Raw genomic sequence first — 115,343 nt, 5'->3', positions numbered from 1 at the left:
TTTACCTCCAGTAACGCCAACAAATAATGTGATTGCTTTTGGACGTAACTATCAAGACCACGCAAGTGAATTGAATCATGAGGTACAACGTTTATACGTCTTCACAAAGGCAGCTTCATCGTTAACGGGTGATAATAGTGTAATACCAAACCATAAAGATATTACAGATCAGTTAGATTATGAAGGTGAGCTAGGTATTGTAATAGGTAAATCAGGTGAAAAAATTCCTAAAGCTTTAGCACTTGACTATGTATATGGCTATACAATTATTAATGACATTACTGACCGTAAAGCTCAAAACGAACAGGACCAAGCATTCTTATCTAAAAGTTTAACTGGCGGTTGCCCAGTTGGTCCATATATTGTAACAAAAGATGAATTACCAACTCCTGAAGATGTAAATATTGTAACCAAAGTAAATAATGAAATTCGCCAAGATGGTAATACAGGAGAAATGATTCTTAAAATCGATGAATTGATTGAAGAGATTTCAAAATATGTAGCATTACATCCTGGTGATATTATTGCTACTGGTACACCAGCTGGTGTGGGTGCAGGTATGGCACCTCCTAAGTTCTTACAGCCAGGTGATGAAGTAAAAGTAACGATTGATAATATTGGTACTTTAACAAATTTCATATCAGAAAAATAAAAATAAACGAATTAGGCTAATGATAATAAAGTTAGCCTAATTTTTTTGAAATAAAGTAGTGATATTGCTTTAAATTGAAATTAAAGATAAAATGTGAAGTGCAGAACTTTTTTTGAAAAACATATACTTTTTCAGTATGATTAGAGAAGTACGCTTTTAGTTTTGTAATTAAAAGCAATTATGTATTTATATTTTTTATAAAAAGTAAAAATAGTGTGGGGGTATCATATATGTTACATATGCATATTGCAAGTTGGGTATTATTAATTATCTTGTTTTTCGCAGCTTACTTTAATTTCTCAGAAAAACAAGGTGCAACACCTTATTTTAAACCAATTCATATGCTATTAAGATTATTCATGGTTTTAGTCTTAATTTCAGGATTTTGGATTTGGATTCAAGCATTTGGTGATGGAAATTCAGGCGGACACATGTTATTAACATTGAAAATGATATGTGGTGTTGCTGTAGTTGCGTTAATGGAAGTTACAGTTACAAAACGAAAAAAAGGACAATCAAGCAATGGTATGATGTGGGGCACGATTGCATTAATTATAATTACTATGATTATTGGTGTTATTTTACCGCAAGGCCCAATCACTCAAATGTTTGGTATGTAAAAAAAACGGAGACATTAAATTGTCTCCGCTCAGACTGTCGACCAAGTCTCTGACTTTGTTGGCAGTTTTTTTGTGCACGCTTTCCACGGGCACTGCCTTAGCCTGTAGTCTTCGGCTAGTGCGTTTCCAGCATGAGACGGCCCAAATCACTGCTACCATTAATCTGAAAATAGTATAATATATATTATACAGTGGTGGTGTTTATTATATTGAATAAATCAATTAACAAAATAGATCAATATGAAGTGATTTCTATCTCTGAATTAGTTCCTAAAAATCATTTATTGCGCGCCTTATAGCCTATCATGTTGATAATATCTTTTGGTCGACTATAAGGTGGAGCATAAGAAACTTCGAACTCAGTAAGTTCATCAATGGTTAATTTATGCAACATGCCCATAGATAAAACATCTATACGTTTATCAGCGCCATTTTTTCCTACAGCAGCAGCACGAATGATACGTCTGCTAGATTTATCGAAATAGACACGTAAATGTAACTTAGTATTTCCTGGGTAATAACCTGCATGTTCTCCTTGGTTAGCTTCTACTATTTCATAATCAAAGTTATCTAATTCTTGTGGCGTTACGCCAACACTGGCAAAGGTATAATCAAAGAATTTTACAATATTTGCGCCTAAATAACCCTTAAAGTGTACAGAAGTATTTCCTGCTAGTTGTTCTGCTATAATACTTGCTGCTCTATGAGCACCCCATGCTAAAGGTACATGTGCATTTAAGTCTACATGACGATAATGAGAAGTAATAATATCACCTAAAGCATAAATGTTTTCAATGTTCGTTTGGAACTGATCGTTTACTGGAATGTAACCTTTACTGTCCAAAGTTACATTTGATGATTGAATGAATTCTGAATTAGGTTTAACGCCAATCCCTTCAATAATCAAATCATAGTGTTCAACTTTACCAGATTTAAAAAGAACTTCATGACCATTCACTTTTACAATTTCTTCATTTAAACGATAGTTGATATCTCTTGCTTTCATTTCATCAAAAATGGGTTGATTCATATCACTATCCATTAATTTGTTCACATGAGTTGAACGATGTATTAATGTGCTATCAATCCCTCTATGATGTAAATTATCTAATATTTCTAATCCAATATATCCCGCACCAACGACAAGTGCTGTTTTAACGTTTTGTCGCTCGATAAAGTTTTCAATGGCATCAGTATCTTCCATGTTTCTTAATGTAAAACTGATATCACTGTTTAAGTTTAAAGAATTCGCGCTACAGCCAGGGCTTAAAATTAAAGTGTCATAGTCTTCTTCAAACGTCGTCTTGTCTTGTTTGTTAAAAACGGTAATTGTTTGAGTTTTGTCGTTAATTGCAGTTACTTCGTGATAGGGCTTAACAACAATCTTTTTAGAATCATAGAAAGACTCTGGCGTTGCTTCTAATACTTTGTCTCTAGAATCTACGACATTTCCTAAATAATAAGGCAGTGCACAGTTAGCAAAACTCATATCTCTATCTTTTTCAAAAACGGTGATTTCACTCTCTTGGTCTAATCTTCTGATTTGGCTAGCAACGGTTGCACCTCCAGCAACAGCCCCAACCACTACAATTTTATTCATAGTATATAGCCCCCTATAAATTTAATGATTAAATATGTGATTCTACTACTGTTTCATAAGATAAATTTAAATGGAAAAAATCATTTAAATAGCGACCAATACCATCGTCATTATTTGAATAAGTTACATGATTTGCGACATGTTTTAGTTCATCTAAACCATTTTCCATAGCGATGCCATGTTTGGCATATTTTATCATTTCTAAGTCATTATCTTCATCACCAAATGCAATAATATGATTTCTATCCACATCTAAATAGGATTTTACATAATCTATACCTCTTGCTTTACTAATACCTTGTTTTACGATTTCAATAACTGGGAAAGGTGAGCCCCATCTTCGGTGTTCAATGTTTTCAGCATAGAAACGTGTAAGCATTTGCTTAATTCTAGGAATCATAAACTCTTCAGCTTCGACTAAAATTGAAGTAGGTGATTCACTTAAAGAATTAAGTAAATCGCCGGTTTCTATTTTAGGGTTTCCCATTGAAAAACCATCAAATAATTTTTGGTCAAAATTATTTAAAAAGACATAATCTTTTACTTCAGCAATAATATTGGAAACACCAAAGTTGTTTAGTGACTGAATAATCTCATGTGATAAGTCTAAATCTAGTACTTCATGTTTATTTTTAAAATGATCATCTTTTGGATGATGCACGAAAGCACCATTAAAATTAACTACAGGTGTATTCATATTTAGTTCATGATAATAAATTTGACTGGCTCTGTATGGTCTGCCAGTTGCTATCATTAGTTTGTGTCCTTGCTTTTGTAATGTAGTTAAAACCTTTTTAGTATAAGGTGTAATTTTCTTGTCATCGTTTAACAGTGTTCCGTCTAAGTCTAAACAAATTAAATAAGAACTCATGTAAATCTCCTTTAAATTTAATAAATGATGTATGAATATCATAGCATTTTATTGGCGTTTTGTAAGATATTTGATATATTGTTAGTATGATTAAATACGAAGAGGTGAAATGTATGGATGAAGGATTAAAAGATAGCATACTAAATGCTTTAGAGATGGTAATTGACCCTGAGTTAGGAATCGATATCGTAAACTTAGGTTTAGTATATAATGTAGATGTTGATGATGAAGGCTTATGTACAGTGGAAATGACATTAACTTCTATGGGTTGTCCGCTTGGACCACAGATTATGAACCAAGTAAAAATGGTCTTAGCAGAAATTCCTGAGATTTCAGATACAGAAGTAAATATTGTTTGGAGTCCGCCATGGAGTAAAGAAATGATGTCACGTTATGCTAAAATTGCGCTTGGCATAGGTTAATAAAAGATAGATAACTAGTTTAAGTAACAATACGTTTGAATATGTATTGCTAACTTAAGCTAGTTTTTTTAATTTTAGAAAACATGTGGACGCTTTATGTCAGGCTATTTTAAAATTTTTTATTTCTATCGTTCAATTCATTAAAATAATTGCAGTTGTATTACATTAATATTACAATAGCTAGGTGAATAAATTAGATGTTTACGTAATTTTAGGAAAGTTTGTGGGGAAATGAACAATAATCTTGAAAATAATCGTGTGAAACGTAACACGCGCTATATGCCTGGTTTAGATGGTTTAAGAGCAATTGCAGTAATTGGTATTATTATTTACCATTTAAATAAGCAATGGTTAACTGGTGGATTTTTAGGTGTTGATACATTTTTTGTTATTTCTGGATATTTAATTACTAGCTTACTTTTAAAAGAATATGAAGAAACAGGGATAATTAATTTAAAAAACTTTTGGGTACGACGTTTCAAAAGATTGATACCTGCAGTACTAACTTTAGTATTTGTTGTAGTAGTAGCAACATTGGTATTAAAACCAGAAGAAATTGTTAATATAAAAAAGGATGCAATAGCAGCAATTTTTTATTTTTCTAATTGGTGGTACATCGCTTCAGATGTAAATTATTTTGAACAATTTGCTTTTATGCCATTAAAACATTTATGGTCCTTAGCAATTGAAGAACAATTTTACATTGTATTCCCAATCCTTTTTATATTCCTTTTATTAGCATTAAAAAAATACCGCAATGTTGTTTTGATATTTTGGATAATTTCATTAATTTCTTTACTTGTGATGATTATCATTTCACAACCGCATATGTCTCATTCTCGAGTTTATTTTGGTACAGATACGAGACTTCAAACAATGTTATTGGGTGTTATACTAGCGTTTTTATGGCCGCCATTTAAGTTGAAGAAAAATCCTCAAAAGACACTAACGCATATCATAGATGGTATTGGTGTTTTTGGTATTTCTATCTTACTTTTACTTTTTTATAAAGTTAATGATAATAGTGATTGGATTTATAACGGTGGATTTTATTTAATATCTGCAATGACGTTATTTGTCATAATGAGTGCTGTTCATCCATCAGGTTATTTTGCTAAAGTTATCGGTAATCCTATTTTTGTTATTATTGGTAAGAGATCTTATAGTTTGTATTTATGGCATTTTCCAGTTATTAGTTTTGTACATTCATATTATGTTGCTGGGCAATTACCGAATTATGTGTACTTTTTAGATATCATATTGACAATCATTTTAGCTGAACTCTCGTATCGCTATATTGAAACACCTTTTAGAAAAGAAGGTTTTAAAGCATTTTCTATAAAATTAAATAAAAAATTACCATTAGTAAGAACAGCTATTTTATTAATATTTATGATTCCAAGCCTATTTGTTTTAGCTGGTAGCTTTGATAAATTAGGGAAAGATATGATTACGGATAAAAAAACAACGTTTAAAACAGATGAATTTGATAAACAATTAGTGCGGCCTATACCAATTGATGAAGTAAACTTTTTTGATAAATCAAATTCTAAAAAAACGACAAAATCAGAAATATATACAAATATTAAACCATTGCTTATTGGAGATTCAGTGATGGTTGATATAGGTGAAAATTTTAAAAAAAGGGTGCCCAACGCAAAAATTGATGGTGAGGTTGGACGTAATTTATATGATGTTGCACCACTTGTAGAAAAACACTATCAATCATATAATAAAAGTTCCGATAAAATTGTGCTAGAACTAGGTACAAATGGTGACTTTAGTAAAGAACAATTAGATACGTTAATCAATAAATTCGGAAATGCACAAATTTATTTAGTGAATACACGCGTTCCGAGAAGTTATGAAGGTCACGTGAATAAATTGATGGCAGATGCCGCTAAAGCACATAAAAATGTAACGCTTATTGATTGGTACAAACGCTCTGAAGATCATACAGAATATTTTGCGCCAGATGGTATTCATTTAGAAACAAAAGGTGTAGAGGCATTAACAGATGAGATTTTAAAACATATAGCAAACGATTCAAAATAAATCAGAAGGTTAGAGAAACACGATATTATTGTAGTTTGATCATACACAAACGCCAATTTCAATTGAAATTGGCGTTTGCTTTGTTATTGATACAATTTTTCGAAAAACTTTCGCTTGAATTTATTTGTGTTTTGAATGAAAATTCACAATCGTCTTTATGCGTTTTGAAACGATATTACTAACCTTGTACTATGTCTGTACTCATATTAAGTTGAGAATATATTAAATGACAAGTATTTATTATTTATGAGTTGCAATTGTTAGGTAAAGTGAACTCAATATTTTCTATCACGTTCATTGATTGGGTAATCATTTGCACTCATATCTCTTCTCGTCATGAGGCCATTATTATTAAATTCCCAATGTTCATTGCCGTGTGTACGCATCCATTGATTTGTAGAGGCATCATACCATTCATACTCAAATCTAACTGAAATACGGTTGTCGGTGTAACACCATAATTCTTTCATCAACTTGTAGTGAAGTTCTTTGCGCCATTTTCTATATAAAAAGGATTTGATTGCTTCTCGACCTTCAAAAAACTCACTACGATTTCTCCATTGTGAATCTTGTGTATAAGCAAGACATACTTTTTCAGGATTTCTGGTATTCCATGCATCTTGCGCTAATTTCACTTTTTCTAAAGCTGTCTGTTTATTAAACGGTGGCGTTGGTCTTTTGATTACATTATTCATATATTTAACCTCCATTGTTGTATATTTACAATAATGCTAACATAACTTTAACGTAATGAGATATGTGCTATCGTTGGAAGTAAAAAAATCGCTGTTAATTTAACAGTTTTTATGTAATCTATATGGATGTTTTAACAAATGTGTGTTGGGCAAATGTTATGATATGGTAAGCGTTCAAAACTTTAAAAAATAATTGAAAAACGAACCCTTTATTGTTGATTCTTGTCAAGAAGCGTAATATAATATAGATAAGGTCAAAGAAAGTCAAAGTCAAACTTACTTTATTGATCAATCATTAAATGGTGAGGTGAATCAATTTGGATATAAATCAAATGACCTATGCAGTTCAAAGTGCATTACAGAATGCAATTGAATTAGCTAAAACAAATGAAAATCAAAATATTGAAATTGAAGCTGTATTATCAGCAGCATTAACAGAAAATGAAAGTTTATTTAAAAGTATTTTCGATAGAGCGCATATTGATACAGAAAAATTAGATCAATCATATAAAGAAAAACTTAAAAAATATCCATCGGTCCAAGGGGATAATATTCAATATGGTCAATATATAAGTCAAAATGCTAACAATTTATTAAATAAAGCTGAAACTTATATGAAAAAATATGAAGATGAATATATATCCATGGAACATATCGTATTAGCTGCTATGGATATAGATGATACGACCAAACAATTTGTAGAAAATAAAAAAGAAGTAATAGAGGAAATTATAAAAAAAGTTAGAGGAGGCAATCGCGTGACATCACAAAATCCAGAAGCAAATTATGAAGCATTAGAAAAATACGGGCGTGATTTAGTTGAAGAAGTTCGTCAAGGTAATATGGACCCTGTCATTGGACGTGACGAAGAAATTCGTAATTCAATCCGTATATTAAGTAGAAAAACCAAAAATAACCCGGTCTTGATAGGTGAGCCTGGTGTCGGTAAAACAGCAATTGTCGAAGGATTGGCGCAGCGTATCGTACGTAAAGACGTGCCAGAATCACTGTTAGATAAAACAATTTTTGAACTTGACTTAAGCGCACTTGTAGCAGGTGCAAAATATCGTGGAGAATTCGAAGAAAGATTGAAAGCAGTACTTAAAGAAGTCAAAGAATCAGACGGAAGAATTATTTTGTTTATTGATGAAATTCATATGCTTGTAGGTGCTGGTAAAACTGAAGGTGCTATGGATGCAGGTAATATGCTTAAACCAATGTTGGCTCGTGGGGAGCTACATTGTATTGGTGCGACAACTTTAAATGAATATAGAGAATATATTGAAAAAGATTCAGCTTTAGAACGTCGTTTTCAAAAAGTAAATGTATCTGAACCTAATGTAGAAGATACTATTTCTATTTTACGTGGTTTAAAAGAACGTTACGAAGTATATCACGGTGTTCGTATACAGGATAAAGCATTGGTAGCAGCAGCTGAATTATCAGACCGTTATATTACTGATCGATTTTTACCAGATAAGGCAATAGATTTAGTAGACCAAGCATGTGCGACGATACGTACTGAAATGGGCTCAAATCCAACAGAATTGGATCAAGTGAATCGTCGTGTTATGCAGTTAGAAATTGAAGAGTCAGCATTGAAAAATGAATCTGATAATGCCAGTAAACAACGTTTGCAAGAGTTACAAGAGGAACTAGCAAACGAAAAGGAAAAACAAAGTTCTATTCAATCACGTGTTGAAGAAGAAAAAGAAAAAATAGCTAAACTGCAAGAGAAACGTTCAGAATTAGATGAAAATCGAAAAGCTTTAGAAGATGCTGAAAATAACTACAATTTAGAAAAAGCTGCTGAATTACAGCACGGTAAAATTCCACAACTAGAAAAAGAATTACGTGAATTAGAAGACGCTTTCCAAAATGAACAAAGTGAAGAAAATGATCGCATCATTCGTGAAATTGTTACTGATGAAGAAATAGGCGATATTGTTAGTTCTTGGACAGGTATTCCAGTATCAAAATTAGTTGAAACCGAAAGAGAGAAACTCCTAAACTTATCTGATATACTTCATGAACGTGTTGTAGGTCAAGATAAAGCTGTAGATCTAGTTGCTGATGCAGTTGTCAGAGCGCGTGCTGGAATTAAAGATCCTAATAGACCAATTGGTAGCTTCTTATTCTTAGGTCCAACAGGTGTAGGTAAAACAGAATTAGCGAAATCATTAGCATCAACTTTATTTGATTCAGAAAAACATATGATTCGTATTGATATGAGTGAATATATGGAAAAACACTCTGTCTCTCGCTTAATAGGTGCCCCTCCCGGCTATGTTGGACATGAAGAGGGTGGACAACTGACAGAATCAGTTCGTCGTAATCCTTATTCAGTTATTTTGTTAGACGAAATAGAAAAAGCACATTCAGATGTGTTTAATGTGTTGTTACAAATATTAGAAGAAGGTCGTTTAACTGATTCACAAGGACGAGAAGTAGACTTCAAAAATACTATTATTATCATGACAAGTAATATTGGTTCACAAATATTATTAGAAAATGTAAAAGATACAGGCGTGATTACTGAATCAACAGAAAAAGCAGTAATGAATAGTTTAAACCAATACTTCAAACCAGAAATCATAAATCGTATGGATGATATCGTATTATTTAAACCATTATCCGTAAATGATATGAGTTTAATTGTTGATAAAATTTTAACACAATTAAACATTAGATTGATGGAACAACGTATTTCCATTGACGTTTCTGATAAAGCTAAAGCATGGTTAGGTGAGGAAGCATATGAACCTCAATTTGGTGCAAGACCACTAAAAAGATTTGTTCAAAGACAAATTGAAACACCACTTGCACGCAAAATGATTAGAGAGAATTTACCAGAAGGTACGTTAATAAAAATAGATTTATCAGATGATGGTTTAACATTTGAAGAAATCAGACCAGAAATAATATAAACTGAAAATAAATAGTACTTGAGATATCAACTCTCATAAAATAAGCCCGTAAGTGAACTAAGCAGTTCTTTTACGGGCTGTTATTATAATAATTCAGAATTTTGAATGTTCAGAGTGCTAATTAACAAATGGTATCAATGCAAAACCGTCATGACATATAGGTCATTTTTTGTTAGTTCGAGGTATTTTACGTTCTGAACTTTTTTATTTGTATGTGATAAAAATTTAATGTTGTTCTTTCGTCTCATGCTTTGAAGGTTTAATAATCAAGTCAAATAATACGACAATGATTGTAAATACAATAGCACCAATAATAGGGGTAATTAAATTAAGTGCGCCCCCACCTGAAAGACTGTTAAGTACGAAATTTACCATTTGTAATAAGACAATAGACCAAAATAACACTGCGAGGTATTTCATTATGTAATGCCTCCAATTTAATATATATACATTCATTATAAATAAGAAACCAGTATTTGTATAGTAGTAACTTATAAAGTATAGATTTTAATTGTGCTAACATTTACGATAAACTATAATAAATAATGTGATTTTAATGAGTATACTAGGTGAAGTTCTTGTATTGGAAATATGTATTATGTTAAATTAATACCTGGTATCAAAAAATTATTAAGAAGGTGTACAACCATGAACGTGGGTATTAAAGGTTTCGGTGCATATGCGCCTGAAAAAGTAGTAGAGAATGCCTATTTTGAATCATTTTTAGAAACTTCAGATGAGTGGATTTCAAAAATGACAGGTATTAAAGAAAGAAGATGGGCTGATGAAGATGAAGAGACGTCTGATTTAGCTTATCAAGCAAGTGTTAAAGCTATCAATGATGCTGGTATAGAACCAACTGATATAGACATGATTATTGTTGCAACATCTACAGGAGATTTTCCGTTTCCAACTGTAGCTAATATATTACAAGATAGACTTGGAATCGGAAAAGTTGCTTCTATGGATCAGTTAGCTGCATGTAGTGGTTTCATGTATGCAATGATCAATGCTAAACAATTCGTACAATCAGGTGATTATAAAAATATTTTAGTTGTAGGAGCAGATAAATTATCTAAGATCACGGATTACACTGATCGTTCAACAGCTATATTATTTGGTGATGGTGCTGGTGCAGTAGTTATCGGTGAAGTGTCTGAAGGCCGAGGCATTTTAAGTTATGAACTTGGGTCAGACGGTTCTGGAGGAGAATATTTATATTTAAATCCAGAAAATGGTAAGATATTTATGAATGGACGAGAAGTGTTTAAATTTGCTGTTAGAATCATGGGTGAAGCTTCAAATAATGCAGTTGCAAAAGCAAATTTAGAACCAAAAGATATCGATATGTTTGTACCACATCAAGCTAATATTAGAATTATGGAATCTGCAAGAGAAAGATTAGGTATACCAAAAGAAAAAATGAGCGTCTCAGTTGATAAATTTGGTAATACTTCTGCAGCTTCAATTCCTTTAAGTATCGCACAAGAATTAGAAAATGGTAAAATTAAAGATGATGATGTTTTAGTACTTGTAGGATTCGGTGGTGGTCTTACTTGGGGTGCTGTAACTATAAGATGGGGAAAATAGGAGGATAATTTATGAGCAAGGAACATCGCGTTGTAATTACTGGTATGGGTGTTTTATCTCCAATCGGTAATGATGCAAAAACTTCATGGAAAAATGCACTAAATGGTGTTAGTGGTATAGACGAAATAACACGTTTAGATACATCAGCATATAAAGTTCATTTAGCTGGTGAATTAAAAGACTTTGATATTGAAGATCATATAGATAAAAAAGAAGCGCGTCGTATGGATCGATTCACACAGTATGCTGTAGTTGCTGCAAGAGAAGCGGTCAAAGATGCAAAACTAGAAATTAATGAAAATACTGCTGATAGAATTGGTGTTTGGATTGGCTCTGGTATCGGAGGCATGGAAACATTTGAATTATCACATAGTCAATTGCTAGAGCGTGGTCCTAGACGTGTGAGTCCTTTCTTTGTACCGATGTTAATTCCAGATATGGCTACTGGCCAAGTATCTATTGATTTAGGTGCAAAAGGTCCTAATGGTGCTACTGTTACAGCATGTGCAACAGGTACAAACTCTATTGGAGAAGCTTTCAAGATTATCCAACGTGGTGACGCTGATGCTATGGTTACTGGAGGTACAGAAGCACCAATCACACATATGGCTATAGCAGGCTTTAGTGCAAGCCGTGCCTTAACAACGAATGAAGATAAGGAAACAGCTTGTCGACCATTCCAAGAAGGTCGTGATGGCTTTGTGATGGGTGAAGGTGCAGGTATTGTTGTACTTGAATCATTAGAATCAGCAAAAGCGCGTGGTGCAGAAATTTATGCCGAAGTAGTTGGATATGGTTCAACAGGTGACGCTTATCATATTACTGCGCCAGCACCAGAAGGTGAAGGCGGCTCACGTGCAATGCAAGCTGCGATTGATGATGCTGGCATTGAGGCCAAAGATATACAATATTTAAATGCACATGGCACAAGTACGCCAGTAGGTGATTTAACTGAAATTCAAGCGATTAAAAATACATTTGGTGAAGCAGCTAAAAACTTAAAAATTAGCTCTACAAAATCAATGACTGGTCACTTATTAGGTGCAACAGGTGGCTTAGAAACAATCTTTTCTGCCTTATCTATTAGAGATGGACGTATCGCACCAACCATCCATGCTGAATCTCCAGACCCAGAATGTGATTTAGACATCGTTCCTAATAAAGCTGAAGATTTAGATATTACTTATGCAATGAGTAATAGTCTAGGATTTGGTGGCCATAACGCCGTGCTTGTTTTGAAAAAATTTAACGACTAAAATAATATGTAATGTTAAAGGCTGAGACAATTTATTTGTCCAGCCTTATTTATTTTTGGCTAAATTTATTTAACAGATACGGAAATTTTATAAATAAGCTTTGGATAGTATAAAGTATGAAAAATTAATAATGCAGATAATTAATAGTAAAATACATGATTAATTTTGATATTTTGTATATTTATGACGTACACCTAATGTATAATGTGCTTTATATTTAGGTTAAAAGGAGGCAGTCAAGATGAAACGCTTCTCATCTTTATCAACAACTTTGAAAACACGAATGATTGCAGATTTTATCTTGATTATTGCAAGTCAAGGAATCATGCCTTTTATTGCACTTTATTTAACGAGTAAAGTGAACGCAGTTTTTGCAGGGACATTTTTAATTGTTAATATTGTGGTGAGTTTTATTGTGTCTTTCCTAGGTGGATATTTAGGCGATAATTATAATAGGAAGAAAATAGTGAATTATATCCATTTTTTATACGCAATTTGCTTAATTATTCTAAGTATTACGGTTACTATGAATGGCATCGGCTTACTAATTTTTTGCATTGCTGTGTTTATCTTTCAATTATTGTTTGCTGCAAGTGAACCAATATTTGAAGCGGCAATTATGGATGCTATATATGAAAATGTTAGAGAATATGTATACCAATTAAATTATTGGATGTTCAATATTGGTACAGCTATCGGTATGGCACTAGGTGCGTTGTTATACTTGGGACATAAACATTTATTATTTATCCTCTTCTTTATCGCAATGTTAGTGAGTTGGTATTTATTTGAAAAGTATTATAATGTTGAACAAATCATTAACAAAAAGGGAGATTTAACGACTAAGTTTAAACATTTTTTTGATAGTTATCGAGATGTAGTTAAAGACAAGTATTATATGATGCTAAATTTAGGTTATATGATGGTCATTATGGCTGAATTAAGTTTAAATTCTTATGTCGTGGTAAGATTGAAAAATGCTTTTGAACCATTATCTATTTTAGGTTTTTATATAGATGGTGTCAGAATGTTCACAGTCATTATGATTATTAACACAGTAGTAGTTGCAACTTTAACTTTTACTGTCAACAGAATTGTTGCAGCGACTTCAACTAGAATTGCATTTATGATTGGGATTGTCTTGTATACATTAGGATACAGTATTTTGACATCTGCAACATCGTTTTGGATTCTATGTTTGTTTTCAATTGTAGCGACGATAGGAGAATTAATATATTCACCTATCCAAAATGCACAAAGATTCTTAATGATTCCTGAAGATAAACGTAGTACGTATAGCACATTTGCGATGGTATCATTTTACGGTGGAAATATTTTAGCACGTTTTGGGCTTATTATTGGCGCATTTATATTGCCATGGATGATGTCAATCTATGTGGCAGTCATTGTTTTATTAGGATTTGTCTTACTTTATTATGCACTTTTCTGCAATCCCAACATTGATAATCGTAAACAAAAAAGGCTGGATTAGTTATTGTTATTAAATACAATTTCTAATCCAGTCTTTTTATATAGCAAATGATATGAAAATAGAAATAATGACATAAATAAGATTACAAAGAAAAGCAATTTTTACCCAAGAAGAGACAATATAAACATCTTTTTTTGGTTGAGTAGGTTTAAAAAATTCATCATTTTCAAACGCACTTCTATGTTTCTTTTTTGTCAATTGGTATTTTAGCCTTCTAAAACCAAAACTCGTGGGATCTAAAATGCCTTCTTGTACAATCAAAATGATAAAAAAGACAATTGCTAAGAGCATAGAGACATAAAATAAAGTATTAATAAAGTTTATCCAAGTATGGTTTGAAAATAGCCATAAAATAAATGAAATTATGGGTGTAAAAAGTAAAAAAATTACTAGGTGCTTTAAATATTTCATGTTGGCGCCCCCTAAAAAGAATTAAATTAATTGTAACTTAAGTTAACTAAAAAATGAATAAAAATTACTATAAATTCGTTAACAACAGTATTTAATTAGAAGTTTAAAATTAAATAATTTTTAATTTCTTTAATAAAGTAAAGCAATAGAATATTGATTAAAATCTTAACTAAACGTATAATGTTATTAAATATTCTGAATATTGTGAAGGGAATGTTTAATTCGATTCAAAGGGGGATACGATATGCTTAAATATGTTTTAAAGCGACTGGGTTATATGATTTTGTCATTATTCATTATCATTACCATTACATTTTTCTTGATGAAACTTATGCCAGGTTCACCGTTTAACGATGAAAAATTAAATGAAGAACAAAAGCAAATTCTTAACGAAAAATATGGTTTAAACGATCCAGTACCAGTTCAGTATGCGAGTTATTTAAAGAATGTTGTTACGGGGGACTTTGGTAACTCATTCCAATATGATAACCAACCAGTTTGGGAATTAATCAAACCAAGATTATTACCATCTTTAGAAATGGGTTTAACAGCGATGGTGATTGGTGTCATACTCGGTTTAATTTTAGGGGTTATTGCAGCAGTCCGGCAAAACACTTGGGCTGACTATACAGCTACTGTAATTTCAGTTATAGCGGTTTCGGTACCATCATTCGTATTAGCTGTTTTATTACAATATGTATTTTCAGTAAGGTTGCAATGGTTCCCAGTAGCAGGTTGGGAAGGTGTTTCAACAGCAGTTTTACCATCTTTAGCACTATCAGCAGCAGTTTTAGCGACGGTAGCAAGATACATAAGAGCAGAAATGATAGAAGTGTTAAGTTCAGATTATATTTTACTTGCACGTGCCAAAGGTAATTCAACAATGAGAGTATTATTTGGACACGCATTAAGAAATGCTCTGATTCCAGTAATTACAATTATTGTGCCAATGTTGGCAAGTATATTAACAGGTACTTTGACAATTGAGAATATTTTTGGTGTACCAGGGTTAGGGGACCAATTCGTAAGATCGATTACCACGAATGATTTCCCAGTAATTATGGCGACAACCATTTTATTCAGTACACTATTTATAGTTTCTATATTCCTTGTAGATATATTATATGGTGTTATTGACCCACGTATACGTGTACAAGGAGGTAAAAAATAATGGCTGATAATAAAAATGAAAATTTAAATCAAGATTATTCAAATGCAGTTATGTCACATACCTCAGAAGGAATTCCAGCATCAGACTTTATTAGAAGTAACAATGACATTGAAAAAGAGCCAGAAATACAAAGAGAGAGTAAAAACTTTTGGCAGGATGCATGGTCACAACTAAAGCGTAATAAATTAGCGGTAGTTGGTATGATAGGGTTAATTATTATCATTATTTTAGCGTTAATTGGCCCTTTATTTAGTGCACATGACTATGCTGAACAAGATGTTGAAAGACGTAACTTACCAGCAAAAATACCTGTTCTAGATCAAATTTCATTTTTACCATTTGATGGTGAAGGTGCTCAAGGTAAAGATGCGTATAAAGAAGCTGGAGTGAAAGAGAATTTTTGGTTTGGTACAGATCAATTAGGTAGAGATTTGTGGTCTCGTACTTGGCAAGGTGCACAAGTATCACTATTCATCGGTGTTGTTGCAGCACTGCTTGATATTTTTATAGGTGTTATTTATGGCGCGATTTCAGGATTTTTTGGAGGCCGTATTGATAATGTGATGCAGCGTATTATTGAAATTGTTGCGTCTATCCCAACGTTGATTGTTGTTATTTTATTCGTTTTAATTTTTGAACCATCTATATGGACGATTATATTAGCGATGGCTATCACAGGTTGGATTGGCATGAGCCGTGTGGTCAGAGGGGAATTCTTAAAATTAAAAGGTCAAGAATTTGTATTAGCATCTAAAACACTAGGTGCCTCTAAACTTAAATTAATATTTAAACATATATTACCTAATACTTTAGGGGTTATTGTAGTTACATCCATGTTTACAGTACCGAATGCAATCTTCTTCGAAGCATTCTTAAGCTTTATTGGTATCGGGGTACCAGCGCCAAGAACTTCTCTTGGGTCACTTGTAAATGAAGGTCGAGCAATGTTATTGATTCATCCACATGAATTATTTATTCCGGCTATTATTTTAAGTTTATTAATACTATTCTTCTATCTATTTAGTGATGGGTTACGCGATGCATTTGATCCGAAAATGCGTAAATAATAAAGGGGGCAACATTTTATGTCAGAAAGAATATTAGAAGTGAACGATTTGCATGTTTCCTTTGATATTGACGCAGGGGAAGTGCAGGCAGTACGTGGCGTGGATTTCTTTCTTGATAAAGGAGAAACGCTGGCGATTGTTGGTGAATCAGGTTCAGGGAAATCAGTGACAACAAAAGCTATTACAAAATTATTCCAAGGCGATACTGGAAGAATTAAAAAAGGTGTTATTAATTTCTTAGGTGAAGACTTAGCTAAAAAATCAGAAGAAGAATTGATTAAATTACGAGGTAAAGATATTTCTATGATATTTCAAGATCCAATGACTTCGTTAAATCCTACAATGAAAATAGGCAAGCAAGTCATGGAGCCATTAATGAAACATAGAAATTACAATAAGGCAAATGCGAAGAAAAGGGCGTTAGAAATATTAAATCTTGTAGGATTACCAAACGCTGAAAAACGTTTTAATGCCTATCCACATCAATTCTCAGGTGGACAAAGACAAAGGATAGTCATTGCGACAGCACTTGCATGTGAACCTAAAGTATTAATTGCAGATGAGCCAACTACTGCACTTGATGTAACGATGCAAGCACAAATATTAGAATTGATGAGAGAATTACAAAGCAAAATAAGTACTTCAATCGTTTTTATCACACACGATTTAGGTGTTGTTGCTAATATAGCTGACAGAGTAGCTGTTATGTATGGAGGACAAATGGTTGAAACAGGAGATGTAGATGAAATATTTTATGACCCTAAACATCCATATACTTGGGGGTTACTATCATCGATGCCTGATCTGACAACTGGTACAGATACAGCATTATTAGCTATTCCAGGTACACCACCAGATTTATTACACCCGCCTAAAGGAGATGCGTTTGCTGAACGTAGCCAATATGCATTAGATGTAGACTTTAAAACTCCACCACCATGGTTCAAAATTTCTGATACACATTTTGTAAAGTCTTGGTTACTTGATGAACGCGCACCGCATGTTGAACCACCAGAAATGGTACAAAAACGTTTACGTAAGATGCCTAATAATTACGATAAGCCGCAACAGGTAGAAAGGGTGGCGTTTGATGATGCAAAATAAAGACATACTTTTACAAGTGAAAAATGTTAAACAATATTTTAATGAAGGAAAGCGTAGCGAAGTACGTGCAATTGAAAATATTTCATTTGATATTTATAAAGGGGAAACATTTGGACTAGTTGGTGAATCTGGTTGTGGAAAATCTACTACTGGTAAAGCAATTATTAAACTCAATGATGTAACGAGTGGAGAAATTCTTTATGACGGTGTAGACATTCAAAAAATAAAAAACCGTAAAGATTCTTTGAAGTTTAATAAAAAGATGCAAATGATTTTCCAAGACCCATATGCTTCATTAAATCCAAGGTTAAAAGTCATGGATATAGTGGCAGAAGGGATAGACATCCATAAGCTTGCTAGTGGAACAAAAGATCGTAAAAGAAGAGTTTATGATTTATTAGAAACGGTGGGACTTAGTAAGGAACATGCCAATCGTTATCCACATGAATTTTCAGGTGGTCAAAGACAACGTATCGGTATTGCTCGTGCATTAGCAGTAGAACCAGAATTTATTATTGCAGATGAACCGATATCAGCGTTAGATGTTTCAATTCAAGCACAAGTTGTCAATTTGTTATTAAAGTTGCAAAGAGAACACAATATTACATTTCTATTTATTGCTCATGACCTTTCGATGGTGAAATATATTTCAGACAGAATTGCAGTTATGCATTTTGGTAAGATTGTCGAATTAGGTTCTGCAGATGAAATATATAATCATCCGTTACATCCTTATACGAAATCATTACTTTCAGCAGTACCACAACCAGATCCTGAAAGTGAGCGTACGCGAAAAAGAACAGTGTATAAAGAAGACATGTCCAAAAACGATCAACGGTCTTTGAATGAAATACAACCAGGGCATTTTGTATTTACTACGGATGAGGAAGCAGAAACATTAAAATCTCAAATACAAGCACCATCAGTATAAGGGAAAGGGGGATTAATATGAAAAGGATTAAACTATTTGTAGTTTTATTAGCTTTAACTGTAATCGCTGCGGGATGTAGTAGTGCTGAAGGTGTTTACTCGGATAAAGGACAAGTATTTAGAAAAGTTATATCACAAGATATTTCTTCTTTGGATACTGCCTTAGCCACTGATACTGTATCGTTTGATATATATAACCAAGTGTATGAAGGTTTATATACATTAGATAAAAACGATAAAGCTCAACCAGGTGTTGCTAAAGAGATGCCAGAGAAAAGTAATGGTGGAAAGACATTGACTATTAAACTGCGTAAAGATGCTAAGTGGTCCAACGGTGACCCTGTTACAGCTCATGATTTTGAATATGCTTGGAAAAGAGTTGTTAATCCAGAAACAGCTGCTGAATATGCTTACATAATGTATGATATTAAAAATGCTGAAGACATTAATATGGGGAAAAAAGATGTTGATAAATTAGGGGTTACAGCTTTGAATGATCATACATTGAAAGTTGAATTAACAAAACCAATCCCATATATTAATGAAATGTTCGCCTTTGGAGCATTTATGCCACAAAATGAAAAAGTTGTGAAAAAGAATGGCGAGCAATATGCTACAACTGCAGATAAAACAGTCTTTAATGGTCCGTTTAAAGTTAAAGATTGGAAAGTTGAAGATAAAATTCAGTTAGTTAAAAATGAAAATTATTGGGACAAAGAAAAAGTTCAATTAGATCGTGTAAATTATAAAGTGTTAAAAGATCAGCAAGCAGGTGCATCACTTTATGACACTGGTTCTGTAGATGATACGACCATTACCGCTGACCAAGTAGATAAATATCAAGATAATCCAGGATTAAAAAAACGTTTATTGGCTAGCACGTTCTATATTAAAATGAATCAGGATAACGTACCAGAATTTAAAAATAAAGACTTGAGGTTAGCCATTGCACAATCTATCAATAAAGAGGGATATGTGAATTCAGTAAAAAATAATGGATCAGAAGCGACAGATGGATTTACTGCTAAATTAACGGCAGAAACACCAGATGGTAAAGACTTTGCTAAATCCATAGATTCACCACTGACTTATAATCCTAAAGCGGCTAAACAACATTTTGAAAAAGCAAAAAAAGATTTAGGTATTAAAAATTTAACATTTACGATGAATACTGAAGATACACCAGATGCAAAGGTTTCAGCTGAATATATTAAAGCACAGGTAGAAAGTACCTTGCCAGGTGTTACTTTGAAGATTAAACAATTACCATTTAAACAACGTTTAAATCAAGAGTCTTCTGAAACATTTGAAGCATCGTTATCAGGTTGGGGGCCAGATTATCCAGACCCATTGTCATTCTTAAATATTATGACTACAGGTAATTCGCAAAATAATACTGCATGGAGCAGCAAAAAGTATGACCAACTTATTAAAGATGCAAATGGTAAATTATTGAAAAAACCTGAAGAACGTAACGCAGCAATGAAAGAAGCAGAAGAATTGTTACTCAATGATGCGCCAGTAGCACCTGTTTATCAAAAAGGTGAAGCACACTTAACTAATCCTCAAGTTAAAGGGTTAATTTATCACCAAATCGGCGGCGATACATCGTTAAAAGAAGTGAAAATTGATAAATCAATTGACCGTGAAACAGGTGAAAAAAAATAAAATGAAGTAAAAGGTGAAAAAGAAGCCTGAGTACAATTTATTGAATTAATGAAAAACGTCAGTTTCTATATCACGTTATAGAAATTGACGTTTTCCTCATGACAAGAATTTTGGTTCATTTGTTGAACTATTATTATTCTCTAGCAGAGTTGACTTTGTACGTTAATTAATAATGTAGGCATTATTGATATATTCCAAGAAATTGTGGTGTTATTGAAAAATTCGTACACTTAACGATATTGTAATTTGGTTATATCAAGTGGAAAATTTGAGTGGAAATTACAGAAATGTTTCATATGCAGGTTAATATAAATACCATAAAATTTATAGAAAAAAGGGCTAATCTATTTGATGTAGATTGGCCCTTTTTTGAATGAGATTTATGCAATCTTCACTATGATTTTATAAATTATCTTTTTCGGCCTAAGCCCATTGCTTTTTCCATTTTTTTCAACGTTTTAAATGAAGCTTTTTGAGCTTTATCTCTACCGTTATCTAAAATCGTATCTAATTCATCAGAGTTGAAATAGTATTCATATTTTTCTTGGAACTGAATTAAAAAGTCTTTCACAATTTCAGCTAAATCTGATTTAAATTCACCATAGTTAGAATCTTTATATTGTGTTTGGAGTTCATCAATCGTTTTGTCTGTTAAGCTTGAATAAATTGATAATAAATTTGAAATGCCAGGTTTATTGTCACGGTCAAATTTAATAATGCCATCTGAATCTGTTACTGCACTTTTTATTTTTTTGGCACCCACATTTGGTTCATCTAATAACGAAATATAATTTTTTTGGTTATCGTCACTTTTACTCATTTTCTTCGTTGGATCCTGTAAACTCATAACACGACCACCAACTTTTGGCATGCGTATTTCTGGTTTTACAAGTACATCATTGTAACGTGAATTGAATCGATCTACTAAATTTCTAGTTAATTCAATATGTTGTTTTTGATCGTCTCCAACAGGAACGATATTTGTGTTATAAATGACGATATCTGCTGCCATTAATGGCGGGTATGTAAGTAACCCAGCAGGTATACCTTCAGTTTGTTTTACTGCTTTATCTTTAAATTGTGTCATGCGTTCTAATTCACCAATCGATGAAATAGTTGTTAACATCCAGCTCGCTTGCACGTGCGCCGGCACCTCAGATTGTATAAATAATGTTGATTTTTCTGGGTCAATGCCTGATGCCAAATAAATTGCTGCTAGCTGTCTTGTTTGTTTACGTAGTTTTAATCGGTCTTGTGGAATTGTAATCGCGTGTTGATCCACGATGCAGAAGAAACAATCATAATCATCTTGGACTTCACCAAATTGCTTCAACGCACCAATATAGTTACCAAGCGTTGGAATACCGCTAGGTTGGATACCAGAAAATAAAGTTTCCATTTTTTGATGCCTACCTTTATAATAATTTAATTTGTATACTTTAGTAATAGTATAACAGTATTTCAATCATTTGTAAGTTATGTTAAACTGTATACATATCAATATTTCTAACTAAATTGATTGGGAATTAAGCTTATTTGAAATTTTTTAAAAAAATTAGAGAATTCTCATTTAATTTTAATGTTGATAGGGTATACTTTAATTGTAAGGTTAAGAGAGATAAAAATTACTTTAAAAATTCTTAATCATATAAAATTGAAATCTAATGAATTTATATTCATGAAAAATAGGAGAGTGAGATGTATGGTAACATTATTTACTTCACCAAGTTGCACATCTTGCCGTAAAGCGAAAGCATGGTTACAAGAACATGACATTCCGTATACGGAGCGTAACATTTTTTCAGAACACTTAACAATTGATGAAATCAAACAAATTTTAAAAATGACTGAAGATGGAACAGACGAAATCATATCTACTCGTTCTAAAACTTATCAAAAATTAAATGTAGATATTGATGCTTTACCACTTCAAGACTTATATTCAATTATCCAAGATAACCCAGGTTTATTAAGACGTCCAATTATCTTAGATGATAAACGTTTACAAGTTGGTTATAATGAAGACGAAATTAGACGTTTTTTACCTAGAAAAGTACGTACGTTCCAATTGCAAGAAGCGCAACGTATGGTTGATTAATGTATAGATAGAGCGATTGAGCCATAAAGTAACGTTATTGTGATGTTGCTTTGTGGTTTTGTTGTATTTACCGTAATAGATAAATATATACTTACGTCAAACAAATCGGTTATTCAATTGTGAATGATTATTGACTGAATTCAAACAGCACTCTAGAGAAAGTGCTGTTTTTTGGCCTTTTATAAGGGTATATGTTATTATAAGAGACCAAATAGAAAATAGTAAAAATTAATCAAACAAATTAATTGTAATTCTTACTACGTTCTAATACAATAATGATTACTATTCATCGACTGTAAGGAGTGAGATGATATGAGAATAGAGCGAGTTGACGACACTACCGTTAAACTATTTATAACATATAGTGATATAGAAGCAAGAGGCTTTAAACGTGAAGATTTATGGACTAATCGCAAACGTGGAGAAGAATTCTTTTGGAACATGATGGAAGAAATCAATGAAGAAGAAGATTTTGTTGTTGAAGGTCCTTTATGGATTCAAGTACATGCTTTTGAAAAAGGTGTGGAAGTAACGATTTCTAAATCTAAAAACGAAGATCTTATCAATATGTCTGATGAAGACAATGATCAATTAGATCATCAAGTTAATGATTTATTATCACAAACATTTGAGCAAGATGATAGTTTAGAGGATTTATTTGAACAACGTCAACAACAAAAAGAAACGCAACAAGATCAAGAACGCAACAAACGTAAACCACAGAATACGCGTACTGTTATAGTTAGATTTAATGACTTAGAAGAAGTAATTGATTATGCTTACCATAATAATCAAAGTGCAGATGAGTTTGAAGATTTATTATATAGTCTTAATAATGTATATTACTACGCTGTTCACTTTGATGAAACAGTTGGACAAGAAACAATTAACGATAGTTACAGTCAATTACTTGAGTTCGCATATCCTACTGATAAATCAGAAGTATATTTAAACGATTACGCAAAAATTATTATGAGTCATAACGTCGCTTCACAAGTACGTCGTTATTTTCCTGATACAACTGAATAATGATGATTAAAAACTAATATAAATTATTATCAATACTGATTATGATTTGATTAGTAATATTATTTAGATACTGAGCCATAAGTTAATTGTTAACTTATGGCTTTTTGTATTAATAATTTTTTCTTAAATAAAGTTATAGTAATTTGATGACTTTCTGCGTGTAATTATATGAGGTGACGAAATGTTATACGCAAACAATGATCAAAACCAGGCCGTGTGGGCAAAAAATGCAATAAAAAGTGAAAACTATCGTTGCCCATTTTGTAAAGGAAAAGTGTTATTAAAAAAGGGGGCATACTATACACCTCATTTTGCACATGTTCGTAATGATCGTTTATATTGTCATAAAAATGAATCGCAAGCACATTCTGATTTGAAATACCGCATTGCTCAACAGCTAAAAGATTTAAATCATAAAGTTAGCATTGAACCATATGTACCACAAAGTTACCAATATCCTGATTTAATTATAGATGATGAAATTGTATTCGAAATACAATTTTCAAAAGTAACGTTAGCGTGTATTTCAAGACGCAGTAAAGCTTTACAAAATGCCGGTTATAAAGTTTATTGGATAATAAAAGATGTAAAATATAATAAAAATAATAGCGTTGTATACTTATCAAAAAACGAAAGAAATTTCATTAATATTTATAATAGATTGTTATTATCATGGGATACAACACATGAAATGCTTTTTGGTTATAAAGTGATTAATTTTATTGGTGGACAACAATTTATTGCGAAAAGATATGATATACCATTAAAGCATTTAGTTAATCAAATTCAGTTAAAGGATGTTTATCATGCTACAACACAAACGTTAAAACTATCAAATCGTGCTATAAAACATTATTTAAGTCTATGTCGTAAGACGCATTCAGTTTTAGAGCCAAGTTTAAGTGTGATGTATAATTTAAAGCTAACTGATGAATGGGTAGGTGAATATCTAGGGATCATTTATCCAGAACAAATGTATATTAAGTCGCATCCTGTGTATTGGCAATTACAACTTATATATATGTGGCAAATGAACACATTTAATATGACACATTTTAAACAACTGCTAGAATTAAACCAATTTTATAATAATGAAATAGATAAAACACAAATAAGTTATAGCATTGTTCAAAAATTCAAACAATTCTATTATAATCATGGGTGTTATAGCGTGCAAAAATGACTATGACGTGAGAAAATTATACTAATAGACTTTATAGGAGGTTTACTAGATATTATGACACAACAATTAACAAGAGAAGAGCAAGAACGTCAATATCCAGAATATACTTGGGATTTATCTACCATCTTTGAATCTGATAATGCTTTTGAGGATGCATTTAAAGATGTTGAAAATAATATAGGTGAAGAACAACAATATGTCGGTCATTTAGCTGACAGCTCATCGACTCTATTTAATGCATTAGCATTAGAAGATGAATTAGGTTCCAAGTTGGAAAAAGTATATGTGTATGCCCATTTAAAACAAGATCAAGATACGGCGAATGATAAATACACAGGTTATGAATCTAGAGCGCATCAATTAATTATAAAATTTAGCTCAGCATGGAGTTTTTTAGTACCTGAAATTCTACAAATAGATGAAGCAACGATTCAAAGTTTTATTGATGAAAATGATGATTTGAAACGTTATAAATTTGATTTAAAATTAATTAATGAAAAGAGACCGCATGTATTAAGTGCTGATAAAGAAAGATTATTGACAGAGGCGCAAGATGCATTGTCTACACCTGACAACGTGAATGGCATGTTTAGCAATGCAGACTTAGAATTTGAAGATGCAATAGATAGTGAAGGTCAACGACACGCTTTAACACAAGGGACATTCATAAAATGTCTGGAATCAGATGATCGCGTATTACGACAATCTGCATATGAAAATTTATATAAGGCATATGGTGCTTATAACAATACACTAAGTGCGACACTAGCTGGAGAAGTTAAGAAAAACGTCTTTAATGCAAGAACACATAATTATAAAACGGCAAGAGAAGCTGCTTTGAGTAATAATCACATTCCAGAAGCTGTTTATGATAATTTAGTGAAAACAGTTCATAAATACTTACCTTTACTGCATCGGTATACTAAATTACGCAAAGAACTATTAGGCTTAGATGATATGAAAATGTATGATGTATATACACCACTTGTCAAAGACATTAAGTTTGAAATGCCTTATGAAGAGGCTAAAGATTGGATGTTGAAAGCATTACAACCAATGGGTGAAGAATATATGAAAGTTGTGGAAGAAGGTTTAAATCATCGATGGGTAGATGTCTTTGAAAATAAAGGTAAACGTTCTGGAGGATACTCATCAGGTGCTCACTTAACGAATCCGTTTATATTACTGAATTGGTCAAATACAGTTTCTGATTTATATACCTTAGTACATGAATTTGGTCATTCAGCACATAGCTACTTTAGTCGTCAAAATCAACCATCTAATTTAAGTGATTACACTATATTCGTTGCAGAAGTCGCATCAACTTGTAATGAAGCATTATTAAGTGACTATATGGATAAACATTTAGATGACAAACGCAGATTACTACTATTAAACCAAGAACTTGAACGTTTTCGTGCAACGTTATTTAGACAAACAATGTTCGCAGAGTTTGAACATAAAATCCATCAAATAGAAGAAGCTGGAGAACCATTAACTGCTAACCGTATGAATGAAGAATATGCAGATCTCAATAGAAAATATTTTGGAGATGCTGTTGAAACAGATGAAAATATTAGTAAAGAATGGTCTAGAATACCACACTTTTATATGAATTATTATGTGTATCAATATGCAACCGGATACAGTGCAGCTCAAAGTTTAAGTCATCAAATTTTAACAGAAGGTAAACCGGCTGTTGAGCGATATATTAATGAATTCTTGAAAAAAGGTAGTTCAAATTATCCTATTGAAATCTTGAAAAATGCTGGTGTAGATATGACAACACCTGAACCAATTGAACAAGCTTGCCAAGTATTCGAACAAAAATTAGACGCTTTTGAAAAGTTAATGAAAGCTTAGTATGAATGTATTCGTTTACAATATGACAAGTTTGTGACAAAGGGTATTTATTTAATTTTAATGGTTGAAAGGTATATAACAGCGTGTTACATTATATACATGAAATTAATCACATAACAAACATACCCCTTTGTTTGAAGTGAAAAATTTCTCCCATCCCCTTTGTTTAGCGCCGTGTAATCAGACACGGCGTTTTTTTTTTATATCCATTTTTAAATAACTAAGAGATGTATAAGAAATTGAATAACTATTCAGATATTTCAACATATAATTTGCATTGAATTTTATATAAAATACTAATGTATATTGAAAATAATGTTTAGCAATTAGCAAATAAGAAAAAGTTGTAGAGATTCATTTTACAAAAAGCAATTGAAATATAATAACTAGAGGCAATAAAAAGCGCCAACTTCTTTAGTAATAATATAGAAGTTGGCATTTTCTTTGTTTTTATGAAATTTTGTATTATATGACGATTTGAAAATGCTTTGGGTACTAAATTTATATAAGTGCAACTTTGTTTCATCTTCCCGTAGTTAGTTAAGTGCGGAATAGGTGTTTTTTGAGTTAAAATACATCATTTATCGAAAATTTGTAACGTGTCGATCGATGAGAATTTGAGCTAAGGGTGAGGTTATAGACTTAATTCATATTCTGTGTAAGTCAGTATAATCTCAATCGATAACTTGTAAAAAAGAACTAATCCATTTTGTTATGGATTAGTTCTTTGTCCAATGCTTCTTGGAATTGAAAAGTAACTTTTTTTCACAGCTTCTTTGATTGTTTGTTTCATTGATTTGAGACAAAATAGTCTCTGAATTAGTAATATTTTCAGTGTGATATTGGCAGTGATTTGGGCCGACTCCTGCGGGAGGCGCACTAGCCGAAGACTACAGGCTAAGGCAGTGCTCGCGGAAAGCGTGCACAAAAAAACTGCCAACAAAGTCGGAGACTTTGTCGACAGTCCTTTTTAACAATAAAATACATGCCACAGTATCTGTTTCAAATAAAATGAAACTTATAATTTTGAAAATAAAGCATATATTGTTGTGAATACTAGCAACATTTCAAACTTTTGACTTCCAAAATTTACCTTCTGGTGAGCTAAGTTTTTCTATTTTTTGTTGTAATGCTAATTTTTTCAGTTCTTTATTCAATAATTTTTCAGGCCATTCATAAATAGTCAGCAACTCTTCTTTGGTTACTAATTGTTGTTGGTAAATGTAAGTTTCTAAACTTGGTGGAAGTTCTTTTTCAATTGGTGAACCAATAAGTTCATTTATGATATACGTATATATATGATAAGGGTATAAGCCTTCAACTTTTAAACCTTCTTCATGTATATCTTCGTTAAAGAATACAAGGGAAGGTGCCTCTTCAATTTCCATTTCTCGAGCTATATGCAGGTCAACTTGTAAACTTTCTTTTAATGAACTCTTATGTAAGTCTTCTTTAAAGACTTCATAATCAAGTCCAGCATTACTAATACAATTATTGACCATCTCTTCAGTTATAATATCTCGTTTTGGTATTATCTCATTTTGTACAAGATGTATAAAGCGCTCAGCCCGTAATCGACCTTGGAGTTCAGCAGCTTTATAGGCAAGTGCGATATTATCTAAATTAGATGTACTTTGAGCTTGGCATTTTGTTAATACTCGTAAGGAAGGATTTAAAATATGTCTAATACTGATATATTGTTTATACTCAAGTCGTAATTTTGAAAGTATAGCAGACAATTTAAAGCACTCTTTACTGAATGGATCGAAAAAGGAATAAATTTCAATCTTACTCAAAGGTGAAAGATTTGCATCTTCACGACTATTAGCATTTATTAATTTTAATTCTTCAGCCATGTTTTTTCACCTACAATTAATTTTCGGAATTAACCATGTGATTCGCTGTTAAACGTAATCGTTCATATAAATAATCCCCGACGCCTGCAGGAAAATCTGCTTGTTGAATAGCTTTATACATATTTTCAAGCCATGCGTCACGTTCGTGCGTTGTTATTACAAATTCTAAATGTCTTTTTTTTAACATAGGATGACCATGTTCTTCTGTATACAGTTGAGGACCGCCTAAAAATTGTGTTAAGAACTGTTTTTGTTTTCTGCTTGTTTCTTCAAAATCTCCAGGAAACAAATGATTGATTCTATCATCACGTTGTACCATATAATAAAAATGGTCAATCATTTTAAATAAGGCGTCTTGTCCGATAATCTCGTAAGGTGTTTGTGTCATAGTATCACCATATCCTATTAATATAATACTAATATAACATGAATTTTTACATTTGGAAGTAATTCGACTTCTTAATATTGCGCGCAATTAACTATTGCTTAATTTATGTTTGCGATTGAAAAATCTTTGGACTTTATTGTTTGGAATTTCATGATTGATATTGAATTGATGAAGGATTGATTTAAATTGAATTAATCCTTCATCATAATCATTTACTTCATATTCAAGTTCGAAGTCTTCAAAATCCAGATATTGATTTTTATCCAAGACAAGTAAATTACCATGAATTTCTTTTTCTAAACGTTCGGTAGTCAAAGCTCCTAATACGGTTAATGCATCAATATCTACATCCATTTTTAAGAGTTGGTTTAAAATATCTTGAGGCAGGTCCTGACTTTTGATGTGTTTGTTTAGTTTTGGTTCAACCTTTGTGTCGAAATTATACTCCATCAAGCCAATTTCAGCCGGTACTTTTAATGTCATTTCGTAAGTATCATCTTTAATACGAATTCTCAAAGCTGAGTGATGTGATTTTAAATCGAAATTTCGTGTATCGATGTAATAATTGGTCTGACTAAATGGTTTTGTATCTAAAAAATAAGTGTTGTATATTGCTTGGTAATTGTCTTTAGACAATAACTGTTTAAATTCAATTTCATTATTAGTTGCCACGCGTTACACTCCTTAAATACTTATGATAATTCATTTTAAAGTACTTGTGAGTTAATTTAAATTAGATTGCATTATACGCTAAAAATTATTATATTTACGTTAAGCCAATTGATGACATGATAATAGTCATGTAACGTGTTATGTACGTCATAATTATGTTAAAATGATGAAGAATAAGGAGGAACAAGCATGCGTATTTATGTGAATGAAATTAAAGTAACAGAAGATAGTTTAAAGTGTTATACAGAACAATCTACAGAAGGCTTACAAGAAGCAGGACAAATGCTTGTTGATAGTGATAATTATAGTTTTGCATATATCTTAGATGATGGCCAGTCATATTCATATTTGATTTTTGTTCAAGAAACCTGGTCTATGTTACATGAGAATAAAAATAAGAAGATTATCATTAATGATCAATTAGAACTAAAACAATTCGACAGAGAGTTTAATTATATATTAGAAAATATTCAAGGTAATTCAAACTATGGTAAGGAGTTTGTTTCTGTTGTGGAAGATACTTTCGAATTAGAGTGAAGCGGAGTGAAGCACAATGAATCAATGGGATCAGTTTTTATCTCCATATAGACAAGCAGTTGATGAATTAAAAGTTAAATTAAAAGGGCTTAGAAAACAGTATGACGTAGAAGATAATGCTTCACCAATTGAATTTGTGACGGGTCGTGTTAAACCTATGACTAGCATTATTGATAAAGCGAATAAAAGACAAATCTCATTTGATCGATTACACGAAGAAATGTACGATATCGCAGGTTTGAGATTAATGTGTCAATTCGTAGATGATATCGATATTGTGGTAAATCTCTTGAGACAACGTCAAGATTTTAAAGTAGTAGAAGAACGCGATTATATCAACAATACAAAACAAAGTGGATATCGTTCATATCATGTTATTATCGAATATCCAATTGAAACACTTGAGGGTGAAAAATCAATTTTAGCTGAAATCCAAATCCGTACATTAGCGATGAATTTTTGGGCAACAATCGAACATACATTACGTTATAAATACGACGGAGATTATCCGCCAGAAATCCAGCACCGACTAGAACGTGCGGCTGAAGCAGCGTTTTTACTTGATGAAGAAATGTCGGAAATTAAAGAAGAAATACAAGAAGCTCAAAAATACTATTCCAAAAAACGTGCTAAAAAGCATGATAATGACTAGGAGGTGTAATCATGCGCTATACAATTTTATCTAAAGGTGATTCAAAGTCTAACGCTTTAAAGCATAAGATGATTAATCACATGAAAGATTTTGAAATGGTTGAAGATACGGAAAATCCTGAAATAGTCATATCAGTTGGTGGAGATGGTACATTATTACAGGCTTTCCATCAGTATAGCCATATGTTATCACGGTGTGCATTTGTAGGGATACATACAGGACATTTAGGGTTCTATGCAGATTGGTTGCCACATGAAGTGGAGAAATTAATTATTGAAATTAATAATTCAGAATTCCAAGTTATAGAATATCCTCTATTAGAAATCATTGTTCGTTATAACGATAATGGATATGAGACGAGATACTTGGCATTAAATGAAGCGACAATGAAAACTGAAAATGGCTCTACACTTGTTGTGGATGTGAATATAAGAGGGAACCAATTCGAACGTTTTAGAGGAGATGGACTGTGTGTATCAACACCATCAGGTTCCACTGCTTATAATAAGGCATTAGGTGGCGCATTGATACATCCTTCTTTGGAAGCAATGCAAATTGCAGAAATCGCTTCTATTAATAATAGAGTGTTCAGAACGGTTGGTTCACCATTAGTATTACCCAAACATCACACATGTCTGATTACACCAGTGAATCAAGATAAGATTTTAACGACCATAGACCATGTTAGTATAAAACATAAAAATGTTAATGCAATTCAATTTAGAGTGGCAAATGAAAAAATTAGATTTGCTAGATTTAGACCGTTTCCATTTTGGAAAAGGGTACATGATTCCTTTATTTCAAGCGGAGACGACGAATAATGCAATTTACGTATACAATTAGAGGCCCTCAAATGCTAAGAACCTTTTTACAGGAACAAGGGTATTCTAAGAATACAATTAGCGCCATTAAGCATAATGGCGCTTTAATTGTTAATGGACAAACAGAAACTGTGCGTAAACAATTACAGAAAGACGATATAGTAGAGGTACATTTAGCTCAAGAAACAGCAAGCCACAACTTGGTCCCGTTTGAGAAAACTTTAAATATTTTATATGAAGATGAATACTTATTAATTATTTCCAAAGAACCTTATCAAAATTGTGCACCATCAAGGGAACACAAACATTTTAGTTTAGCTGAACAAATTCTTGGTTATTTTAAACAATCACGACAAAACATAGTCCCACATATTGTCACTAGGATTGATCGAAACACTTCAGGTATTGTTGTGGTTGCAAAACATGGTTTTCTACATCATCTTATGTCAAACATACACATTGATAAAACGTATTTATGTGTATGCTTTGGTGAAATGGAAGCACAAGGAATTATAGATGCACCTATTGCTAGGGATCCTTCTAGTATTATTACAAGACAAGTCAATTCACATGGCAAACAAGCAATAACTAAATATAGGCGTTTAGACCATGTCAGTAATTACAGTTTATGTGAAATCGCTTTATTAACAGGTCGGACACATCAAATCCGCGTTCATTTTCAATATATAGGACATCCTATTGTGGGTGATGATTTATATGGAGGCGGACACTCGAGCTATAAACATCAGTTATTACGATGTTTTAAAATATCTTTTATGCATCCAATCTATGATAAAAAAATTGAAATACAGGATAGATATGATGCAATAGAAAATATATTTAATATGATATAATTTGAGTAACTATGGAGGTGGGACTTTTGGCAAATGAAAAAGATCAAATCGTTTTAGAAGATGAGCAAGTATATGATCAAGAAATGTTAGATAAACTACTTCATGAAAATCATATAGGTGAATTTAGAGAAGAATTCTTAGCGATGCACACATACGAACAAAGTGAATACTTTGAAGACAGCGATGAAGATATTAGACAAAAAATGTTTGAAGTATTGTCCCCTGAAGAAGTAGCGGATTTCTTCGAACAATTAGAAATTGATGAAGAAGAGTATGAAGCGCTATTCGATACCATGGATGCTACATATGCTAGCAAAGTGTTAGAAAATATGTCATACGATAATGCAGTTGACATTATGAATCAATTATCTAAGCAGAAAATTGTTAGCTTGCTGACACTAATGAACCGTGAAGATGCAAAAGAAATTAAAGCATTACTACATTACGAAGAAGATACCGCCGGTGGTATCATGACGACGGAATATATTTCTTTAAAATCAACAATGCCTGTAAAAGAAGCATTAATGCAAGTTAAAGAGCAAGCGCCAGATGCTGAGACAATTTATGTCATATTTGCTGTGAATGAGCATAAACAATTAGCCGGGGTTTTATCACTAAGAGATTTAATCGTAGCAGAAAATGATGCTTATATAGAAGACATAATGAGCGAACGTGTGATTAGTGCTAACGCTGCTGATGACCAAGAAGACGTAGCGCAAAAAATGCGTGATTATGATTTTATCGCTATGCCAGTTGTCGATTATCAAGACCATTTATTAGGTATTATAACAATCGATGATATCTTAGATGTTATGGATGAAGAAGCGAGCGAGGACTACTCTCGTTTAGCCGGGGTATCTGATGTTGATGCAACAAATGATTCTGTCATTAAAACTGCTAAGAAACGTTTGCCATGGCTAATTATTTTAACGTTTTTAGGAATGATTACAGCGACGATACTTGGATCATTTGAGGATACATTAGCACAAGTATCGTTGCTGGCAGCATTTATTCCAATTATCAGTGGTATGTCTGGTAACTCTGGCACACAATCACTTGCCGTATCAGTACGTAATATTTCAACTGGTGAAATTGATGAACAAAGTAATTTCAAAGTCGCATTGAGAGAAGCGGGCAGTGGCTTTTTAAGTGGATTGATTTGTGCTATATTGTTATATATTATTATACTGGTGCTTTATGGTCAACCAATTTTAGCTACGATCGTAGCGAGCAGTTTAACGATTGCTATGACAGTAGGTACGTTAGTGGGATCAATGATTCCATTAGTTATGAATAAATTAAATATTGACCCTGCAGTTGCAAGTGGTCCATTTATAACTACGATCAATGATATTGTGAGTATGTTGATTTACTTTGGATTAGCAACTTCATTCATGTCTTACTTATTATAGGGGGTTACATGGAATTTTTATCACTTGTTGTCGTTGTAATGGCAGCATTCCTTACACCGATACTAATCAATAGATTACGAATTACATTCTTACCTGTTGTTGTAGCAGAAATACTAATGGGTATTCTCATAGGACACTCTTTTTTAAACATAGTAGAGCGTGATGCTATGTTAAATATTTTGTCTACATTAGGTTTTATCTTCTTAATGTTTTTAAGTGGTTTAGAAATTGATTTTAAAGCATTTAAAAAAGATAAAGGATCGTCTGGAGATAAGGATAAAAGTAAAGAACCAGGCCACCTGCAATTAGCACTTACTGTATTTTTATTTATTATGATAATTTCAATTGTATTTGCTTATGCATTTAAGTGGTTTGGCTTAATTGATGATGTCTTATTAATGATTATTATCATTTCTACGATTTCATTAGGTGTTGTTGTACCGACACTAAAAGAAATGAATATTATGCGTACTACAATCGGACAATTCATATTATTAGTAGCAGTATTAGCTGACTTAGTGACAATGATATTGTTAACTGCATATGGCACACTACATGCTTCTGGTGGTGCATCACTATGGTTAATAGGCAGTTTAGTAGTATTTGCGCTTGTTTTTTATTTCTTAGGTGGCATATTTAAGAAAGCACAATTTTTACAGAAATTGATGGATGGTACCACACAGATAGGTATACGTGCTGTATTTGCATTAATCATTATGCTGGTTGCCTTAGCAGAAGGCGTTGGTGCAGAAAATATTCTAGGCGCTTTCCTAGCAGGTGTGATTGTTTCTTTATTAGGCCCAGATGAGGATATGGTGGAGAAATTAGATTCTTTTGGTTATGGTTTCTTTATACCAATATTCTTTATCATGGTTGGTGTAGATTTAAATATACCAATGTTAATAAAAGAACCTTCGTTACTACTTATTATTCCATTTTTAATACTCGCATTTGTAGTATCTAAATTAATACCAGTGTTTTACGTACGTCGATGGTTTGATATGAAAACGACAATATCTTCAGCATTCCTGTTAACATCTACTTTATCATTGGTCATTGCTTCTGCAAAAATTGCTGAAAAACTTGGAACAATATCATCGGAAATATCAGGTATTTTAATTTTAAGTGCAGTCATTACATGTGTCTTTGTACCTATCATATTTAAAAAAATGTTCCCAATGCCAGATGAGGCTACAAGACAAATTGAAGTGAGTTTAATAGGAAAAAATCAATTAACCATTCCTATTGCTCAGAATTTAACATCACAACTTTACCAAGTTTCACTTTATTATAGAAATGATTTAAGTGATAAACGTAAATTATCAGATGCGATTTCGATGATTGAAATTGCAGATTACGAAGAACCGTTATTAGATCGTCTAGGTTTATTTGAAAGAGATATCGTTGTTTGTTCTACAAATGATGATGATATTAATAGAAAAGTGGCGCTAATGGCTAAAAGACATGGTGTTAATCGAGTTATTTGTAGATTAGAGGCGAGTACGGGTGATGAAGGTCTACAAAGTGAAGGCATTGAAGTATTTAGTGGTTTTATGAGTAATAAAATACTCTTGAAAGGTTTAATAGAAACGCCCAATATGCTAAATCTTTTAAGTAATGTGGAAACATCGTTGTATGAAATTGCAATGTTAAATCATAAATATGATCAAATTCAATTACGTAATTTCCCGTTTGACGGTGATATTATATTTGTGAGAATCATTCGAAATAATGAATCAATCGTACCTCATGGTGATACACAATTACGCTATAAAGACCGTGTTATTGTAACGGGTTCTAAAGAATATGTTGATGAATTAAAACGTGAATTAGAGTTTTATTATTAACATCCATGTCTGGGATATGATTTATGTCTCAGACTGATGTAGGAATAGGCAGTAAATGAATTTCTGAAAGCTATTTTGAGTTGTTAATATTTATTTAATGAGTGAAGTATTGGTAAGCATTTTAACTTTGTAACCTATAAAAAATGATAAATTCGTATATAGAATGTAATATGAATTGTTTAAACAATGAAACCAATGTTAAAATAAAGTTTGTTAGAATTGGCATCGAGCAAAGTGATAGGAATACGATTATAACTTCTCGAACCAGTTTAAAATGAAAATTTAAAAAAGGAGTTATTTTCATGTTAAATTTAGAAAATAAAACATTCGTCATTATGGGTATTGCTAATAAACGTAGTATCGGTTTTGGTGTGGCTAAAGTATTAGACAAATTAGGTGCAAATTTAGTTTTTACATATCGTAAAGATCGTAGTAAAAAAGAAATGGAAAAACTTGTAGAACAATTAGATCAACAAACAATTAGAATGTATCAAATAGATGTACAAAAAGACGAAGATGTTATCAATGGTTTCGCAAAAATTGGAGAAGAAGTAGGTAACATTGACGGTGTTTATCATTCGATTGCTTTTGCTAATATGGAAGATTTAAGAGGCCGTTTTTCAGATACATCTCGTGATGGTTTCTTATTGGCACAAGATATTAGTTCATATTCATTGACAATTGTTGCTAGAGAAGCAAAAAAAATTATGCCTGAAGGTGGTAGTATCGTTGCTACAACTTATTTAGGTGGCGAATATGCTGTACAAAACTACAATGTAATGGGCGTAGCTAAAGCTAGTTTAGAAGCAAATGTACGTTATTTAGCATTAGATTTAGGTGAAGATAATATCCGTGTCAATGCGATTTCAGCTGGTCCAATTCGCACACTAAGCGCTAAAGGTGTTGGTGGTTTTAACACAATCATGAAAGAAATTGAAGAACGTGCGCCATTAAAACGTAATGTAGACCAAGAAGAAGTAGGTAAAACTGCAGCGTACTTATTAAGTGATTTATCAAGTGGTGTTACAGGCGAAAATATCCATGTAGATAGTGGTTATCACATCGTTAAATAATTTATGACTTAAAACATAATTGAAGATTTATATATTAAAAAAGACTATTCGTTTCAACGACAGAAACGAATAGTCTTTTTGTTTTATAACGTTATTTTATTCCTTGACATCACTATTTGCTTTAGCAATGATATCTTGTCTATATCGAAAGACATTTCTGACAACTGTTTTAATTACAGCATATAATGGAACGGCTATTAAGATTAAACCGAAACCACCAAGGTTACCTGCAGCTAATATCACTACTATAATTGTTAAAGGATGAATATTAAGTGATTTACCCATTACGTTCGGTGTGATTACATTGCCTTCCAATTGTTGTGCAATCAGCGTGATAATACATACCCATATAAATGTTGAAGGGCTTTGAATAATCGCAATGACTGCAGCAGGTGCAAATGCCATCCAAGGACCTAAGAACGGTATCATATTTGCAACACAAGCAAACATAACGAGCAATAGTGTGTAGTTAAGCCCTACAATTGAATAACCAATGTATAAGATTATTCCAAGAATGATACTTACTGTTACTTGGCCTTGAATATAAGATTTAACAGTTTCATTTAAATCTTTTAATAATTCTACAGTAAAAACTTTTCTATCTCCTTTAAACAATCTTGCAATGAAAGGGATGAAACGCTCGTGATCTTTTAACATATAGATTAAAAAGAACGGAACCATTATCAATAAGAAAAGCGTTGAAATAAATGATGTTAAGTATCCTAAAGAGTTAGATAAAATATCAGCAGTACTGTCGCTAATAGATTGTACCATTTTATTAATTCTATCAGTTACATCATTCGGCAATCTTTCCATTTGATCTAGTGCAAAATTGATGATGTTCTGCACTTCATGTTGTAATGCAGGTATTTGATGTACTAAGTTTTCAATTTGTTCTGCAATTAACGGAGCTAACACACCAATAACGATACTAATAATAATAATTAAGCCTATGAAGATTATAGTAATGCTGCCCCAACGTGGCACATGATTTTTTTCAAGTATTTTTTGAAAAGGCAAACAAATATAAAATAAAAAGCCACTTAATAATAATGGCAACAATACTGATTGAAGGATAATAATAAATGGTGTGAAAATACTATGTACTTCCATAATCAGTTTGATTAGTAAAAACAGGATTAATAAAGCGATACCTGTTCTAAACCATACTTTGTTAAGCATAGAACGGTTCCTCCTATAAAACTTTATTTTAATTTATAATTCAGTATATCTTAAAAAAAGATAGAACAAAAGATAAATTTGTGAAACTTTGTACTTAATGTGCATGTGAAGATTGATTACAATTTCAGAGTGATAACAAAGGGGAAACAGTAATGCGTAGTGCATTATAAGATAATATAAATATTAAATACATTAATGTTATTTATGCAAAAAATTCATAGCGAAATATATATTTTGTGAAAATAATAACTTATATAATGCGTTGCGCGGAACATAACATATGTGTATAATATTAAAAAATATCATTTTCTTTAATGGTATAACAAGGGGGATACGTTATGATAGAAGGTTTTTTAACTTGGCTCTATGACATAGTATGGAGCAAACCATTAGTTTATGGTTTGTTAATCACTGGTATATTATTTTCACTATTTATGAAATTTTTCCAAGTAAGACACTTTAAAGAAATGATTCGACTTATGTTTCAAGGGGAAAAGTCACCAACAGGTATTTCAAGTTTTCAAGCAATCGCATTATCGTTAGCAGGTCGTGTGGGTACTGGTAATATTGTAGGGGTATCAACAGCGATATTTATTGGTGGACCGGGAGCCGTATTTTGGATGTGGGCAACAGCATTTTTAGGAGCGAGTAGTGCATTTATAGAATCGACATTAGGTCAGATATATAAACGTGAAGAAAAGGGACAATATAGAGGTGGACCAGCATTTTATATTGAATATGGTATAAAGGGGAAACTGGGTAAAATATATGGCTTGATCTTTGCAATCGTCACTGTGATTTCAGTCGGATTGTTATTACCAGGTGTTCAATCAAATGCTATTTCTAGTTCTATGAAAAATGCATTTCAATTAAATCCATGGATTGTAGCCATATTTTTAGCAATTATTATCGGCTTAATCATTTTTGGGGGAATAAAATGGATTGCTAATGCAGCGACTGCAGTTGTACCATTTATGGCAGTATTATATATTTTAATTGCGGTCATTATTATCATACTCAATATTGAAGCGGTTCCTTCTTTATTTGCATTAATTTTCAAATCCGCATTTGGTATGGAAGCTGCTTTTGGTGGGATAGTAGGTGCAATGATTGAAATAGGTGTCAAAAGAGGTCTTTATTCAAATGAGGCTGGACAAGGTACAGGACCACATGCAGCTGCGGCAGCAGAGGTATCACACCCAGCAAAACAAGGTTTAGTGCAAGCGTTTTCAGTTTACGTTGATACTTTGTTTGTTTGTACTGCAACAGCATTAATCATCTTGCTTTCTGGTACATATAATGTAACGGATGGCGGTAACACACCAAGTGATAAAGCAAGTTTAATTAAAGATAATGGTATCTTTGTTGAAATGTCAAATGGAGATAAAGATTATTCTGGAACCGCAATGTACGCACAAGCAGGTATAGACAAAGCATTACAAGGTGGAAGTTATCATTTTGATCCATCGTTCTCTGGATTTGGATCTTATTTTATAGCAATTGCTTTGTTTTTCTTTGCCTTTACTACTATATTGGCTTATTACTATATTGCAGAAACCAATATTGCATACTTAACAAGAAACGCAAATTATAGGACTTCCTTTATATTTATCAATATAACGCGAATTGTATTAATTCTTGCCACCGTTTATGGCGCAGTGAAAACGGCAGATATTGCATGGCTAATGGGAGATTTAGGTGTAGGTATGATGGCCTGGCTTAATATCATTGCAATTTGGCTATTACACAAACCAGCTATAAGCGCATTGAAAGATTATGAATTGCAGAAAAAACGTTTAGGATCGGGTAAAAAAGCTATTTATAAACCAGACCCTGAAAAAGTACCTAATGCTGTATTTTGGCTGGAAGATTATCCTGAACGTCTAAAAAAAGAGGATATTAACGACTAAAAATAATATGTTACTTAGACAAATAAAAAGCGAGTTATTTTAAAATATTGCGTCTCTTGATACAATGTCATTAAGACTACGAGGGGGCGCATTATTTTATGGACAATTTACAAGCAGGGCGAATTAATAAGATTAATTTTTCTAGTGACATATTAGATAGAGATATTACACTATCTATTTATTTACCTAAAGATTTTACAGAACTATTTAAATACAAAGTCGTCTTTTGTTTTGATGGTTTAGACTTTTTTAGCTTTGGCAGAATACACAGAACATATGAAAAATTATGGGAAGCAAATGAAGTAGAAAGAGCAATATTTGTAGGTTTTCATTATGAAGATGTTGAAAAAAGAAGAGCAGAATTTCATCCCCAAGGAGAAAAAACAGCTTTAACTGTAAAATGTATGGCGAATGAAATTTTACCGTTTATAGATGCTCAATTCCCAACGTATAAAGTAGGCAATGGCAGAGTTATTTTAGGTGACAGCTTAGCTGGAAGTGCAGCTTTGATTACTGCATTATCTTATCCGAGAATTTTTAGCCAAGTGGGACTATTGAGTCCTCAACATGATGAAGTGATACAAACATTAATCGAACGATGTCAATTTCAAGAACAATTGACAATATGGCATACTGTTGGATTAGAAGAAAAAAACTTTGCTTTACCAACGACAGGTAAGCAAGCGGATTTTTTAACACCTAATCGCCAGCTTAAATCGATTATCGAACATAGTGATATAACTTATCATTATGCAGAGTTTGATGGTGGTCATAGATGGAAATCTTGGAAACATTTATTAGAAGATTTATTAAAATATTTTTTATCAGATAATATTTCTTTTTAATTATCTGTAGGAAATTTAGTTAAAAGTAACGAATTTTTGTGAAATTTGATATAATGTAGTTATGTTAAACAAAGGAGGAATTTAAATGATTTTAGGATTAGCATTAATTCCGTCAAAAGCGTTTCAAGATGAAGTAAATGCATACCGTAAACGTTATGATGCTCACTATGCAACGATAATGCCACACATTACGATTAAAGAGCATTTTAAAATAAACGAAGGTGATCTTGACGCTGTCAAAGAGACAATCAAATCAAGAATCGAGGGGATACCACCTATTGAAGTACACGCGACAAAGGCTTCAAACTTTGCGCCAATTACAAATGTAATTTATTTTAAAGTTGCCAAAACAGACAATTTAGAAAAATTATTTAATCAATTCAATAGTGGTGATTTTTATGGTCGTCCTGAACATCCATTTGTACCACATTTTACAATTGCACAAGGTTTAACTAGTCAAGAATTCGAAGACATTTTTGGTCAATTGAACTTAGCGGGTATTGACTATAAAGAAGCAATTGAGCAACTTTCTTTAGTTTATTACGATGAAAGTGCGGAAAAATGGAAAGTCTTAGAGAATTTTAATTTTGCATAATTTTTTTATATAAAGTTATCATTTCAATCAATGATAATATTGAAACTTTAAAAGAGTCGCTATCATTTTAGAATTTATCTAAAAACTTGATAGCGACTCTTTTGTATATTGAACATTACTAAATATAGTTAAGTGTGTGTGTGTTGTTGTTTATTTTTAACAAAATAAATACCATAAAATATTGCTAAAAATAAAAATACTAATGCTGAAAAATAAAAAGTATTATTAACAGATTTAGAGAATTCTGTGATTAAACCACCTACGAGTGGACCAATCATAGAGCCGAAACCTTGTACACTATTGAACACGCCCCAAGTCTCTTCTTGTTCATCCATGTGTATATGACTTGCCATAAAAGTATTCCATGCAGGTAACAAGATGCCGTACATTAGGCCGATAAATAATGCCAAGCCCCAAACTAATTTAATATCCGTAATAATAGATAACGCAAATATCATTAAAGTATATAAAACAAATCCACTAAAAATGATACCATACATAAATAATGTACCATTGTTGTCTATAATTTTAGATAAAAACAACATAGAAATAGCACAACCTATGCCACCAATGATAATTGCAATCGTATATTCAACTGTTGAAACGCCCACGACTTTCGTTGCATATGTAGGTAATATCGGTACTAAGGCAGTAATGGAAGCACCTTGTAATAAAATACCTGGAAACAGAATTAAATGGCGTTTAGTCACATTTACAATTTGACCTAACTGTTGTTTTACAGGTCTTGTATTATAATTAGTCAGTCTTATTTTAACGAAATAGTATAGAATCCATGCAATCAGTACAACTAATGACATCATAAAAGCGAAACGTGTTGGATGGAATTTAAAGATTAAGTTCATTCCAACCATTCCAACTAATAAACCTAGTAACCATGAGAAATAAACATAACCCATTTGTTTACCACGATTATTTTCATCAACACTTGCAAGCATAATGACCCAAATAGGACTCACGGCGATACCTAGCAATATTGCACTTGTGATTAGCACGATAGGTGATGTAGGAAACCAAATGACTAAAAACAAACTACCAAACGCTAATAAAAATCCAAGTGTCAAAACAAGCTTTGTACCTAAGCGTTTAAGTAAAAAACCTATGACAAAGTTGGTTGTTGCATCAGCAATAAAGTGAATAGAAATAGCGATAGATGTAACACCTACCGCAATAGAAGTTGCCGTTGGAAGTAATGCTAAATAACTCAACACATACATACCTCTAGCAAACTCCATTAAAAATAAAATAATCAACATAATAATAAAATTTGTACTTGAATTGTAGTTAGTATTATTTAACGAAGAGCTTTGCATATAAAGGAACCTTTCCATAAACTTCTTCATAACGTGTTGAATGGTCTAGAAGATCTAATAAATCTTTGCATAATTTATATGTTGAATATGGAATGCGTGATTCACTCATTGCTTTAGACATTTCTACTAGTGAAGTTGGATGATTTGTTAATGATGCTACTTGTTGAATAGCTTCATCAGGTGAATAAGCGATAGTGCCGTAACCTTTTTCTTCAAAATAAAGCGCGTTTTCTAACTCTTGACCAGGTGCAGGATCTAAGAAAATCATTGGAATTTGTCGGGTTAGTGCTTCAGAAATCGTGATGCCACCTGGCTTTGTAATCATCAACTGACTTGATGCCATCCATTCATTCATCTGTTTTGTATAACCTAAGATAAGTACGTTATCATAATTTTTAAATTGGCTAGATAATGTGCGTTTCAACTCTTTATTTTTACCACAAACCATGACTACTTGTGATTGTGGACTTTTAGTCAAAATATCACTAATCATTTGACCGAATCCTTTTGAAACGCCAAAAGCACCTGCGGACATAAGTATTGTAGGTTTATCTGGATTCAAATTATTTTGATGTAACCATGAAGATTGGTCAATATCTTGTTCGAATTTATCAGAAATTGGAATGCCAGTAACCTTTAATTGATGTCTTGGGATCCCTATTTCAGCAAATTCATCTTTTAATTCCTCAGTTGCCAAGTAATACCTTTGAGAATGTGGTGTAACCCAATTCTTTTGTAATCTATAATCTGTCATAACTGTGGCAATTGGGATATTCATATCAAATTGCTCAGTTAATACAGACATTACTGGCGTAGGGAAGGTCAACAATATTAAATCTGGTTTTTCTTTTAGTAATAAATTAATTAATTTATTTAATCCATAATATTTATAGAAACATTTGTCTATTTGGTCAGGTTTACTATAGTAAAAAGATTTGTACATATTTCTGAAATACTTAAAACTATTGATATACCACTTTTTACATATAGAAGTCAGAATTGGGTGAGCTTCTAAAAATAAATCATGTTCAATGACAGTTAAATTGTCTAGATTCATTTCATTGAATTGGTTTACTACGCTTTGAGTAACCTGTAAATGTCCATTACCAAAAGAACCAGTAATAATCAATATTTTTTTGTTACGAGTAACCATTTTGAGTCACCCTCCAATAGTATAAATTTAGCTCATGCTAAGTTTAACGCATTTTATTGTCATGCGAAAGAAAAAACATAATTATTAGAGATTATATCATTTTACAAACGCATAGAAAATGATTCATACTTATTTTTTAAAATTATATCACGCTAAATTTAGATTGTTCTATATGTATACCATACCACGCTTTCTATTAAAATAAGCGACCTTAAAAGAAACTAAACAAATAAAAAAGAAAATCTACACAATTAATTACATATGATTAACAAACTGAATCTAGTTTATGCTCATGATAGTTATAAAATTTTTTAAATGAAAACGAAAAATATATAATAGTAGAGAAAGAAATAATTAGCAATATTAGTTTCTATAAAATCAACTGAAAATGTGTATAATAGAAGTATTGGAAATAAAGGAGCGGTTAATGTTGAATGCAAATGAGTTGTTTAAAAAAATAAGAGTTAAACAAGTGATAGGTACATTAGATATGAATGTTAATGATATAACAACAGACTCGCGTACTGCTAAAGAAGGAAGTATATTTGTTGCTTCTAAAGGTTATACAGTCGATAGTCATAAATTTTGTCAAGATGTTGTAAATCAAGGCTGTAAAGTCATTGTAGTAAATCATGAACAATTGTTGAAAGGTGATGTAACACAAGTTATCGTTCCTGACACGTTGCGCGTTGCCAGTTTACTCGTAAATGTATTATTTAATTATCCAAGTAAACAACTAACTACATATGGTGTTACTGGAACCAATGGTAAAACATCTATAGCGACAATGATACACCATATATATAGAAAATTAGATAAAGGTAGTGCTTATTTAGGTACTAATGGTTTCCAAATTAATGAGGAAAAATCTAAAGGTACAAACACAACACCTGAAACAGTCGCGCTAACTAAAAAAATTCATGAAGCTGTAGAAAAGCAAGCACAGGCCATGACTTTAGAAGTATCAAGTCATGGTTTATCATTAGGACGTTTAAGTGGCGTTAATTTTGATGTGGCGGTATTTTCAAATTTAACGCAAGATCATTTAGACTTTCATGGCACAATGGAAGCTTATGGTCATGCTAAATCATTATTATTCAGCCAGTTAGGTGAAGATTTATCAAAAGAAAAATATGTTGTTTTAAATCAAGATGATAGATTTTCAGAATATTTAGCTTCAGTTACACCTTATGAAGTCTTTACCTATGGCATTAATGAACGTGCACAATTTATGGCTGAAAATATTAATGAGTCATTACAAGGCGTAACGTTTGATTTTAATACACCTGAAGGTACATTTCCTGTAAAATCACCTTATGTAGGCATCTTCAACGTTTCTAATATTATGGCTGCAATGATAGCTGTTTGGGCAAAAGGTGCTACGTTAGAAGAAATTATTCAAGCCGTAGAAAACTTAGAACCTGTTGAAGGTCGACTTGAAGTTTTAGACCCCCAATTGCCAATTAATCTAATTATTGATTATGCACATACAGCAGATGGTATGGATAAACTTATAGATGCTGTGAAACCTTTTGCAAAACAAAAATTAATTTTCTTGTGCGGTATGGCTGGAGAAAGAGATATGGGCAAAACACCTGAAATGGGGCGCGTTGCTTGTAGAGCGGATTACGTTATTTTTACACCAGACAACCCAGCAAATGATGATCCTAAAAAATTAACAAGCGAACTTGCTAAGGGCGCAACACATAATAATTATATAGAATTTGAAGACCGTGCAGAGGGGATTCGTCATGCTATTGAAATTGCTAATCCTGGCGATACAGTTGTCTTAGCTTCTAAGGGACGTGAACCTTACCAAATTATGCCTGGTCATGTAAAAGTACCACATAGAGATGATTTAATCGGTTTAGAAGCAGCTTATAAAAAGTTTGGCGGTGGCCCTATTGGAAATTAGGCTTATCAGTCTGAATGATGTAAAAGTCCGTAGTTATATTTATAAAAATGATAACGATGAAGTCTTGCTTTTGGCAATACCAGACTTAAATTGGTCATTAGAAATTGATACTTCGTTAAATGATGATGATATCAAGGAGGAACTTGTGATACACTTGTTTACGTTACTTGATGAGTCAACAGCAGTACAAATTGCTGATGATATTGGTCAATCGATATTTGAGAATTAAAGGAGAGAACAAATGAGTATAAAGGAAGAAGTAGAATCCAGAAAAACTTTTGCGATTATTTCCCATCCTGATGCTGGTAAAACCACATTAACTGAAAAGTTACTATTATTTGGTGGTGCAATTAGAGAAGCAGGGACTGTAAAAGGTAAAAAAAGTGGTAAATTTGCGACAAGTGACTGGATGAAAGTTGAACAAGAACGTGGTATCTCAGTTACAAGTTCAGTGATGCAATTTGATTATGATCATTACAAAATTAACATTTTAGATACACCTGGACATGAAGATTTTTCTGAAGACACATATAGAACATTAATGGCCGTAGACAGCGCTGTAATGGTTATAGATTGTGCAAAAGGTATTGAACCGCAAACTTTAAAATTATTTAAAGTTTGTAAAATGAGAGGCATTCCTATTTTCACATTTATCAATAAATTAGATAGAGTAGGTAAAGAACCGTTTGAATTATTGGATGAAATCGAGTCTACATTGGAAATCGAAACATATCCTATGAATTGGCCAGTGGGTATGGGACAAAATTTCTTTGGTATCATTGATCGAGATACACATACGATTGAGCCTTTTAGAGACGAACAAAATGTGCTTCATTTAAATGATGATTATGAATTGGAAGAAGATCATAAAATTAAAAATGATAGCGCCTTTACACAAGCAATCGAAGAATTAATGTTGGTAGAAGAAGCGGGAGAAACATTTGATAATGAAGCTTTGAGAAAAGGTGATTTAACACCAGTGTTCTTTGGATCAGCGCTAGCAAACTTTGGTGTACAAAATTTCTTGAATGCTTATGTTGACCATGCACCTATGCCAAGTGCTCGACAAACGAAAGAAGATATTGAAGTTACACCATATGATACAGATTTTTCAGGCTTTATTTTCAAAATTCAAGCGAATATGGACCCCAAACACAGAGATAGAATTGCATTTATGAGGGTTGTTAGTGGCGCTTTCGAACGAGGTATGGATGTTACGTTACAAAGAACTAAAAAGAAACAAAAAATAACACGTTCAACTTCATTTATGGCTGATGACAAAGAAACTGTTAATCATGCAGTCGCTGGAGATATTATAGGCTTGTATGACACGGGTAATTACCAAATTGGAGATACATTAGTAGGTGGAAACCAAAAATTCAGTTTCCAAGAATTACCACAGTTTACACCAGAATTATTTATGAAAGTTTCTGCGAAAAACGTCATGAAACAGAAACATTTCCATAAAGGGATTGAGCAGTTAGTTCAAGAAGGTGCCATTCAATACTATAAAGCATTGCATACTAATCAAATTCTTATTGGTGCAGTTGGTCAACTACAATTTGAAGTTTTTGAACATCGACTTAAAAATGAATATAATGTTGATGTCATCATGGAATCAGTTGGTCCAAAAATTGCAAGATGGATTGAAAATGAAGAAGATATTAAAGATAAAATGAGTTCTTCTCGTTCTATATTAGTTAAAGATGTTTATGATAATTACGTTTTCTTATTTGAAAATGAATTTGCAACGAGATGGTTTGAAGAAAAATTTCCAGAAATTAAATTATACAGTTTGTTATAACATGATTAATTGTGTATAATACTATATTATTAATAGAATACCTATGACTTTGTAGTCGGAGGGGAGTAACTCAACTGTTTTTAAAGAGATATATGAGATAGTAATATCATTATAAAATATCTGTTTTATATATCTTTTTAACATAGTCATTTTGTCGTCATTACGAAACGTTAAATGTTTCCGGTAAAATGGGCAGGAAAACACTGTCGAGTGAGACCTTTGCTTATAAATGTTACAAACATACAAATTATATAAGACCGAAAGTTTAATTTACTTTAGTGAGTGTATATGATTAAAATGTGTGTAGCATTTACTTAGCTTAGGTCTCTATTTTTATGTAAAAAAACTAAAGGAGTTGTCCTAAATGGATCCGAGTTTGATTTTACCTTATTTATGGGTTCTAGTAGTACTGGTATTTTTAGAAGGTTTATTAGCAGCAGATAATGCTGTTGTTATGGCAGTTATGGTTAAACATTTGCCTCCTGAACAACGTAAAAAAGCATTGTTCTATGGACTGTTAGGTGCATTTATTTTCCGTTTTATTTCTTTATTCTTAATAAGCATTATCGCACATTTTTGGTGGATTCAAGCGCTAGGCGCAATTTACTTATTATACATGTCGATCAAAAATCTCATATCATTCTTTAAAGAAAAAGACCATCAAAAAGAGGATGGTACTGATGATCATCATTATGATGAATCGGGCGAGGAAATACATGCAAGTCCTAAAGCATTTTGGGGCACAGTATTAAAAGTAGAATTTGCTGATATAGCATTTGCGATTGATTCCATGTTAGCTGCTCTTGCTATTGCAGTAACTTTACCTACTGTTGGTATACACTTTGGTGGTATGGACCTTGGACAATTTGCAGTCATGTTCCTAGGCGGTATGCTAGGTGTGATCATCATGCGTTTTGCAGCCACTTGGTTTGTAAATCTATTGAACAAATATCCTGGTTTAGAAGGCGCTGCATTTGCGATTGTAGGTTGGGTAGGTATTAAATTAGTAATCATGGTGCTAGCACACCCTGATATTAAAATATTACCAGAACATTTCCCACACAGTGTATTATGGCAATCAATTTTCTGGACGGTTATGATTGCACTTGTAATTATCGGTTGGTTAACATCTGTTAAAAATAATAAAAAAGAACATAAATAATATATGTAAGCCTGAGTCATAAAATCTATGACTCAGGCTTTTTTGTTCTATATGTGATAAAGTTAGAATTTTTTACTAAAAGAGACTATAATCTGTAGTATGCTAACTTTATATGACAAAATAAAGCAGAAAAATTATATATGTTATGTCATAATAGAATTGTAATTAAAAGGAATAGGGGGGCTTACTGTGACGCAAAATAAAAAACATGTCATCCCAAAAGTAAAGTATGGACGTAAACGACGTGAATACTTTCATAACGAGGAACGGGAACAACGTGTGCAACAAGAACGTAAAGCTAGAAAACAGCGTGAAGAAAAAGCTGAAATACTTGCTAAAAATAATGAAGAACGTGTGAAAGAAAATTTAAGAAAAGCACGTATTGAAAAGCTAACACAAGAAGAAATTCAGCAACAACAAGCAATTGCTGCAGCGCGGAATTCCAAACATACGCAAGAAGACACACAGCACAATGAAACAACTTCAGCAAATAATATCAATCAATCGTATAATGAAAACGATGATATGGTGGAGGAAGAAAATAAAATAGATTCAAAATCAGTACACACTGAGAGCGAGACTCAAAATAACAGTACATCGTCAAATGAAGAACATGTCCCACCTAAAAAAGAACAAGAACAGAATTTTTATTCAGAAAATGCGCAACAATCAAGAGTTGATTATTATTTGAATAATGATGAGCAAACTTCACAACAAAAAAGTTCTAGGGAATATTCGAATTCTAATACTGAAACTAAGCACCAAAATACGACTAACACACTTGATAAAGTTAAGGCTTTCTTTATTGAACATTGGGCCAAAATTCTAATTGTTGTGGCAGTTATTGTTTTACTGACACTCATACAAGCTATATTCAAAAATGTTGATGAAAATGGCACTTCAAATGATCATGTTTTTCATGATAATCAAAATAAAGATAAGACTTATACAACAACAATGAAAAGTGCGAACAGTGCAATTCATTCCGTAGTAACTGTTGAAAATGATACGAGTGATGATAGAACTTCTGCTGAAAAAGAGACACAAGAAGCAGGTAAAGAAAATGAATTAGGTTCAGGTGTCGTCTACAAAAAAGTGGGCGACTCTATTTTTATTATGACCAACGCACATGTGGTTGGAGATAAAAAAGAGCAAAAGATTACATATGGTAATGATGACTATTCTATTGGAAAAGTTATTGGAACGGATAAATATTCAGATATCGCTGTTGTTAAGGCTAAAGTAAAATCAGATAGTAAAGTGAAACCGATTAAAATAGGTGATTCCAGTACTTTAGTACTAGGTGAACCAATCATAGTAGTAGGAAATCCTTTAGGTGTAGACTTTAAAGGAAGTATATCTGATGGTATTATTTCAGGTTTGAATAGACACATACCAGTAGATATCAATAAAGATGATCAATATGATGTATTAATGAGCGCTTTTCAAATAGATGCACCTGTAAATCCAGGTAACTCAGGTGGTGCAGTTATCGATAGAAATAGTAAGTTAGTAGGTATAGCATCACTAAAAATAGATATGGATAATGTTGAGGGTATCGCCTTTGCTATACCAGTCAATGACGCTGAAGATATTGCCAAGCAGTTAGAAGCTAAAGGTGAAGTCAAATATCCTAACACTGGCGTAAAGATTGCTAATATTGGAGATATTGATGAGGCTACAAAGCAATCTATTAATTTACCAGAAGACGTTAAAAAAGGCGTATTTATAGGTGAAGTTAAAAAAGATTCATTAGGTGAAAAATCTGGGTTGCAAAAAAATGATGTCATAGTAGAATTAGATGGTAAAGAATTAGAAGATAATCTTAGATACAGACAAATTATTTTTAATCATAAAGATGATTTAAAAACATTACCAGCTAAAATCTATAGAGATGGTAAAGAAAAGGATATTAAGATTAAACTGAAGTAACGTTGAGGTGAAGAAACGTTGTCCATTTTCAACCAATTGTTAAAAAAATCAAGTCCTCAACAAGGGATTGTAATGTATTATATCGTGGCTATTATTGTGGCATTTTTAATGCTGAACTTGCCCTTTGTTCATAAGTCCAATGTGTCTGTAGATCCAATTGATTCATTGTTTGTTGCAGTGTCTGGTGTCAGCGTAACAGGACTAACGCCAGTTAATATTATTGATACTTACACAACCTTTGGTCAAGTTATAATCATGCTGATACTTAATTTGGGCGGGATTGGTGTTATGGCCATCGGAACCATGTTATGGGTTGTCTTAGGTAAGCATATCGGTATGCGCGAACGTCAATTGATTATGCTAGATAATAATAAACATACGATGAGTGGCACTGTGAAATTGATTCTAGATATTGTTCGAACAATCATCATTATAGAACTTGTTGGTGCATCACTATTAGCATTTTATTTTTATAGAGATACCCCGGATATACAATATGCAATCATGCAAGGATTATTTGTATCGGTATCGGCGACGACAAATGGTGGACTTGATATAACAGGACAGTCACTTATACCTTATGCAAATGATTATTTTGTACAAACAATCGTTATGTTTTTAATTATGTTAGGTTCAATTGGTTTTCCTGTATTAATAGAAGTGAAGGCATATATAAAAAATCGAATTCCTAATTTTAGATTTTCATTATTTGCAAAAATTACAACGGTAACATATTTTGGTTTGTTTATTTTTGGTGTGATAATTATTCTATTATTTGAACATAACCAAGCTTTTCAAAATATAAGTTGGCATAAATCGTTATTTTATGCATTGTTTCAATCAGCAACCACTAGAAGTGCGGGACTTCAAACTATTGATGTAAGCGGATTTGGTGAAGGTACGAATATCGTTATGGGTATACTAATGTTTATAGGTTCATCTCCAAGTTCAGTAGGTGGTGGTATTAGAACAACGACCTTTGCTATTTTAATATTATTCCTTTTAAACTTTAGTAACCAACCTGAGAAAACATCTATCAAAGCATTTAATCGTGAGATTCACATTACTGATGTTCAACGTTCATTTGCTGTATTTATCATGGCCAGTATATTAACTTTTACGAGCATGATTTTTATACTAGTTGTTGAAAATGGGAAGGTATCATTTTTACAAGCATTTTTCGAAGTCATGTCAGCATTTGGAACATGTGGATTATCGTTGGGTATTACAGGTGATGTGAATGATATGAGTAAAGGCGTCTTGATGTTATTGATGCTCATTGGCCGTGTTGGCTTAATCAGTTTTATCATTATGATTGGTGGACGTAGAGAACCAGATAAATTCCATTATCCTAAAGAACGCGTTCAAATTGGTTGATTGTCAAAAGTAAATCTGAACTTAATAATTTGTGAGACCATGGCGCCAGTATATCTAACAAATGATGTACTGGTGCTTTTAATTTTTAAATAAAGGGAACATATATAGCGAATCATATATGTTCATAATTATTTCAAGCTATTTTAGAAACGTGTTAGACTATGATTAATGAGGGGAGAGGCAAATGAAAAAAAGTGAAAAGATCGCAATAGACATTATTACTACTTCTGATATGCATAGTTATTTTCAAAGTGGTGAAAATAATTCAAATATTTATAGAGCAGGCTCTTATGTTAAAAGTATTAGAGAAACAAATGATCACGTTATTCTATTAGATAGTGGTGGTAGTTTAGCAGGTTCGTTAGCAGCTTTTTATTATGCAGTTGTAGCACCGTATAAGCGTCATCCAATGATAAAATTAATGAATGCCATGCAATACGATGCAAGTGGTATTAGTCCTAATGAATTTAAATTTGGACTGTCATTCTTTTCGAGGGCTGTATCATTGTCGAGGTTCCCATGGTTATCCGCAAATATTGAATATAAACGTACGAAAGAACCATATTTTTCTACACCATATACAATTAAAGAAATTGAAGGTGTGAAAATCGCAATTGTGGGTTTAACTTCAGATGGTTTAATGGAGCGTGAACATTTTGAAATGGAAAATGATGTACGGATTGAAAAAACATTGCGCTCTTCTAAACGCTGGATTCGATTTATCCACGAAAGTGAAATGCCTGACTTTTTAATTGTTATATACCATGGTGGGCTTAATCAACTAAATAAAACATCAAATGAACGTGAACAAAATGTTAATGAAGCGGAAAAAATAATGCAAACCTTAGGCGTTATTGATTTATTAATCACTGGTCATCAACATCAAACATTCATTGGTAGAGATGATCAAACGCTTTATGTGCAAGCTGGACAAAATGCTGAACAACTTATTCATGTGAAAATTAACTTTAAAAAGCGTACAAATTCATATGAATTAGAAAATGTCAATTCTAAAATCGTAGATCTAAATCATTATCCAGAAGACCAAGCATTATTAGATTTGACTTTTTATGATAGAAAAACAGTTTGTAATTGGAGTGAAGAAAGCATAAACGAAAATGTTCTATCAGCTGAGGTAAATGGTTTGAGTGATGTTATTACAAAACCACATCCATTTACACAGTTATTGCATGATAGTATTCGGTTAGCCTATGATTATGATATATCGTGTGTGCACTTACCAACGAGTGGCGAAGAAGGGCTCAGAGGCATCATTACAAATGAAGATTTATTCAATGCTTATCCTCATCCAGATGTTCCTGTTGATTTAACCATGAAAGGTCAACAAATTCACGATATTTTAGAATATTGCTATTCACATATAGAATTTAGTGACGGCGCATTGAGTTTAACAATTGTAGATGAAACCTTATGTACGTTTTGGCAAGGTGTTCATTACACCATTGATATGAATGCTGAACCTTATCACCGTGTAACATTAGAAAATATTAAATTGGATCACATGTATCGTGTAAGCATGACTGATTACTGCTATAGAAACTACAAGCAATATTTAGAAAATGCTGTTATACATGAAACTGGAGAAATTACAATGGTAGAATTAATTTCTAGAAATTTAAAAGATAAGGATTACCATATCGAACAAAAACAAACATTTAACGTTATTATATGATATGACACATAAAGTTTGATTGTCATCATTAGCTATAAAAAATGTCACGAAACCAAAGAAAACGCCAATTTCTATATTATTTCAATAGAAGTTGGCGTTTATTTTCGTGCAGAGATTATTTATGGCTAATCTCTTTTAAAATTCGGATAAAGGGGTTAATATCTCAACCCTTTTTCACATCATTCATAAGCCTGAGTTTCCGTTTCAATTTAACCGTGGAAAATTAATAGAATAACAACTGCAACAATTTGTGCTATTACAGTCGTAGCAATTCTGCGCGTATAATAATAGCTTAATGAAAGTACAATTTGAACGATAAACACAAAGAAAACAATCCACATTTTATCTAGATAGAAAAATAAAGAAGCAGAACAAATTGCTGTTATTAATACGCTTAACCACATGGGAATGTTTAATTTGAGTAGTTCTTTTTGCAATACAGTTCTCATATAGAGTTCATGACATGGTATTACAAATAATAATGTAACTAACATTTGCCATTTAAAATATACGCCTGTTCGCGTTAACTCTTTAATCAGTGCTGTATACTGAATATCTGATGAGATAACCGCTAAAATAAGCTGTACAATAATGAGCACGATACCAGTAATAATACCTATCCCTAGAGATGTTAATAGTCTTTTTGACTCAATATCTCTTTGGTAAAAGATATAACTGATACCTGCGATGAGCATGATACCAGTATAAAGGTACCAGTATTCTTGCTTTTCACCCCACATTATATATAAAATAATGTGAAATACGATAAAACTTACAATAAACCAGATTAAAGCGTTTGAAATTCTATTCATATAAACTATCCTTCTTGTTCGACGATTGTATATCGCTTGTGATTGATGACAGTTTTTTCAGGCAGGTCTAGATCATTGAAGTTTTCCATAATTGTTAAATCTACAATTACAGAGTTATCATTAATTTTTTCTACGCGGCCTTTTAAACCGTCATAAAATTCCACTATATTTCCGACTTCTGCAACAGTCATATTGAATCCTCCCTAGAAATGCTAACTAGATAGTATTATACAAAAAAACTACAGACAAATAAACAAATAACCTTTAAATATACAGTTATCATTCTTTTTTTAGAAAAATTAGTATAAATCAGTTAAATGATTGGCTTTTTTAACAAAAATATTGCATAAATAAGGTAAGGGCAATAAAAGGAAAAGGAGTGCAGTAAATGAAATTTATTAGTAATAATGATATTACCGATCCAACTTTAAATTTGGCAATGGAAGAATATGTTTTAAAACACATGCCGAATGACGATAGTTATTTTCTATTTTATGTCAATCGTCCTTCAATTATTATTGGTAAAAACCAGAATACGATTGAAGAAGTTAATCAACCTTATATTGATGAACATGGTATAGATGTAGTCAGACGTATTTCTGGTGGCGGTGCCGTGTACCATGATACAGGTAACCTTAATTTTAGTTTTATAACGGATGATGATGGTAATAGTTTTCACAATTTTAAAAAGTTCACTGAACCTATTGTAGAAGCATTGAAATCACTTGGCTTAGATGCTGAAATGAGTGGTCGTAACGATATTCAAGTCGGTAAAGCCAAGATTTCAGGCAATGCGATGGTCAAAGTAAAAGACAGAATGTTTAGCCATGGAACTTTAATGCTAAATAGTGAATTAAATGAAGTTCAAAATGCTTTGCGTGTGAACCCTGCAAAAATCAAATCAAAAGGCATTAAATCTGTGAGAAGTAGGGTGGCAAACATCTCAGAATTTTTAACTGAACCATTAGATATTGATACTTTTAAAGAAATTATTTTAAAAACAATATTTGGTGAGGCGACACAAGTTGAAGAATATAAACTTTCAGACGAGGATTGGGCCAACATAGAGCAATTGAGTAATGAAAAATATCGAACTTGGGAATGGAATTACGGTAGAAATCCTAAATATAATTTTGAACGAGAAGAAAAATTTGAAAAAGGTTTTGTTCAAATTAAATTGGATGTTAAAAAGGGAAGAATTGAACATGCTAAAATTTTCGGTGACTTCTTTGGCGTAGGAGACGTTACTGAATTAGAACATGCATTGGAAGGTACATTGCATGACTTTGATAGTATAGAAGAAGCTTTAGCAGATTATGATATTTATCATTACTTTGGAGATATTGATAGATATGAGTTAATCAGGTTAATGTCTTAAATAAACTATATAAAAGGTCTATTCGCTAACTATAATTAATTAGTGAATAGACCTTATTTTAAATAAATTATGACTAAATTAACCAACGAGATATGCCTCCAAATTTTTGTATTCTTCTGTATAACGTTTGAAATCATTCTCGTTTTTATTTTTAAGCGCATGATCGATGAGATTTTCTAGTTGTTGTTTACGTACATTCCTTAATGATTCATCAATAATTAATTCAATACCTAAGTCATTAATTGTAGATACAAAAGACTCTAAAGTATTGTATTTTACATGTGTATTATGTTTCATTGTCAACACAACCCCTCTATCTATATTTAAAATATATTATACAAGGTTTTGATTTTTAAATCAACGAATATTCTGACTTTTCCGAAAAAATAAGTGTAAAACGAAACTTTCAATAATTAAAAAATAGAAAAAGATTCGCAACTAAAATTTAATTGTAGAATATATAGAAATTATTTTATAATATAAGTTGATTTTAAAATGATGATATTATATTATTTGAGTATCACCAAAACTGCAAGGAGGTTACAACTATGATACAACCGTATATTATTAAAAAAGGTGATATGACATTACAACCGTGCCATTTGCCTGTTGGCCAATATGAAGGTACACGAGTACTAAGATATAAAGAAGACGAAAGTACGATAAAAGAACGCACCCACAAAATCATTGATCGTTCTTGTAGATTTTATGGTAGTAGCTATGTTTTTAAAAAAGAGGACACAATTCGTATTACAGGCATTAGTAGCAAGCCCCCAATTTTATTTACTCCATTATTTCCCACTTATTTTTTCCCGACACATTCTGATAGAAAAACACAAAATACATGGATCAATATCCATTATGTTCAAAGTATTAGATCACTAAAAGATAAAAAATGTAGAGTGAACTTTGTTGATAATCAATCTATCGTTGTGAATATCTCAGCTCATAGCATGCAACATCAATATTTAAATGGCATTTATTATTATTATATGATGGATAGAGCAGCAAGAGTTGCCACTTTTGATCCAGAGTCTCCCATAGATTACACAAAACCTCAATTAAATATATATGAAGCACTCGCTAAATATTCTTTATTTGAAAGTAAATAGTAAAGTTTATTAAAAATATTAATGTAAAAGTAGAATATGCGGAATATTATATTAATTTAGTGTAAATGTTCTGCATATTTTTTTGTGATATGACTTGAAAATTTGTTATTAATTGATATAATAATATTTGTGCTTGATTAGAGATACTATTTATCCACAGTAGCTCAGTGGTAGAGCTATCGGCTGTTAACCGATCGGTCGTAGGTTCGAGTCCTACCTGTGGAGCCATTGGAAACGTACTCAAGTTGGCTGAAGAGGCGCCCCTGCTAAGGGTGTAGGTCGCGAGAGCGGCGCGAGGGTTCGAATCCCTCCGTTTCCGTAAAAACATAAGAGTATATCCAAATGAATATTTTGGATACAAGAAGGACGTTGATATATCAGCGTTCTTTTTATTTTGTTAAAAATAAATAAAAGCCAATCTTATTATGCATAAGTCCCACTAACTCATTTAATTGAGATAGTGGGACTTTAATTTTCTTATATTTTATGTGCAAACTTTATTTTGTTTTTTTACTAATTAAATTTCTAATTCCTCTTACAATATAACCGACAATCAGTGTTCTAAAAACACGTTTTATAATATTCATAAACTTTTACCTCCTCATCGAAACTCATACATGCTTCATACATACCTTTACCCATTTATTATCAGAGTAATGAAAATATATGAAATTTTTATGCGGTAGTTTAAAACTATTTTTCGAAAGTGATGAGCCCGTTTTCATCTGCTTTGTTAAAGAAAATTGTTAAGATACCACTAATGATAGCAATAATATAGGGAATACCAGTCCAGAAAAATATTAAGTGAATAATGCCTTTTAGTAATTGGTTTGAGTAAAATTTGTGGATGCCACACCATCCTAAAAGAAATGCAAGCACGACGTAAATGACTTTGTTTACTTTCATGTGTATAATGTCCTTTCGTTATCTAGATTCTTATTTTAATTATCTCTTAAATAGTGGAATTGAACAAACAAAACAATGTTACAAAATTTGAGTTATAAAGTTGTTATTACATCGAAATTTTAATTTGATTCATATATAATAGAATTAATAATTGCTATAAATAAAGGAGAAATAAAATGATTAGAAAAGCTAAACCTAGTGACAAAAAAGATATTGCAGAATTATGTTATCTCATTTGGAGTCAATTAGACATCGATATGGTAAAAGAAGTCGAAAAGTTTCGTTTGTTAAAAATAATGGAACAAAGTATGGTAGATGTAAAATATAGAGGGCATATTAGTAATGTATGGGTGTATGAAATTGATGGCAATGTAGCAGGATGTTTAATTGCATATCCAGGCAATAAGGAATTAGAACTGGAACAAGCGTGGCTAGACATGGATTTAGAAGCAGATATAAAATCCTATGGTACACCTATGCCTATGAAAGAGGCTAATGATGATGAATGGTATATTGAAACTGTAGCAACATTTCCTCATTACCGTGGGAATGGTGTAGCAACGAAATTGATCAAACATGTCATTGCGAACTACCCAGATGAAAAATGGAGTTTAAATTGTGATATAGATAATCTTACAGCATTACGCGTCTATGAAAAATTAGGTTTTGAAATTACGAGCGAATTTGATTTATATGGTCATATGCATTACCACTTAGTACATATTTAGCGTATATTTGTTAAAAATAAAAATCGTTCATCAAATGAATGAAGAACGATTTTGTATATATAAGCATAAAGCTTAAAATTAGTTGTTATTAAATACCACCTAATAGGGCACTTATATAGATACCTAATGCATAAAGGAAACCAAAGAAAGTATTAGTTTTTCCTGTAGCAGCCATTGCAGGCATCATTGTTTCAGGTGTGTCGTTCTTTTTAAATCTTCTAACTGCTTTGATTGGCATTGGGAATGACAATAAGGCTAGCAAGAAGAAAATTGAACCACCAGGTTTAAAGAAAGTGATGTAGATAACGAGTAAATAAGCAACGATATACATCAATGCTAAAAAGCGTACAGCATTATTTTTTCCTAATAAAATGGGTAATGTTTTTCGACCGCTTGCCTTATCTTTTGCCCAATCTCTGATATTATTGCCCATATTGATAAGTCCAATTGTAATTACGATTGGAATACTAATCCATACTGCTAAACTTTGTAAATTACCAGTTTGGATAAAGAAAGCAATTAAAATAATGATCATGCCCATAAAAATTCCGGAGAATAGTTCACCAAAAGGCGTCCAAGAAATAGGGAATGGTCCACCCGTATATAAGTAACCTACGGCCATGCATACTAACCCAATCGGTAGTAACCAGAATGAACTTTGGGAAGCGATAAATATGCCTAATATTGCTGCGATAATATAGAACGTTATGGCTAAGTTCATGACTAATTTTGGACTCATGCCATTACGCACAATTGCGCCACCGATACCTACTGAAGTATGGTCATCTAAACCTTTTTTAAAATCATAGTATTCGTTAAACATGTTAGTAGCTGCTTGGATAAGTAAACAAGCGACTAACATAGCTACGAATAAGCTAAGCTTTAGATGATCTTCACTACCTAGGAGGAATATTTTTGCAGTTGCAGTACCTACTAAAACTGGAACTACTGCAGCAGTCAAAGTGTGTGGCCGCATTAGATGCCAGTATTTTCTGACTGTTGAATATTGTTGGTATTGAGATGCCATAATAATTTACCTCGAATTCTTTTAATATAATTAATTTTTATCAAATTAATTTTAATAGAAGAAGTTATAAAGGTCAACTTACGTAAAAAATGTCTACATGAAATAAGCTGAAAAACGTACACAGATTGTGAAAAGTGGTACAATATTATAATGAGTGTAAACAGATAATGAAATGAAAGAAGTGAAATAGATGACTTTAGATGTCAAGGAAAGTGAAATTGTCGAAGCGGTGTACGAAAGTAACCAAACTTGGGTTTCTGTAGAAGCAAAATTAGATTATGAATTAGAACCTACATTATTATTTCATTTAACCGAAGATTGTGCAGGAGACCGTTTTTATTTCAAGAAAAATGACAACGAAACTTCATTCTTTGGCTATCATGCTATTACGAGATTTAAAAACGATTTTGAAAATAAACAATCTATTTTTCGTGAGTGGGAAAAGTATAAAAATGATATTGAGTTAATACATCCAAATTCTGAAAAACATCATTTGAAAATCTGTGGCGGTTTCCAATTTTCAACACACAAATCAGGTGATGAATGGCGTGAGTTTGGTATTAATCATTTTGTCTTGCCTGAAGTACTCGTCACGATGGAAGAGGGACAATCTTTTATAACGTATACTGTCGAAGCTGATAAGTTTGAGATGGATGCTTTCTTAGCAATTATTGACAAACTTACGCAAAAGGACGTTCAACCTAGTGATGAGATAGGGGAAATAAAAAGAATTGACGATATCTATAAAGACGAATGGCGTGACCTAGTTAAAGATACAATTGATATTTTAGATGAAAATAAAAAAATTGTACTTGCAAGAAAAAGACTTATTATGTTTGATAAAAACATTAACATTCCATATATATTAAATAGGGCAATGCAAGGTGAACACAATAGCTATTTATTTGTGCTTGAATCAAAGGACAGTGTCTTTTTCTCTCAGACCCCTGAGCAATTAATGGAAGTAAAAGATGATGTGCTATCAACTAAAGCAGTTGCTGGTACGATTAAAAGAACACATCGAGATGACATAGATAAGGCAAACATTGATGCATTTTTAAATGATAAAAAGAATTTAAATGAACATCATTTTGTTGTGAAAAGTATATTAAATGATATCAAGCCTTATGTAGAGCAAATAAAATTTAATAAAAAACCACAAATTTTAACGAACGATCATTTATACCATTTATATACAAAAATTGAAGGGCATTTAATCCAGAATTCATATATTGGATTATTGGATAATCTTCATCCTACACCAGCATTAGGTGGTTATCCTAAAGAAGAAGCTATTTCTTATATTGAAAACAATGAGTTTGGTACTCGAGGTCTATATGGCGCTCCAGTAGGTTATATTGATATGTATGATAACTGTGAGTTTATCGTAGCGATTCGATCTATGTTAATTAAAAAGAATCAAGCTACTTTGTTTGCTGGGTGCGGTATTGTACAAAATTCTGATGCTGATAGTGAAGTAGAAGAAACTGCTGTTAAATTCAATCCGATGATGAAAGCTTTAGGAGTAGAGAAATATGAATAATTACACAGACGCTTTAACAAAACAAGTTTTTACATTAGTCTCAGAACTATATGCATATGGCATAAGAGAAGTAGTAATAAGCCCTGGTTCACGTTCAACGCCTTTAGCTATTGCTATAGAGGCACATCCTAAACTAAAATCTTGGATTCATCCAGATGAACGTAGTGCTGCTTTTTTTGCAATGGGATTAATGAAAGGCAGTGAAAGACCAGTTGCAATTTTATGTACATCAGGTACTGCGGCTGCCAATTATACACCTGCGATTGCAGAAAGTAATTTAAGTCATTTACCATTGGTCGTTTTGACGAGTGATAGACCACATGAATTAAGGGAAATAGGTGCACCTCAAGCGATAAATCAAACAAATATGTTTGAGAACTATGTTCAATATCAATTTGATTTTCCAATAGCGGATGCTGATGAAGAACAAGATTATTTGTTAGACACTATAAATTTTCAAATGCAAAAAGCAAGTCAATATTTTTATGGACCACATCGTGGGCCAATACATTTGAATTTACCATTTAGGGAGCCTTTAACTCCGAACTTAGAAAAAGTAGAATGGTTAAGTTCAGATAGTAAGATATTGCCACATTATCAAAAGACAGCAAGTTTGAATGAAATCAAAGCGATTATGCAAAAACGCAAAGGACTAATTGTTGTAGGTGATATGCAACATCAAGATGTCGATCAAATACTTACTTTTGCGACGATCCATGACATGCCTATATTAGCAGATCCTTTGAGCCAATTACGTAAAGAACATCATCCTAATGTAGTGACAACTTATGATTTATTGTATAGATCGGGGTTATCTATAAATGCTGATTTTATTATTCGCGTAGGTAAACCAGTGATTTCTAAAAAAGTAAATCAATGGTTAAAAGCCACAGAAGCTTTTCAAATATTAGTGCAAAATAATGATCAACCAGATGCATTTCCAAAGGTACCACATGTATCTTACGAAATGTCGGCCAATGATTTCTTTAGACAACTTTCTGAAATTCCTACTGTAGAACGTAAAAATTGGTTAGAAAAATGGCAATCATTAGAAAAACAAGCACATATTCAAATCAAAGACTATTTGAGAACTGCTACAGATGAATCAGCTTTTGTAGCGAATGTATTAGATAAATTAACGAAAGAAGATGCGCTGTTTGTTAGCAATAGTATGCCAATCCGTGATGTCGATAATTTATTTGTAGATTGTGAAGCAGAGGTTTATGCTAATAGAGGAGCTAATGGCATAGATGGTGTTATTTCTACTGCGATAGGAATGGCGGCACATAAACGCGTAACATTATTAATAGGTGATTTAGCATTCTATCATGATATGAATGGTCTGCTCATGTCAAAATTAAATAATATCAACTTAAATATCATACTCTTAAATAATGATGGTGGCGGAATTTTTTCCTTTCTACCACAAAAGTCGTCAGCTGATATTTATTTTGAAAGACTTTTTGGTACACCGACAGGATTAAACTTTGAACATGCTGCATTACTTTATGATTTCTCTTACAGATGTTTTGAAACAATTGAGACTTTTAAATATGCTGAGCTATCAAAACTTGGTGCGCATATATATGAAATCATTACAAACCGTGATGAGAATTTAAATCAACACCAAAATCTCTATACGAAATTGAGTGATATTATCGATGTTACATTATAAATTTCATCAAACTACAAATAACTCAAAAGATTTGCTCGTATTATTGCATGGATTTATAAGTGATCAATCGACATTTGATGAACATATCAAAACGTTCACAGATGAAATAAATGTATTAACTATTGACTTGCCAGGTCATGGGCTTGATCAATCAAGTGAAAATCATACTTGGAATTTTGAATTTATTTGCGAATCATTAGATGATACATTAACTTCATTTAAGTCATCATATCGTATTTTTTTACATGGTTATTCTATGGGTGGTAGAATTGCTTTATATTACGTACTCCATGGAAAACATCACTTAGATGGTTTAATATTGGAAAGTAGTTCTCCAGGTATTGCAGATGAAGACGATCGCATAGAAAGAATACAAATTGATCAAGCGCGTGCAAAAGTTTTAGAAATAGCTGGATTAGAAGTTTTTGTAAATGATTGGGAAAAATTACCTTTATTTCAAAGTCAGTATGGTTTAAGTACAGAAATAAAACAAAAAATTCGTCGAATGCGATTGCAACAAAACCCTATACGATTAGCAAAAGCTTTAAGAGACTATGGCACAGGCCATATGCCCAATTTATGGCCCGAAATAGCAAACATTACAGTTCCAACGTGTATAATTGTAGGAAGTTTAGATGAAAAATTTATAAAAACTGCTTATAATATGTGCGATTTAATACCAGAAACGAGCTTATATGAAGTTGATGGTAGTGGTCATACTGTACATGTGGAAGAAATGACAGAATTTGATAAAATAGTGTTAGGTTTTATTTTTAAGGAGGAGCAAAATGACTAGACAATGGGAAACAATTAAAGAATATAAAGAGATTAAGTACGAATTTTATAATGGTATAGCAAAAGTAACTATCAATAGACCTGAAGTTCGTAATGCATTTACACCAAATACTGTACAAGAAATGATAGATGCTTTTACAAGAGCTAGAGATGATCAACGTATTTCAGTTATTATCTTAACAGGTGAAGGTGAAAAGGCATTCTGTTCAGGTGGAGACCAAAAAGTACGTGGCCATGGTGGTTATGTTGGTGATGACCAAATTCCGCGTCTTAATGTGTTGGATTTACAAAGACTTATACGTATTATTCCAAAACCAGTAATTGCGATGGTTAGAGGATATGCCATCGGTGGAGGAAATGTCTTGAATGTTGTGTGTGACTTAACAATCGCCGCAGATAATGCAATATTTGGTCAAACAGGACCAAAAGTAGGATCATTTGATGCTGGTTATGGTTCAGGATATTTAGCTCGCATTGTAGGACATAAAAAAGCACGTGAAATTTGGTATTTATGCCGTCAATATAATGCACAAGAAGCTTTAGATATGGGCTTAGTAAATACCGTTGTACCTTTAGCTGATATAGAGGATGAAACAGTAAAATGGTGTGAAGAAATCATGCAACATTCTCCAACAGCATTAAGATTCTTAAAAGCGGCAATGAATGCTGATACTGACGGATTAGCAGGATTACAACAAATGGCGGGCGATGCTACGCTATTGTATTATACAACTGATGAAGCTAAAGAAGGTAGAGATGCGTTTAAGGAAAAACGTAACCCTGATTTTGATCAATTCCCTAAATTCCCGTAAGCAAAATTGCTTAAAAGCAATACATTAATAAATTAGTGTGTTGTGACTATAAGTTATGAGGCTAAGCTAAAAAAAATCGTTAATTTCTATTAGATAATATAGAAATTAACGATTTTTTTATACAATTTTATAGCCATTTATTCACTATTTTATACTTAGTCGTAAGTATTAGGATCAAAAAAAGTGTTCAAGCTCATAAATCCAATATTTATAAAATATACATTTCATTAAGGAAAAAAGTTGAAATATAATATGAAAATATAGTTTTTAAATTTATTATTAAAAAGCAATTGTAAAACATGTAAATTGAGTGAAATTCGTTTTCAGAATATTCTATTGACTAATACTAGCAATGTTAAAATTTTTAAACATTTTGTTATTATATTTGACCAAAAATAAAATTTCTATTAATATAATAAAAAAGGGCAGAGGAGAGTAATGAATGGCACAATATAAAAATAAAGACCTTATGCAGGATATGTGTTTTCTGTTTTATGTTTCTAGTAAAGAGATAGTAAATAAATTTAATAAACATCTAAAGCAGTATGATATTAGCTTTCCCAATTATGTGGTGATGTTATATATTGAAAATTCGAAACCTGTATTTATAAAAACCTTATGCGATCAATTATATTTAGATTCTGGTACAATAAGCCCAATTATTAAAAGACTCGAAAAAAAAGGATTAATTGAACGTATGAGAACAGAAGAGGATGAGCGTAGAGTTAAAGTCCAATTGACAAAAAAGGGTAGTGGGTTAAAAGAGAAATTTGAACAAATTTCAGATGAAGTTTTAACACAGTTTAATATGAGTTCGGAAGATATAGATATATATTATAAATTAATGAAAAAGTTTGCTGAAAAAAACATCTATCAATAAAACGTATATATCTGAAAAATAAATCATAATATAAAAGAAGCCCGTAAATGAATTTTCTTTGAAATTCATTTACGAGCCTCTTTTATATCGTATTTCCTAAAACATAGATGTTTTTCCAGAAATTCACCTCTGTCTAAATATATAGACATTTACCAGTAAAGTTCTCCTCATACGCCTCCTTACAACGAATCACTTTAAATACAAGTATTTTTAATCACTATAATGACTGACTGTATGTTACAGTTCATCAATTTTTATGCTGAAGTCTGATGTTGGATGTTAATACGCATAAAACAACATGTATGTATTCAATTAGGTTTTAGGCTCAAATATTGAATACATATATAGCCATAGTTAAAATTGATAAAAATATTTAAACTACAAATTAACATATTGTTATTCATAGTGTTCTTTTATATAAAGCTCTAATCTTCTCATAGCCTCTTTTAAAGCATCAAGTTCATAGGCGTAAGAAATACGCACATGGCCTTTACCGATATCTGTAAAAGCAGAACCTGGTACCATTGCAACATGTGCTTTTTCAAGTACATCTACGCAAAAATCAAAATCATTTTCAGTGAAATTTTCAATACTTGGGAAGATATAAAAAGCACCTTCTGGTTTAGCGTCGAGTTTAAAACCTAAAGCTTGAAGTTTTGTGATTAAAAAATCTCGTCTTTCAATATATGCTTTGTTCATATAATGAGGCGCGTCTAATCCTTCGTTTAACGCTGCTATACAAGCAATTTGAGCAGGTACATTTGCGCAAATACAATTATAAGCATGCATATATGTTAACTTTTCAATTAAATATTCAGGACCTATTAAAAAACCAATACGAATACCAGTAGCAGAATGAGATTTACTTAATCCACTTACAAGCAATAATTGATCACGGATTGATTCAAATTCAGCAAAAGAACAGTGTTTATTACTAAACGTATTCTCTGCATAAATTTCATCACTAATGATAAAGATTTCTTCGTTTTTTAACACTTCTGTAAGTGCATGAACTTCATCATAAGTTAAAATGACACCAGTAGGGTTAGTAGGATAATTTAAAAGAATTGCTTTTGTTTTTGGTGATATATTTTGCTTGATTGCTTCAGGCGTTATTTTGAAATCTGATTTTGTAGTGTCGATATATACCGGAATTCCACCAAGTGTTTTAATTAATGGGATATAACCGGCATAAATAGGACTAGGGATCAATATTTCATCACCTGGGTTAATTATGCTTCTTAAAGCTGTGTCTAGTGCTTCACTAGCACCATTTGTAATAATGATTTCATCAGAACTATAATGAAAACCATAACGTTGTTTAAAGTAATGACCGACTGCATTACGTGTTTCAAGTAATCCTTTGTTATGGGAATATTTCGTTTGGTTTTCTTTTATTGCATTAATATATGCGTTTTTTACGACATCAGGCATAGGGAAATCTGGTTGTCCGATTGTTAAATTGATACAATCATCAATATCTTTAATTTTATTTGAAAATTGCCTAATACTTGGTGCCGTTAAAAATTTAGAATTGTCGTTTAAAGATAGCTTCATTGTTTTTCACCTCAAAATAAAAATACCGATCTGTAGATAAATAAGTATGACTAGCTTTTAATATCAAATTACTACTATCATAACATATTTGAAACAACTACAAATCGGTTGAATATCGTATTAATCTTTAAAATTGGCAGGGGATTGCAAGTTTATGACTGGATTGGTCCACTTAGATATAAATCTTGTTGATAATACATATACAATAATACTTGTGAGTAAGATTAGATAGATATAAGTCATTATAGAGATCTGATCTTTAAATGGATAAATATCAAAACCACGTATAATACCAATTACAATGCCGTGTAGTAAATATACATACATAGTGCGACGACCAATGTATGTGAAAAATCTTTCTTTTTCAGGTACTAAATTAAGGAAAGAAAACATTGTAATTAAAATAATAAAGTATAATAGTAATCGTTTAATTGGACTATATAAATCTTGTTTACCTTCCAGTGACATATACGGTGAATCACCTAAAAGCCAATCAGCGTTTATAGGATGTAAAGTATAAATGATATAAAAAAGGAGTAGGATGCTGACAGCGATCGGCATGAATTTTTTACTTCTTAATAAACGTGTATGTTCACTAGTAAATAAATAACCTAAATAAAAAATAGGGAAGAACATGATTGTTCTTGAAAAACTTAAATAATTGTCAATGTCATCTGAATAACCTGCAAATAAAGAAATAATGATGGATATTGGTAATACAAAATATGGTTTATAATCTTTGACTATAACTAATATGACATGGAAGAAGAATAATGTAAGTAAAAACCATAATGCAAATACAGGGTCAAATGGATCAAATTTAACACTGTCTTCTTTTCCTGTGAAATAGTAGTAAAAGGTAAAAAAGCCAAAGAAAATAAAATAAGGTACCAATAATTTTTTTGAAACTTTTTCTAGATAACCAGCCTTGCCTGCTTTTTTAGCAAAATAACCTGAGATGAACAAAAAGCATGGCATATGGAAACTATATATAGTTAAATAAAGTGACGAAAGATATTTACTTTCTTCAGTATATGGTTGTAATAAATGACCAAATACAACAAGAAATATTAATATCATTCTCGCATTGTCGAAGAAATAATCTCTTTCTTTTATCTGTGTCATGTAGTTGCTCCTTTTTTAATGCAGGTAAAAATTTATAATCACTGTTTCTAATTTATTATAAAACATATGACAAATGCAACAAAACCGACTGTTTTGTAGATTATTATTGTATATTATGCGGAATAACATTATAATATTAGAAAATAAAATAATAAATTTAAATGCTATTAAACATTTTAATTAAAGTAGTGGAGATGAAACAACATGTATAAACAACTAGAACAATTAATTACACTTACAAGTAATGATTTAAATTTAGTCAGTAGAAGGTTCGGCCAACGTAAAGATTTAACTTCCGAACAGTTAGAAATGTTAAGGATTTTGTATCATTATAATGTGCTATCGCAGTACGATTTAACAATGAAAATTAATAAAGAACAGTCTATAGTGTCTAGGTGGATCAAAAAGTTATGCCAAATGGGCTATATTACCAGCAAACAGTCAAATAAAGATTTAAGGTGTAAAGATTTAATGATTACAGAAAAAACGAAAGCCCTTGTCCAGCAAATTAACGAAGTTAGGGTAGCTTTGATTGAAGCAAGATGTCAAAATTTAACATCAAATGATATTGAAAACTTAAATTACTTATTAAATAAATTAAACAACCATCATAATTATATAAAATAGACGATAAACAATCGCTAAAATTTCTAGCAGCATCTGATAATAAAAATTAAAAATGACTGCAACAAAATTTTTATGATTAAAATATAGAACTAATCCTTATGAATAAGGATTAGTTCTTTTTAATGTTATAAAGCTCAAATTAATCAAAACGTTTAGAAACAGAAAGTTAAAATTCATATTTAATAATTGAAAAAGAGTTTGCATTACCCAAAAGAAGTTATTGTTATAGTTTTAAAGGTTTCTAAAATAATTTGGAAAATCCGTGTTGCTATAAAATAAACAAAGCAATGTGACTAATAAACAGAACTATAGGCTCTAGTTAGTAATAGAATTCCTAAATTGTATTACATTATATAAAAAATAAACCTTAGGTAAAATATCACCTAAGGTTTATCTATGTTTTTAAATATACATAATTATGGTTTATTGTTATTTATATGTGTTTATATCAAAATATTTACCTAATTTATTCATAGAATCATAGAACCCTTTAATACGTGTAGCATTATGAGATGCCCATGCTACATCAGTTGCATATTGATGTACGCCTGGATTATCAGGGTTCCAACGCATTTTATATAAAGTGTTTTGCCCTTGATTGATGTATGAATTAGCGATGAATTTAGCACCACCGACAATTGCTTTTTTAACAGTATCCCAACCATTATTTTTAGCGGTAGCAAAACCTTGTTTTACAGGATCTTTATCAACGGCTCCAATACCGAACATATTGTAATATTTTTTAGCACCATTAGTAACAACTTTATTATTTACTACGTCGCCACCATTAGCAAGCTTAGAAGTACCGTTTCCAGTTTCAAGTAGAGCATGAGAAACTAAGTAAACTTCATTGATATTATAAGTTTTTGCAGCTTCACTAAATGCTTCACCTTGACCTTCTAATATACCTTTACCAACTAGTAATTTATCTAAATCAGTACCAGAAATATTTTGAGATTTATCTAGGCGTAAGAATTGGTATTTTTGGGTTGGATCTTTAGCAAGTTTACTACTATTCATAGCATTTTTAATCTCACTCGCTGTTGCATCTTCCCATTTTCTAGGTGTACGTTGAATTTGAGGTTTGAATTTCATACCATGTTGTAACGCGACAGCCTGATCTAAAGTAAGATTAGATTTATAATATTTTACTAGTTCTTTACGCAAATCACTTTCTTTAATCCAAACAATTTTACCGTTTGATAACTTACCATGATACCAAGTTACACCATTAATGATTTGTTTTTCAAAAACAGTAAAGATGCTTTCATGGAAACCTTTCAATGATCCAGCTGATTTTGTAGCGTTAGGATTCAAGTAATAATTACCGCTTGCATTGTAAATAACATAGTCGAATTTTTGTGGTGTGACAGCTGATTGTGTTTGAGTTTTATTTAAATCTTTAGCTGAAATCCATCCAGTTTTATTATTTACATTTCCATATAGATACTCATCTTTATCAACAAACACAGATTTTGATGCGTTAAATTTACTATTCTTAATATTATTTTGAGTATCTAATTGCTGAGCTTTTGTACCCCATGGAATTGCATATAAACCATTGTTCGTTGCTTTTACAGTATATTGTCCAGTTTTAGCTTTTGTTTTGCTTAAGTCACGCGTATTTATATCTTTAGTATTAACCCAACCAATAGGTGTATTTTGTTTAGTATTTTGAATTAACACGTAAGTGTTATTACCTTGCGTACGTTGTTTAGTTACCGTATACGTACGGCCAGCAAATTTCGAAGCATTTTTACCTTTTTTATCATAAACAGTTGTTTTAATACCAGAATTATTTGTATTTAATTGTCCGATTTTACTAACTGATGTCGTTGGTGTAGCAGTAGCTTTTGTAACTGCTTCCTTAACAGTGATATCACCTGTTTGCATCCAACCCAAGTTAGTATTTGTTTTATTATCTGTAATTAAATAAAATGAATTATTTCCTAATGTAGCTTTTTTGCTTAATTTATAAGTTTTACCATTTACATAAGATTTTTGAATACCTTTTTTATCATATACAGATGTATAAACACCATGATTTGTCTTAGCCACTGTACCTTGTTGACTTGTAAGTGTATTGACAGTTAAATGATTATTTGTAGTAGGGGAAGTAGCTGTTTTGCTTGTCGAAGTTAATTTACTTAAGCTTACCCAACCAGATAAATTATTTACTGTGCCATAAACATAATTTGTTTTGCCAATTTGCTGTTGTTTTGATGCTTTGAATGTTTGACTAGAACTACCTGAAACTGTGCCTGCTTTTTGAGAACTAGTGCCCCAAGGTACAGTATAAACAACTTCACCAGGTTTGATTTTATAGGATTGGTTGTTTTTAACAACGGACTTAGCAGAGTTATAACTTACATCATTTTGATGTACCCATCCTATTAAATCACCTTTATTATAATCAGAAACTAAATAAAAGTTTTTGTTTCCTAAAGTGGCTGATTTTGTAACTTTTAAAGTTTGATTTGTTTTACTTGTTTTCTTACCATTTTGATCATAAACAGTGGTATATAAACCATCATTACTTGTATTTATACGACCAACACCGTTGTTAGTTGATACTGTTAATTTACCAGTATTAGTAGATGGTTTTGTAGTAGAACCATTTGATTCGTTCTTGCTTCCACTTGTACTTCCAGATGAAGTGGTACCCCAAGCAGCAGCTTTACCTGTTTTAATTAAATATTTTTCATAAATTAAATCATAAAGTTCATCATAACTATAATTATGGTTAGCTAAATAACCATGAGGGTCGATATGATCTGATCCACCTAAATAATTACTTACAGCTTTATGCGTCCAAACAGTTCCAACACCATCGTACTCAGCGCTATCAGGAGCAAGTCCATAATATTGTAGGTTTGTAGCTGCATAGTCTGCGTAGTTATTGATTGAACGCGCAAATGAATCATAGTCATGTGTATGGACTAATTCTACATGAATAAAGCGATCGTTTGCAGCTGGGCCAGCTCCCCATGCTAAATAATCTGTATTAGCTGTTTCAATTATACGATTACCATCTACATATGCATGTACAAATGCGCTATTATAATTATTTTTCATGTAATTAATTTCACCAGTAATTGTTGAATTATCGTTTGCAGTATCATGCATAACGATACCTTCAGGTTTACCATAACGATATTGATATTTTGGTAAATAACTTGCGATATCTTGTTCATAGTTAGGAGCTTTGAAGTTGTTTTTACGAATATAATTATTTATTGATGAATTTACTTTTGGCGTATATTTAGGTAATGAACTTTTAGTTGTAGATTCTTTAGTGACAGCTGATCTTGTAGCTATAGTAGGAGTACTAACTGATCTAGCCATTCTTAATTTTGGTGTTGCATCACTTTTATAAATTTGACCCGTTTTAGCTGAAGTATTTATATCTGAATCTAAAGTATTAACCTTTTTAGTTTGTGCTTCTTTGTCAGACTCATTTGTAGTAGTTGAATCGTCAGAGCTTACCTCTGTATTAGAAACTTCTGAATCATTATCATTTTGAGCAACATTAGTGCTGTCATCTTTATCATCTGCAACGTTAGTGTTATTGTCTTTGTCTTCAGTCTCGTTAGAAACATTATGAGTTTCGTTTTCAGCATCAGAAGTTGAATCGTCAGAACTTACCTCTGTATTAGAAGTCACTGAATCATTATCGTTTTGAGTAACATTAGTGCTATCATCTTTATCATCTGCAACGTTAGTGTTATTGTCTTTGTCTTCAGTCTCGTTAGAAGCATTATGAGTTTCATTTTCAGTATCAGAAGTTGAATCGTCAGAGCTTACCTCTGTATTAGAAACTTCTGAATCATTATCATTTTGAGCAACATTATTGCTATCATCTTTATCATCTGCAACGTTAGAAGCATCATTATTTATATTTTGCGAATCAGAAGTTGGTTGTTCAGAATTTACCTCTGTATTAGAAACTTCTGAATCATTATCGTTTTGAGCAACGTTAGTGTTGTCGTCTGTATCTTCAGAACTGTTAGACGCAACATGATTTTCATTTTCGGAATTAGAAGAAGGTGCCTCTGTATTAGAAACATCTGAAGTATCGTCATTTTGAACAACATTAGCATTATCATCTGTATTACCTGTAACGCTAGAAGCATCATTACTTTCATCTTGAGCACTTTCATTTTGAGCGTCAGTTGCTAATTGTTCAGTATGAGTCTCTGTGTAATTATTGACGTTAGAATTATTTTGGTCTTCTTGATTCTGAGTAAGATATGTATTTTGACTTGATGTGTCTTTATTAAGTTCATCTAACTGTGCATCATAATTTTCAGGTTCATCAGATTTAAGCTCTTGCACTTGACTTGGATCATTGTATGTTTGTGTTCCTGAAATATTTGTCGTTGGTTTACTTACTTCAGATTTTATTTCTTCGCTTTGTTTTAAGGTATTTTCATCATTTAACACATTTTTATTTGATTTCTGATCTTGTGTACTATCAGCTGCATGTGCATAATGGGTTGTCAAAGCTGTACCTGCTAATGTCAATGCAACTATTGAAGGTACCTTATAATTCAACTTTTTATTAGTCATTTAACTGCCCCTTTTATTATTAATATTTAATACCATTATAATACGAAGATAGTTTAATTGAATTGATTTCATAGATTTGTAATATAAAATTAATCTTATTAAGACACTATAAAAGAAGATATAATTTAAAAAAAGGCGGAAATACGCCTAATTTTAAATATATTAAAATATTACACTCTTTAGAATATTACATTGTAAAGATGTACATTAAATACAACTTTATTAAATACTTTAGCTTAAATTGTTTTATTCATTAAAATATGTTCAATATTTTCCTCTAAAAAAATATCACCTGAAGATTTATAACCTAAGGATTCATAAAAGCGTTGCGCATGACATTGGGCATTAAGCGATAACGTTTGATATCCACGATTTTTAGCTGCTTCTTCAATAAAAAGCATTAATGCTTTGCCATAACCTGACTTTCTGTGTGTCGGTAAAATTGCTACACGCTCAATTTTCGCTCCATTTTGATAGGGTCTAAATCTTCCAGTAGCAAAAGGGGAGTGCTGTTCATCATAACCAATAACATGAGTGGCGGATGATTCAAATTGGTCTATTTCATTTTCAACTGGCACACCTTGTTCACGAACAAAAACTGCTTTTCTAATTTCATATGCATCATCTAACATTTCGGATGTAGTAACTACTTCGAACATGATAAAACCTCACTTTTTTAAATATAATAAAACTACCCTATCACAATTATAATGTAATAGGGTAGTTATTTAATGAATTATTGAGCTTCTTGACGTACTAATGCAGTATATTGCCAAAAAATTCTCATTTGTGCAATATTCCAATTGTTCATGCCCATGGTAAAACCGGATGGTCTAAATAAATTAACATCTGTTACTTCAAGCGCTGCTGCAATTAAATATTGTAGCGGTACACTGAGTTCTTTCATTGTTTCAGTTATTCCATTTTGATCATAAACCCAAGAAAAAGGTAGTTCTGATTCAAAAACATCAACTTTATCAAAAATTTCAGGTAGGGCTACGATATAACATGCGCCATCTACAACAGGATTGGTTTCACTATCCTTGTAGTAGATTCGTAAAGCTTCATAGTTTTCACGATGTGCGTGATTAACATAGAAAAATTCATTTCTAAAAAGTGCCATATCCTTACTATGGATTAATTGCTGTTCTAAAACGTTAAACATACCGTTTATATTTGCTAATTTTTCATATGTTTTTCGTGACATGTCGCGATCTCCTCTCTACAGCCTAATATAAATTTGTTTGTAATTCTTGCGTGTTTTGTTGTTGGTTTGGATCCTGTTGCTGTTGATTAGGATCTATTTGTTGGTTTGAATCAGGTTGTTGATATGAATCGTTTGGTTGCTGTGTCGTTTGATTATTATCTTGTTGATTCATATTATCTTGTTGGTTTTCATTTGTTGAATTTGTGCCTTGTGAATTTGAATTATTTTGTTCTGATTGTGAATTTGAATTGTCTTCATCTTGTTCAGAGCTATCTTTTTGATTTTTACGTAATAAGCTACTGTCAATTTCAGTTTGTGGTACGAGTGTACCATAAAAGTCGATAACACGTTTATTCAAGAAATCGTCTGTATCCTTAATTTTAGGTAAATTTAAATCGCTGCGCAAAAGGTTTGCAGTATCTTTTATATTTTTAATATTAGGATTATAGTAATAAACACCATTCAAATAATCATCTTGACCTTCTAGTTGTTTACTTTTAATTTCAACATCATCTTTTAAGTAAGAAGTGGCTAATGCTTTTACTTCTTTATAACTTAAATTATGTTTAGCATTTTTTCCTACTATTTCAATTACATCATCTAATTTACTGAAAGAATCTGCCTTTTGAGCTTTAATAAATAGCTTTTTGATTAAATCCATCTGTCTTTGACCACGTTTTAAATCTGAATCTTGATGACGTGTTCTAGCAACTGCTAAAGCTTCATCTCCATTTAGCTTTTGATGTCCTTTTTTCACTTTAATTTTCCCAGTATCGTTTGTATTTGGTTCAGAAATATTATATGGCACATCATATTCAATGCCACCGAGTTCATCAACGGCATCCACGAATGCTTCCATGTTAATTCTTACATAATAATCAACAGGAACATTCAATGTAGCTTCTACAGCATCCATAGAAGCTGTAGGTCCATCGTATGCATGTGCATGTGTGATTTTATCATAATAGCCAACTTCTGGAATGTAACTAATCGTATCGCGTGGAATACTTAGCATTCGAATTTGTTCTTTATCTGCATTAAAAGTAGATAATATCATTGCATCAGTTCTTGATTGTTCAGTACTTTGACCATTTTTTTGACGACCACTATTATCATCGATACCTAAAAATAAAATAGAAATTGGATCTTTAGACGGGTTTATTTTCGATTCACGAATACTTGATTCTCTTGATGTATCGCTCGTATTCAATGAATGTTCAAATGCACCTTGTGACGATTTAAGTAATAAAACGGCAAATATAACTGGAACAACTACAAGAATTAAAGATAGAAATATTAAAAAGTATTTTAAAAATTTATTCATGTATGAAGCTCCCCATCGTATGTGATTTTTTTGTATATTACAATATTGATCTAATGTTAAGTTTTTGATTGTTTCATTAAAATATTGTAAAGAGAAATTTGTACTATAACTTATAATTTTATAACTAACATTAAAAAATATCAACTAAGAATTTATCCTACTAAAGTTTGAATTATAAATTGGCGTACAGTTGACCATTAAAATATTATTAATGAAAATAAAAGAAATAATTATAAGAAAATCAACATAGCTAAAAATGATTTATTTATGAACATACGATATAATTAACATATGTTAAATGTTATTGTTCATTGATAACATTAATATTTTTATTAAAGTGAAATTTTTAAACAGAGATTTTAAATTCAAAACGATTTTTGGTATTTATTAAATCAATTCGACGATGAGATAATACCTTGTGAATAATTGTTTAATATATTGGAGTTTCAAGGAGGATATAACCATGAAATCAGAATGGTTGGATAAATTAGATGAAAGTTTAGTAAAAACATTTTATGAAGCGCAAACCGACAAAGAAATAGAAGAAGGGTTTAGTGGGAACTTAACGTTTGGCACTGCTGGTATACGTAGTACCTTTGGTTTAGGACCAGGTCGATTGAATGCATTTACAGTCCGTAAAGTAGCATTAGGCTTATCACAATATTTGAAAGAAAAATATGATAATCCATCTATCGTAATCCATTTTGATACAAGATTATTATCTAAGGCATTTTCAGAAGAAATGGCGTCTGTTTTAGCTCAAAATAATATTATTACGATTTTATCAGAAAATTATAAATCTACACCAGAATTATCATTTGCGGTTAGGTATTTAAAATCAAGTGCAGGTGTGATGATCACTGCCAGTCATAATCCTAAAAACTATAACGGTATTAAAATATACGATCAAAATGGTGGCCAATTATTGCCAGATGAATCAGAAGATTTAAGTCAATATATAAACGCTATTGAACGTCCATTACAAATTGATGGAGGCAATTTTAATTCATTACTAAATGATAAAAAAATCACATATATGTCACATGAAGTTACTGAAGCTTATAAAAGTGAAGTGAAAGATTTAGTGGGGGACATTCCTGAAAAAGATGCAAAAGTAGTACTGACGAGTTTACATGGTACAAGTTTACCTTTAACTTCTACAATATTATCAGAATTAGATTATGATAATTTTGTTATTGAAAAAGAGCAATCCACACCAGACGGTAATTTTCCAACTGTTGCGATAGCTAATCCTGAAGATGAAGCTGTGTTCGAACGTGGTATTAAGCTGGCAAATGATACTGATGCACAATTAATTATAGCAACTGATCCTGATGCTGATAGATTAGGTTTAATTGAACGTTATGATGACGAAACATATAGGTATTTTAATGGAAATGAAATTGGTATATTACTTACTAAATTAAGATTTCAAGATTTAGTAGAAGAGGGTAAGCAACTTTACATGATTAAATCTATAGTCACAAGTGAACTTGCGGAAAGACTAGCTTTAGCATTAGATGTTGAAGTAAATAATGTATTAACAGGATTTAAATATATTTCAAATTTATTGGAAAAAGAAAGCACACAACAAGATAAACAATTACTAATTGCTTTTGAAGAAAGTCATGGCTATTTAGCAAAACCATTTTCGAGAGATAAAGATGCAATCCAAATGGTACCTTTATTAATCAAATATAAAAATTTATTAGCGAATAATGGAATGACATTTAAAGATACGATAGATGATATATATGCTCATATCGGTGCATATAAAGATAAAACTTTATCACCGACTTTTGAAGGTGCAGAAGGTATTGAAAAGATCACTAAAATAATGGACCAATTTAGAAATGAAGATGTTTCAACAATTTGTGGTCTTGAAGTAAAACAAATTGAAGATTATCAACTAGGTACCATTAAAAATGTAACAGAGGGTAGTACCGAAGCTTTGTCTTTACCTGAGACAAATTTAATTCGCTTTATTTTTGATGAAGGTTTCATTGCATTGAGACCTTCTGGTACTGAACCTAAAATTAAATTGTACTTCTCGTTAAATATAGAGGATATTGATGCCTTAACAAACCAATTTAAAGATGAATATATCAATCATATAAAATAACAACAAAGAGGCAACAACATGAAAGCCAACAAATTTAAAATATTTATTGTTTTGATCATTTTCATATTTTTGATTTTAGGATTTACTGGATACAGACACTATAAACAAATGAAAGATTATATCAGTCCTTCAAAGATTTTGACCAAAGAAAATGAAAAGCAATCATCGAAAAAACAAAAAAAGTTAAAAACGGTTGTTGATCACAAACATCCACAAATTAATAAAATTGATGAGTATTTAGAACAAACTCATTTTAATGGAACCATTGCGCTTTTTGAAAGAGGTAAACTCAAACTGAATAAAGGCTATGGTTATCAAGATTTTGAAAAGAATGAAGAAAATAATGCCAATACGATGTTTTTAATAGGTTCAGCACAAAAATTTATGACAGGCATCATGTTAAAACAGTTAGAAATTGAAGACGAGATTCATATGATGACGCCTGTGAAGCATTATTTAGAATGGTTTGACTCAAATTATCCACTATCTATAAAACAACTGATGTTACATCAAAGTGGATTATATAAATATAAAGCTAATCCAAAATTTAAAGATTTAAATGATGCAACACATGCAATACAACAGAGAGGTATCAATCCCTTAGAATATAATAAATATCAATATAACGATGCTAATTATTTAATATTGTCAAAAGTTATAGAAGAAGTAACACATAAATCTTATACGCAAAATTTAAATGATAGATTAATAAAGCCATATAATTTAGAATATACAGCGCGATATAATAATGTGAATTTCAAAAAATATATGGCTGTTGGTTATAAAAATGATAAATTAACTGGAAAACGTATCCGTCAAAAACCTAATATTTTAAATCAATATGATGGGGCAGGTAACATTTATATGTCTCCTTATGATATGGGGAAAGTAGTATTAAATTTGCAAGATAATAGAATTTTTGATTCAACAACTACCATGCCCTTTATTCATGAAAGTTTAACTACACAATATCCTAAACCATATCGATATGGATTTTATTCATTTGCTGATAAAAATAGAATTAATGGTATCTTTTTTGGTAATATATTCACAGTATATTTTAATGATAATTATGTAATTGTATTAGCAACAAATTATGACAACAGTAAAATTAATAACGAATATAAAATGAAACATATTTACTTTAAGTTATTACATCAAGGTGGTCACTATAACAGAGTGAAACAGCTATATTGAAAAATTAGGTGATAGGTGTATAAATATCTCTTATAAAAACATAACCGCCAATTTCTATCGTTTTTTATAGAAATTGGCGGTTTTTTACTTTTTATAAAAAAACTTCATGTTCAATAAAATTAATGCTTCTAAGAGTGAATCTGAGATTAATGTTAAATTCATATATTTAAGATTTCTCATTAAATTAGTTTATCTATGAATTTAAAGAGATGAAAATATCTTTGTTTATCTACAAAATAGTTATTTTTATGATTTGTAAGGTGCTGACTGGATAATCGTATGTGAGAAAAAGTCCAGATTCGAACTTATACCCATGATTAAAACGGTCAAGATTCAAAAAGATTCTAGGGCACCATTGATTCATCTCAGACACAATTATATTGTTAGCGGATGACTGAACTGAAAATAGAAACGCCCACTTCTCAATTATTGAGTTAGTGGGAGTTATGCATGAGCTTTAGCTCAGGTAATCATTTTATATTTTTACCAATTCTAGTCATCTTTGTTGGGGTGGTAAGGAGAAATCTTTTTAATAAAATTAAATTTCTGTCTTACTTCTTTTTTATTGAAAACGTATATTTTTGTTACAACCGTTTTGTGTATTTAAAATTTACTTACAATACTTTAAAGCATCAATAAACATCTGCTTAAAGGTATTTGCTTGTACTGACATTATTACGGTTGTATTAGGAAATTGAGATTTGAAATCAACTACTGAAGCACCCTTGGTTAATTTGCCATCTGTTTCAATTTGCACATCAGCTTCTTGTACATCAAAATGTTCTGGATGTAGTAGGTAAAGCAATGTGTAGGCATCATATACATTAATACCTTTTTCAAAATCGTCTCCTCTATAATGTTTGAATAACTGATGTAACATCTTTCCTGTTTCGTTGATTAAGCTTAGCTCATTGATTGTGTCATGCGTTAAACTAGAACTTCTAGCAACGTCTAATCCTACCATTGTTAAGGGCAGACCAGAATTAAACACGATTTGAGCAGCTTCGGGATCACAATAAATGTTAAATTCAGCTAATGGTGTTACATTACCTCGAGTTGCTGAGCCGCCCATTAACACAATTTCTTTAATAAATGTCTTTACTTCAGGATAAGTCATTAATAATAATGCAATATTCGTCAACGGGCCAATGGGGATAAGTGTGATGGGTGTTTCACTTTTGACTAAAACGTCTCTCATGGCCTCAACGGCATGAGTAGAATCGAGATCACTTTCATTGATTTCTGGGAAAGTATATCCTTCCATTCCTGATTCACCGTGTACATCACTTGCATCTACTATATCTGATAATAGTGGTTGTGAAGCACCTCTATGTACAGGTATGTCACTATTAAAGAAACGTTTGAGTTTTAAAGCATTAGCAGTCGTTTTTTCGATACCAACGTTACCATTGACTGTAGAAATCATTTTCAAATCAAATTCTGGATGGTTTATTGCAAAGCTAATCGCTGCTGCATCATCAATGCCTGGGTCTGTATCAATAATAATTGGTTGTTTCATAATTTATCTAATCCTCCTATTGCAAAAATAACATTATCAATTATATTCTACATCTTTTGTGAAAAGAAATGTTACAAAGTAAATTATAGATTGAAAGCATAGGGGAGGTTAATAAATAAAACTATAAAAAAAAGACTTCTCTTTCGAGAAGTCTTTTTTGGGTTTATAAGTGGCTTGAGTGTCCACCTTGCATTACCCAATACGTACCAATAACTGTAATTAGAGTAATGATAACCGCAAATATAACTTTAAATCCTTGTAAGTTTCCATCTTTACCTTCAGTTAAGTGCATGAACATTAATAATTGTACTGCAGCTTGGATAAAGGCAAAGCCAAAGATGATTGTAATCTTAGCATTAAGTGCCATTGATGTGTATAAGGTTACGAATACTGCTAAAATAGTCAATACGATTGATCCAATAAAACCGACTGTGTGTTTTACAATTGTATTCATCCGCTAAACACCATCCCTATCATATATACGGCAGTAAAGATGAAGATCCAAACAACATCTAAGAAGTGCCAGTATAAGCTTACTATAAATAACTTAGGAGCATTATCTTTATTTAATCCACGCATTGCAACTTGAATTAATAAACATGTAATCCAAACAATACCTAATGATACGTGGGCACCGTGAGTTCCTAATAGAATAAAGAAACTAGACCAATAAGAACCAATAGTTAAGTTAACACCTTCTGAAACATAGTGAGCAAACTCATAAATTTCAAAGCCTACGAACACAAGTCCGAATAGTAAAGTGATAACCATCCATATTGTCATTAATTTTGCTTTTTCTTGTCTCATATAGTAAATAGAAATACCACAAGTATATGAACTAATTAATAACGCAAATGTCATTATTAAAACTAGGGGTAATTCGAACATCTCAGTTGTCATTTTACCGCCATAGTCGCCACCGTGTTGAAGCGTTAATAGGGTTGCGAATAGCGTACCGAATAATGAGACTTCTGCTGTAAGGAATATCCAAAAGCCAAGTCTATTTAAATTACCTTCATGCGAACGTTGATCAATAGTGTTTGCATCATGACTCATGACTTACAGCCTCCCTTTCTTTTATACGTGCTTCACGTAAACGTTTTTCGGTTTCTGCTACTTCAGAAGCTGGGATATGATAACCGTGGTCTACTTGGAAACTGCGGTAAATCATAGTACCAAAGATACCTATTAAGCAAATAACTGCAGGGAGTATTGTTTCAAAGACAAGGAAGAATCCTCCGATTGTGAAGAAAATTCCCATCCAGAAACCAACTGGTGTATTATTTGGCATATGGATATCAGAATAATTGTGATTATCTAAGTAGTGTCTACCGTGTTCTTTCATATTCACAAATGTATCGTAGTCATTCCAATCTGGCGTAACAGCAAAGTTGTATTTAGGTGGCATTGCTGAAGCAGTTGACCACTCTAATGTACGTCCTAAGCCATACCAGTTATCACCAGTAGCTTCACGTGGTGCTTTGAAGAAGCTGTATACGATACTAGCAACTAAGAACATAAAGCCTAATGCCATCATTAATGCTCCGACAGTAGAGATTGCGTTTAACATCCACCATCCATCTTCTGGCATATAAGTGTATAAACGACGAGGCATACCATCTAAACCAAGAATGAATTGTGGTATGAAACAAACGTTAAATCCGATTATGAATAACCAGAAACACCATTTGTTTAATGTCTCGTTCAATTTAAATCCAGTCATCTTAGGCCACCAGAAAATTAAAGCACCTAGACAAGCAAATACAACACCAGCCACTAATGTGTAGTGGAAGTGAGCAACTAAGAAGTACGTATTATGATACTGATAGTCGGCTGCTGCCATAGAAAGCATGACACCTGTTACACCACCAATTAAGAAGTTAGGTATGAAACCTAATGCGAATAACATAGGTGATTCAAAGGTGATACGGCCTTGATAAAGCGTAAACAACCAGTTAAAGATTTTAACACCTGTTGGTATACCAATCAGCATAGTTGTAATCGAGAAGAATGAGTTAATTAATGCACCATTACCCATAGTGAAGAAATGGTGAACCCAAACTAAGAAACTTAAGAATGCGATTCCTGCTGTTGCCCACACCATACTTTGGTGACCAAACAGACGTTTACGTGCAAATGTTGGAATGATTTCTGAATAAATACCGAATGCCGGTAGGATAACGATATAAACTTCGGGGTGCCCCCATACCCAGAAGAAGTTAGCCCATAACATTGGCATACCGCCATTTGCGACTGTAAAGAATGCAGTATCGAAGATTCTATCTGTTGTAAACAGTGCTAAAGCTACTGTCAATACTGGGAAAGCCAAAATAACGATTAATGCTGTAATGAAAGTAGTAACCGTGAACATTGGCATTTCCATAAATTTCATCGTAGGTGATTTACATCTAAGTATTGTTACAAAGAAGTTAATACCAGTCATTAGGGTACCTATACCAGAAATCTGTATCGCGATAAGGTAGTAGTTAACCCCAGGTCCTGGGCTGAATTCCCCTGCAAGTGGTGCATAGTTAGTCCAACCAGCTGCAGGTGAGCCTCCGATTATAAATGATAGGTTGAATAACAACATACCAGAGAAGAATAACCAGAAACTTACGTTATTTAATACAGGGAATGCAACGTCTCTTGCACCAATTTGAAGAGGTACAATAACATTCCATAAACCAAAAATGAAAGGCATCGCCATAAAGATAATCATTATTACGCCGTGCGTACTAAAGACTTCATTATAGTGGTTTCCTTCTAAGAATGTATTATCTGGAATTGCTAATTGTGTACGCATCATTAGGGCATCAATACCACCACGTACGAACATTAATACAGCACAGATTAAATACATAGCACCAATTTTTTTATGGTCAATAGATGTGAACCATTCTCTGTATAGATATTTCCACAATTTAAAATAAGTAATTACTGCGATCACTGCGATGATAGCAAACGGTGCACCAATTTGTGCCATTGTAATCATCCAGTTACCTTGAACGAGTAATTGATCCCATGGGAAACTCATTAATGTCCACCTCCATGTTCATGGTCTTTTTTCTCAGCTTTAGATGCTTCTTCATCTTTAGCACCTTCTGAGATTTTTTCCATTTCATCCATATTATGTGATTCTTCATCTTTGAATTCACTATTATATGGTTCATTATTGCCTAGAATCATAGCTTTCATACCATGACGTTCATAGTTAGCGTTTGTGATTTGTGGTTTACGTGCAGGTTTATTAGGTTTATCTAATACGTCCTCTTTAATTTCTTTAGGTGTGTTAAAGTTAGGATCTTTCTGTACGTAATTGAAACGATCATAAGCATGGAAAATATACTCAGGATCAGCTGCTGGATCAACAAACGCCATGTGCGTACCACTGAAAGTTAAGTTTTTATTTTCAGTAGTTGGTAAAAGTTGTTTATCAAAAGTATCTTGATCTAATTCCTTTTGACTTTGAGCATCTTTTACCCAATCCTTGAATTTACTTTGGCTTACTGAATTAACATCAAATGTTTGGCGAGCGAATCCTTCACCGTTGAAGTTTGAGTTACGTCCTCGGAACGTACCTTCTTCACTAGCCGTTAATGTCCAATCCATTGTCATACCAGTCATCGCATATTTTTGACCACCTAATTGTGGAATCCAGAAACTTGTCATCATATCCATTGATTGGAGTTTGAAGACAACAGGGCGATCTTTAGGTATTGTTAAGTGATTAACAGTTTCAATTTTTTCATCAGGATAACTGAAGAACCACTTATAACCAGCGCTTGTCGCATAAACAACAAGTGGATCGTCTTGTTTATCTGGTTTAGCTTCGTACATGTAAAGTGATTTTACTGTAGGGATAGCTAAAGCGATAACGATGATCACCGGAATGATAAACCAAATTGTTTCCATTAAAGCACTGTGATGCATCTTACCTGCTTCTTCTGTTTTGTGTAATCTATATTTAAATAGAAACAGAGTAAACATGATAAGTACGGCGGCAATAATAACAAGCATGAAGATGATTGAATACATAATCAAGAACTTCGAGTCACTTGCTACCGGCCCTTTTGGGTTTAAAACTTCTACATTTGAACAACCACTAAGTATAATTAGTGAGCCAAAGAGTAGAAGCAAAGACTTAAATTTTGACACTTTTTTGACCTCCTAATACTACAATTGTAGGGCTTACCATCAAGTTTAAGATATTACGCAATATTTACAAGTGTTTGTGTAAAAAAAATTATTGTAAAATTAAAAGAAACCCAACAAACTCAACGTCTGACGGGCTTTCAAAGATTTGTTAAAATTATGTGTACATTTTGTGAAAAGTGTCATATTTTAGACGATAGGATAAATTCACACCAAATATTAATGATTTGATGTAAATTTCATAGTGACATATGTATTCATAAATTATTTTACTTCGATATATCTTACTGATTTATTCATTGCACCTTCTGAATCTTCTACAGTATATTCAACTTTATATTTTCCTTCTTTTTCTGTATTAATATTTCCATTTACTGAAATTTTGTGCGTCAAGTCACCATCTTCTTTGTCATAGGCACGTACACCATTTAATAAATTATAGTTATTTCCTTTATCAATGATTACATCGTTTGTTCCTTTTAATTCAGGTATAGAATTTTCTGTAGCTTCTGCACTTAAATTAGGTGAAACAAGTGTTGCAGATACACCGAGTGCTGATAATGACTGCATTAATTTATTCATAACGTAAACCTCCGTATGAGCGTCATTTATTTTTTATCTTAAATACACTATATGTTATTTTGAATGAAATTACATCGTACTATAGTCTTAATATAACGCAATAGTGTAAATTGAGTGATAATTTTTTGAAAAAATTCAGTTAATTGTAATATTTTTTGATTAACATAATAGCAATTAAACAAAATTGAGTGATATTCGAAGAAAACGTCATTAATGTTTGTTTTAAAATGGATGGATTATTTTAGAACATAATTTAAAAGCAGATATGTGGTGGGGCAGAAATCTCATTGAAATAATAGGCATCTTTTACAATTAAACTAAGTGATTTGAAAGGATTAATTAAGGTTAAAACAATCTTTAAATGATACAAGGCATATTGGTCAATGAGTAAAAGCGTTGCAGCATTACATAAAAAATAAACGTCAACTTCTATTGTAACAATCTAGAAATTGACGTTTATTTATTAGTAGTTAAAGATAAGGTATCTCAACTTTGTTCAGTTTTTGAAATATGTTTCTTAAAACAATAGTGTTATTCGATGCCTCTACGCATTTTTTCTGCCATAAGTGTATTGTTTAATACCATTGTAATTGTCATTGGGCCTACACCACCAGGCACAGGTGTAATAGCTCCAGCAATTTCTTTAACTTCATCATAGGCAATATCACCTTTTAATTTGCCGTTTTCGTCAGGTGTATTACCTACATCAATTACAACTGCGCCTTCTTTAACATCATCTTTAGTAACAAGACCAGGACGTCCGACAGCACTAACGATAATGTCAGCATTTTTTAAATGTTGATGCATATCTTTAGTTCTTGAATGCAAAATCGTAACTGAAGCGTTTTTTTGTAATAATAGTTTTGAAACTGGTTGACCTACAATATGACTTCTACCTATAACAACAGCATCTTTACCTTCTAAATCAATGTCAGCATGATTTAGTAACTCCATGATACCAAGTGGTGTACAAGGTACAAATGTTTGTTGGTCAATATATAATTTACCTATATTTTCAGGATGAAATCCATCAACATCTTTAGCAGGATTAATCGATTCTAATACTTTTTGTTCACTTACTTGATCTGGTAGCGGAACTTGAACTAATATACCACTCACACTATCATCTTCATTTAAGCGTTGAAGTTCGCTTAATACTTTATCTTCACTAGCACTTTCATCTAAATGTACGATTTCAGAAATCATACCGATTTTTTCTGCAGCTTTCTTTTTTGAATTCACATAACTTTTACTTGCACCATCGTTACCTACTAATATTACTGATAATTTTGGTGTGTAACCCTTAGTTTGTAAAGCCTCGACTTGATCTTTTAGACCTTGTCTATAATCCTTTGCGATTTGTTTACCGTCTAAAATTTTTGCGACCATGAAAAAATCCTCCTCCAATGTATGAACTTTACTTAACTTTAACATAATTACCATCATGTTTTTCAACCAAAAGACGAAAATTTAATGATTTTTTTGTGTTAAAGTTCGATTTTTGATTGAAAAAGCGATTTTTAGTTGTTATGCTATATCTGTAATATACATCTAATAGTCATAACATTTCAAATTTCTGAAAGGGTGTTCATTTTGAAAGTGGTAGTCATAATGGGTAGTTCTTCCGATTGGGAGACTATGAAAGAAAGTTGTCAAATGTTAGAGCAACTAGATATACCGTATGAAAAGAAAGTTGTTTCTGCACATCGTACGCCTCAATTAATGTATGAATTTGCTAAAGGAGCCAGAGATGATGGCTATGATGTCATTATTGCTGGTGCTGGTGGTGCAGCACACTTACCAGGTATGGTTGCCTCGATGACGACGTTACCAGTAATTGGTGTACCTATAGAATCTAAAAGCTTAAAAGGGTTAGACTCTCTCCTATCTATTGTCCAAATGCCAGGTGGTATTCCTGTGGCTACAACAGCTATAGGGAAATCTGGGGCAAAAAATGCGGGAATACTTGCTGCCAGAATGCTCAGCATTGGTAATAAAGTAGTCCAAAAGAATTTGGAAAATTATGAAAAATCATTGGTTGAGAAAGTGAGTGAGATGCAACATGAACTTCAATAAACTATCATTTGGATCAACGATTGGAATTATTGGTGGTGGGCAATTAGGTAAAATGATGGCACAATCTGCTCAGAAAATGGGTTTTAAAGTTATTGTGTTAGATCCCGATGAAAATTGTCCATGCCAACATGTAGCACATCAGTTTATAAATGCAAACTATGATGACGAACAATCGCTTGTTCAACTAGGTGAATTATCCGACGTTATCACATATGAATTTGAAAATATTTCTGCGAATCAATTACAAACATTAGTTTCCCAATATAATATTCCTCAAGGTTATCAAGCTATACAACTATTACAAGATAGATTGATTGAAAAACAAACATTGCAAAATGCCGGAACTCAAGTAGCACCATTTATGAAGTTATCCGATGCAGACAGTTTATCTCAAGCTGTAGAAAATATTGGTTTTCCGTTTATGGTAAAAACAAGATTTGGTGGATACGACGGAAAAGGGCAAGCGCTTATTACAAATGAAGCAGATTTGGATAATGCTAAAACATTAATTAATAAACAAGAATGTGTTGCTGAAAAATTTTTAGAACTACAAAAAGAAGTTTCTTTAACAGTAACCATCGGTAACGATAATCAAATCACGTATTTTCCATTACAAGAGAATGAACATCAAAACCAAATATTATTTAAGACAGTTGTACCTGCTCGTGTACAACCACAAATTGAACAAATGGCACGAAAAGAAGTTGAGAAAATTATCAAACATATTCATTTTGTGGGTACGTTCACGGTGGAGTTTTTCATCGATACAAGCAATCAATTGTTTGTGAACGAAATTGCACCTAGACCTCATAATTCTGGACATTATTCAATAGAAGCATGCGATTATTCGCAATTTGATACACATATATTAGCAGTTACTGGTCACCGGTTACCAGAAAAAATTGAATTATTAAAACCTAGTGTAATGATGAATTTATTAGGAAGAGATTTAGATTTATTGGAACATAAATTCGATGTTCATCCTGAATGGCATGTACATATTTATGGCAAAATAAGCCGCAAGCCTGACCGAAAAATGGGTCACCTTACTATGCTGACAAATCATGTAGAACAAACAGAACAAACTTTACTAAATCATTTTGAAGGGAGACATAGCTAATGTCTTTGTTATATGAAGGAAAAGCAAAAAGAATTTTTTCTACGGCGCAATCGGATGTGCTTCGAATTGAATATAAGGATGAAGTCACAGCCGGCAATGGAGCGAAAAAAGATTTTATAGAAGGTAAAGGTCGTTTAAATAATCAAATTACTTCTAGAATTTTTAGTTTTATTCAAGAACGTGATATTGATAGTCACTTTATCGAGCAACTATCAGAAACTGAACAACTCGTGAAATCTGTGGAAATTATACCATTAGAAGTCGTAGTGAGAAACATCGCTGCGGGTTCTATAACAAAGAGATTAGGCTTTGATAAAGGACATACGTTTGAAAATCCTTTAGTTGAATTCTTCTATAAAAACGATGATTTAAATGATCCTTTAATTACTGAAGATCACATACAGTTATTACATTTAGCTAGTAAAGAAGAAATTGAAAAGTTAAAAGAGGCAGCAAAAACAATTAATGCAGTGTTAATTGAATTAATGGATGGTATGGATTTACGACTTGTAGATTTCAAAATAGAATTTGGGCGCAGCAAGGATGGTCAAATTCTATTAGCAGATGAAATTTCACCCGATACATGTCGTATTTGGGATAAATATAGTGATACAAATTTTGATAAAGATGTTTATCGTGAAGAAACGGGTTCAATCATAGAAACTTATCAAACTTTTCTTAATAAATTGGAGGAACTATAAAATGAAAACAATTGAATTGCATATCACATTACAACCACAAGTATTAGATACACAAGGACAAGCTTTAAATCGCGCAGTACATGATCTAGGATACACACAAGTTAATGATATACGTGTTGGTAAATTATTGTACATGACAGTTGATGAAGCTACTGATGCTGCAGTTCACAATGTCGTTACTACTTTAAGCGAAAAACTTTTTGCAAATACAGTTATTGAAGAATATAGCTATAAAGTATTGGAAGAAGGGGAGAAAGCATAATGAAATTTGCAGTGCTAAAATTCCCAGGATCTAATTGTGATAGGGACATGTATAATGCAGCATTGAAATCCGGTGTAGAAGCAGAATATGTGGACTATAGAAATACATCATTAGAAGGTTTTGATGGTGTGTTAATACCCGGTGGGTTCTCATTTGGTGACTACTTACGTTCAGGTGCGATGGCAAGTGTTGCACCTATCACTGAAGAAGTTAAACGTTTCGCGAATGAAGGGAAACCAGTATTAGGTGTTTGTAACGGATTTCAAATTCTTACTGAGATAGGTTTGCTTCCAGGCGCTTTATTGCATAATGATTCACATTTATTTGTAAGCCGAAATGAGCTATTAAAAGTTGTAAATAACCAAACGCCCTATACCAAATTATATGAAGAAAATGAAACAGTAATATATCCTGTAGCGCATGGTGAAGGTCATTACTATTGTACATCAGAAATGTATGACAGATTAACAGAAAACAATCAAATCATTTTAAAGTATAAGGATAATCCCAATGGTTCGTACAATGATATTGCAGGTATTGTCAATGAAAATGGAAATGTTTGTGGCATGATGCCGCACCCCGAACGCGCAATGGACTCTTTATTAGGAACTGATAGTGGCGTTAAATTATTTGAAGCAATGGTAAATAGTTGGAGGGAACAAAATGTCTAAGTTTATTGAACCAAGTGTGGAAGAAATCAAATTAGAAAAACTATATAAAGATATGGGATTATCAGAGTCAGAATACGATAAAGTATGTGAAATTCTAGGTCGTGAACCCAATTTTACTGAAATTGGCATTTTCTCTGTAATGTGGAGTGAACATTGTTCTTATAAGCATTCAAAACCATTTTTAACTCAGTTTCCAACTTCAGGCGAACATGTATTGATGGGGCCTGGTGAAGGTGCGGGTGTGGTAGATATTGGTGACAATCAAGCAGTGGTATTTAAAGTTGAATCACATAATCATCCTTCAGCTGTTGAACCTTATCAAGGTGCGGCAACAGGTGTCGGAGGCATTATACGAGATATTGTTTCCATTGGTGCTAGACCGATAAATTTATTGAATAGTTTACGCTTTGGTGAATTGACAGAAAAACAAAATCGTCGTTTATTACGTGGTGTAGTAGCCGGTATTGGTGGCTATGGTAATTGTATTGGAATTCCAACTACAGCGGGTGAGATAGAGTTTGATGATAGATATGATGGCAATCCACTGGTGAATGCAATGTGTGTGGGTATTATTGATCACGATAAAATTCAAAAAGGTACTGCTAAAGGTTCGGGTAATTCGGTTATATATGTAGGGTTGAAAACAGGTCGTGATGGTATTCATGGCGCTACTTTTGCTTCAGAAGAACTAAGCGAAGATAGTGAAAGTAAACGTCCATCAGTACAAATTGGTGACCCATTTGTAGGTAAAAAACTTATGGAAGCGACGTTAGAAGCAATTACGTTTGATGAACTTGTTGGCATCCAAGATATGGGAGCTGCTGGTCTAACATCATCCTCGTCAGAAATGGCTGCTAAAGGTGGCAGTGGCTTACATCTACAATTAGAAAAAGTACCAACAAGAGAAAAAGGTATTTCTCCTTATGAAATGATGCTCTCTGAAACCCAAGAACGTATGCTATTAGTAGTAGAAAAAGGATCTGAAGCTAAATTTTTGAATTTATTTGATAAACACGAATTGGATAGTGCAGTTATCGGTGAAGTTACAGATACAAATCGTTTTGTCCTTACATATGAAGATGAAATTTTCGCTGATATACCAGTACAGCCATTATCTGATGAAGCGCCTGTATATATACTTGAAGGTGAAACACCGCTATATAATGAACCACAAAATGACTATAGTGATATTGATGTTGAAGATATATTTAATCGTTTACTTGTTCATCCAACAATTGCTTCCAAACGCTATTTATATGAACAGTATGATCAACAAGTTGGTGCGAATACTATTGTCAAACCAGGATTACAATCTTCCGTTGTTCGTGTCGAAGGTTCAAATAAAGCAATTGCTTCTACGATAGATGGTGAAGCACGATTTGTCTTTAATAATCCATATGAAGGTGGAAAGATGGTAGTAGCAGAAGCATACCGTAATTTGATCTCTGTTGGTGCTACGCCTTTAGCGATGACTGATTGTTTGAACTATGGATCACCAGAGAAAAAAGAAATTTATCAACAATTAGCAGATTCTACGAAAGGTATGGCAGAAGCTTGTGAAATATTAAAGACGCCAGTAGTTTCGGGTAATGTTTCTCTGTATAACGAAACAAAAGAGACTTCAATATTCCCTACACCCGTTGTAGGCATGGTTGGTTTGATTGAAGAAATTGATTATTTCAATGATTTCACGCCCAAAGCAGGTGATACGCTTTATATTGTAGGCGATACACATAGCGATTTTGGTGGGAGCCAAATTGAAAAATTACTTTACGGTAAAGTGAATCACGAGGTTGAAACCATTGATTTATCAAATGAAGTCAAAAGAGGGGAGTCAATTAAAAAAGCAATCCGTAGTGGCATTGCTTCTCACGTCCAAACAGTTGGTAAAGGTGGACTGTTAATGACATTAGCTCGTATTAGTGCACATTATCAAATGGGCTTAGATGTAACTTTAAATCTTAAGCATGAGCAATTATTCAGCGAAACACAAGGGCGTTATATTGTGGCTGTAAAAGGCGATCAACCTTTAGAAATAGCAGATGCCATTCAAGTTGGTACATTAACAGAAAATGAAAAATTTGTAGTTTCAAATGGCGACACTATAATTTCACGTGATGTGAAACAATTGAATGAACAGTGGGAAGGAGCAATTCCTAAATGTATGACTACAACGGATTAAATGAAGAGTGTGGCGTTTTTGGTATTTGGAATCATCACGAGGCAGCACAATTGACGTATATGGGGTTACACAGTTTACAACATAGAGGTCAAGAAGGCGCAGGTATGGTGTGTTCTGACGGCCAAAAACTTACTGGAGAAAGAGGACTTGGTCTTTTGACTGAAGCTATTACAGATACTCAGTTGGAAGCATTTAAATCTTATCAACATGCGATTGGTCATGTACGATATGCTACGTCAGGCAATAAAGGTATAGAAAATATACAACCATTTTTGTACCATTTTTATGATATGAGCGTTGCAGTTTGTCATAACGGAAATCTTATTAATGCACAAAGTTTAAGAAAGTCTTTAGAGCATCAAGGTTCTATTTTTCATTCTTCTTCAGATACAGAAGTAATTATGCATTTAATTCGTAAAAGTAAAGCACCAACCTTTGAGGAAGCATTACAGGAAAGTTTACGTAAAATAAAAGGTGGTTTTACATTTGCACTATTAACAAAGGATGCGTTATATGGTGCTGTTGATCCAAATGCAATTAGACCATTAGTTGTAGGAAAAATGAAAACAGGTGCCTATATCATTGCAAGTGAAACTTGTGCCGTAGATGTTTTAGGTGCAAAGTTCGTTAGAGACATTCATGCAGGTGAATATGTGGTTATCAATGATGAAGGAATTCGAATAGAATCTTATACGAGACACACGAATACAGCAATATCAGCTATGGAGTACATTTATTTTGCTAGACCAGATTCTACTATTGCAGGAAAAAATGTTCATGCTATTCGTAAACAATCTGGTAAACAATTAGCATTAGAAAGTCCTGTTGATAATGCGGATATGGTTATTGGCGTACCTAATTCATCACTTTCAGCAGCATCTGGTTATGCTGAACAAAGTGGTTTGCCATATGAAATGGGCTTGGTCAAAAACCAATATGTAGCACGTACATTTATTCAACCGACACAAGAATTACGAGAGCAAGGTGTAAGGGTCAAATTATCGGCAGTAAAAGATATCGTACAAAGCAAAAATATCGTCTTAGTGGATGATTCTATTGTTAGAGGAACGACAAGCAAACGCATTGTCCAAATGCTAAAAGATGCTGGAGCTAATGAAGTGCATGTACGTATTGCCTCTCCAGAATTTATGTTTCCAAGCTTTTATGGCATAGATGTTTCTACAACTGCTGAACTAATATCAGCGAATAAATCACCTTCAGAAATCAGCGAACATATTGGCTCTGATTCTTTGGCCTATCTAACTGTAGCTGGTTTGATAGATTCAATTGGCCTTGAAGTAGATGCACCATATAAAGGGTTATGTGTAGAAAGTTTTACAGGTGATTATCCTGCTGGTCTTTATGATTATGAAAAAGATTATTTTGAACATTTAAGCGAACGTCAAAAAGAATATTTAGCAAATCATAAACAATACTTTGATAGAGAGGGTAATTTAAATGTCTAAAGCATACCAACAAGCAGGCGTTGATATTAGTGCAGGTTACGAAGCGGTTGAACGTATGTCAAGCCATGTTCAACGAACAATGCGTAAAGAAGTTTTAGGTGGATTAGGAGGATTTGGTGCAACATTTGATTTATCACAGTTAAATATGAAAGCACCATTGCTCGTATCTGGTACAGATGGCGTTGGCACTAAATTAAAGTTAGCGATTGATAACAACAAACACGATACGATAGGTATTGATGCAGTAGCGATGTGTGTCAATGATATTTTAACAACTGGTGCAGAACCATTATATTTCTTAGATTATATTGCTACTAACAAAGTAGTTCCAGAAGTTATTGAACAGATTGTCAAAGGGGTTAGTGACGGTTGTGAAGCTACGAATACAGCACTTATAGGTGGTGAAACAGCTGAAATGGGTGAGATGTATCATGAAGGTGAATATGATTTGGCTGGATTCGCTGTAGGAGCAGTTGAAAAAGAAGCATATATAGATGGCTCTGCCGTAAAATCAGGTGATGTAATTATAGGACTTGAATCAAGTGGTATACATTCCAACGGTTATAGCTTAGTGAGAAATTTAATAAAAAAATCAGGTATTGATCTACAAAATAAATTTGATCAAAATCACACATTTTTGGATATCTTTTTAGAACCTACTCGATTATATGTCAAGCCTGTATTAGCTGTAAAAGAACACGTACATATACATGCGATGACACATATCACTGGCGGCGGATTTATTGAAAATATTCCAAGAGTGCTGCCTGAAGGCGTGGGTGCAACAATTGATGTAACACAATTTCCAACACCAAAAATATTTGAATGGTTACAAAAGCAAGGCAGCATTTCAACCAAAGAAATGTACAATGTATTCAATATGGGCATTGGTTTTACCATAGTTGTTGATGCTAATGATGAAGCTAAAGTATTAAACACACTAAAAGAAGCACAAGTAAATGCATATAGAATTGGTGAAATTGTTAAAAGTGAAGAACCAATTCATTTGACGGGGGTATAAAAGTGACGAAAATTGCTATCTTTGCTTCAGGATCTGGAAGTAACTTTGAAAGTATCATGTCACATATAGAAGCAGGTAATTTACCTCAAATTGAAGTGACTGCATTATATACGGATCAAGTAAATGCTTATTGTATTGAGCGCGCAAGAAAGTATCAATTAGATGTACATATTAATGAGCTTAAAAATTTTGATTCTAAAGCAGACTATGAGCGGAAAATCATTGAATGGTTAACTACAGAAAAAGTTGAATGGATTATTTTAGCTGGTTATATGAAATTAATCGGTGAAAATATATTAAATGCATATCAAAAACGCATCATTAATATTCATCCTTCGTTATTGCCAAAATATCGAGGTAAAGATGCGATTGGTCAAGCATTAAATAGTGGTGACAACATTACAGGTACAACAGTACATTTCGTAGATAGTGGGATGGATACAGGAGAAATTATTGAACAACGTACATGTGAAATAAAACCGGACGATACGAAAGAACGATTAGAAGAAAGAATAAAAGCGATTGAACATGAATTATATCCAGAAGTTATTTCAAAAATTATTCAATAAGAGGTGCCAATAAACATGAAAAAGGCAATTATAAGTGTATCTAATAAAACAGGTATTGTACCTTTTGCACAATCACTCCAACAATTAGGATACGAGTTGTATTCAACTGGTGGTACGATGCGAGCGTTAGTTGAAGCAAATATTGCAGTTAAATCTATATCAGAACTCACACATTTTGATGAAATTATGGATGGGAGAGTCAAGACATTACACCCAGCTGTTCATGGTGGTATTTTAGCTGATCGCAATAAACCAGAACATTTAGCACAATTAAAAGAACAGCAAATTGATTTAATAGACATGGTAGTCGTAAATTTATATCCATTCAAAGAGACTGTTGCAAATCCAGATGTTACAGAAAATGACGCGATTGAAAATATAGATATTGGTGGACCTACAATGTTACGTGCAGCAGCTAAAAACTTCAAACACGTTACTACAATCGTACATCCATCAGACTATAATGAAGTTATTGAAAAACTAAAATCAAATCAATTAGATGAATCTTATAGAAAATCATTGATGATTAAAGTATTTGAACATACGAATCAATATGATCAAGCAATTGTTGATTTCTTTAAGGAAAATAAAGAAAGTTTAAGATATGGTGAAAATCCACAACAACAAGCTTCATTTATAAGAACATCAGATGCTAATCATACGTTAGGTGGCGCGAAACAATTGCATGGTAAGCAATTGAGTTATAACAATATCAAAGATGCAGACGCGGCGCTGTCATTAGTTAAACAATTTGAAACGCCAGCTGCAGTTGCTGTTAAGCACATGAATCCTTGTGGTGTAGGTATTGGTACAAACATTTCTGAAGCATATCAGCGTGCATTTGAAGCAGACAGTCAATCTATTTTCGGAGGCATAGTAGCATTAAATAGAACCGTTGACGCCACTTTGGCAGAAACGCTGCACAGTATATTCTTGGAAGTGATTATTGCACCAAAATTTTCTGAGGAAGCGTTAGCTATTTTAAGTAAGAAGAAAAATATAAGATTATTAGAAATTGATATGACAATCGATAATAATGAGCAAGAAATAGTATCTGTTTCAGGTGGATATTTAATACAAGATAAAGATAATGTATTAATAAAAAGTGATGACTTAACAATTGTTACAGAAAGTGTACCTACAGAAGCTCAATGGAATGCAATGTTACTTGGATGGAAAGTGGTCGCTTCTGTTAAAAGTAATGCAATTATCTTATGCAACGATAAACAAACAGTCGGTATTGGTGCGGGGCAAATGAATCGGGTAGGATCAGCAAAAATTGCAATAGAACGTGCGGTTGAAATTAATGATAACGTCGTAATGGTATCGGATGGTTTCTTCCCAATGGATGACACAGTAGAACTTGCTGCGCAACATGGTATTAAAGCCATCATTCAACCTGGTGGTTCAATTAAAGATCAAGATTCAATAGATATGGCGAATAAATATGGCATTGCAATGGTAACTACTGGCATTAGACACTTTAAACATTAAAATATTGGAGGCAAAATTATTTATGAAAGTACTAGTCATTGGCACAGGCGGAAGAGAACATATTTTAGCACATAAGTTAAAACAGTCTTCACTCGTAAATGAAATTTTTGCAATTCCAGGAAATGATGCAATGTCAGACATTGCAAATGTACATTGTGAAATAGCAGAAACAGACCATAATCAAATTGTTGAATTTGCTGTTGCGCATAATATTTCGTGGGTCATTATTGGACCGGAACAGCCACTTACTGAAGGTTTAGCAGACAAACTAATCGCAAAAAAGATCAAAGTATTTGGTCCTAATCAAGCAGCTGCTCAGATTGAAGGATCGAAATTATTCGCAAAGCAATTAATGCAGAAATACCATATTCCTACTGCAGAATACAAAGAAATATCAAATAAAACAGATGCGTTACGTTATATTAAAACATGCCAATATCCTATCGTGTTAAAGAAAGATGGTTTGGCAGCTGGTAAAGGTGTTATTATAGCCGAGAATTATGATGAAGCTGAAGAAGCAGTTCACTCATTGTATCCACAAGAGCTTGGTACGGTTGTCTTTGAACAATTCTTAGAAGGTGAAGAATTCTCATTGATGACATTTGTAAATGGTGATTACGCTGTGCCGTTTGATTGTATTGCACAAGATCACAAACGTGCATATGACGATGATAAAGGGCCTAATACTGGAGGGATGGGGGCGTATTGCCCCGTACCTCACATAAATAAAGAAGTCCTTCAGCTTACTAATGAAGTAATTGCACAACCTATAGCCAAAGCTATGTATAAAGAAGGTTATGAATTTTTTGGTGTTCTTTATATTGGCGTGATTTTAACAGCAGATGGCCCGAAAGTAATAGAATTTAATGCAAGATTTGGTGACCCTGAAGCACAAGTATTACTGACAAGATTGGAAAGCGATTTAATGCAACATATCATAGACTTAGAAGCTAAAAATAAAATAACCTTTAAGTGGAAAGATGCTTCGATTGTTGGTGTAATGCTTGCTTCTAAAGGGTACCCTGGTAATTACGAAAAAGGCAAAGCAGTTTCAGGGTTTGATTTAAATGGTAATTATTTTGTCAGTGGTTTGAAACGAGATAAAGATAAATTTGTAACCAATGGTGGACGTGTCATCTTAGCATTGGGAGAGGGCAATGATATTGCAAGCGCTAAAGCAAATGCTTATAAAGCTGCAGAAAAGATTCAAAGTGACGCGTTATTTTATCGAAAAGATATTAGCAATAAAGCAATAAAACATCTATAAATATTCATAAAAAATCGTAATTTCTATTAGCAGTGTATAGAAATTACGATTTTTAAGTTTTTAACATAGCATTTTTATTAAAGGATATACAATCACATACAAATTTATGTAAATGATTATATCAAAAAGATAAGACAAAGTGGTTTAGTTTTTGTCTTATCTCTATAAATTGGATAGTAATGAATTTTGGATAAAATAAGGTAATCGTTAATATATATTTTTTATACGAACATCGTTTATACCCGTAATCGGTAAGTGAAGTGCTAGGAAATAAGCAACTATCAAAATGATGCTAAAAACGATGATTAATAGAATGTCTTTATACGAGAAAGGCGCATGATAATAATAGGTGCGCGGACCATCTTTAAAACCTTTTTTCTCCATTGCAACAGCAAGTTGATGTGCTTTTCTAATGTTTTGGCTTAAAAGTGGAATAATAAGATGTTTGATTCTGTTTAATATATTGTAATTTTGTTGAGAGATAATTTGATATCTCATTTTTAAAGACTTCCTAAGTTGAACTAAAGAGCTAATCATTAATGGAACCATTCGTATAGCAGCCATAAACGCATAAGCAACTTTGGGTTTAACTTTTAAATGTTGCATAAGACTATAAAAGACCATTACAATTTCAGATGTGAAAGCAATTAAGATACCGAAAAATGAGACGGTTGTTGTACGTAATGCTAAATGTAGCCCTCTAACCAAACTTTCAGTGCTAATTTGAATAAATCCAAATTTAAACAAAATATGTGTACCTTCACCATAAAAAATCATGAATAAAGCTGAAATTAAGCTGAAAGTAATAGTAAAGAAAATAAAAGCAAATGTAATTTTAAATTTTATACCATTGAATAGTAATAAAAATAGGAACATCAAAAAGCAAATATAAATCATGTAATCAAATTGATGTACAAATATAACAAAGAAAAACAAAATAACAGCTAATGTTAATTTCGTAATGATATTCACGTCATCCATGAAGGAGTAACGCTTTTTCCACATTTCAAACATGATTATCACCTGCTATCTCTAGTATTTGTTTTTTTCTTACATACAATTTACGTGTAGGATAGCGTGCAATAATCTCAGGGTCATGTGTAACCATAATGATAGTTTGACCATCTTTAACGCGTTGCTGGAATAATTTAATTAAATTAAAAGTATTATGGCTATCTAAACCGAACGTTGGCTCATCCAATAAAATATAGTCTGATGAAGAGCTTAGAGCTATGGCGACACTCAGTCTACGTTTTTGACCGATTGACAATTCGTACGGATGTTGTGATTGTACATCTTCTAAATTTAACATTTTAAGCATTTGTACAGTTTTATCATCAGCTTCTGATATGGAAGGGTAATTGGCTTTGTTTTGGATGAAGATTTCTTTGTAAACCGAATTTGCAATAAATTGAAGTTCAGGATTTTGGTATACAAGATACATATTTTTAGCAGCTTCTTTAATTTTAGTGAGTTTTTTGCCATCAAAAAACATTGTGCCATCATATTTAATGAGCTGCATGATCGATTCTAATAAGGAAGTCTTACCTGAACCGTTTGCACCAGTAATTGTAATCCATTCCCCGCTAGTAACATTGAATTTTGGTATATCAATAAGTATTTGTTTTCTTCTTTTTACAGAACCTTGTTCAAAAAGCAATAGATGATTATCGGCGTTTTGTACATTAGATGGTTGTAAATCGATAGGTGAAGGTGCGTTGTCCCACGCTTTTGGATGCCAAACACCATATTCGGATAAAAGGTGTTCATAGTTTTTTAATATGTCAGCGGGTGAGGCATCGCCAATAATGACACCATCATAGTTTAATAATATAACACGATCAATATGTTGCCATATATGTTCTACTTTATGTTCAACTATGATAACAGTTTGGTCTTGCCATAGGGCTTTAATCTTATTCCATAAGTCTTCCGTTGATGGTACATCTAACATCGCTGTTGGTTCATCTAAAAATAAAGTGTCGGCTTGTTGTAATAATGTTTCTGCAATAGCTAATTTTTGTTTCATACCACCACTTAAATTATTGATATATTGGTCTTTATTTACGTTTAAATCTACAGAGTCGAGTGCTGTTTCGATCATGGCATCCATTTTGTGTCGGGGTGTTTGTAAGTTTTCCAGGACAAAAGCGAGTTCTTCATATACTTTTGGCATACAGAACTGACTATCAGGCTCTTGAAAAATAACACCACAATCATGATCAATCTCTAATTTATCGTATTTCATAGGTAAATCAATAAGATTTGGTACGATACCACTTAAAACATTAAGTAGCGTGCTTTTACCTGAACCGGAAGGGCCGAGTATAAGCACTTTTTCTTTATCTTTAATATGAAGTGATAAATTGTCGAATATTTTCTTTTGTCCATTTGGATATTTAAGACGTAGATTTTCAGTGACTATCAACTTTTATGCTCCTTATAAATTGTCATAATCTTTTTGTGTTGCAGGTCTGAATAATTTAGTGACGCCAGTTTGATCTAATATTTTCACAATATAATAGGACAACAATCCAGCCACAACAATACCACTAATCAATCTAAATACGATATAAAGTGTTAAGTTCCAACCCGCAATTTCTCCTAAATAACCATAAGCAAAATCAAGGGGAAGTGTCGCAACAGATGCTAAAAATCCTGCTAACATAGCTACCATTGCCGAACGTGATTTGTATCTAAAAATAGCGAAAATAATTTCACATGCTAATCCTTGAAGTAACGCATAGACCATTGTGGGAATATCAAATCTGCCCATAACAATCGTTTCACCTGCACCTGCTGCAAATTCAGCTAAAATGGCAATACCAGCTTTTGGTATGATCAGGTATGCAACAATTGCGGCCATAAACCACGCACCGTATGTTAATTCTTCTAGATGAAGACCAGAAACCTGCACTGCTTTATATACTAAAGTCCAAATATTATAAACGATTGCAAAAACAACAGCTATAAGTACGGTTACTAAAATTTCTGATAGTTTTAAACCTTTTGACATAAATTCTCCTCCAATAAAAAAACGCACAACCCTCTAGAAGTTGCGCGTTAAATATAGGCATACGGATACCAAAAACATATCACGATACACTTTCCTACGCTAGTTTAATCTAGATCAGGTTCAAAGGGTTTGAGGGTATACCTCATCTCAGTCACAAAACACCCCTAGTGCGAATATTAATTTTTAATTTTAACTATAATGTATGACTTTTAATTAGTTATGTCAAGGTGTATTCACGTTGAAATTAATATTTATAACCTAAATCGTACAACATAACATAAGGTTAAATAGAGCGCATTAGTTTAAAAATTTGGTGATATGGCTGTGTGTGTTTGGTAGTTAAAAATTGTTTCGTTCAACGTTTGTAATAATAAAAGTAAATATTTAAGGTCAATTACATATCACGATAAATGATATGTGGTGTTTAACTTATGATGAAGTTTTTCTGTTGTTCAAATACATCTTTGCTAGGATGTTGTATGTTTTGACGCATAGGTAAGATGTTATGAGTGACTAGTAACTGGGATTATGTGGATCATAGATCATATCTTCAGTCAAACATGCACGGTAAAAAACGACATGATATCAAAAAAAGGACTAATCCAATTTTACACAGATTAGTCCATTTATGTTAAAAAGCAATACTCATTTAGAAATCAAAAGCGTGTATTTTAATCTAGAGTATCTTGAATATTTTTTTTCGTTTCTTCAGTACTCTCTTCAGCAGATTCTTTTTTATCTTTTAATTTATCTTCAGCTTCTTTTGCTTTTTCAGCTGCTTTTTTATTTAATTCTTCTTTACTCATAGTTAAACACTCCTTCAATATTCAAATTACTTATATTTTCAATATACCACTTCATTTGAAAACTAAACCATAAAGATTTAACGGTATGTATTTCTTTGAATTTGAAATATTTGTTTAATTGATTATGTTTGGTGGAAACTTGACTGTACAACTATTTTCTATCATACTATAGACTTATTTATTGATTTATTAAAGACAAGAACTAAATGTTAATATATAATAACTTTGAGGTGAATGGTATGTCTTTTTTAAAGAAACACGCTGAGATATTATATAGTTATATAATAGGCATCGTTTCGCTCTTCACAGGTCTCATCATTTTAATAAATTTATCTATGATCCATGATTTAAAGGACAAAGGTAAAATTGAATTACATATTCATAATGTTTGGGATTTTATAAATGCATTTTTTGCAGAAATCATAAGAGTTATGAGTAATTATATAGGGAATTTCCCAGTTATAAGTGCAGTGTTAATTATTTTATTTGGTATTGCAGTTATCCTACTTGGATTCACTCTATTAAGAACAACAAGATACGATTATGATGTTTCAATCTTCTTCTTAGTTATAGGAATACTGTTCTTCATTATAACACTTATTTTAATGACACAAGTTTATAGTTTTTTTGCCATCATTTTTATCATCCCATTTGTGATTCATATTGGGTATATTGTATATAAAGATGAATTAAATCCAAATCATAGAAAATATCATTATTTATTAATTATTTTCAGTTATGGCTTAAGCTATTTAATTACGCAAATCGTGTTATATGGAAGAATAGATAGTGACGAAATCATTCCAATTGATATTTTGAGTGTAAATTCATTCTTTTTATTGATGTGGCTATTAGGTCAAATGTCGATTTGGAACTTCTTGTTTTTAAGAAGGGCACTACCTTTAACAAAACAAGAATTAGGTGAAGAGGGACCTGAATTATCGAGAACAAGCAAAGGTACAGTTACAAACCAAACGAAAGAACATTTGAAAAGTTTACAAGATAAGACAACTGAGTTTACTCGAAAAACACGTAGAAGTGTTGATATTCAAAAATTAAGAGATAAAAAAGACAAATTTATCGAAAAATGGAAGAATATTATTGATATACAAGAGGATGATATACCAAATTGGATGAAAATACCAAAGTGGGTTAAATCAGCTTATGTAGAAATATTTTGTGGTGTTGTATTATTATTCTTTACAATCATAGAATTTAATAATAGAAACGCATTATTTGTTTCAGGTAATTGGGAAATTTCTCAAACACAATATGTGATTGAATGGATTACTTTATTATTATTGATGCTGATTATCATTGCTTATATATTAACGACATTAACAAACTACTTGAGAGATAAATTCTATTATCTGCAGTTATTTATGGTAAGTATATTATTTTTCAAATTGTTCACAGAATTTGTGAATATCATGGTTCATGGTCTTTTATTGTCTATTTTCATTACGCCTATATTGTTTGTGATGTTAATAGCAGTGATTGTATCATTCATTATTAAATTACGTGAACCTTCAAAAGATTAACAAGTAAATATATTTTTAAAAGAACTGGCCTTAGCTATATGCCAGTTCTTTTTTTGTTCATGATTGTAATGGCGCAAAGCACCTGATGATTTTAATGAAAAACGATACAATGTGTGAATTGAGAAAGCATTCAATTACATATAAATGATGTTACTATGATTATTGAGATGATAGAATAAGAAAGCATAAATTATAAAATTAGTAGAAAGGCTGACATATAATTATGAAAACTGCCACATTAAATAAAGGTAAAGAAACGAAATATCTAAATGGATACCCATTAATCGACGAAGATGATGTATTTGCGCATGACCATTTGAAAGAGGGCGATTTATTCTCATTAATCAATGATGAACAAAGCTATATTGCAACAGCATATGTCGGAAGACAACATAAAGGTCTTGGCTGGGTATTAAGTTATGACGAAAACGAAGTGATTAATACTCAATTCTTTGAGAGACTTTTTGAAATTGCTAAACAAGAAAGAGCATATTTTTATAACATTGAGGGTACCAATGCTTTTAGAATTTTTAATGGTGAAGGTGACGGTGTAGGTGGCCTGACAATTGATAACTATAACGGTCACTTTTTAATACAATGGTATTCTAAAGGTATTTATAAATATCGTTATCAAATTTTAAGTGCCTTAAAAAATACCTTTAAATATAATTCTTTATTTGAAAAAATGCGATTTAAAGATGCTCAGATAGCTGGTGGATTTGTTGATGGTGAGGCACCGGAATTTCCTATTGTAATCGAAGAAAATTTCACGTTTTATAATGTTGATTTAAATGATGGTCCTATGACAGGTATTTTCTTGGACCAAAAAGAAGTGCGTAAGAAATTACGAGACCACTTTGCCGAAGATAGATATTTGTTAAATGTGTTTAGTTATACTGGCGCTTTTTCAGTTATCTCAGCAGAAAAAGCCAAAGTGACGACTAGTGTTGATTTAGCTAATAGATCACGTACCTTAACAGAAGAAAATTTTGGTTTAAATGCAATTGATCCAAAAACACAATATATATTTGTAATGGATACCTTTGATTATTTTAATTACGCACGCCGTCATGATTTACTATATGACACAATTGTGATTGATCCACCTAGTTTTGCTAGAAATAAGAAAAAAACATTTTCAGTATTGAAAGATTACGATAAATTAATTTTAGGTGCTTTGGACGTACTTTCACCAGGTGGAACTTTATTATTGTGTACAAACAATAGTACATTTTCATTAAAAGCATTTAAGAAGATGATTAAAGACACTCTAAATAGTGCAGAAGTTGATTTTGAATTATCAGAAGTTATGGGATTACCAAAAGATTTTAAAACACATCCACATTACAAACCTTCAAAATATTTGAAAGCTATTTTTGTAAATATACAGTAATTTCTTTGAAATAGGGTAATCATTTTACAGTACTAGATTTTATCAAGGAGTGAATATCATGAGTTTTAAGAATAAAATAACTAATAACGTAACACAGAAAGTCGGAAATAAAGTTTTAAATATTGAAGATATAAAAAATAAAAGTACCATACCGACGACGAACATTGAATTGGATGAACGTCGTCAACGTGCCCAAGCTATAGTGAGAAAAAAATCAGTGTTATCTTCGAGTGTGAGTATTGTACCAATACCAGGTCTTGACTTTGGTGTAGATATCAAGCTAATGAGAGATATCATTGAAGATGTTAATAAAATTTATGGCTTAGATCACAAACAAGTTAATTCGATGAGAGAAGATGTAAAAGAACGTATTTTTACAGCAGCTGCAATACAAGGCAGTCAATTTGTCGGTAGAAAAGTATCTAATGCCATATTAAAAGTGGTTATCAGAGACGTTGCAAAACGTATGGCTGCAAAACAGACGAAATGGTTCCCACTTGTAGGTCAAGCCATCTCAGCTTCTATCAGCTATTACTTTATGAAAAAAATCGGCGATGACCATATTGAAAAATGTGAAAAGGTTGCTAAATCTTTAATGGAATAGTGGAGCGTTTTCATAAAAAGAAACAATATTCAATGAATATTGTCATATCATGGGTGCAACGAATTGAATTTATATGTATAATTTGGTAATGTTATTATATAAAACTATGCTAGGTTTTATAATAAACTAACGATTCTAACTATACGAAGGAGACATCATATTATGGAACAAAAATCATATGTAATTATTGACGAAACAGGTATTCATGCACGTCCAGCTACAATGCTTGTTCAAACTGCATCAAAGTTTGATTCAGATATTCAATTAGAATATAACGGTAAAAAAGTTAACTTGAAATCAATCATGGGTGTTATGAGCTTAGGCGTAGGTAAAGATGCTGAAATTACAATCTATGCTGACGGTAGTGATGAAACAGATGCAATGGAAGCGATTACTGATATCTTATCAAAAGAAGGATTAACTAAATAATATGACTAATTATATTAATGGCATTGCTGCTTCAGATGGCGTAGCAATTGCTAAAGCATATTTATTAGTTGAACCTGATCTTTCATACGATAGTGAAAAGATTCAAGATGTCGACGCAGAAATTGCTAAGTTTCAAAATGCTATTGAAACATCTAAAGTTGAATTAACAAAAATCAGAAATAATGCCGAAAAAAATCTCGGCGCTGATAAAGCTGCTATTTTTGATGCACATTTATTAGTCTTGGATGATCCAGAGTTAATTCAACCGATTGAAGACAAAATTAAAAATGAACAAGTTAACGCACCAACTGCGCTTTCTGATGTGACTGGACAATTCATTACTATTTTTGAAGCAATGGATAATGAATACATGAAAGAGCGTGCTGCAGATATTCGCGATGTGTCGAAACGAGTTTTAGCACATATATTAGGTGTGGAGTTACCTAATCCTAGTATGATTGATGAAAGCGTTGTTATTATAGGTAATGATTTAACGCCTTCAGATACTGTTCAATTAAACAAGGAATTTGTACAAGGTTTTGTTACAAATATTGGAGGCAGAACTTCTCACTCAGCAATTATGAGTCGCTCACTTGAAATTGCTGCAGTAGTAGGTACGAAATCAATAACGGAAGAAGTTAAACAAGGTGACATGATTATTGTTGATGGTTTGACTGGTGAAGTGATAATTGATCCTACAGAAGACGAAGTCATTGCATACCAAAACAAACGCGAACGTTTCTTTGAAGATAAGAAAGAGCTTCAAAAATTACGCGATGAAGAAACAACAACTATTGACGGTGTTCATGCTGAACTTGCTGCTAATATCGGTACACCAAATGATTTAAAAGGTGTAATTGAAAATGGTGCTGAAGGTGTCGGATTATATCGTACTGAATTTTTATATATGGGTAGAGACGAAATGCCAACTGAAGACGAACAGTTTGAAGCTTATAAAAAAGTGCTTGAAACAATGGAAGATAAACGTGTTGTTGTTCGTACTTTAGATATAGGTGGAGATAAGGAACTACCATATTTAAATTTACCAGAAGAAATGAACCCGTTCTTAGGCTATCGTGCAATTCGTTTATGTCTAGATCAACCTGAGATTTTCAGACCACAATTGCGTGCCTTATTACGTGCGTCAGTTTATGGGAAATTAAATATTATGTTCCCAATGGTAGCGACAATCAAAGAATTCCGTGATGCTAAAGCATTATTATTAGAAGAAAAAGAAAATTTAACAAGTGAAGGTATTGAAGTATCTGATGATATAGAAGTTGGTATCATGGTAGAAATACCTTCAACAGCTGCATTAGCAGATGTTTTTGCTAAAGAAGTAGATTTCTTCAGTATTGGAACGAATGATTTAATTCAATATACAATGGCTGCAGATCGTATGTCAGAGCGAGTGTCATACTTGTATCAACCATACAATCCAGCAATTTTACGTTTAGTGCAACAAGTGATTAATGCTTCTCATAATGAAGGCAAATGGACTGGAATGTGTGGAGAAATGGCCGGAGATGAAACTGCTATTCCATTACTATTAGGTTTAGGATTAGATGAATTCTCTATGAGTGCTACATCAATTCTTAAAGCACGCCGTCAAATTAAAGGGTTAAGTAAAAATGAAATGGAAGAATTGGCACAAAAAGCAATTAACTGTGCTACTTCTGAAGAAGTACAAGACTTAGTAAGTAATTATACGAAATAAAAAAGATTGGGACACAAATCCCAGAAAAATAGCACTCAGATGATTTAAATCAATTCATCTGAGTGCTTCTTTTTATTCAATGCTTCGTTTTGTTGGCTCGCTTTCTTAGGGGACAGCTTCAGCCTATAGTCTTCAGCTTGTCCTATTCCCACAAGAGTCTCGCCGAAATACGTCGCATCCATATGTGATTTTACATTCAAATACTTAAAAAATTAGGTCATCATGTATAATCTAATAAACACTATTGAACTATATTAACGAGGTGCCTCATGTATAAAGATTATAATGTGACTCAACTTACACTACCAATGGAACTTCAATTCTTATTCCCACAAATGATATGTCATGACATGTTAATGAAATTGTTGAAATGATTTTTAATGAAAAAGGCAATTTCTATATTATCCAATAGATATTGTCTTTTTCACTTGTTCAAGAACTTTATGTCCTAGACGCTTTTTATAGTTATATTGAAATTTATTTGAATGGTATGGAAATGTATGCGAAGTTGAGTAGTTTTGGAGAATTCACAACTCACTAAATTGTTTATTACAGTTGAAATTAGGTTATGGTTAGTTAACCCGTTTAAAATGATGCATTAGCCTTATTTCAGTTGATTTAGTTAATGTGTTTGTATTTGAGAGGTTTAATGTGTTGTTTCAATATTTAAGGTTTGGTTAATTTTTTCCATATCAACTTGGTACATCGGTTCACCATTCAATAATATAAAAGGTGTTGCAAAAGCATCATAATCAATCATTTCATTTCGATATTGCTGATTAGCGATGTTTTTTTCTATATATTTAAAGCCTTTATCAGTTAAATAGTTTTTAATAAAGGTACAAGGAGGGCAGTCATTCTGTGTGTAAATGATGATATCAGTCATTCAACATCAATCCTTTCTACAAAGTCGTTTTCTATAATAGTAAGTGACTTTTAATTAAAATTCAAGTTATAAAATTGCATGTAATTGGTCATTAATTTGTCACTTAATTCTGAGTTTAACTAATTTTAAAACATAGCCATTGGGTTTATAATGAATGGACGTTGTGATTTTTGTCACAAATAAATTAAAAAGGTGATATTATGGATTCAGTTGAATTAGCTCGTTTTCTAACTGCAATGACACTCGCAGTGCATATCATATTTGCAACAATTGGTGTAGGTGTCCCATTGATGTTTGCAGTTGCTGAGTTTTTAGGGATTAAAAAGAATGATCCTCATTATATAACATTAGCCAAAAGATGGTCTAAAGGTTATACAATTACTGTGGCAGTTGGGGTTGTAACAGGTACGATTATAGGATTACAACTGTCATTATTATGGCCAACGTTTATGCAAATGGGCGGCCATGTGATTGCATTACCGTTGTTTATGGAAACATTTGCGTTTTTCTTTGAAGCAATTTTCTTAAGTATATATTTATACACTTGGGATAGATTTAAGAGTAAATGGACACATTTCTTAATTAGTATACCAGTGATTATTGGAGGTTCTTTCTCTGCCTTCTTTATTACGGCTGTCAATTCATTTATGAATACACCAGCTGGTTTTGATATTAAGAATGGTAAAATGATAAATGTTGAACCTTGGGTAGCAATGTTTAACGATTCATTTTTAATAAGATCTTTTCACGTTGTAACGACTGCTTTTATGACGATGGCTTTTGTACTAGCTGCCATTGCTGCTTTCAAGTTAGTGAAAAATAAGTTTAAAAAAGATGCAGAATATCATAAAAAAGCATTGAAATTAACAATGATTCTTGGCATTATCTTTACTTTAGGTTCAATGTTAGCAGGAGATTTATCTGCAAAATTTTTACATCAAGAACAACCAGAAAAATTAGCTGCGTATGAGTGGCATTTTGATACGGAATCCAATGCCGATTTAGTACTTTTTGGTTCTTTAAATGAAGAGACACAAGAAGTAACTGGAGCAATTAAAATTCCGAGTCTACTTAGTTTCTTGGCTGACAACAATGTCAATACTAAAGTGAAAGGGTTGGATGAATTTCCAAAAGAATTGCATCCTCCAATGATAGTACATTATTACTTTGACTTAATGGTGTCAATGGGTGTCTTCTGTTTAATTGTTTCAGCTGCATTTGTACTAACATTATGCTTTAAAAAATTACGGAAATTCACTTATTCAAAACCAATGCTATACGGTGCTTTATTAACAGGACCTGCAGCGATGTTAGCGATAGAGTTTGGTTGGTTCTTAACGGAACAAGGGCGTCAACCTTGGATTGTACGTGGATATCTAAAAGTGGCTGAAGCGGCTACTCAAGCAGGTGGCTTAACACTCGTAACAATATTATTTGGTATATTATATTTAATATTAATTGTTACCTCTTCTTATGTATTAATAAGAATGTTTAAGGATAAACCAGCATATGAAGAATTTGAAGTAACTTCATCGGAAAGAGGTGATGCATGATGGTATTTGCATATATAGGTATCACGGTACTATGGATATTCTTATTTTGTTATATTATTGTTGCATCAATTGATTTTGGTGCTGGTTTCTTTACGCTACACGCTAAAATAACAAAACAAGATAAAAAAATTAATCACTTGATTGCACGTTACCTTAATCCAGTTTGGGAAGTGACGAATGTTTTCTTCGTATTCTTTTTCGTAGGAATGGTTGGTTTTTTCCCAGATACAGCTAAATATTTCGGTACAGTATTGCTTTTACCAGCATCTATTGCGTTGATATTGTTGTCCATTAGAGGTGGCTTTTATGCCTTTGAAAACTATGGACCAGATACAAAACTACCGTGGCTTGTACTATATGGTTTAGCAGGTTTATTCATACCTGCAGCCTTAGCCACTACTTTAACGATTTCTGAAGGTGGTTATATTACTGGCTCAAGTAACCATTTAGATTTAAATTGGTTTGAATTATTGTTAAGTCCATATTCATGGTCAGTAGTATTTCTTGCAATTATATCCGTACTTTATATTTCGTCTGGATTTTTAACTTATTATGCTTCTAAAGCAAATGATAAACCTGCTTATGGTTTATTAAGATACTGGTTCTTATTTTGGGGACCGCCAATGATTGCTATTTCATTATTTGTATTTCTATCATTAAGATTGCAAAATGAGACGCATTTCTATACAGCAGTATTTGATTATTGGTGGATGTTTGTACTCAGCTTACTATGTTTTGCTGGTGCAATGTTACTCACATTGATGAAAAAGTGGCACGGTTTTGCATTTATCTTAGTAATTTTACAAATGGCTTTTGCGTTCTTCGGCTACGGTGCAAGTAAATTACCATATATTTTATATCCATATATTCGCATAGATGAACATGTTGTTAATAGTGGTATGGCTATTGCTTTAATCATCGCGTTTATTTTAGGTTTACTTTTATTAATTCCATCGCTAATATTATTATTGAGATTATTTGTTTTTGATAAAAAATATGTTGAAGGTAAAAAGTAGACAAATATACTTAAATACAGTAGTAATGTTTATTGTTTAAACTACTAATATTTGATATATTTCAATTATCTTATTTTTGGAGGACGCATATGGATAAAGAATATGTGGTTATAGGTTTAGGTCGTTTTGGTGGTAGTATTGTTAGAGAATTAAATGCCTTAGATATGGATGTCATGGCGATTGATATGGATGAAGCACGTGTGAATGAATATAGTGATATTGCCACACATGCTGTAATTGCTGACACAACTGATGAAGCAGTGATGAAAAGTTTAGGCATTAGAAATTTTGATCACGTTATTGTTGCAATAGGCGAAAATATTCAATCTAGTACGTTAACGACTTTAATTTTAAAAGAGTTGGGCGTTAAGAAAGTAACGGCTAAGGCTCAAAATGATTATCATGCTAAAATTTTAAATAAAATTGGTGCAGATACTGTTGTTCATCCTGAAAGAGATATGGGCAGAAGAATTGCACATAATGTAGCTAGTGCTAGTGTTTTAGATTATTTAGAATTAGCAGATGAACATTCAATAGTAGAAATTAAAGTTAGTGAAAAGATGGCAGGCCAAACAATAATAGAATTAGATATTAGAGCTCAATATGGTATAAGTATTATCGCTATTAAAAGAGGCAGAGATATTATCGTATCTCCAGATCCAAACATAAATATTGAAATTGGAGATATTTTAATTATGATTGGTCATGACAATGACTTAAACCGATTTGAAAAAAAGGTAGTTAGATAAATAATAATATATAAATTAAAGAAGGGGTAGGGACAAATCAATGGTGCCCAAACCCTTCTTTTTTAATTATTAACTGATTTTGTTAACTGGTGATCGCGATGTGAATTATGTATGTGAGATACTGTAGAGGTATACTATATCCTCATCCACAGGCAAAACAATACGTTCAAAATAGCAAGTATTTTAATATAAAAAGCACTCATCCATAGCAAATGGATGAGTGCTTTATTTTGAAAAGTTGATTATATTTTTGGTTATGATTACGATTCTGATGATTGATCCGATTGATTATCATCTTTTTTTGGTTTCTGAGTTGTGTTTTTATTATCTTTATTGTTAGAAACTTTTGTGTTTTTGTTTTGAGATTTAGTATTGTGTTTTTTAGTACTGTCTTTTTTTTGATTTGGTTTATTTTGTGGCTTTTTATTTTGAGAAGGTGCATCACCTTCATTTACTTTCATTATCACTGGTAAAATCATTGGCTTACGTGCTGTTTTCTCGAATAAATATGGTTGTAGCGTTTCAATGATTGATGATTTAATTTGATGCCATTGTATTTCTGGATTTTGGTTCAGTTTAGAAATAACATCTGTTTTGATTTTTCTTTGGGCATCATAAATTAATTGACCAGATTCACGCATGTAAACAAAACCACGAGAAATAATGTCAGGGCCTGAAAGTAGTTTGTTTGTTTTAAAGTCTATACTAACGACGACGATGACTAAACCTTCTTCAGACAATAATTTTCTATCTCGAATAACTACATTTCCGATATCTCCAATACCGCTACCATCGACTAGCACATTGCCAGATGGTATTCTTCCAGCTTTTCTAGCTGAATTATGAGTTAAAGCTAAGACGTCACCGATATCAAAGATAAACACGTTGTCTGGTTCTACGCCACATTCAATTCCTGATTGACCGTGTGCTTTTAACATACGATATTCGCCATGAATAGGCAGGAAGAATTTTGGACGTAGTAAGCGTAACATCAATTGTTGATCGCCTTTAGATCCGTGTCCAGATGTGTGAATGTTTGAAACCTTATTGTGTATTACTTCAGCACCAGCGCGATATAATGAATTTATGGTGCGGTTGATACTTTTAGTATTACCTGGAATAGGGGAAGAACTAAATACTACAGTATCTTCTGGAATGATTTTTATTTGTTTGTGTGTACCGTTAGCAATTCTTGATAAAGCTGCCATTGGTTCACCTTGTGAACCTGTACATAAAATGAGTAACTCATGTTTAGGAACACTATTAATTTTGTTTGGTTCTATAAAAGTTTCAGGTGGTGCTTTTATATAACCGAGTTCCATACCAATTTTAATATTGTTTTCCATTGAACGACCAAAAGTTACAATTTTACGGTTGTGTTTAATTGCAGCTTCGACTGCTTGCTGAACACGATAGATATTAGAAGCAAAAGTTGCAAAGATAATTCTACCACTACAATTACGGAATATCTTTTCAACATTTTGACCCACTTCACGTTCACTTAATGTAAAATCAGGAACTAGTGAGTTAGTAGAGTCTGAAAGTAAACAAAGTACACCTTCTTCTCCGAGTTTCGCCATTTTCGCTATATTTGCTGGTTCACCAACTGGCGTAAAATCAAATTTGAAATCTCCAGTGTGAACAATATTACCTTCTGGTGTATTAACAATAACACCATATGATTCTGGAATACTATGTGTTGTTAAATAGAAAGAAACTTCGAAATGTTTAGATTTGATAACGGAACTTTCTTCAATTTCAATAAGTTTTGTTGTTCTTAACAAGTGATGTTCTTCCAACTTATTTCTGATTAAACCTAAAGCTAATGGTCCACCATATATAGGCACGTTTATTTGTTTTAATAGGTAGGGCACACCACCTATATGGTCTTCGTGGCCGTGTGTTATAAACAGACCAACTATTTTGTCTTGGTTCTGTTCTAAATAAGTAATGTCAGGAATCACGTAATCAATACCTAATAAGTTATCATCAGGGAATTTGATACCTGCATCTATAATTACGATTTCATCCTGATATTCTACGGCATAAGTGTTTTTTCCGATTTCACCTAAGCCACCAAGGGCATAAACCGCAACTTCATTTTTATGAATTTGTTTCATTACTCAGCTTGCTCCACATTAAAGTGATCGGATTGTTTTTCATATTCTAAATGTGCGCCCTCAAGTTTAGTAATAAACTCGATATTGTAATTACGGTCTTTCAAATATCTTCTTACTTGTTCTTCTGATTGAGCTTCAACATAAATAGTTTGTGTGTGTTCTCTAACAACTACTTCTTCTTTGTTATGTTGAAAAAATACTTTAAATACTGCCATTATATCTATTTCCTCCTAAATTTTGGTTAAATTATTTATATAAACCCTGAAATGTATATTATTTTGTGAGCTTCTTAATTTTAAATAAAATGATATTTACTAAAAGTGTATTGAAACTACGTTTTATATAAAGAGAACATACGAGCATTTGCCCAGTATGTTTCTAGGGTCATTTTAAATTCGTTCGTATAGAAAAATACAAATAGAAAGCATTTGTATGTTTTCAGTTATTTCTCATTTTACATGATGTAGTAGAATAAATAAAGCAGTTTTATTTTCTGCTTATACTTAATATGTAGAAAAAAGTGATTCACTATATATAAGGTATTTAACTTAGTAAATTTAAACAAATCATTTTGAAATATTAAATGAATTATCAAATAGCTTGAGTCGATAATAAAAATTAATTATGATTAAAAGGAAATATAATAATTAATAATATAAAGTGAAAAAGTAATAGAGATGAAATGAAGGTGGTTGCTATGGATAAAGTGGAGCGTATTGTTGAAGATATTAAAAATGAAAAACAACGAACTGATAAGGTCTTTCAAGATATCACATTTGAAATACGTGCGGAACAAGTTATCATGTTTTTCAATTACAATGAAATCATTGATACTGTGAATGAAGATCAAAATTATGTAAAGCACAATCATGATCCGGTATTTATTGATATTCAAGAATTAAATGCTTTGAAGAAAGAATTACAAGAATTGAACATCATGTACCATGAAAGAAGAGACGATTTTATGTAAAAAGAACTGTTAGTAAACGTGTGCAATTGCCACATCTACTAACAGTTCTTTTTTTATACTTCTACTGCATCTTCATGAGGTTGCAGTGGATGTTCTGAATCTATGTGATCATAAAACATGATGCCATTAATATGGTCTATTTCATGTTGAACTACAACAGCTGGATAACCTTTTAAACGTAATTTAACATCATTACCATCTATATCTTTCGCTTTAACTGTAACTCTATATTTACGGTGTACTAGTCCTGGTACATTTTCGTCTACACTTAAGCAACCCTCACCAGTAGGTAGATAGGCTTCTTGAATGCTATGACTCATAATTTTAGGATTTACTAACATCAAGTCATA

104 protein-coding genes, 2 tRNA genes and 1 riboswitch (2 of these 107 only partly in view) are annotated in these 115,343 nt (G+C 32.2%); of the genes, 67 read left to right on the top strand and 39 right to left on the bottom strand.

Annotation, left to right across the window (positions count from 1 at the left end; all coding sequences use genetic code 11):
* Both KA824_RS08775 and KA824_RS08770 read left to right on the top strand, forming a co-directional pair.
* A protein-coding gene (locus KA824_RS08775; protein ID WP_107504543.1) for a fumarylacetoacetate hydrolase family protein crosses the window boundary here: on the top strand, nt 1–652 show its 3' portion. The gene continues 254 nt to the left of window position 1, outside the view; 652 of the gene's 906 nt are visible here — the last part of the coding sequence; the start codon falls outside the window, past its left edge; it ends in the stop codon at nt 650–652.
* Between the two features lie 230 nt (nt 653–882).
* Nucleotides 883–1,272 (top strand): YisL family protein, encoded by a 390-nt coding sequence (locus tag KA824_RS08770; protein WP_019469044.1) that lies wholly within the window; start codon nt 883–885, stop codon nt 1,270–1,272.
* 277 nt (nt 1,273–1,549) lie between these two features.
* Here the strand turns inward: KA824_RS08770 and KA824_RS08765 are convergent, their stop codons facing one another.
* Together KA824_RS08765 and KA824_RS08760 are read right to left on the bottom strand one after the other, a co-directional pair.
* Nucleotides 1,550–2,872 carry a CoA-disulfide reductase gene (locus tag KA824_RS08765; RefSeq protein WP_107385282.1) on the bottom strand — a complete coding sequence of 441 codons (1,323 nt, stop codon included), beginning with the start codon at nt 2,870–2,872 and terminating at the stop codon, nt 1,550–1,552.
* Between the two features lie 28 nt (nt 2,873–2,900).
* The gene (locus KA824_RS08760; protein ID WP_107386141.1) at nt 2,901–3,743 is read right to left on the bottom strand and encodes a Cof-type HAD-IIB family hydrolase; all 843 of its coding nucleotides are present in this window, start codon (nt 3,741–3,743) and stop codon (nt 2,901–2,903) included.
* Nucleotides 3,744–3,856: 113 nt separating this feature from the next.
* Here KA824_RS08760 and KA824_RS08755 point away from each other — a divergent pair, with 113 nt between their 5' ends.
* On the top strand, nt 3,857–4,165 hold the full coding sequence (locus tag KA824_RS08755) for a metal-sulfur cluster assembly factor (RefSeq protein WP_019469047.1): 309 nt from the start codon (nt 3,857–3,859) through the stop codon (nt 4,163–4,165).
* A gap of 231 nt (nt 4,166–4,396) precedes the next feature.
* Nucleotides 4,397–6,220, top strand: coding sequence for an acyltransferase family protein (locus KA824_RS08750; RefSeq protein WP_181187547.1), 1,824 nt, complete (start codon nt 4,397–4,399; stop codon nt 6,218–6,220).
* 275 nt (nt 6,221–6,495) lie between these two features.
* Here KA824_RS08750 and KA824_RS08745 read toward each other — a convergent pair whose 3' ends face one another.
* Nucleotides 6,496–6,915 carry a nuclear transport factor 2 family protein gene (locus tag KA824_RS08745; protein ID WP_107384887.1) on the bottom strand — a complete coding sequence of 140 codons (420 nt, stop codon included), beginning with the start codon at nt 6,913–6,915 and terminating at the stop codon, nt 6,496–6,498.
* A 317-nt stretch (nt 6,916–7,232) separates the two neighbouring features.
* Between KA824_RS08745 and clpB the strand changes: the two genes are divergently transcribed.
* Nucleotides 7,233–9,842 carry an ATP-dependent chaperone ClpB gene (clpB, locus tag KA824_RS08740; RefSeq protein WP_107384886.1) on the top strand — a complete coding sequence of 870 codons (2,610 nt, stop codon included), beginning with the start codon at nt 7,233–7,235 and terminating at the stop codon, nt 9,840–9,842.
* A gap of 225 nt (nt 9,843–10,067) precedes the next feature.
* Here clpB and KA824_RS08735 read toward each other — a convergent pair whose 3' ends face one another.
* Nucleotides 10,068–10,262 (bottom strand): YjzD family protein, encoded by a 195-nt coding sequence (locus tag KA824_RS08735; protein ID WP_046208047.1) that lies wholly within the window; start codon nt 10,260–10,262, stop codon nt 10,068–10,070.
* Between the two features lie 228 nt (nt 10,263–10,490).
* Here KA824_RS08735 and KA824_RS08730 point away from each other — a divergent pair, with 228 nt between their 5' ends.
* The 3 genes from KA824_RS08730 to KA824_RS08720 all read left to right on the top strand — a co-directional run bounded on the left by KA824_RS08730 (nt 10,491) and on the right by KA824_RS08720 (nt 14,180).
* Entirely contained in the window at nt 10,491–11,432 is a 942-nt protein-coding gene (locus KA824_RS08730) for a beta-ketoacyl-ACP synthase III (protein WP_107384885.1), read from the top strand.
* A gap of 11 nt (nt 11,433–11,443) precedes the next feature.
* Complete coding sequence (fabF, locus tag KA824_RS08725; RefSeq protein WP_181187546.1) at nt 11,444–12,688, top strand: beta-ketoacyl-ACP synthase II; 1,245 nt, start codon at nt 11,444–11,446, stop codon at nt 12,686–12,688.
* Nucleotides 12,689–12,929: 241 nt separating this feature from the next.
* Nucleotides 12,930–14,180 carry an MFS transporter gene (locus KA824_RS08720; RefSeq protein ID WP_107384883.1) on the top strand — a complete coding sequence of 417 codons (1,251 nt, stop codon included), beginning with the start codon at nt 12,930–12,932 and terminating at the stop codon, nt 14,178–14,180.
* Between the two features lie 36 nt (nt 14,181–14,216).
* Here the strand turns inward: KA824_RS08720 and KA824_RS08715 are convergent, their stop codons facing one another.
* Nucleotides 14,217–14,591, bottom strand: coding sequence for a DUF3899 domain-containing protein (locus KA824_RS08715; protein ID WP_107384882.1), 375 nt, complete (start codon nt 14,589–14,591; stop codon nt 14,217–14,219).
* 244 nt (nt 14,592–14,835) lie between these two features.
* Between KA824_RS08715 and opp3b the strand changes: the two genes are divergently transcribed.
* Genes opp3b through KA824_RS08690 form a run of 5 tightly spaced genes read left to right on the top strand, consistent with a single transcriptional unit; the run spans nt 14,836 to nt 20,531 of the window.
* A complete protein-coding gene (gene opp3b, locus KA824_RS08710; RefSeq protein WP_107384881.1) occupies nt 14,836–15,762 on the top strand; it encodes an oligopeptide ABC transporter permease in 927 nt (308 codons plus the stop codon).
* The gene (gene opp3C, locus KA824_RS08705; RefSeq protein WP_107384880.1) at nt 15,762–16,829 is read left to right on the top strand and encodes an oligopeptide ABC transporter permease; all 1,068 of its coding nucleotides are present in this window, start codon (nt 15,762–15,764) and stop codon (nt 16,827–16,829) included. The genes opp3b and opp3C overlap by 1 nt, the downstream gene beginning before the upstream one ends.
* Nucleotides 16,830–16,847: 18 nt before the next feature.
* Nucleotides 16,848–17,933, top strand: coding sequence for an ABC transporter ATP-binding protein (locus KA824_RS08700; protein WP_107384879.1), 1,086 nt, complete (start codon nt 16,848–16,850; stop codon nt 17,931–17,933).
* Nucleotides 17,923–18,864: an ABC transporter ATP-binding protein gene (locus KA824_RS08695; protein ID WP_181187560.1), complete on the top strand. Its 942-nt coding sequence runs from the start codon at nt 17,923–17,925 to the stop codon at nt 18,862–18,864. The genes KA824_RS08700 and KA824_RS08695 overlap by 11 nt, the downstream gene beginning before the upstream one ends.
* 17 nt (nt 18,865–18,881) lie before the next feature.
* On the top strand, nt 18,882–20,531 hold the full coding sequence (locus KA824_RS08690; protein ID WP_181187544.1) for a peptide ABC transporter substrate-binding protein: 1,650 nt from the start codon (nt 18,882–18,884) through the stop codon (nt 20,529–20,531).
* 409 nt (nt 20,532–20,940) lie between these two features.
* On the opposite strand, the gene trpS is transcribed toward KA824_RS08690, so the two are convergent.
* On the bottom strand, nt 20,941–21,930 hold the full coding sequence (trpS, locus tag KA824_RS08685; protein WP_107384876.1) for a tryptophan--tRNA ligase: 990 nt from the start codon (nt 21,928–21,930) through the stop codon (nt 20,941–20,943).
* 303 nt (nt 21,931–22,233) lie between these two features.
* Between trpS and spxA the strand changes: the two genes are divergently transcribed.
* From spxA to pepF, 4 genes are all read left to right on the top strand, one after another.
* Nucleotides 22,234–22,629: a transcriptional regulator SpxA gene (gene spxA, locus KA824_RS08680; RefSeq protein ID WP_040030144.1), complete on the top strand. Its 396-nt coding sequence runs from the start codon at nt 22,234–22,236 to the stop codon at nt 22,627–22,629.
* Between the two features lie 312 nt (nt 22,630–22,941).
* Nucleotides 22,942–23,658, top strand: a complete 717-nt coding sequence (gene mecA / locus KA824_RS08675) for an adaptor protein MecA (RefSeq protein ID WP_107384675.1) — start codon at nt 22,942–22,944, stop codon at nt 23,656–23,658.
* A gap of 181 nt (nt 23,659–23,839) precedes the next feature.
* Nucleotides 23,840–24,841, top strand: a complete 1,002-nt coding sequence (locus KA824_RS08670; RefSeq protein WP_107384676.1) for a competence protein CoiA — start codon at nt 23,840–23,842, stop codon at nt 24,839–24,841.
* Between the two features lie 54 nt (nt 24,842–24,895).
* Complete coding sequence (gene pepF / locus KA824_RS08665) at nt 24,896–26,704, top strand: oligoendopeptidase F (protein WP_210133256.1); 1,809 nt, start codon at nt 24,896–24,898, stop codon at nt 26,702–26,704.
* Between the two features lie 1,067 nt (nt 26,705–27,771).
* On the opposite strand, the gene yjbH is transcribed toward pepF, so the two are convergent.
* From yjbH to KA824_RS08650, 3 genes are all read right to left on the bottom strand, one after another.
* Entirely contained in the window at nt 27,772–28,560 is a 789-nt protein-coding gene (gene yjbH / locus KA824_RS08660) for a protease adaptor protein YjbH (RefSeq protein WP_019469066.1), read from the bottom strand.
* 16 nt (nt 28,561–28,576) lie between these two features.
* Nucleotides 28,577–28,948 carry a truncated hemoglobin YjbI gene (locus KA824_RS08655; RefSeq protein WP_181187543.1) on the bottom strand — a complete coding sequence of 124 codons (372 nt, stop codon included), beginning with the start codon at nt 28,946–28,948 and terminating at the stop codon, nt 28,577–28,579.
* Between the two features lie 87 nt (nt 28,949–29,035).
* Nucleotides 29,036–29,620, bottom strand: a complete 585-nt coding sequence (locus tag KA824_RS08650; protein WP_107384679.1) for a CYTH domain-containing protein — start codon at nt 29,618–29,620, stop codon at nt 29,036–29,038.
* A gap of 189 nt (nt 29,621–29,809) precedes the next feature.
* On the opposite strand from KA824_RS08650, the gene KA824_RS08645 reads away from it, so the two are divergent.
* The 7 genes from KA824_RS08645 to fabI all read left to right on the top strand — a co-directional run bounded on the left by KA824_RS08645 (nt 29,810) and on the right by fabI (nt 36,816).
* Nucleotides 29,810–30,157, top strand: coding sequence for a UPF0738 family protein (locus tag KA824_RS08645; RefSeq protein WP_107384680.1), 348 nt, complete (start codon nt 29,810–29,812; stop codon nt 30,155–30,157).
* A 16-nt stretch (nt 30,158–30,173) separates the two neighbouring features.
* A complete protein-coding gene (gene yjbM / locus KA824_RS08640; protein ID WP_107384681.1) occupies nt 30,174–30,809 on the top strand; it encodes a GTP diphosphokinase in 636 nt (211 codons plus the stop codon).
* Nucleotides 30,810–30,820: 11 nt separating this feature from the next.
* Entirely contained in the window at nt 30,821–31,630 is an 810-nt protein-coding gene (locus KA824_RS08635) for an NAD kinase (RefSeq protein WP_107384682.1), read from the top strand.
* On the top strand, nt 31,630–32,484 hold the full coding sequence (locus KA824_RS08630) for an RluA family pseudouridine synthase (RefSeq protein ID WP_107384683.1): 855 nt from the start codon (nt 31,630–31,632) through the stop codon (nt 32,482–32,484). The genes KA824_RS08635 and KA824_RS08630 overlap by 1 nt, the downstream gene beginning before the upstream one ends.
* An 83-nt stretch (nt 32,485–32,567) precedes the next feature.
* Complete coding sequence (mgtE, locus tag KA824_RS08625; RefSeq protein ID WP_432566369.1) at nt 32,568–33,896, top strand: magnesium transporter; 1,329 nt, start codon at nt 32,568–32,570, stop codon at nt 33,894–33,896.
* A gap of 8 nt (nt 33,897–33,904) precedes the next feature.
* A complete protein-coding gene (locus tag KA824_RS08620; protein ID WP_107384685.1) occupies nt 33,905–35,743 on the top strand; it encodes a monovalent cation:proton antiporter family protein in 1,839 nt (612 codons plus the stop codon).
* Nucleotides 35,744–36,045: 302 nt separating this feature from the next.
* Nucleotides 36,046–36,816, top strand: coding sequence for an enoyl-ACP reductase FabI (gene fabI / locus KA824_RS08615; RefSeq protein WP_107384686.1), 771 nt, complete (start codon nt 36,046–36,048; stop codon nt 36,814–36,816).
* Between the two features lie 96 nt (nt 36,817–36,912).
* On the opposite strand, the gene cozEa is transcribed toward fabI, so the two are convergent.
* Entirely contained in the window at nt 36,913–37,998 is a 1,086-nt protein-coding gene (gene cozEa, locus KA824_RS08610) for a lipoteichoic acid biosynthesis protein CozEa (RefSeq protein WP_107384687.1), read from the bottom strand.
* A gap of 338 nt (nt 37,999–38,336) precedes the next feature.
* Between cozEa and KA824_RS08605 the strand changes: the two genes are divergently transcribed.
* From KA824_RS08605 to KA824_RS08595, 3 genes are all read left to right on the top strand, one after another.
* Complete coding sequence (locus KA824_RS08605) at nt 38,337–39,908, top strand: alanine/glycine:cation symporter family protein (protein ID WP_181187542.1); 1,572 nt, start codon at nt 38,337–38,339, stop codon at nt 39,906–39,908.
* A 98-nt stretch (nt 39,909–40,006) separates the two neighbouring features.
* Nucleotides 40,007–40,753 carry an esterase family protein gene (locus tag KA824_RS08600; protein ID WP_181187541.1) on the top strand — a complete coding sequence of 249 codons (747 nt, stop codon included), beginning with the start codon at nt 40,007–40,009 and terminating at the stop codon, nt 40,751–40,753.
* An 85-nt stretch (nt 40,754–40,838) separates the two neighbouring features.
* The gene (locus tag KA824_RS08595; protein WP_019469079.1) at nt 40,839–41,348 is read left to right on the top strand and encodes a YjcG family protein; all 510 of its coding nucleotides are present in this window, start codon (nt 40,839–40,841) and stop codon (nt 41,346–41,348) included.
* A 128-nt stretch (nt 41,349–41,476) separates the two neighbouring features.
* Here KA824_RS08595 and ltaA read toward each other — a convergent pair whose 3' ends face one another.
* Nucleotides 41,477–42,679: a lipoteichoic acid biosynthesis MFS flippase LtaA gene (gene ltaA / locus KA824_RS08590; protein ID WP_181187540.1), complete on the bottom strand. Its 1,203-nt coding sequence runs from the start codon at nt 42,677–42,679 to the stop codon at nt 41,477–41,479.
* Nucleotides 42,657–43,832 (bottom strand): diglucosyl diacylglycerol synthase, encoded by a 1,176-nt coding sequence (locus KA824_RS08585; RefSeq protein ID WP_181187539.1) that lies wholly within the window; start codon nt 43,830–43,832, stop codon nt 42,657–42,659. The genes ltaA and KA824_RS08585 overlap by 23 nt, the downstream gene beginning before the upstream one ends.
* A gap of 430 nt (nt 43,833–44,262) precedes the next feature.
* Here KA824_RS08585 and KA824_RS08580 point away from each other — a divergent pair, with 430 nt between their 5' ends.
* The 7 genes from KA824_RS08580 (at nt 44,263) to KA824_RS08550 (ending at nt 53,715) form a co-directional block, all read left to right on the top strand.
* Nucleotides 44,263–45,747: a UDP-N-acetylmuramoyl-L-alanyl-D-glutamate--L-lysine ligase gene (locus KA824_RS08580; protein WP_107384875.1), complete on the top strand. Its 1,485-nt coding sequence runs from the start codon at nt 44,263–44,265 to the stop codon at nt 45,745–45,747.
* Nucleotides 45,737–45,976, top strand: coding sequence for a YueH family protein (locus tag KA824_RS08575; protein WP_107384873.1), 240 nt, complete (start codon nt 45,737–45,739; stop codon nt 45,974–45,976). The genes KA824_RS08580 and KA824_RS08575 overlap by 11 nt, the downstream gene beginning before the upstream one ends.
* Nucleotides 45,977–45,988: 12 nt before the next feature.
* Nucleotides 45,989–47,551 carry a peptide chain release factor 3 gene (locus tag KA824_RS08570; protein ID WP_107384872.1) on the top strand — a complete coding sequence of 521 codons (1,563 nt, stop codon included), beginning with the start codon at nt 45,989–45,991 and terminating at the stop codon, nt 47,549–47,551.
* Between the two features lie 364 nt (nt 47,552–47,915).
* Complete coding sequence (locus KA824_RS08565; protein ID WP_107384871.1) at nt 47,916–48,713, top strand: TerC family protein; 798 nt, start codon at nt 47,916–47,918, stop codon at nt 48,711–48,713.
* Nucleotides 48,714–48,902: 189 nt separating this feature from the next.
* Nucleotides 48,903–50,645, top strand: coding sequence for a S1C family serine protease (locus KA824_RS08560; protein ID WP_107384870.1), 1,743 nt, complete (start codon nt 48,903–48,905; stop codon nt 50,643–50,645).
* 18 nt (nt 50,646–50,663) lie between these two features.
* Entirely contained in the window at nt 50,664–52,022 is a 1,359-nt protein-coding gene (locus KA824_RS08555; RefSeq protein ID WP_181187538.1) for a TrkH family potassium uptake protein, read from the top strand.
* A gap of 184 nt (nt 52,023–52,206) precedes the next feature.
* Nucleotides 52,207–53,715: a bifunctional metallophosphatase/5'-nucleotidase gene (locus KA824_RS08550; protein WP_107384868.1), complete on the top strand. Its 1,509-nt coding sequence runs from the start codon at nt 52,207–52,209 to the stop codon at nt 53,713–53,715.
* Nucleotides 53,716–53,924: 209 nt separating this feature from the next.
* On the opposite strand, the gene KA824_RS08545 is transcribed toward KA824_RS08550, so the two are convergent.
* Both KA824_RS08545 and KA824_RS08540 read right to left on the bottom strand, forming a co-directional pair.
* Nucleotides 53,925–54,527, bottom strand: a complete 603-nt coding sequence (locus KA824_RS08545) for a CPBP family glutamic-type intramembrane protease (RefSeq protein WP_107384867.1) — start codon at nt 54,525–54,527, stop codon at nt 53,925–53,927.
* A 5-nt stretch (nt 54,528–54,532) separates the two neighbouring features.
* Nucleotides 54,533–54,718 (bottom strand): YkvS family protein, encoded by a 186-nt coding sequence (locus KA824_RS08540; protein WP_002508073.1) that lies wholly within the window; start codon nt 54,716–54,718, stop codon nt 54,533–54,535.
* Between the two features lie 197 nt (nt 54,719–54,915).
* Between KA824_RS08540 and lplA the strand changes: the two genes are divergently transcribed.
* The gene (gene lplA, locus KA824_RS08535; RefSeq protein ID WP_019469090.1) at nt 54,916–55,905 is read left to right on the top strand and encodes a lipoate--protein ligase; all 990 of its coding nucleotides are present in this window, start codon (nt 54,916–54,918) and stop codon (nt 55,903–55,905) included.
* A 78-nt stretch (nt 55,906–55,983) separates the two neighbouring features.
* Here the strand turns inward: lplA and KA824_RS08530 are convergent, their stop codons facing one another.
* Nucleotides 55,984–56,202 (bottom strand): IDEAL domain-containing protein, encoded by a 219-nt coding sequence (locus tag KA824_RS08530; RefSeq protein ID WP_019469091.1) that lies wholly within the window; start codon nt 56,200–56,202, stop codon nt 55,984–55,986.
* A 251-nt stretch (nt 56,203–56,453) separates the two neighbouring features.
* Here KA824_RS08530 and KA824_RS08525 point away from each other — a divergent pair, with 251 nt between their 5' ends.
* The 3 genes from KA824_RS08525 (at nt 56,454) to KA824_RS08515 (ending at nt 57,336) form a co-directional block, all read left to right on the top strand.
* Nucleotides 56,454–57,017: a competence protein ComK gene (locus tag KA824_RS08525; protein WP_107384866.1), complete on the top strand. Its 564-nt coding sequence runs from the start codon at nt 56,454–56,456 to the stop codon at nt 57,015–57,017.
* 153 nt (nt 57,018–57,170) lie between these two features.
* Nucleotides 57,171–57,245 (top strand) — tRNA-Asn (locus tag KA824_RS08520).
* 2 nt (nt 57,246–57,247) lie between these two features.
* Nucleotides 57,248–57,336, top strand: a tRNA-Ser gene (locus KA824_RS08515).
* Nucleotides 57,337–57,514: 178 nt separating this feature from the next.
* On the opposite strand, the gene KA824_RS13015 is transcribed toward KA824_RS08515, so the two are convergent.
* Together KA824_RS13015 and KA824_RS08510 are read right to left on the bottom strand one after the other, a co-directional pair.
* Nucleotides 57,515–57,604 carry an SAR1012 family small protein gene (locus KA824_RS13015; protein WP_019469096.1) on the bottom strand — a complete coding sequence of 30 codons (90 nt, stop codon included), beginning with the start codon at nt 57,602–57,604 and terminating at the stop codon, nt 57,515–57,517.
* A 106-nt stretch (nt 57,605–57,710) separates the two neighbouring features.
* Complete coding sequence (locus tag KA824_RS08510; protein WP_107386261.1) at nt 57,711–57,923, bottom strand: TM2 domain-containing protein; 213 nt, start codon at nt 57,921–57,923, stop codon at nt 57,711–57,713.
* A 176-nt stretch (nt 57,924–58,099) separates the two neighbouring features.
* Here KA824_RS08510 and KA824_RS08505 point away from each other — a divergent pair, with 176 nt between their 5' ends.
* The gene (locus KA824_RS08505) at nt 58,100–58,651 is read left to right on the top strand and encodes a GNAT family N-acetyltransferase (protein ID WP_107384701.1); all 552 of its coding nucleotides are present in this window, start codon (nt 58,100–58,102) and stop codon (nt 58,649–58,651) included.
* Nucleotides 58,652–58,739: 88 nt separating this feature from the next.
* Here KA824_RS08505 and KA824_RS08500 read toward each other — a convergent pair whose 3' ends face one another.
* Nucleotides 58,740–59,678, bottom strand: a complete 939-nt coding sequence (locus KA824_RS08500; protein WP_107384700.1) for a 1,4-dihydroxy-2-naphthoate polyprenyltransferase — start codon at nt 59,676–59,678, stop codon at nt 58,740–58,742.
* Between the two features lie 190 nt (nt 59,679–59,868).
* Here KA824_RS08500 and KA824_RS08495 point away from each other — a divergent pair, with 190 nt between their 5' ends.
* The 5 genes from KA824_RS08495 (at nt 59,869) to KA824_RS08475 (ending at nt 65,383) form a co-directional block, all read left to right on the top strand.
* Nucleotides 59,869–61,221, top strand: coding sequence for an isochorismate synthase (locus KA824_RS08495; protein WP_107384699.1), 1,353 nt, complete (start codon nt 59,869–59,871; stop codon nt 61,219–61,221).
* Nucleotides 61,214–62,896, top strand: coding sequence for a 2-succinyl-5-enolpyruvyl-6-hydroxy-3-cyclohexene-1-carboxylic-acid synthase (gene menD, locus KA824_RS08490; protein WP_107384698.1), 1,683 nt, complete (start codon nt 61,214–61,216; stop codon nt 62,894–62,896). The genes KA824_RS08495 and menD overlap by 8 nt, the downstream gene beginning before the upstream one ends.
* A complete protein-coding gene (gene menH, locus KA824_RS08485; RefSeq protein WP_107384697.1) occupies nt 62,883–63,692 on the top strand; it encodes a 2-succinyl-6-hydroxy-2,4-cyclohexadiene-1-carboxylate synthase in 810 nt (269 codons plus the stop codon). The genes menD and menH overlap by 14 nt, the downstream gene beginning before the upstream one ends.
* On the top strand, nt 63,685–64,503 hold the full coding sequence (gene menB, locus KA824_RS08480) for a 1,4-dihydroxy-2-naphthoyl-CoA synthase (RefSeq protein WP_181187537.1): 819 nt from the start codon (nt 63,685–63,687) through the stop codon (nt 64,501–64,503). Before menH ends, menB begins: the two co-directional genes overlap by 8 nt.
* Nucleotides 64,504–64,945: 442 nt before the next feature.
* Nucleotides 64,946–65,383 (top strand): MarR family winged helix-turn-helix transcriptional regulator, encoded by a 438-nt coding sequence (locus KA824_RS08475; protein WP_107384695.1) that lies wholly within the window; start codon nt 64,946–64,948, stop codon nt 65,381–65,383.
* Between the two features lie 396 nt (nt 65,384–65,779).
* On the opposite strand, the gene KA824_RS08470 is transcribed toward KA824_RS08475, so the two are convergent.
* A complete protein-coding gene (locus KA824_RS08470; protein WP_107384694.1) occupies nt 65,780–66,940 on the bottom strand; it encodes an aminotransferase class I/II-fold pyridoxal phosphate-dependent enzyme in 1,161 nt (386 codons plus the stop codon).
* A gap of 120 nt (nt 66,941–67,060) precedes the next feature.
* Nucleotides 67,061–68,065 (bottom strand): acyltransferase family protein, encoded by a 1,005-nt coding sequence (locus tag KA824_RS08465; protein WP_107384693.1) that lies wholly within the window; start codon nt 68,063–68,065, stop codon nt 67,061–67,063.
* 204 nt (nt 68,066–68,269) lie between these two features.
* On the opposite strand from KA824_RS08465, the gene KA824_RS08460 reads away from it, so the two are divergent.
* Nucleotides 68,270–68,692: a MarR family transcriptional regulator gene (locus KA824_RS08460; RefSeq protein ID WP_181187536.1), complete on the top strand. Its 423-nt coding sequence runs from the start codon at nt 68,270–68,272 to the stop codon at nt 68,690–68,692.
* Between the two features lie 429 nt (nt 68,693–69,121).
* On the opposite strand, the gene KA824_RS08455 is transcribed toward KA824_RS08460, so the two are convergent.
* From KA824_RS08455 to KA824_RS08440, 4 genes are all read right to left on the bottom strand, one after another.
* On the bottom strand, nt 69,122–73,261 hold the full coding sequence (locus KA824_RS08455; RefSeq protein ID WP_181187535.1) for a GW dipeptide domain-containing protein: 4,140 nt from the start codon (nt 73,259–73,261) through the stop codon (nt 69,122–69,124).
* Between the two features lie 236 nt (nt 73,262–73,497).
* The gene (locus tag KA824_RS08450; RefSeq protein ID WP_107384690.1) at nt 73,498–73,920 is read right to left on the bottom strand and encodes a GNAT family N-acetyltransferase; all 423 of its coding nucleotides are present in this window, start codon (nt 73,918–73,920) and stop codon (nt 73,498–73,500) included.
* Between the two features lie 77 nt (nt 73,921–73,997).
* Entirely contained in the window at nt 73,998–74,468 is a 471-nt protein-coding gene (locus tag KA824_RS08445; protein WP_019468155.1) for a DUF2538 family protein, read from the bottom strand.
* A gap of 22 nt (nt 74,469–74,490) precedes the next feature.
* Nucleotides 74,491–75,792, bottom strand: coding sequence for an LCP family protein (locus KA824_RS08440; protein ID WP_107384703.1), 1,302 nt, complete (start codon nt 75,790–75,792; stop codon nt 74,491–74,493).
* 463 nt (nt 75,793–76,255) lie between these two features.
* On the opposite strand from KA824_RS08440, the gene KA824_RS08435 reads away from it, so the two are divergent.
* Complete coding sequence (locus tag KA824_RS08435) at nt 76,256–77,914, top strand: phospho-sugar mutase (RefSeq protein ID WP_107385319.1); 1,659 nt, start codon at nt 76,256–76,258, stop codon at nt 77,912–77,914.
* Between the two features lie 18 nt (nt 77,915–77,932).
* Nucleotides 77,933–79,111, top strand: coding sequence for a serine hydrolase domain-containing protein (locus tag KA824_RS08430; protein WP_107385320.1), 1,179 nt, complete (start codon nt 77,933–77,935; stop codon nt 79,109–79,111).
* A 610-nt stretch (nt 79,112–79,721) separates the two neighbouring features.
* Here the strand turns inward: KA824_RS08430 and rihC are convergent.
* The 7 genes from rihC to folD all read right to left on the bottom strand — a co-directional run bounded on the left by rihC (nt 79,722) and on the right by folD (nt 86,753).
* Nucleotides 79,722–80,630, bottom strand: a complete 909-nt coding sequence (gene rihC / locus KA824_RS08425; RefSeq protein WP_181187533.1) for a ribonucleoside hydrolase RihC — start codon at nt 80,628–80,630, stop codon at nt 79,722–79,724.
* A 163-nt stretch (nt 80,631–80,793) separates the two neighbouring features.
* Nucleotides 80,794–81,084, bottom strand: a complete 291-nt coding sequence (gene qoxD, locus KA824_RS08420) for a cytochrome aa3 quinol oxidase subunit IV (RefSeq protein ID WP_107385237.1) — start codon at nt 81,082–81,084, stop codon at nt 80,794–80,796.
* On the bottom strand, nt 81,081–81,686 hold the full coding sequence (gene qoxC / locus KA824_RS08415) for a cytochrome aa3 quinol oxidase subunit III (protein WP_107385238.1): 606 nt from the start codon (nt 81,684–81,686) through the stop codon (nt 81,081–81,083). Before qoxC ends, qoxD begins: the two co-directional genes overlap by 4 nt.
* Nucleotides 81,676–83,664, bottom strand: a complete 1,989-nt coding sequence (gene qoxB, locus KA824_RS08410) for a cytochrome aa3 quinol oxidase subunit I (protein WP_019468148.1) — start codon at nt 83,662–83,664, stop codon at nt 81,676–81,678. Before qoxB ends, qoxC begins: the two co-directional genes overlap by 11 nt.
* The gene (gene qoxA, locus KA824_RS08405) at nt 83,664–84,785 is read right to left on the bottom strand and encodes a cytochrome aa3 quinol oxidase subunit II (RefSeq protein ID WP_107385240.1); all 1,122 of its coding nucleotides are present in this window, start codon (nt 84,783–84,785) and stop codon (nt 83,664–83,666) included. The genes qoxB and qoxA overlap by 1 nt, the downstream gene beginning before the upstream one ends.
* A 261-nt stretch (nt 84,786–85,046) precedes the next feature.
* Nucleotides 85,047–85,364, bottom strand: coding sequence for an immunoglobulin-like domain-containing protein (locus KA824_RS08400; protein ID WP_107385241.1), 318 nt, complete (start codon nt 85,362–85,364; stop codon nt 85,047–85,049).
* Between the two features lie 531 nt (nt 85,365–85,895).
* Nucleotides 85,896–86,753: a bifunctional methylenetetrahydrofolate dehydrogenase/methenyltetrahydrofolate cyclohydrolase FolD gene (gene folD / locus KA824_RS08395; protein WP_019468145.1), complete on the bottom strand. Its 858-nt coding sequence runs from the start codon at nt 86,751–86,753 to the stop codon at nt 85,896–85,898.
* Nucleotides 86,754–86,957: 204 nt separating this feature from the next.
* Between folD and purE the strand changes: the two genes are divergently transcribed.
* The 11 genes from purE to purD are packed head-to-tail and all read left to right on the top strand — an operon-like array spanning nt 86,958 to nt 98,193.
* On the top strand, nt 86,958–87,440 hold the full coding sequence (gene purE / locus KA824_RS08390; protein ID WP_107384865.1) for a 5-(carboxyamino)imidazole ribonucleotide mutase: 483 nt from the start codon (nt 86,958–86,960) through the stop codon (nt 87,438–87,440).
* Nucleotides 87,427–88,560, top strand: a complete 1,134-nt coding sequence (gene purK, locus KA824_RS08385; protein WP_107384864.1) for a 5-(carboxyamino)imidazole ribonucleotide synthase — start codon at nt 87,427–87,429, stop codon at nt 88,558–88,560. Before purE ends, purK begins: the two co-directional genes overlap by 14 nt.
* Nucleotides 88,560–89,261 carry a phosphoribosylaminoimidazolesuccinocarboxamide synthase gene (gene purC, locus KA824_RS08380; RefSeq protein ID WP_107384863.1) on the top strand — a complete coding sequence of 234 codons (702 nt, stop codon included), beginning with the start codon at nt 88,560–88,562 and terminating at the stop codon, nt 89,259–89,261. Before purK ends, purC begins: the two co-directional genes overlap by 1 nt.
* A gap of 1 nt (nt 89,262) precedes the next feature.
* The gene (gene purS / locus KA824_RS08375) at nt 89,263–89,523 is read left to right on the top strand and encodes a phosphoribosylformylglycinamidine synthase subunit PurS (RefSeq protein WP_019468141.1); all 261 of its coding nucleotides are present in this window, start codon (nt 89,263–89,265) and stop codon (nt 89,521–89,523) included.
* On the top strand, nt 89,523–90,194 hold the full coding sequence (gene purQ, locus KA824_RS08370) for a phosphoribosylformylglycinamidine synthase I (protein WP_107384862.1): 672 nt from the start codon (nt 89,523–89,525) through the stop codon (nt 90,192–90,194). The genes purS and purQ overlap by 1 nt, the downstream gene beginning before the upstream one ends.
* On the top strand, nt 90,187–92,376 hold the full coding sequence (purL, locus tag KA824_RS08365) for a phosphoribosylformylglycinamidine synthase subunit PurL (RefSeq protein ID WP_107384861.1): 2,190 nt from the start codon (nt 90,187–90,189) through the stop codon (nt 92,374–92,376). Before purQ ends, purL begins: the two co-directional genes overlap by 8 nt.
* A complete protein-coding gene (gene purF / locus KA824_RS08360) occupies nt 92,355–93,842 on the top strand; it encodes an amidophosphoribosyltransferase (RefSeq protein WP_181187532.1) in 1,488 nt (495 codons plus the stop codon). Before purL ends, purF begins: the two co-directional genes overlap by 22 nt.
* Complete coding sequence (gene purM / locus KA824_RS08355; protein ID WP_107384859.1) at nt 93,835–94,863, top strand: phosphoribosylformylglycinamidine cyclo-ligase; 1,029 nt, start codon at nt 93,835–93,837, stop codon at nt 94,861–94,863. Before purF ends, purM begins: the two co-directional genes overlap by 8 nt.
* Before the next feature lie 2 nt (nt 94,864–94,865).
* The gene (gene purN, locus KA824_RS08350) at nt 94,866–95,432 is read left to right on the top strand and encodes a phosphoribosylglycinamide formyltransferase (RefSeq protein WP_107384858.1); all 567 of its coding nucleotides are present in this window, start codon (nt 94,866–94,868) and stop codon (nt 95,430–95,432) included.
* A 15-nt stretch (nt 95,433–95,447) separates the two neighbouring features.
* On the top strand, nt 95,448–96,926 hold the full coding sequence (gene purH / locus KA824_RS08345) for a bifunctional phosphoribosylaminoimidazolecarboxamide formyltransferase/IMP cyclohydrolase (protein WP_107384857.1): 1,479 nt from the start codon (nt 95,448–95,450) through the stop codon (nt 96,924–96,926).
* Between the two features lie 22 nt (nt 96,927–96,948).
* Nucleotides 96,949–98,193, top strand: a complete 1,245-nt coding sequence (gene purD, locus KA824_RS08340) for a phosphoribosylamine--glycine ligase (protein ID WP_107384856.1) — start codon at nt 96,949–96,951, stop codon at nt 98,191–98,193.
* A gap of 207 nt (nt 98,194–98,400) precedes the next feature.
* Here the strand turns inward: purD and KA824_RS08335 are convergent, their stop codons facing one another.
* The 4 genes from KA824_RS08335 to graF form a co-directional block, all read right to left on the bottom strand.
* The gene (locus tag KA824_RS08335; protein WP_181187531.1) at nt 98,401–99,207 is read right to left on the bottom strand and encodes an energy-coupling factor transporter transmembrane component T family protein; all 807 of its coding nucleotides are present in this window, start codon (nt 99,205–99,207) and stop codon (nt 98,401–98,403) included.
* Complete coding sequence (locus KA824_RS08330) at nt 99,200–100,621, bottom strand: ABC transporter ATP-binding protein (RefSeq protein ID WP_107384854.1); 1,422 nt, start codon at nt 100,619–100,621, stop codon at nt 99,200–99,202. The genes KA824_RS08335 and KA824_RS08330 overlap by 8 nt, the downstream gene beginning before the upstream one ends.
* A gap of 12 nt (nt 100,622–100,633) precedes the next feature.
* Nucleotides 100,634–101,209 carry an ECF transporter S component gene (locus KA824_RS08325; protein WP_019468131.1) on the bottom strand — a complete coding sequence of 192 codons (576 nt, stop codon included), beginning with the start codon at nt 101,207–101,209 and terminating at the stop codon, nt 100,634–100,636.
* A gap of 74 nt (nt 101,210–101,283) precedes the next feature.
* A riboswitch (TPP riboswitch) is annotated at nt 101,284–101,385 on the bottom strand.
* 495 nt (nt 101,386–101,880) lie between these two features.
* The gene (gene graF / locus KA824_RS08320) at nt 101,881–102,015 is read right to left on the bottom strand and encodes a glycopeptide resistance-associated protein GraF (RefSeq protein WP_019467642.1); all 135 of its coding nucleotides are present in this window, start codon (nt 102,013–102,015) and stop codon (nt 101,881–101,883) included.
* 239 nt (nt 102,016–102,254) lie between these two features.
* Here graF and auxA point away from each other — a divergent pair, with 239 nt between their 5' ends.
* The 5 genes from auxA (at nt 102,255) to ptsP (ending at nt 107,699) form a co-directional block, all read left to right on the top strand.
* Nucleotides 102,255–103,556: a lipoteichoic acid stability factor AuxA gene (gene auxA, locus KA824_RS08315; protein WP_210133255.1), complete on the top strand. Its 1,302-nt coding sequence runs from the start codon at nt 102,255–102,257 to the stop codon at nt 103,554–103,556.
* 223 nt (nt 103,557–103,779) lie between these two features.
* A complete protein-coding gene (locus KA824_RS08310; RefSeq protein ID WP_107384423.1) occupies nt 103,780–104,949 on the top strand; it encodes a class I SAM-dependent rRNA methyltransferase in 1,170 nt (389 codons plus the stop codon).
* A 58-nt stretch (nt 104,950–105,007) separates the two neighbouring features.
* A complete protein-coding gene (locus KA824_RS08305) occupies nt 105,008–105,553 on the top strand; it encodes a DUF697 domain-containing protein (protein WP_107384422.1) in 546 nt (181 codons plus the stop codon).
* 162 nt (nt 105,554–105,715) lie between these two features.
* Nucleotides 105,716–105,982: a phosphocarrier protein HPr gene (locus tag KA824_RS08300; RefSeq protein ID WP_019467646.1), complete on the top strand. Its 267-nt coding sequence runs from the start codon at nt 105,716–105,718 to the stop codon at nt 105,980–105,982.
* A gap of 1 nt (nt 105,983) precedes the next feature.
* Nucleotides 105,984–107,699, top strand: coding sequence for a phosphoenolpyruvate--protein phosphotransferase (gene ptsP / locus KA824_RS08295; protein WP_107386107.1), 1,716 nt, complete (start codon nt 105,984–105,986; stop codon nt 107,697–107,699).
* 646 nt (nt 107,700–108,345) lie between these two features.
* Here the strand turns inward: ptsP and KA824_RS08290 are convergent.
* Nucleotides 108,346–108,585, bottom strand: a complete 240-nt coding sequence (locus tag KA824_RS08290; RefSeq protein WP_107384420.1) for a glutaredoxin family protein — start codon at nt 108,583–108,585, stop codon at nt 108,346–108,348.
* 200 nt (nt 108,586–108,785) lie between these two features.
* On the opposite strand from KA824_RS08290, the gene KA824_RS08285 reads away from it, so the two are divergent.
* The 3 genes from KA824_RS08285 (at nt 108,786) to KA824_RS08275 (ending at nt 111,903) form a co-directional block, all read left to right on the top strand.
* Entirely contained in the window at nt 108,786–110,138 is a 1,353-nt protein-coding gene (locus tag KA824_RS08285) for a cytochrome ubiquinol oxidase subunit I (protein ID WP_019467856.1), read from the top strand.
* Nucleotides 110,138–111,154: a cytochrome d ubiquinol oxidase subunit II gene (locus tag KA824_RS08280; RefSeq protein WP_107384425.1), complete on the top strand. Its 1,017-nt coding sequence runs from the start codon at nt 110,138–110,140 to the stop codon at nt 111,152–111,154. Before KA824_RS08285 ends, KA824_RS08280 begins: the two co-directional genes overlap by 1 nt.
* An 89-nt stretch (nt 111,155–111,243) precedes the next feature.
* A complete protein-coding gene (locus tag KA824_RS08275; protein ID WP_019467854.1) occupies nt 111,244–111,903 on the top strand; it encodes a potassium channel family protein in 660 nt (219 codons plus the stop codon).
* 260 nt (nt 111,904–112,163) lie between these two features.
* Here KA824_RS08275 and rnjA read toward each other — a convergent pair whose 3' ends face one another.
* Both rnjA and KA824_RS08265 read right to left on the bottom strand, forming a co-directional pair.
* Nucleotides 112,164–114,023 carry a ribonuclease J1 gene (gene rnjA, locus KA824_RS08270; protein ID WP_107384419.1) on the bottom strand — a complete coding sequence of 620 codons (1,860 nt, stop codon included), beginning with the start codon at nt 114,021–114,023 and terminating at the stop codon, nt 112,164–112,166.
* On the bottom strand, nt 114,023–114,238 hold the full coding sequence (locus KA824_RS08265; protein ID WP_019467852.1) for a DNA-dependent RNA polymerase subunit epsilon: 216 nt from the start codon (nt 114,236–114,238) through the stop codon (nt 114,023–114,025). The genes rnjA and KA824_RS08265 overlap by 1 nt, the downstream gene beginning before the upstream one ends.
* 482 nt (nt 114,239–114,720) lie before the next feature.
* On the opposite strand from KA824_RS08265, the gene KA824_RS08260 reads away from it, so the two are divergent.
* Nucleotides 114,721–114,993, top strand: a complete 273-nt coding sequence (locus KA824_RS08260) for a hypothetical protein (RefSeq protein WP_107384418.1) — start codon at nt 114,721–114,723, stop codon at nt 114,991–114,993.
* 53 nt (nt 114,994–115,046) lie between these two features.
* Here KA824_RS08260 and def read toward each other — a convergent pair whose 3' ends face one another.
* Nucleotides 115,047–115,343, bottom strand: the 3' portion of a protein-coding gene (def, locus tag KA824_RS08255) for a peptide deformylase (RefSeq protein WP_107384417.1). 255 nt of this gene lie beyond the right edge of the window; 297 of the gene's 552 nt are visible here — the last part of the coding sequence; the start codon falls outside the window, past its right edge; it ends in the stop codon at nt 115,047–115,049.

It is taken from the genome of Staphylococcus sp. GDY8P198P (assembly GCF_017891615.1).
Lineage (GTDB): Bacteria > Bacillota > Bacilli > Staphylococcales > Staphylococcaceae > Staphylococcus > Staphylococcus cohnii.
Note: the sequence above shows the minus strand (reverse complement) of the source record. Positions and strands in the feature narration are given on the sequence as shown.

Bases quoted from the DNA above. Each gene is read 5' to 3' on its own strand.
- KA824_RS08770 (WP_019469044.1), top strand. From the start codon at position 883: ATGTTACATATGCATATTGCAAGTTGGGTATTATTAATTATCTTGTTT.
- KA824_RS08765 (WP_107385282.1), bottom strand. From the start codon at position 2,872: ATGAATAAAATTGTAGTGGTTGGGGCTGTTGCTGGAGGTGCAACCGTT.
- KA824_RS08760 (WP_107386141.1), bottom strand. From the start codon at position 3,743: ATGAGTTCTTATTTAATTTGTTTAGACTTAGACGGAACACTGTTAAAC.
- KA824_RS08755 (WP_019469047.1), top strand. From the start codon at position 3,857: ATGGATGAAGGATTAAAAGATAGCATACTAAATGCTTTAGAGATGGTA.
- KA824_RS08750 (WP_181187547.1), top strand. From the start codon at position 4,397: ATGAACAATAATCTTGAAAATAATCGTGTGAAACGTAACACGCGCTAT.
- KA824_RS08745 (WP_107384887.1), bottom strand. From the start codon at position 6,915: ATGAATAATGTAATCAAAAGACCAACGCCACCGTTTAATAAACAGACA.
- KA824_RS08735 (WP_046208047.1), bottom strand. From the start codon at position 10,262: ATGAAATACCTCGCAGTGTTATTTTGGTCTATTGTCTTATTACAAATG.
- KA824_RS08730 (WP_107384885.1), top strand. From the start codon at position 10,491: ATGAACGTGGGTATTAAAGGTTTCGGTGCATATGCGCCTGAAAAAGTA.
- fabF (WP_181187546.1), top strand. From the start codon at position 11,444: ATGAGCAAGGAACATCGCGTTGTAATTACTGGTATGGGTGTTTTATCT.
- KA824_RS08720 (WP_107384883.1), top strand. From the start codon at position 12,930: ATGAAACGCTTCTCATCTTTATCAACAACTTTGAAAACACGAATGATT.
- KA824_RS08715 (WP_107384882.1), bottom strand. From the start codon at position 14,591: ATGAAATATTTAAAGCACCTAGTAATTTTTTTACTTTTTACACCCATA.
- opp3b (WP_107384881.1), top strand. From the start codon at position 14,836: ATGCTTAAATATGTTTTAAAGCGACTGGGTTATATGATTTTGTCATTA.
- opp3C (WP_107384880.1), top strand. From the start codon at position 15,762: ATGGCTGATAATAAAAATGAAAATTTAAATCAAGATTATTCAAATGCA.
- KA824_RS08700 (WP_107384879.1), top strand. From the start codon at position 16,848: ATGTCAGAAAGAATATTAGAAGTGAACGATTTGCATGTTTCCTTTGAT.
- KA824_RS08695 (WP_181187560.1), top strand. From the start codon at position 17,923: ATGCAAAATAAAGACATACTTTTACAAGTGAAAAATGTTAAACAATAT.
- KA824_RS08690 (WP_181187544.1), top strand. From the start codon at position 18,882: ATGAAAAGGATTAAACTATTTGTAGTTTTATTAGCTTTAACTGTAATC.
- trpS (WP_107384876.1), bottom strand. From the start codon at position 21,930: ATGGAAACTTTATTTTCTGGTATCCAACCTAGCGGTATTCCAACGCTT.
- spxA (WP_040030144.1), top strand. From the start codon at position 22,234: ATGGTAACATTATTTACTTCACCAAGTTGCACATCTTGCCGTAAAGCG.
- mecA (WP_107384675.1), top strand. From the start codon at position 22,942: ATGAGAATAGAGCGAGTTGACGACACTACCGTTAAACTATTTATAACA.
- KA824_RS08670 (WP_107384676.1), top strand. From the start codon at position 23,840: ATGTTATACGCAAACAATGATCAAAACCAGGCCGTGTGGGCAAAAAAT.
- pepF (WP_210133256.1), top strand. From the start codon at position 24,896: ATGACACAACAATTAACAAGAGAAGAGCAAGAACGTCAATATCCAGAA.
- yjbH (WP_019469066.1), bottom strand. From the start codon at position 28,560: ATGGCTGAAGAATTAAAATTAATAAATGCTAATAGTCGTGAAGATGCA.
- KA824_RS08655 (WP_181187543.1), bottom strand. From the start codon at position 28,948: ATGACACAAACACCTTACGAGATTATCGGACAAGACGCCTTATTTAAA.
- KA824_RS08645 (WP_107384680.1), top strand. From the start codon at position 29,810: ATGCGTATTTATGTGAATGAAATTAAAGTAACAGAAGATAGTTTAAAG.
- yjbM (WP_107384681.1), top strand. From the start codon at position 30,174: ATGAATCAATGGGATCAGTTTTTATCTCCATATAGACAAGCAGTTGAT.
- KA824_RS08635 (WP_107384682.1), top strand. From the start codon at position 30,821: ATGCGCTATACAATTTTATCTAAAGGTGATTCAAAGTCTAACGCTTTA.
- KA824_RS08630 (WP_107384683.1), top strand. From the start codon at position 31,630: ATGCAATTTACGTATACAATTAGAGGCCCTCAAATGCTAAGAACCTTT.
- mgtE (WP_432566369.1), top strand. From the start codon at position 32,568: ATGTTAGATAAACTACTTCATGAAAATCATATAGGTGAATTTAGAGAA.
- KA824_RS08620 (WP_107384685.1), top strand. From the start codon at position 33,905: ATGGAATTTTTATCACTTGTTGTCGTTGTAATGGCAGCATTCCTTACA.
- fabI (WP_107384686.1), top strand. From the start codon at position 36,046: ATGTTAAATTTAGAAAATAAAACATTCGTCATTATGGGTATTGCTAAT.
- cozEa (WP_107384687.1), bottom strand. From the start codon at position 37,998: ATGCTTAACAAAGTATGGTTTAGAACAGGTATCGCTTTATTAATCCTG.
- KA824_RS08605 (WP_181187542.1), top strand. From the start codon at position 38,337: ATGATAGAAGGTTTTTTAACTTGGCTCTATGACATAGTATGGAGCAAA.
- KA824_RS08600 (WP_181187541.1), top strand. From the start codon at position 40,007: ATGGACAATTTACAAGCAGGGCGAATTAATAAGATTAATTTTTCTAGT.
- KA824_RS08595 (WP_019469079.1), top strand. From the start codon at position 40,839: ATGATTTTAGGATTAGCATTAATTCCGTCAAAAGCGTTTCAAGATGAA.
- ltaA (WP_181187540.1), bottom strand. From the start codon at position 42,679: ATGCAAAGCTCTTCGTTAAATAATACTAACTACAATTCAAGTACAAAT.
- KA824_RS08585 (WP_181187539.1), bottom strand. From the start codon at position 43,832: ATGGTTACTCGTAACAAAAAAATATTGATTATTACTGGTTCTTTTGGT.
- KA824_RS08570 (WP_107384872.1), top strand. From the start codon at position 45,989: ATGAGTATAAAGGAAGAAGTAGAATCCAGAAAAACTTTTGCGATTATT.
- KA824_RS08565 (WP_107384871.1), top strand. From the start codon at position 47,916: ATGGATCCGAGTTTGATTTTACCTTATTTATGGGTTCTAGTAGTACTG.
- KA824_RS08550 (WP_107384868.1), top strand. From the start codon at position 52,207: ATGAAAAAAAGTGAAAAGATCGCAATAGACATTATTACTACTTCTGAT.
- KA824_RS08545 (WP_107384867.1), bottom strand. From the start codon at position 54,527: ATGAATAGAATTTCAAACGCTTTAATCTGGTTTATTGTAAGTTTTATC.
- KA824_RS08540 (WP_002508073.1), bottom strand. From the start codon at position 54,718: ATGACTGTTGCAGAAGTCGGAAATATAGTGGAATTTTATGACGGTTTA.
- lplA (WP_019469090.1), top strand. From the start codon at position 54,916: ATGAAATTTATTAGTAATAATGATATTACCGATCCAACTTTAAATTTG.
- KA824_RS08530 (WP_019469091.1), bottom strand. From the start codon at position 56,202: ATGAAACATAATACACATGTAAAATACAATACTTTAGAGTCTTTTGTA.
- KA824_RS08525 (WP_107384866.1), top strand. From the start codon at position 56,454: ATGATACAACCGTATATTATTAAAAAAGGTGATATGACATTACAACCG.
- KA824_RS13015 (WP_019469096.1), bottom strand. From the start codon at position 57,604: ATGAATATTATAAAACGTGTTTTTAGAACACTGATTGTCGGTTATATT.
- KA824_RS08510 (WP_107386261.1), bottom strand. From the start codon at position 57,923: ATGAAAGTAAACAAAGTCATTTACGTCGTGCTTGCATTTCTTTTAGGA.
- KA824_RS08505 (WP_107384701.1), top strand. From the start codon at position 58,100: ATGATTAGAAAAGCTAAACCTAGTGACAAAAAAGATATTGCAGAATTA.
- KA824_RS08500 (WP_107384700.1), bottom strand. From the start codon at position 59,678: ATGGCATCTCAATACCAACAATATTCAACAGTCAGAAAATACTGGCAT.
- KA824_RS08495 (WP_107384699.1), top strand. From the start codon at position 59,869: ATGACTTTAGATGTCAAGGAAAGTGAAATTGTCGAAGCGGTGTACGAA.
- menD (WP_107384698.1), top strand. From the start codon at position 61,214: ATGAATAATTACACAGACGCTTTAACAAAACAAGTTTTTACATTAGTC.
- menH (WP_107384697.1), top strand. From the start codon at position 62,883: ATGTTACATTATAAATTTCATCAAACTACAAATAACTCAAAAGATTTG.
- menB (WP_181187537.1), top strand. From the start codon at position 63,685: ATGACTAGACAATGGGAAACAATTAAAGAATATAAAGAGATTAAGTAC.
- KA824_RS08475 (WP_107384695.1), top strand. From the start codon at position 64,946: ATGGCACAATATAAAAATAAAGACCTTATGCAGGATATGTGTTTTCTG.
- KA824_RS08470 (WP_107384694.1), bottom strand. From the start codon at position 66,940: ATGAAGCTATCTTTAAACGACAATTCTAAATTTTTAACGGCACCAAGT.
- KA824_RS08465 (WP_107384693.1), bottom strand. From the start codon at position 68,065: ATGACACAGATAAAAGAAAGAGATTATTTCTTCGACAATGCGAGAATG.
- KA824_RS08460 (WP_181187536.1), top strand. From the start codon at position 68,270: ATGTATAAACAACTAGAACAATTAATTACACTTACAAGTAATGATTTA.
- KA824_RS08455 (WP_181187535.1), bottom strand. From the start codon at position 73,261: ATGACTAATAAAAAGTTGAATTATAAGGTACCTTCAATAGTTGCATTG.
- KA824_RS08450 (WP_107384690.1), bottom strand. From the start codon at position 73,920: ATGTTCGAAGTAGTTACTACATCCGAAATGTTAGATGATGCATATGAA.
- KA824_RS08445 (WP_019468155.1), bottom strand. From the start codon at position 74,468: ATGTCACGAAAAACATATGAAAAATTAGCAAATATAAACGGTATGTTT.
- KA824_RS08440 (WP_107384703.1), bottom strand. From the start codon at position 75,792: ATGAATAAATTTTTAAAATACTTTTTAATATTTCTATCTTTAATTCTT.
- KA824_RS08435 (WP_107385319.1), top strand. From the start codon at position 76,256: ATGAAATCAGAATGGTTGGATAAATTAGATGAAAGTTTAGTAAAAACA.
- KA824_RS08430 (WP_107385320.1), top strand. From the start codon at position 77,933: ATGAAAGCCAACAAATTTAAAATATTTATTGTTTTGATCATTTTCATA.
- rihC (WP_181187533.1), bottom strand. From the start codon at position 80,630: ATGAAACAACCAATTATTATTGATACAGACCCAGGCATTGATGATGCA.
- qoxD (WP_107385237.1), bottom strand. From the start codon at position 81,084: ATGAATACAATTGTAAAACACACAGTCGGTTTTATTGGATCAATCGTA.
- qoxC (WP_107385238.1), bottom strand. From the start codon at position 81,686: ATGAGTCATGATGCAAACACTATTGATCAACGTTCGCATGAAGGTAAT.
- qoxB (WP_019468148.1), bottom strand. From the start codon at position 83,664: ATGAGTTTCCCATGGGATCAATTACTCGTTCAAGGTAACTGGATGATT.
- KA824_RS08400 (WP_107385241.1), bottom strand. From the start codon at position 85,364: ATGAATAAATTAATGCAGTCATTATCAGCACTCGGTGTATCTGCAACA.
- folD (WP_019468145.1), bottom strand. From the start codon at position 86,753: ATGGTCGCAAAAATTTTAGACGGTAAACAAATCGCAAAGGATTATAGA.
- purK (WP_107384864.1), top strand. From the start codon at position 87,427: ATGAACTTCAATAAACTATCATTTGGATCAACGATTGGAATTATTGGT.
- purC (WP_107384863.1), top strand. From the start codon at position 88,560: ATGTCTTTGTTATATGAAGGAAAAGCAAAAAGAATTTTTTCTACGGCG.
- purS (WP_019468141.1), top strand. From the start codon at position 89,263: ATGAAAACAATTGAATTGCATATCACATTACAACCACAAGTATTAGAT.
- purQ (WP_107384862.1), top strand. From the start codon at position 89,523: ATGAAATTTGCAGTGCTAAAATTCCCAGGATCTAATTGTGATAGGGAC.
- purL (WP_107384861.1), top strand. From the start codon at position 90,187: ATGTCTAAGTTTATTGAACCAAGTGTGGAAGAAATCAAATTAGAAAAA.
- purF (WP_181187532.1), top strand. From the start codon at position 92,355: ATGTATGACTACAACGGATTAAATGAAGAGTGTGGCGTTTTTGGTATT.
- purM (WP_107384859.1), top strand. From the start codon at position 93,835: ATGTCTAAAGCATACCAACAAGCAGGCGTTGATATTAGTGCAGGTTAC.
- purH (WP_107384857.1), top strand. From the start codon at position 95,448: ATGAAAAAGGCAATTATAAGTGTATCTAATAAAACAGGTATTGTACCT.
- purD (WP_107384856.1), top strand. From the start codon at position 96,949: ATGAAAGTACTAGTCATTGGCACAGGCGGAAGAGAACATATTTTAGCA.
- KA824_RS08335 (WP_181187531.1), bottom strand. From the start codon at position 99,207: ATGTTTGAAATGTGGAAAAAGCGTTACTCCTTCATGGATGACGTGAAT.
- KA824_RS08325 (WP_019468131.1), bottom strand. From the start codon at position 101,209: ATGTCAAAAGGTTTAAAACTATCAGAAATTTTAGTAACCGTACTTATA.
- graF (WP_019467642.1), bottom strand. From the start codon at position 102,015: ATGAGTAAAGAAGAATTAAATAAAAAAGCAGCTGAAAAAGCAAAAGAA.
- auxA (WP_210133255.1), top strand. From the start codon at position 102,255: ATGTCTTTTTTAAAGAAACACGCTGAGATATTATATAGTTATATAATA.
- KA824_RS08310 (WP_107384423.1), top strand. From the start codon at position 103,780: ATGAAAACTGCCACATTAAATAAAGGTAAAGAAACGAAATATCTAAAT.
- KA824_RS08305 (WP_107384422.1), top strand. From the start codon at position 105,008: ATGAGTTTTAAGAATAAAATAACTAATAACGTAACACAGAAAGTCGGA.
- KA824_RS08300 (WP_019467646.1), top strand. From the start codon at position 105,716: ATGGAACAAAAATCATATGTAATTATTGACGAAACAGGTATTCATGCA.
- ptsP (WP_107386107.1), top strand. From the start codon at position 105,984: ATGACTAATTATATTAATGGCATTGCTGCTTCAGATGGCGTAGCAATT.
- KA824_RS08290 (WP_107384420.1), bottom strand. From the start codon at position 108,585: ATGACTGATATCATCATTTACACACAGAATGACTGCCCTCCTTGTACC.
- KA824_RS08285 (WP_019467856.1), top strand. From the start codon at position 108,786: ATGGATTCAGTTGAATTAGCTCGTTTTCTAACTGCAATGACACTCGCA.
- KA824_RS08280 (WP_107384425.1), top strand. From the start codon at position 110,138: ATGGTATTTGCATATATAGGTATCACGGTACTATGGATATTCTTATTT.
- KA824_RS08275 (WP_019467854.1), top strand. From the start codon at position 111,244: ATGGATAAAGAATATGTGGTTATAGGTTTAGGTCGTTTTGGTGGTAGT.
- rnjA (WP_107384419.1), bottom strand. From the start codon at position 114,023: ATGAAACAAATTCATAAAAATGAAGTTGCGGTTTATGCCCTTGGTGGC.
- KA824_RS08265 (WP_019467852.1), bottom strand. From the start codon at position 114,238: ATGGCAGTATTTAAAGTATTTTTTCAACATAACAAAGAAGAAGTAGTT.
- KA824_RS08260 (WP_107384418.1), top strand. From the start codon at position 114,721: ATGGATAAAGTGGAGCGTATTGTTGAAGATATTAAAAATGAAAAACAA.